Genomic DNA, 115,343 nt, shown 5'->3' with positions numbered 1-115,343 from the left:
TGATAAGACTTCACACGCTGCACGGCAGTTTTAGCCACGTGCGCAGCCGTGAGGCTATATTCAGGCGTCAGAGGAATGCTGGTGCCCAGTGTACCCAGACCGAGGATCGTCGGAATGCCTGTCACGCTCATATCTACGTGCTGCATCGCCGTACGACTGTACTCGGTGTGGCCCACGGAACACCCGCTCAGCACCAGTGCAGCAAGCACCGGGCACAGAAACAGGTTTCTCATGATGTTTTTCTTTATTCAGGCATGTCGGGAAATCCCTGGTGAAGATTTTTGACATGCAAGCAGGGTTCATCACTGAACCGTATTAACGCAACAACTCCGGATGCGCCGGTTTATTGGATTAATGTAAAAACACTATTTTTATTAAAGAATGAATTAAGCAAGATTCAAATGTCGCAAGAACGCTTTGCCGCGTATTTTGCTTTTTTATTATGCTGCCGGGATAAAGTGTATCAGCTTAATAGTGTCGTACAATTTATTAAAGCTAATGACAATCAAATGTTATGAAAAATAAGGTTATAAACGAATTTCTATTAGGAATAATCTGACTTTTCTGTTTTTAGAGTGGGTGCATCATGATTAAATTCAACTAACCAGCATTTCATGCTGACTTTAATATTTTTTTAGATGATCTAAAGTACGGTAAGAATGATGGAAGTGTAAGATAGCGTTAAGATTTTACTCTCCGAATATCGCTTTGATGAAAAATGAGTGGTTAGAAAATTTAATTGTCATCAGCTATAAAGTTTTCGATCTAGGCGTTTTATTAAACATATTCTCTTATCATATGCCGGGTTTTATTAAATCAGCATCAGGGATTATCAGATCTCAAACTATCAGAGGTTAACCTTTCTTTATTTACTATGACACTATCCATAAAGGGCGTTACTTCAGCATTAAATGCCTGTATAATGGGGCAAACTTGCTAAGTTAACCTGTTGATTTAGAAAGGATTATCACCCAATCATGACGCCTGGGAAGGCGACAAAGAGGAAGCTCAATGAGCGAAAAGTTACAGAAAGTCTTAGCGCGTGCCGGTCATGGCTCGCGTCGTGAAATCGAATCAATGATTGCGGCCGGCCGTGTCAGCGTTGACGGCAAGATCGCCACCTTAGGCGACCGCGTCGAAAGCAGCAAATCCCTGAAAATCCGTATTGATGGCCATCTGGTTTCGATTGCTGAATCAGCAACCGAAGTCTGCCGCGTGCTGGCTTACTACAAACCGGAAGGCGAACTCTGTACCCGCAGCGATCCTGAAGGCCGCCCGACGGTGTTTGACCGTCTGCCGCGTCTGCGTGGCTCACGCTGGATTGCCGTTGGCCGTCTGGATGTGAACACCTGTGGTCTGATGCTTTTCACCACCGACGGTGAACTGGCGAACCGCCTGATGCATCCGAGCCGTGAAGTGGAACGTGAATATGCGGTGCGCGTGTTTGGTCAGGTCGACGATGATAAAATTCGTCAGCTGAGCAAGGGCGTTCAGCTGGAAGATGGTCCGGCTGCGTTTAAAACCCTGAAGTTTGGCGGTGGAGAAGGCATCAACCAGTGGTACAACGTCACCCTGACCGAAGGACGTAACCGTGAAGTGCGTCGTTTGTGGGAAGCGGTCGGGGTGCAGGTGAGTCGTCTGATGCGTGTCCGCTACGGCGATATCACGTTACCAAAAGGCCTGCCACGCGGTGGCTGGACCGAACTGGATCTGCCTGCGGTGAACTATCTGCGTAACCTGGTGGAGCTGGATGATGAAACGGTCACCAAGCTGGTGGTCGAAAAAGATCGTCGTCGTACCAAGGCGAACCAGATTCGTCGTGCGGTGAAACGCCACAGTAAAGTGAGCAGCACGCCACGTGCGCCACGCCGCAATCCGGGCAGCAAACGTAACTCCGGTTAATCGTGTTGCCCGATCGCTAAAAACGCAGCCCCAGGGCTGCGTTTTCTTTTTCTGTTACCAGTCAATGCCCTGCTGAGCCTGGATACCGGCATCAAAGGCGTGCTTCACCGGCCGCATTTCTGTCACCGTATCCGCCATTTCAGTCAGGCTGCGATGACAGCCACGTCCGGTAATGATTACGCTCTGATGCGCCGGACGCTGTTGCAGGGCGGTAATCAAATCGTCCAGCGGCAGATAATCCATGCTGACCATATAGGTGATTTCGTCGAGTACCACCAAATCAAGCTGCGTATCGGCCAGCATCCGTTTTGCATGCTGCCACACGGTCAGACAGGCGGCGGTATCCGTTTCGCGGTTCTGGGTGTCCCAGGTGAAACCGGTTGCCATCACCTGAAACTCTACACCATGCTGTTCCAGCAGGTTACGCTCACCATTCGGCCAGTCACCTTTAATAAACTGAATCGCCGCCGCACGCTTGCCATGTCCGGCAGCGCGCAGGGCGGTGCCAAAAGCCGCCGTCGTTTTGCCTTTGCCATTGCCGGTGAACACCATCAGGATGCCACGCACCTCGGTGGCTGCCGCAATCCGCGCATCGACCTGCTCCTTTAGCCGCTGCTGACGCTGTTGATGACGATCGTCAGCCATTACTCTGCAGCTCCGGGTTTTCTGCCCGGCTGCGCATCAAAGCTGATACCGGTTTTGCGCCGGCTATCATCACCCATCAGATAAAGGTAGAGCGGCATCAGATCGGCAGGCGTTTTCAGCTTGTTAGCATCTTCCTGCGGGAAGGCGCTGGCGCGCATTTTGGTCCGCGTTCCGCCCGGATTAATGCAGTTCACTCGCAATGCCTGCGTTTTATACTCATCCGCCAGCACCTGCATCATCCCTTCGGTGGCAAATTTAGAGACGGCATAAGCCCCCCAGCCTGCGCGACCGGTTCGGCCAACGCTGGAGGTGGTAAACACCAGTGAACCGGCATCTGACTTTAACAGCAGCGGCAACAGCGCCTGGGTCAGGAAGAAGGTAGCGTCCAGGTTGATGTTCATGACCTGCTGCCAGATCTGAGGGTCGAGTTCCGCCAGCGGCACGATTTCACCGAGGATACCGGCATTGTGCAGCACGCCATCAAGACGAGGAAACTGCTGTGACAGCTGTTCTGCTATCTGATGACAACGTTCCGGTGTTGCTTCAGCCAGATCAAACACGACGGTATGAGCAGCACATTTATTAAGTTGATCGATTGCTTCTTTGACCTGCTGAAGCTTCTCAGGGTTACGGCCCATCAGGATCACTTCAGCGCCATAACGGGCATACGTCAGCGCCGCTTCCCGGCCAATGCCATCAGAAGCGCCAGTGACCAAGATGATACGGTGATTGAGCAGGTCGCTTTTCGGTTGATAATGCACAGCGGGGTCCTCCAGCGAAAACAGCATGATTCCGCTTTATGCCTGAATTTACGAATGGGCGCAATCGCCAGACCACCCATTCTGTGCCGGCTGCTGGCATTTCAGGCGACGGAGCAGGGTAAAACGGCTAAACTGGCGAATTGTTTTTTATTCTTTGTGACTAAGGCGACCTGATGGATTTTATTTCAACGTATGGACTGTTTTTAGCAAAAGCGGTGACGCTGGTGGTTGCCGTCGCTGCGATTGTCATGATTATCATGAATGCCGCGTTACGCAAACGGGCACAAAGTGGTCAGCTTCGTCTGACCCATCTGGGTGATGATTATCAGCAGATGAAAGAGGATTTGCAGCTGGCAAAAATGAAGCCGCAGGCGCAGAAAGTCTGGCTGAAAAATCATAAAAAAAGTGAAAAGCTGAAAGCCAAAGCGGAAAAACAGGCGGCAAAGCAGGGACAGACAAAGAGCGTTAAGCCCACGCTTTACGTACTCGATTTTAAAGGCAGCATGGATGCCGGTGAGGTGAGCTCACTACGTGAAGAGATTTCAGCTGTGCTGGCGGTGAAGCAGCCTGGCGATGAAGTGCTGCTGCGGCTTGAAAGCCCTGGCGGCGTGGTGCATGGCTATGGGCTGGCAGCGTCGCAGCTTCAGCGTCTGCGTGATGCGGATCTGCGCATCACGGCGGCTGTAGATAAAGTGGCAGCCAGCGGGGGCTACATGATGGCCTGCGTGGCCGATCGCATTGTGGCGGCACCGTTCTCGATCATTGGTTCCATCGGCGTGGTTGCGCAAATCCCTAACTTCAACCGCCTGCTGAAGCGTAACGATATTGATGTTGAGCTGCATACTGCCGGACAGTACAAGCGCACGCTGACGCTGTTTGGTGAGAATACCGAAGAGGGACGTGAAAAATTCCAGGAAGATCTCGACGAAACGCACCTGCTGTTCAAGCAGTTTGTTCACCAGATGCGCCCGACACTCGATATCGACCGGGTGGCAACTGGTGAACACTGGTATGGTCGTCAGGCGCTGGATCTCGGCCTGATTGACGAAATCGGCACCAGCGATGACCTGATTATCCGTCAGATGGATCAATTCAGCGTGCTCGGTGTGCATTACGCCCGCCGTCGTAAAATGATGGACCGTTTTACCCAGAGCGCCGGCTCGGTGGCTGAGCGGTTGCTGCTGAAACTCTGGCACCGCGGCGAAAAGCCACTGCTCTGATGCGAAACCCGGCCTGTGCCGGGTTTTTATTCCAGGTGATAGCGCGGCGACAGCTCCACAGCAAGGTATTTGAAGACGTTAAAGACCGCCGTGGTTTTCGCGGTCGGCAGTCCATCCGCATCAAGAAAGAACGGTCCGCGAAAGACCAGCACATCCGCCTGCTGACTTACCTCATCCGCCTGCATGCCCGCTAAATAATCATCATGTTCTTTAATTAGCGCATTGGCCTTTTCCAGCAACGCCTGGCGGGAAATAGCCTGAGTTGATCTCTGCATTTATTCGCTCCTTTTTGACAGCATCCAAATCCTTTCTATATTACTGGCCTGTCACATGCTGTGACAAATCGGTCTGAACGATGAAAACCTGGCGTAAGTTCGGGCTGAGTGCTAATTAAGTTGCGTAACAGATTTTATCAGGTAGAGTGTGGGCGATTCCGATTTCAGGGATTTTGCACCGGGATGTGCGAAGAGTTCAGATGGAAAAAGCACGCTTTATCATGCAGTTGCAGTAGGCCACATCATCTGATCTGAGATTGACCCCTCCGCCTTGAAATGTTAAACAGGCGCAGCAATATTGAACCCACTGGGTTTTTGGGCATCCAATCCTCTCCCGTTAAGCAGGATGTTTTCATTAGGTAAAGGTAAATATGGGTAAAGCACTCGTTATTGTTGAGTCCCCGGCAAAGGCTAAAACAATCAATAAATACCTGGGTAGTGACTACGTGGTTAAATCCAGCGTGGGTCATATCCGGGATCTGCCGACCAGTGGTTCAACCGCGAAGAAGAGTGCTGACGCTTCGACAGATAAGAAAGTCAAAGACGCTTCAACTGACAAGAAAGTCAAAAAAGTTAAAAAAGATGAGAAAGCCGCACTCGTCAGCCGCATGGGTGTAGACCCTTATCACGGCTGGGAAGCGGATTATCAGATTCTGCCCGGCAAAGAGAAAGTCGTTGCTGAACTGAAGGCGTTAGCCGCCAATGCTGACCATATCTATCTCGCAACCGACCTTGACCGCGAAGGGGAAGCCATTGCCTGGCACCTGCGGGAAGTGATCGGTGGTGATGACTCGCGCTTCAGCCGCGTGGTCTTTAACGAAATCACCAAGAATGCGATTCGTCAGGCGTTTGAAAAGCCGGGCGAACTGAATATTGACCGGGTAAATGCTCAGCAGGCGCGTCGTTTCATGGACCGCGTGGTGGGCTACATGGTCTCGCCACTGCTGTGGAAAAAAATTGCCCGTGGCCTCTCGGCCGGACGTGTGCAATCTGTTGCGGTTCGCCTGGTGGTGGAACGTGAACGTGAGATCAAAGCCTTTGTTCCCGAAGAGTACTGGGAAGTTAATGCCGCACTGACCACGCCAAAAGGCGATGAGCTGTCCATGGACGTGACGCACAAAGGTGATAAAGCCTTCCGTCCGGTCAATCGCGACGAGACCTATGCCGCGGTGGGGCTGCTGGAAAAAGCGCGCTATGAGATCGTCGACCGTGAAGATAAGCCGACCAGCAGCAAGCCGGGCGCGCCTTATATCACCTCGACACTGCAGCAGGCTGCCAGCACCCGTCTGGGCTTTGGCGTGAAGAAAACGATGATGATGGCTCAGCGCCTGTACGAAGCCGGTCACATCACCTATATGCGTACCGACTCGACCAACCTGAGTCAGGATGCGGTCGCCATGGCGCGTGGCTATATCGAAAGCAATTTCGGTAAAAAGTATCTGCCTGAAACCGCCATTACTTACGCCAGTAAAGAGAATTCCCAGGAAGCGCACGAAGCGATTCGTCCTTCCGACGTGGAAGTGGTGGCGGAAAAGCTGAAGGATATGGAAGCGGATGCGCAGAAACTCTATCAGCTGATCTGGCGTCAGTTTGTTGCATGTCAGATGACACCAGCAAAATATGATTCCAGCACCATTACAGCGGCGGCGGGTGAATTTAAACTCAAAGCAAAAGGCCGTATTCTGCGTTTTGATGGCTGGACCAAAGTCATGCCAGCGCTGCGTAAGAATGATGAAGATCTTACATTGCCTGCCGTCAGCGTGGGTGATGTTCTGGATCTGCAACAGCTTCTTCCGGGCCAGCACTTCACCAAGCCACCGGCGCGCTTCAGCGAAGCATCACTGGTGCGTGAACTTGAGAAGCGCGGCATTGGTCGTCCATCCACGTACGCAGCCATTACCTCGACCATTCAGGATCGCGGCTACGTGCGGGTAGAAAACCGCCGCTTCTATGCGGAAAAAATGGGTGAAATCGTCACCGATCGTCTGGAAGAGAACTTCCGCGAACTGATGAACTACGATTTCACCGCCCGCATGGAGAGCAATCTCGATCAGGTGGCGAATAACGAGGCGCAATGGAAAGCGGTTCTCGATCACTTCTTCGCCGACTTTACTCAGCAGCTTGAGCTGGCTGAGAAAGATCCTGAAGAGGGAGGCATGCAGCCGAACCAGATGGTGCTGACCTCGATTGAGTGTCCGACCTGTAGCCGTCAGATGGGAATCCGTACCGCCAGTACCGGCGTTTTCCTGGGCTGTTCCGGCTATGCGCTGCCGCCTAAAGAGCGATGCAAACAGACCATCAACCTGATTCCGGAAAATGAAGTCCTCAATATTCTGGAAGGCGATGATGCTGAAACCAACGCCCTGCGTGCCCGTCGTCGCTGCCAGAAGTGTGGCACCGCGATGGACAGCTACCTGATCGACAACGAACGTAAACTGCACGTCTGTGGTAATAACCCGGAGTGTGACGGTTACGAAATCGAGAAGGGCGAGTTCCGCATTAAAGGCTATGACGGTCCGGTGGTGGAGTGCGAGAAGTGTGGTTCGGAGATGCATCTGAAGATGGGACGCTTTGGTAAATACATGGCGTGTACCAACGAAGAGTGCAAAAACACCCGCAAGATTCTGCGCAGTGGTGAAGTTGCACCGCCGAAAGAAGATCCGGTTCCGCTGCCAGAGCTGGCGTGTGAGAAGTCCGATGCTTACTTCGTGTTGCGTGACGGCGCAGCGGGCGTTTTCCTCGCGGCTAACACCTTCCCGAAATCACGCGAAACGCGTGCGCCGCTGGTGGAGGAGCTTCAGCGCTTCAAAGATCGCCTGCCTGAGAAGCTGAAGTATCTGGCCGACGCGCCAGCAGCCGATCCGGAAGGCAATAAAACGCTGGTGCGCTTCAGCCGCAAAACCAAACAGCAGTATGTCTCCTCTGAAAAAGAGGGTAAGGCAACCGGCTGGTCCGCCTTCTATATAGATGGCAAGTGGCAGGAAGCGAAAAAGTAAGTCTCAGGCCAGCATTTGCTGGCCTTTTTCTTACTCTGCTTATCCGATTTATCCACTGACACTGACAACGCACCACATTCAGGCCAGCGCTCGCTGGCCTTTTTCTGAGCCTTATATCAATCCGTTCTACTCTGTCACTTAAACTGATATAGTTGTTATAGCATTTCCGACCTTTCCTGATGCATAGCATTTCTTGACCCTTGCGACTATACGTCAAGCGGGGATGCGACTCTGTAACTTACCGGGATGGAATAGATATGAAATTACAGCAGTTGCGCTATATCGTCGAAGTGGTGAACCATAATCTCAATGTCTCTTCGACAGCGGAAGGTCTCTACACCTCTCAACCCGGCATCAGCAAACAGGTGCGTATGCTGGAAGATGAGCTGGGCGTGCAAATTTTTGCCCGCAGCGGTAAACATCTCACCCAGGTGACGCCTGCAGGCGAAGAGATCATTCGTATAGCGCGTGAAGTTCTCTCCAAAGTGGATGCGATCAAATCTGTCGCCGGCGAGCACACCTGGCCGGATAAAGGCTCGCTTTATGTCGCCACCACACATACCCAGGCACGTTACGCGTTGCCAGGCGTGATCAAAGGATTCATCGAGCGCTATCCGCGCGTCTCTTTGCATATGCATCAGGGTTCACCCACCCAGATCGCCGAAGCGGTTTCCAAGGGCAATGCGGACTTTGCCATAGCCACTGAAGCGCTGCATCTCTATGATGATCTCATCATGCTGCCGTGCTACCACTGGAACCGCGCGATTGTCGTCACGGCGGATCATCCGCTGGCCGGAAAAGGGCAGGTGAGCATCGAAGAACTGGCTGAATATCCGCTGGTGACTTACACCTTTGGCTTTACCGGACGCTCAGAACTCGACACGGCCTTTAATCGGGCAGGATTAACACCCCGCATTGTCTTCACCGCGACTGATGCTGACGTCATCAAAACCTATGTCCGTTTAGGTCTGGGCGTGGGGGTTATTGCCAGTATGGCGGTTGACCCGGTGGCCGATCCTGACCTGATTCGTATTGAAGCCGCCGATATCTTTACCAACAGTACCACCAAGATTGGCTTCCGCCGCAGCACCTTCCTGCGCAGCTATATGTATGATTTTATCCAGCGTTTTGCGCCACACCTGACTCGCGACGTGGTGGATACCGCCGTGGCGCTGCGCTCAAACGAAGACATTGAGGCGATGTTTAAGGACATTAAGCTGCCATTTAAATAGCATTGATGCTCTCCACGACAACATAAGGTTGCCTGGTGCAGCCTTTTTTGTTGCCAGGCTTTAGCGCCAAATGAGAATCAAAAGTTTTTATGATTTTTTTGTAAATGAAACATTGATCACATGTTTTCCGGTTGGGCTTTCTTAAATGCGAAATACAACACACTTTTAACTATGTCACTTTGCGACTCGCCAGGATTATTCCCATACTCCAGTTAAGAGCTGATGTGTGAAGCCAGTAAACATAAGGTTCTTTAGATGGGTCTTTAGTTTTAAATGGATCTGTTTTTAAATTAACTCAAATTTATTAGCTGACTGTTTAATTAAATATTCGTTCAGGAGTTAATGATTTCTTACGTTACCGAAGCCTATTGATTAATACCGTTAATCGTTTTACTCAATAAAAATAACTGGATTTTTGGCCTTAACGCGTTTAGGATTCCTCCTAAATCTTAATCGATGTTATCAATCATTTTGTTGAGAGTGATTATCAAAAACTATGAATACACGACTGACTGTACAACCGGGTTTCCCGGCAAAAAGCACCAAGGTTGAGCGTACTGGTAACACCCGTCGCAATGCCTGGTTAACCGTATTCGCTGCCTCTGCGCTGTTCTGGGTGGTTGTAGCGTTAATGATTTGGCGTATCTGGGGCTAAAGCCATGTGGGCACATACACTCAGTCATAAACGTTCTTTGACCACGGGTCAGCACAAGCCAGTATCCTGCAAAGGAAAAGAAGCCCTTGCAAAGGACGAAAAAGTGTCTATCCCCGAGTCATGGGATTTGAGTGATAACCAGCGACTGTTTATTGAGTCGTTTCTGGAACCTAAAAACAAATAACGTTGTAAGACCATCTATTCGTCACTGCTCTTTTATAACCGGAGTTTCCGGTGGGCTTTTAAATGCCCCTTTCCACATCCTGTAAGATCAAAGGGTGTCGCCGATTGACAGGCGACCGCAAAAACTTTTACGCTCGATTCCGGCGAAGGAGTGAACCAAATGAATATTATTAAAATGTCCTGGCTTAGCGCGTATGCTTTCTCCTTTGCGTTCTGGTCTGCGGCGGTGTGGATAACGCTATAATTTGAATTAAATCACCTCTTTCTGATGCCTCGTGTTTTCACGGGGCATTTTCGTTTTCGGCGATTGTAGCAATTTGTGTTGTAATCAAAACGTTAACGAATTTGTGGTCTATCTTTAACATAAACCTTTGTCTCACTAAGGTTTAAGACCATGAACGAAAAAGGAGGAGCTATGTCGTCTACCCTACGCGAGCTGAGTCAGGAAATACTGCAGGTCGACACCAACAAATATCACATCTTCAGTCTTCCCCGTGCGGCTCAACATCTCGGCAACATCGATAGCCTGCCCAAATCTCTTAAAGTTCTGCTGGAAAACTTACTGCGCTGGCAGGATGGCGACTCTGTCACCACAGTGGACATCCAGGCGTTGGTTGACTGGCAGAAAGATGCTCACGCCGACCGTGAAATCGCCTACCGGCCAGCCCGCGTATTAATGCAGGACTTCACCGGCGTGCCGGCCGTGGTCGACCTGGCGGCCATGCGCGAAGCGGTGAATCGTCTGGGCGGCGATGTCGCCAAAGTGAATCCGCTGTCGCCTGTCGATCTGGTTATCGACCATTCGGTCACCGTGGACCATTTTGGTGATGATGACGCTTTTGAAGAGAACGTCCGGCTGGAGATGGAGCGTAACCATGAGCGTTACGTTTTCCTTCGCTGGGGTCAGAAAGCGTTTGATAAATTCCGCGTCGTACCGCCGGGAACCGGCATCTGCCATCAGGTCAACCTGGAATATCTTGGCAAGGCGATCTGGCATGAAACCCTCAATGGTGAAGAGTATGCCTGGCCCGACACGCTGGTCGGTACCGATTCACACACCACCATGATCAACGCGCTCGGCGTGCTGGGATGGGGAGTAGGGGGCATCGAAGCTGAAGCAGCCATGCTGGGTCAGCCTGTCTCCATGCTGATCCCGGATGTGGTTGGTTTTAAACTTACCGGCAAACTGCGCGCAGGCATTACCGCAACCGACCTCGTTCTGACCGTCACTCAGATGCTGCGTAAGCATGGCGTCGTCGGCAAATTCGTTGAGTTTTACGGTGACGGCCTGGCCGACCTGCCGCTGGCCGACCGCGCGACCATCGCCAACATGGCACCGGAGTATGGCGCCACCTGCGGATTCTTCCCGGTCGACGATGTCACGCTGAGCTACATGACGCTGACCGGACGTGATGCCGATCAGGTCGCCTTAGTAGAAGCCTATGCTAAAGCGCAGGGTCTGTGGCGCAATCCCGGCGATGAGCCGCGTTTCACCAGTACCCTGGCACTGGATATGAACGAGGTGGAGTCGAGCCTGGCCGGACCAAAACGTCCGCAGGACAGGGTGTCGCTGGGCGATGTGCCCGCCGCGTTTGATGCCAGCAACGAGCTGGAAGTGAATCAGGCGCAAAAACCGCACAAAAATGTTGAGTATACCGACAGCGACACTGGCCTGACTCACACACTGACCGATGGCGCGGTGGTGATCAGTGCGATTACCTCCTGTACCAACACCTCTAACCCAAGCGTACTGATGGCGGCCGGTTTACTGGCGAAGAAAGCGGTAGAGCGTGGTCTGAAACGTCAGCCGTGGGTCAAAGCCTCGCTGGCACCCGGTTCCAAAGTGGTTTCCGATTATCTGGCCGTCGCGCAGCTGACCTCGTATCTCGACGAGCTGGGCTTTAACCTGGTGGGCTATGGCTGCACCACCTGTATCGGTAACTCCGGTCCGCTGAAAGATGAGATTGAGTCTGCGATCAAAGCGGGCGATCTCACGGTCGGTGCCGTTTTATCCGGCAACCGCAACTTTGAAGGCCGTATTCATCCGCTGATTAAAACCAACTGGCTGGCTTCGCCGCCGCTGGTGGTGGCTTACGCGCTGGCGGGTAACATGAAGATCAACCTGCAGACGGAGCCGCTGGGCCACGACAGGCAGGGCCAGCCGGTCTATCTGAAAGATATCTGGCCGTCGCCGGAAGAGATAGCCACAGCCGTGCAGCAGGTCACCAGTGATATGTTCCACAAAGAGTACGCCGAAGTCTTCGATGGCACGCCAGAGTGGCAGGCGATCAGGGTCAGTGAAGCGGCAACGTACGACTGGGATGAAGGTTCGACCTACATCCGCCTGTCGCCGTTCTTTGATGATATGGAGAAAGAACCTAAGCCGGTGCAGGATATTCGCGGTGCGCGGGTGCTCGCATTACTGGGCGATTCTGTCACCACGGACCATATCTCGCCAGCGGGCAGCATTAAAGCGGAAAGTCCCGCCGGACGCTATCTGCTGTCACACGGCGTTGAGCGCAACGACTTTAACTCTTATGGGTCGCGTCGCGGTAATCATGAAGTGATGATGCGCGGCACGTTCGCCAATATTCGTATCCGCAATGAGATGGTGCCAGGCGTGGAGGGCGGCTATACCCGACACTATCCGAGTGGCGAACAGCTGGCCATCTACGATGCGGCGATGAAATATCAGGCGGAAGGCGTGCCGCTGGCGGTCATTGCAGGTAAGGAGTACGGCTCTGGCTCGAGCCGCGACTGGGCTGCTAAAGGGCCACGTCTGCAGGGGGTAAGGGTCGTCATTGCCGAATCGTTTGAGCGTATTCACCGCTCTAACCTGATTGGGATGGGCATTCTGCCTCTGGAGTTCCCGCAGGGCGTGACCCGCAAAACTCTGGGGCTGACCGGTGAAGAGCGCATTGACGTGGAAGATCTTCAGGCACTGACGCCAGGCTGCAGCGTGAAAGTCACGCTGACCCGTGCTGACGGCAGTAAAGAAGAGCTGGACACCCGTTGTCGCATCGATACCGGTAATGAGCTGACCTATTACCGCAACGACGGCATCCTGCACTACGTCATCCGCAACATGCTGGACTGACAAAAAAGCCGGGTATAACCCGGCTTTTTCATTTATGACTTCGGTAGCAGATGCCCCATCTTTTCCGCTTTCGTATCCAGATAGTGCGCATTCTTCGGATTACGTCCCACGACCAGCGGCACACGTTCAACAATGTTGATCCCGGCTTCGCTGAGGATCTCCACTTTGCGCGGATTGTTGGTCAGAAGACGCACTTCATTCACGCCCAGCAGTTTGAACATATCTGCGCACAGGGTGAAGTCGCGCTCATCGGCGGCAAAGCCAAGCTGATGATTCGCTTCTACGGTGTCATAACCTTTATCCTGTAACGCATAGGCGCGGATCTTATTCAGCAGACCAATGTTACGGCCTTCCTGACGGTGATAGAGCAGCGCGCCGCGACCTTCTTCTGCGATGGCATTGAGCGCGGCTTCCAGCTGAAAACCACAGTCGCAACGCAGGCTGAAGAGTGCATCGCCGGTCAGGCATTCGGAGTGAACGCGCGCCAGTACCGGCTCGTTGTCATTAATATCGCCAAAGACCAGTGCAACATGGTCATGTCCGGTTGCCAATTCTTCAAAACCAACCATCAGGAAATCTCCCCATGGCGTGGGCAGTTTGGCTTCTGCCACCCGTTTAAGCTGCATGTGACTCTCCAGAACCTTCAGAGGATGCACTATCATCATGATAGCGCACAGGCCAGTGTGGCCTGACAAACGTGCAATATTGTGCCACAACCCGTAAGCGGGCTGGTAATCTCTGAGACCAATTGCAGTGATAAAGCACAATTATCCAATCGGCAACGGTTATGTTATTCTTTTTTAAGCTAAAGTTATGCAAATGTTGCCATTTGACACCAGGATAAGGGAAGAGGATGTTTAAGATTTCGCGTCGTACCACCTTCGGAATGCTGCTATTGCTCATCATGCCGGTTGCCGTCTGGCTTACCGGCTGGCGCTGGCAGCCAGGTGAAAGCAATGCGCTGCTGAAAGGTCTCTTCTGGATGACGGAAACCGTCACCAATCCGTGGGGTATTGTCACCAGTGTGCTGCTGAGCGCCTGGATGCTCTGGTGCCTGCGCTTTCGCCTGAAGCCAGCCATCCTGCTGCTGCTGATCATGAACGCCACTATTCTGGCGGGACAATACACCAAATCCTTTATCAAAGAGCAGATTCAGGAGCCGCGTCCCTATGTGATCTGGCTGGAGCAGCATCACGGGCTGGATGAGAAAACGTTCTACGAGCTGAAGCGTAAACAGCGTGGTGAGATGGTGACGTCACTGATTGCCGATGAAACGCAGATTCCGGGCTGGCTGAAACGACACTGGGCGTTTGAAACCGGCTTTGCTTTTCCGTCGGGGCATACCATGTTTGCCGCCAGCTGGGCACTGCTGGCACTGGGACTGCTCTGGCCGCGTAGGCATTATAAAACTGTGGTGGTGATTTTCCTGTGGGCGACGGGCGTGATGGCGAGCCGCCTGCTGCTGGGCATGCACTGGCCACGCGATCTGGCGATGGCAACCGTGCTCTCCTGGTTGCTGGTCACCGTTGCGACCTGGCTGGCACAGCGCTTCTGCGGCCCGCTGACGCTACCGCCGGAAGAGCAAAAAGAGGTGGCACAGCGGGAGCCCTGATTGTAATTCACCCTTAAGACCCCATATTATTAGTCGGGCCTGCGCAAAAGCGACTCGCCCGATGCTGCTGGGAGCAGCATTTATGCTGGATTTTTGGCATAATTCTACCCGATAACCTCACAACAGGATGCACTGTGAAATATTTGCTGATTTTTTTAGTGGTACTGGTCATCTTTATCATTTCCGTCACCTTAGGCGCGCATAACGATCAGGTCATTACTTTTAACTATCTGCTGGCGCAGGGTGAGTTCAGCATCTCGACCTTACTGGCATCACTGTTTGGCGCAGGTTTTGTGCTTGGCTGGGTCATCTGCGGGCTGTTCTGGTTACGAACCCGTGTTTCACTGGCCAATGCCAACCGGAAAATTAAGCGTATGCAGACGCAAATTGAGCAGAGCACCGCCCTGGCGACCACGCCATCTTCTCCGGCTGGCCGGGAATAATCCTCAATGCATGAATTGCTGTTTCTGTTACTGCCGGTTGCGGCTGCCTATGGCTGGTATATGGGACGCCGCAGCGCGCATCAGGATAAGCAACAGGAAGCCAACCGGCTGTCACGTGAATATGTGGCGGGCGTCAATTTCCTGCTCTCAAATCAGCAGGACAAAGCCGTTGATCTGTTTCTCGACATGCTTAAAGAGGACAGCGGCACGGTAGAGGCACATCTGACGCTGGGTAACCTGTTCCGATCGCGCGGAGAAGTTGACCGCGCTATCCGTATCCATCAGGCATTAATGGAAAGTGCTTCCCTGAGCTACGAGCAGCGTCTGCTTGCCGTTCAGCAGCTGGGTCGCGACTATATGGCGGCGGGCTTATATGACCGCGCAGAAGATATGTTTAAGCAGCTCACCGATGAAACGGATTTTCGTATCGGCGCGCTGCAGCAATTGTTACTGATCCACCAGGCCATCAGTGACTGGCAACAGGCGATCGAGGTTGCAGAACGCCTGGTTAAGCTCGGCAAAGAGAAGCAGAAAGGCGAAATTGCTCACTTCTACTGTGAACTGGCGTTACAGGCGATGAGCAGCGACGATCTGGATCGTGCGATGAGCCTGCTGAAGAAAGGGGAGGCGGCCGACCGCAACAGCGCACGCATCTCCATTATGATGGGCCGTATTCTGATGGAAAAAGAAGACTACGCCAGAGCGGTGGGTCATCTGCAGCGCGTGCTGGATCAGGATAAAGAGCTGGTGAGTGAAACATTGGGCATGCTGGAGACCTGTTTCCAGCGTCTCAATCAGCCTGATGCCTGGGCAGACTTTCTGCAGCGCTGTGTGGAACAGAACACCGGCGCGGCAGCGGAACTTTATCTTTCAGACATCCTTGAACAGCAGCAGGGCGCTGAAGCGGCACAAAATTACATCAGTCGTCAGCTTGAGCGCCATCCGACGATGCGTGTCTTCCATCGCCTGATGGATTTAAATCTGCGTGAAGCCGAAGATGGCCGGGCCAAAGAGAGTCTGATGGTGCTGCGCGACATGGTGGGTGAACAGATTCGCACCAAGCCACGCTATCGCTGTCAGAAGTGTGGTTTTACCGCACATGCACTTTACTGGCACTGTCCATCCTGCCGGACGTGGTCTTCAGTGAAGCCCATCCGTGGTCTCGACGGCCAGTAAAGCGGCCGTTATAACTGAATTAACATCACCTCATAATAGTTACAACATACTATATAGGCAACAGTCAACAGGCTTCGGGAAAGGTGCATTTATTGCCGGGCAGAGGGGCAATGGCGATTGTGATGGCCAGACACCGCAGGTAGAATGCTTGCCGTTTGTCAATCGCGCCTGCGGGTGCTCACTGCAGAGGAAATGCCATGCCTTCACCCCACAACGTGACCGCTTCGCCGATTCTGGTAGCGCTGGATTATCATGACCTCGACAGCGCATTGCGTTTTGTCGACCAGATCGATCCCCGCAGTTGCCGCCTGAAAGTGGGCAAAGAGATGTTTACGCTGTTTGGTCCCGCGCTGGTTAACACTCTGCAGCAGCGCGGCTTTGAGCTGTTCCTCGATCTTAAATTCCATGATATTCCTAACACTACCGCGCATGCCGTGGCTGCCGCAGCGGATCTTGGCGTCTGGATGGTCAATGTGCATGCCAGCGGCGGGGCGCGGATGATGAATGCGGCGCGTGAGGCGCTGCTTCCCTTTGGTAAAGATGCGCCCCTGCTGATTGCGGTGACCGTACTGACCAGCATGGATGTCGACGATCTCAGAGAGCTGGGCATTACGCTTTCCCCTGCCGAACAGGCAGAGCGACTGGCGAAGCTGACCCAGTCGTGCGGACTGGATGGTGTGGTCTGTTCTGCACATGAAGCGGTCCGCTTCAAACAGGCGCTGGGTCAGGAGTTTGCGCTGGTCACGCCGGGGATTCGTCCGGCAGGCAGCGATGCCGGCGATCAGCGTCGTATCATGACACCGCAGCAGGCGAAGCTGGCGGGCGTAGACTATATGGTTATCGGGCGTCCGATTACGCAGTCCGCCGATCCCGCCGCCGCCCTGCAGGCGATCCTGGACAGTCTGGAGACACAATAATGGCGAATGACAATCCACTGGTTTACTCAACCGACAGCGGGCGCATCACGCAGCCTGAGCCAAAAGCGGAACGGCCAAAAGGGGATGGTGTTGTGCGGATCCAGCGTCAGACCAGCGGACGCAAGGGCAAAGGCGTCAGCCTGATCACCGGCATCGACCTGGATGATGCGGCTCTGACGCTGCTGGCAGCTGAACTGAAAAAGAAGTGTGGCTGTGGCGGTTCGGTAAAAGAGGGCGTTATTGAGATTCAGGGCGATAAACGCGATTTACTGAAAACGCTGCTGGAAGCCAAAGGGATGAAGGTCAAACTGGCGGGTGGCTGAATAAAAAATCGGGCTACCAGAGTAGCCCGATTGTCATGCAGATGCTTAGCGTAGCCGATTATTCTTTTAATAAGGTCCTTAGTGGACCTGATGACCGATAATACCACCGACAGCGGCGCCGCCGACTGTGCCGAGTGCGCTACCATTGGTCAATACTGAACCACCAATTGCGCCCGCGCCCGCGCCAATCGCGGTGTTGCGGTCACGTTTAGACCAGTTAGAACAGCCACTCAGTGCAACAGCTAACGTGGTCGCCAGTACAACGGCAGTGATTCGTTTCATTGTTGTTGTCATACACTTCTCCTTTGATGTGCTCACAGAGGCAACACTCTTAGTATAGCTCCGATATTTCCTCAGCCCGCTTGTGTCGCATCATTGCCGCATCCGTTACGGCATCGAAATGTGATCACCATGGACAAACCGTTTGTAGCGGGTGAGGCGCAATGCCGGACCCGACAGGTCCACGCATTGCCTGAGAAGATTCTAAGCATTCTGGATAAATTCCGAAGATAGAAAACTCTTAAATCACCACACATTTTTCGATTCACAGCCATTCCTTCTGCGTTTATAGCCATTTGCTCCATAACCCTTTGGCGTCTGACTCCGCAAAATTCAGGGACGATTGTCAGCAGGAGAAAAGGCATGCTGGAACACCTTAAACAACAGGTTCTGGAAGCGAATCTGGATTTACCCAAATATAACCTGGTGACCTTCACCTGGGGCAATGTCAGTGCGGTTGATCGCGAACAGGGCTTGCTGGTGATTAAACCGTCTGGCGTAAGCTATGACGTGATGAAGCGCGACGACATGGTGGTGGTCGATCTGGCGACTGGTGAGGTGGCAGAAGGGGATAAACGACCCTCATCGGACACGGCGACACACCGGGCGCTCTATCTTGCCTGGCCTGAGGTAGGCGGTATTGTCCATACTCACTCGCGGCATGCCACTATCTGGGCACAGGCCGGACGCCCCATTCCGGCCTGGGGAACCACCCACGCTGATGATTTCTATGGCGAGATCCCCTGTACTCGCGCCATGCGTAATGAAGAGATTCAGCACGACTATGAGTGGAATACCGGCCAGGTGATCATCGAGACCTTCACGCAGCGTGAATTGTCACCCTCGGCGATCCCGGCGGTACTGGTCAACTCCCATGGCCCCTTTGCCTGGGGGAAAGATGCCCACGCCGCCGTGCACAGCGCGGTTGTGCTGGAAGAGGTAGCATATATGGGTCTGTTCAGCCAGCAGCTGACCGCTAACCTCCCGCCTATCAATCAGACGCTGCTTGACCTGCACTATCTGCGAAAGCATGGCGAGAATGCCTGGTATGGCCAGAAATAACAGGCGGGACGCAATAGCGTCCCGTTTTTTTGGTCTCTTTTGAGACTGGTATGGCGATCCGCATCATAGTTAATAAAACAACCTAACAACAAAAATAAAACAGTGTTTCATTTAATCGAATCGATCACTGTTTTGATTACCTCAAGTCACTATTTTGCCTGCATCGCCTTCGGGCACCTCCAGCACCACCCTCTGGCATAGCAAAGGTGACATTTATATGCACATCAAACGGGCAATAGATAAAATTCCGGGCGGCATGATGCTCGTACCGCTGTTTATCGGCGCACTCTGCCATACGTTCTCACCAGGGGCCGGGAAATATTTCGGTTCTTTCACCAACGGTCTGATGACCGGCACCGTGCCCATCCTGGCCGTCTGGTTCTTTTGTATGGGGGCGTCGATAAAACTCAGCGCCACCGGAACGGTACTGCGTAAATCAGGCACGCTGGTGCTTACCAAAATTGCCGTGGCATGGGTGGTAGCGGCGATCGCCTCGCGGGTGATGCCGGAAAATGGCGTAGAAGTGGGGATGTTTGCCGGCTTATCGACGCTGGCGCTGGTCGCCGCGATGGATATGACCAATGGCGGTCTTTATGCCTCCATCATGCAACAGTACGGTTCGAAAGAGGAAGCGGGCGCCTTTGTATTGATGTCGCTGGAGTCCGGGCCATTGATGACCATGGTGATTCTGGGCACCGCCGGCATCGCCTCATTCGAGCCGCACGTGTTTGTCGGCGCTGTCCTGCCGTTTGTGGTCGGATTTGCATTAGGGAATCTTGATCCGGAGTTGCGCGACTTCTTCGGAAAAGCGGTACATACGCTGATTCCCTTCTTCGCTTTTGCCCTGGGTAACACCATTAACCTTGGGGTGATTGCGGAAACCGGTCTGCTGGGCATCATGCTGGGCATAGCCGTCATCATCATTACCGGCATCCCGCTTATTCTGGCCGATCGGCTGATTGGCGGGGGCGATGGCACGGCTGGCGTGGCTGCATCCAGTACGGCAGGCGCGGCGGTGGCCACACCGGTGCTGATTGCCGAAATGCTGCCGCAGTTTAAACCGGTTGCCCCGGCAGCCACGGCGCTGGTTGCCACGTCCGTGATTGTGACCTCTGTGCTGGTGCCCATCATCACCGCCATCTATTCAAAACGTCTTAAGCGTCTTCATGTTGCCGTCGGGCAGCGTGCCGCTATTAAGTAACCCGCCTAATCAATCCCCGACGCGCCAGTCGGGGATCACTCTGGATTTTGTGTTGTAAATCAATCTCTCATTTGGTCTGGCCTCACTCTGCATTACGCTGATGTGGCGTATTTAACGCATCAAAATATAAACAGAGGATGAGACAATGACAGTTATTAACCAAGCAACGTGCAGATTATTTACCGAAGTCGGCAACACCACGCAGTTAGTCGCCTATTACGAAGAAGGGCGTCGTACCATGTGGATGATGCTGCGCGCTCAGCCCCGTCCGAGCTTCAACCACGAACTGATTGAGGAGATCATGAACCTGAGCTATGCCGCTCAGCGCTCCGGTCTGCCAATCGATTTCTGGGTCACCGGCTCACTGGTGCCGCAGATGTTCAACGCCGGTGGCGATCTGCGCTTCTTCGTCGAGTGCATTCGCAACAACCGCCGTGAGGCGCTGCGGGCCTATGCCCGTGCCTGTGTGGACTGCATCCACTCAGCAGCACGCGGTTTCGACACCGGCGCGGTGACGCTGGCGATGATTGAAGGCAGTGCGCTGGGCGGTGGATTTGAAGCGGCGCTGGCGCATCACTTCATTCTGGCGCAGAACAACGCGCGGATGGGCTTCCCGGAAATTGCCTTTAACCTGTTTCCTGGCATGGGTGGCTACTCGCTGGTGGCGCGTCGTTCCGGCATGAAGCTGGCAGAAGAGTTAATCTGTGAAGGGGAGTCCCATAGCGCGGAGTGGTATGAGACGCGCGGACTGGTGGATAAAGTCTTCCAGCCTGGCGACAGCTACCGCGCCACACGCACCTTTATTGATACGTTACGGCCTAAGCTCAATGGCGTGCGGGCGATGCTGAAAGCGCGTCAGCGCGTGCTGCAACTGTCACGCGCTGAGCTGATGGATATTACTGAGGATTGGGTTGATTATGCTTTCACTATCGAACCCAAAGATATTGCTTATATGGAACGCCTGGTACAGTTACAAAACCGCCACAGCGCATCACTGCGTAAAGCGGGTTAATCTTAACCAGCGTTAAACGCGGGCAGGATGCTTAGCCAGCCAATGCCCAAATTGTTCCGCGGGCATTGGTTTTGCGTAATAGTAACCCTGACGCCCATCGACACCACTTTTGAGGACAAACTTCTCTTCATCCGGGGTCTCAATACCCTCAGCAATGACCTGCAAATCGAGCGCCTTGGCGACGGCGACGATAGCGCGCACCAGCGATTGTGAAACCGGCTGCTTGTTAATATCGCGGATAAAGCTCTGGTCGAGTTTGATGGCATTGATTGGCACGCGTGCCAGTTGAGAAAGCGAGGAGTAACCGGTGCCAAAGTCATCCAGGTGCACCTGTGCGCCCAGTTCCTGAAACTGCTTCATCAGCTTCAGCGCTTCAGTTTCATTCTCAATCAGGCAGCTTTCGGTCAGCTCTATATCGATGGGGCAGTCGGTGATATTAGCCTCGTGCAGCGCCTGTTTCAGGTCAGTGTAGATGCTCTGATCAATCAGCTGACGGGCCGAAACGTTGACGGCGACGCGCAGAAAAATGCCCTGCTCACGCCAGGCGATAATCTGCTTCAGCACGTTGAGCATGACCCAGCGTCCCAGCGGCACAATCAGCCCTGACTCTTCAGCATAGGGAATAAAGTCAGCGGGCGAGACCAGACCACGCTCTGGTGAGTTCCAGCGCACCAGTGCTTCAGCGCTGCGGACCTGGCCGTCGCTGTCGATTTTTGGCTGATAGTGCACCAGCAGATGATCCAGTTCCAGCGCCTTGCGCAGGTTAGTATCCAGCCACAGATACTCAAAGACCCGCTGGTTCATCTCTGCCGCAAACACGCAGAACTTGCCGCGCCCGTTCTCTTTGGCGTGATACATCGCGGTGTCTGCGTTGCGAATCAGGCTCTCGCGGTCGTCGCCATGCAGCGGCGCAAAAGCGATGCCAATTGAACAGCCGCTGTAAACTTCGATTAGCCCGATACGGAAAGGCTGACGCAGCCGCTCAAGAATGCGGGAAGACATCGCTTCCAGTGCAGCCTGACTGGTGTGCTCAGCCAGCACCACAAATTCGTCGCCACCCAGACGGCCCAGGGTCTGGTCTTTACCCAGACAGCTGAGGATGGCCAGTGAAACTGCCTGCAGTAACTGATCGCCGAACATATGACCGTAGGCGTCGTTCACTTTTTTAAAATTATCGAGGTCGAGATAAACCACGCCGGTCTCATCCCCCTCGGATCGCTCCAGCGCCAGGCTAATCTGTTGATGAATGGCGTTGCGATTGGGTAAACCGGTCACCGTGTCGGTGTTTGCCAGCACCCGCAGGCGTTCCTGGGCGCGTCGCTCCTCGGTGATGTCTGTGCCAGAACAGATGAGGAAAATTTCATTTTTGCCACTGCCGCTGTGAACAAACTTATTACGAAACAGAAACAGTCGCTGACCTTTTTTGGTTTTGACCCAGCGCTCAACCTCATAAGAGTTACCGTCACGGAAGAAGCCCGCAATGTTGCGTCGTGACTGTGAGGCTTCCTGTTTGGTCATAAAAAGCTGAAAGACGTTACGGCCAATAACCTCGTGCTCATTCAGGCCGGTATATTCTTCACTCAGGCGGTTAAAACGCTGAATATTGCCGCGCTGATCGAGGATTACAATCACCGAATTAGCTTCAGAAACCACCTGTTCAGCGAACGACAGCCCCAGGGTTAAATCGCGGGCAACTGCAGATGTATCGCCCCAGGCGGAGGCGGTGCCGGCCCATGAAGCCTGATTCACTTTACGTCCGACAAAATGCATCGGTACATCAATGCCCTGAAGGGTCATAGTCAGATTGATGCTTGAGGTGATGACCGGCATCGCGCGGATCATTGCGGCCTGGCCGGGGGTCAGCGGCAGGGCGATATTGGTTTGTGATGACTCATCTTCGGCAAAATGCAACGCATCGCTGTCCGCGGTCAGACGCCAATGAGGGCTGGTTGTACCAAAAAGAGTGTACAACAACGTTTGCCCGTGTTCATCGGTCATGGAAACTTCCTCCGGGAAGTGCTCTGCAGGCGTTATCTCATTATTTTAGCAACAGTATTCATCATCTGACGCCAGCACAAGATGCAAACCAAATATATTTTTCCATCCAGATAAGAATGGCACAAAAAAGCCCCGGCGGTGCGGGGCTGTAGCGTGCGGTCAGCAGGGACATTTACCCAGTTTACCCGCCTGGCTTGGGAAGCGGGCGTCCAGGCAGTAACGATGGAAATCGCGCTCATTCATCGGCGGCTGGTCGGGATGATGCAGACGCATATGCTGCAGATATTTTTGATAATCCTGGACCCCGACCATTAAGCGGAAGCACTGTTGCAGACCGCGCCAGAATCCTCGCCAGCTGAGGGCCTGCGGCATCGGCGAAGCCGTCAGGTGGCAGCGGATAATCTGCCACTCACCCTGCGGACGATGGCCCTGATGAATGGCATCAGACATGACGCACCGCCTTGTTGCGCAGTGCCACCGGCGTCTCGCTGGTGGTCGGCACTGCACTGTTCAGCGCGCGACGAATCACAAAGAACGCGGCGACCAGCATCGTGACTGCCACCAGCATAAAGAAAGCGCACAGCGCCGCATTAATCTGATTGCTGAACACGATGGTCTGCATATCCGCCACGCTTTTTGCCGGCGCAATAATCACGCCTTCATCCAGCCCTTTGCGGAACTTATTCGCCTGGGCCAGGAAACCGATGGACGGTTTTTCGTGGAAAATTTTCTGCCAGCCCGCGGTCATCGAAGTGATAAACAGCCAGACGGTGGGCAGAATAGTCACCCAGGCGTAGCGCTGCTTTTTCATTTTGAACAGCACGACGGTGCCAAGAATCAGCGCCATCGACGCCAGCATCTGGTTGCCGATACCAAACAGTGGCCATAGGGTGTTGATGCCACCCAGTGGATCGACCACGCCCTGATAGACAAAGAAGCCCCAGCCCGCGACTGCGACGCTGGTGCCCGCCATGTTACCCAGCCAGGAACGGTTGTTCGCCAGAGAAGGCACCACGGTGCCTACCAGATCCTGCACCATAAAACGGCAGGCGCGGGTACCCGCATCGACAGCGGTCAGGATAAACAGCGCTTCGAACAGAATGGCGAAGTGATACCAGAACGCCATCATCGCCCGGCTGTTAAAGATCTCGGTAATGATGTGAGCCATACCTACGGCGAAAGTGGGCGCGCCGCCTGCGCGGGAGAGAATCGAGCCTTCACCCACGTCACGGGCGATGCCGTTCAGCATTTCTGGCGTCACGACAAAGCCCCAGCCGTTGATCACCTGTGACGCGCTTTCAACGGTGGTACCAATCAGCGCAGCGGGTGAGTTCATGGCAAAGTAGACGCCCGGATCCAGCACCGAGGCACAAATCAGCGCCATGATTGCCACAAACGACTCCATCAGCATGGCGCCATAGCCAATAAAGCGGATATGACTTTCCCGCTCCACCAGTTTTGGCGTGGTGCCGCTGGAAACCAGCGCATGGAAGCCGGAGATCGCGCCGCAGGCGATGGTAATAAACAGGAAAGGGAACATCGCACCGGAGAAGACCGGACCGGTGCCGTCGATAAATTTGGTCACCGCTGGCATTTTCATCTCCGGCATCGCAAAAACGATGCCCACCGCCAGCCCGACAATCACGCCGATTTTAAGAAAGGTCGAAAGGTAGTCGCGCGGTGCCAGCAGCAGCCAGACCGGCAGCACCGAAGCAATAAAGCCGTAAATCACCAGAACCCAGGTCAGCGAGGTGCCTTTCAGGGTAAAGAAGGGGCCCCAGTAGGGATGCTGTGCCACGTCACCGCCATAAATAATCGCCGCCATCATCAGCACAAAGCCAATCAGTGACACTTCGGCAATTTTACCGGGCCGGATAAAGCGCATGTAAACGCCCATAAACAGCGCAATGGGAATAGTGGCCGCGATGGTAAACAGGCCCCACGGACTGTTCGCCAGCGCCTTCACGACAACCAGCGCCAGCGCCGACAGGATAATGATCATCACGCCCAGCGCGCCGAGCATCGTCACCACACCGGCAAAGGCCCCCAGCTCCTGCCGCGCCATCTCGCCCAGTGAGCGGCCGTCACGGCGGGTGGAGATAAACAGGATCAGGAAATCCTGTACCGCGCCCGCCAGCATCACGCCGACCAGAATCCAGATGGTGCCCGGCAGAAAGCCCATCTGCGCCGCCAGAATCGGGCCGACCAGCGGACCGGCACCGGCAATAGCCGCAAAGTGATGACCAAACAGCACCCATTTATTGGTCGGGACATAATCGAGTCCGTCGCTCAGCCGCTCGGCAGGAGTCATCCGGCGATCATCCAGTTCGAAGATATTGCGGGCGATAAACAGGCTGTAGAAGCGATACGCGATGCTGTAACAGGCGACAGCGGCTATCACCAGCCAGACTGCGTTGACGTGTTCGCCGCGGCTGAGGGCCAGCATGGCGAAAGCGCCTGCGCCGATTAACGCCACCACTAACCAGATGACACTGGTTTTGACGTTTTTCATGACTAACTCCTTGTAGGGACCGAGGGAAGACGATCGAAAACAACGAGTTAAACTTAATGTAATGGAATGTAAGTGAAAGTTAATCAGTGGAGAAGTGTGAAGCGGGGTACAAATTTAACGTTTTTGTAACGCGGACGGGGCGGGAACAGGCGGGATAACCGAAGTTATCCCGCCAGATTTATCGCTTAAACACGCCGTGTTCAGACGGCAGGACGGGCCACAACGCTGCGGGTTTCCATACGGACTTCGGCGATGGTCACATCAATTACGTCAGTTACGCGGTAAACCACTTCACCTTTAATCTGTACGCTGCCATTTTCCTGGCTGAGAACCAGCTCATCACGCACGGCGTGAATGAAGGGTGCCGGGATAAAGGCGACGGCGCCAAACTCGACCAGGCGAACGCGCATACCGCCGCGCGACACATCGATAATCTCAGCGCTGAAGCGACGGTCGGTGCCCGCAAACGGGGCCAGATAACGGGCGTAGAGCCAGTCGCCGACATCACGTTCCGCCATCCGGTTCAGGCGACGGCGTTCACTCATCGTCACCGTTACGGCATCATCCGGGCGGGCAATCTGCTCACCGCGAATAATCGCTTTCAGCAGACGATGGTTGATCATGTCGCCGAACTTACGAATCGGTGAGGTCCAGGTGGCGTACGCCTCCAGACCGAGGCCAAAGTGCGGGCCTGGCTCGGTGCTGATCTCCGCGAAGGTCTGGAAACGACGGATGCGGCTGTCGAGGAACTGGGTTGGCTGGGCATCAAGCTCACGACGCAGCACGCGGAAACCGTCCAGCGTGGTGATCGCCTGTGCATCCACGGTAATACCGTGATTGGCCAGCACGGCGGCGGCCTGCTCAGCATTGGTCGCATCGAAACCGGCATGGACGTTATAGATACCAAAGCCAAGACGGTCACGCAGCACTTTCGCCGCGCAGACGTTCGCCAGAATCATCGACTCTTCAACGATGCGGTTAGCGATACGGCGAGGTTCAGCCACGATCTCCAGCACTTCGCCTTTTTCACCCAGCAGGAAGCGGTAGTCCGGGCGATCCTTAAACACCAGCGCGTGGGTCTGACGCCATTCGCTGCGCGCCAGGCACAGACGGTGCAGTAGACGAATCTGTTCCGCAATCGCCTCACTCTCCGGCTGCCAGCTGCCGCTGTTTTCCAGCCAGTCTGAGACGTCGTCGTAGGCCAGCTTGGCTTTGGACTCAATCCAGGCCGCAAAGAACTCGACGTCATCACTTAAGGTGCCATCGGCGGCCACCGTGACGCGGCAGGCCAGCGCCGGACGGCGCACATTCGGACGCAGCGAGCAGACATCATCAGAGAGTTCGCGCGGCAGCATCGGGATGTTGAAGCCCGGCAGATAGTTGGTAAACGCGCGCTGCGCCGCCAGCTTATCAAGCTGGCTGCCTTCCGGCACGTAGGCGGTCGGATCGGCGATAGCGATAGTCAGACGCAGGGCGCCATCATCCTGCGCTTCCACATAGAGCGCATCATCCATATCCTGGGTGCTGGCACTGTCAATGGTGACGAAATCCAGCGCGGTCAGATCCTCACGCGTCAGATTTTCATCCAGCATCTCGCCAAAGCTGATGTCAGGCGCTTCACGCTCAAGGTTATGACGCGACAGCGTCACCCACCACGGCGCCAGATGGTCATCAGCTTTGACAATAAAATCGGTAAGTTCGGCATAAAAGCCGCGGTCGCCCTTCAGGGGATGGCGACGCATTTCCGCCACGGCCCAGTCACCATTTTCAAATGCATGGCTGACATCGCGCGCAGGGCGACACTGAATGGCATCTTTCAGCAGGGGATGATCCGGCACAATCGACAGGCGATCGTCTTTTTTCTGCACCCGGCCAACAAAGCGGCTCAGGAACGGTTCAATCAGGGTTTCCGGCTCAGCGCTTTCGCGATCTTTATCGCTGTGGATCACGGCGGTGATACGATCGCCATGCATGACTTTCTTCATCTGCGGTGGCGGAATGAAGTAACTTTTTTGCGCATCGACTTCCAGAAAGCCGAAGCCTTTTTCGGTGCCTTTAACGACGCCTTCAGCACGAGGCGTTTGCGAATGGAGCTTCTCTTTCAGCTGCGCGAGCAGCGGGTTATCCTGGAACATAATTTTTACGTTTCGTTGGCTGATTGCGGCTGACAGTTTTACGCGAATCGACGCCGCGCGGCAAGGCAAAAAGCCGGACGAACCGGCTTTTCAGGGAGTGACGAAGGGGCTATCAGGCGATGCGCTGATCGGCCAGTGCCTCAGAGAGTTCCAGCTTCACCGGCACCGATTTAGAGGTCGGTGTACCGCTGTCATCGCCAAAGCTGTTCAGCGGCACCAGCGGGTTGGTTTCCGGATAATAAGCCGCCAGGTTACCGCGCGGAATATTGTAGGGAACCAGTTTGAAGCCGCTAACGCGACGGGTGATGCCATCATTCCACAGCGTTTCGATATCAACATTCTGGCCTTCGGTGAAGCCCAGGTCTGCCATATCGTCCGGGTTGATGAACACCACTTCACGCTGACCAAACACGCCACGGTAACGGTCATCAAGGCCGTAAATAGTGGTGTTGTACTGGTCATGGGAACGCAGCGTCTGCAGCGTAAATGGCACGTCCTGATCCAGCGTCGGGAACAGCGAGGACGGTAGCGCCGACGCGTTGAACTCCGCTTTCTGGCTTGGCGTATTAAAGCGCAACTCTGCTGCTGCGTTGCCCAGATAGAAACCACCCGGGATATCGCATTTGGCGTTGAAGTCGGCAAAGCCCGGAATCGTCGCGGCAATGTGCTCACGGATCAGGTTGTAATCACCCGCCAGCTCGCGCCATTTCACTTTCTCTTCACCCAGCACGGCCTGGGCGATACCCGCAACAATCGAAGTTTCTGAACGCTGTGTTTCCGCCAGCGGAATACCGATACCTTCAGAGGCGTGGACCATGCTGAAAGAGTCTTCCACGGTAATGAACTGATTGCCGGTTGCCTGGGTATCGCGCTCGGTGCGACCCAGCGTTGGCAGAATCAGCCCTTCGTGACCCGGCACCAGATGGCTGCGGTTCAGTTTGGTGCTGATATGCACGGTCAGACCACAGCGTGACAGCGCCTCTTCGGTGCGCGGTGAATCGGGCGCAGCCGCAGCCAGGTTGCCACCCAGCGCGATCAGCACTTTGACTTCATCACGCAGCATCGCGTTCAGCGCTTCAACGGTGTTGTGGCCTGGGGCACGCGGTGGCTCGAAACCAAAATGATTACCCAGCGCATCCAGGAAGGCTTTGGCCGGTTTCTCATCGATACCCATGGTGCGGTTGCCCTGCACATTACTGTGACCGCGAACCGGGCAGAGGCCTGCGCCTTTTTTGCCCAGCTGGCCAAACAGCAGTTGCAGGTTGGTGATCTCGCGAACCGTATCAACCGAATGCTTATGCTGAGTGATGCCCATTGCCCAGGTACAGATCACGCGGTCAGCGCTCTGGTAGATGGCAGCCGCTTCACGGATCTGCGCCTGAGTCAGGCCAGACTGCGCCACAATCTGCATCCAGCTGGTGTTATCCACCGCGTCGAGATAGGCCTCAATGCCGTTGGTTTTGGCATTAATAAAGGTCTGATCAAAAAGGCCACTTTCACCGGCGGCCAGACGCGCACGATGGGTCTCCAGCAGGGATTTCACCATGCCGCGCACTGCCGCCATGTCACCGCCCAGGTTTGGCTGGTAATAGGAGGAGCTGATGTTGCCGGCTTTCGACGTCACCACTTCCAGCGGTTTCTGCGGATCGGCAAAACGTTCCAGACCGCGCTCGCGCAGGGTATTGAAGGTGACGATCTTCGCGCCGTGATCGGCAGCGTGACGCAGGCTGTGCAGCATACGCGGATGGTTGGTGCCAGGGTTCTGCCCGAAGACAAAAATGGCATCAGCGTGATCGAAATCATCCAGGCGAATAGTACCTTTGCCGACACCAATGCTGCGCTTCAGACCGGTGCCGCTGGCTTCGTGGCACATGTTGGAGCAGTCAGGGAAGTTGTTGGTGCCCATCAGGCGGCCAAACAGCTGATAAAGCCAGGAGGCTTCATTGCTGGCGCGACCGGATGTGTAAAGCTCCATCTGGTCCGGATGGTCCATCGCCTTGATGTGCTGCGCGATCAGTGCAAAGGCATCATCCCAGCTGATCGGCTCGTAGTGGTCGGTTTCCGCGTTGTAGCGTAGTGGATGGGTCAGACGCCCCTGATACTCCAGGAAGTAGTCACTCTGGGTATAAAGCGTTGTCACACTGTGCTTAGCGAAAAAATCGCTGTCGACCATGCGGCGTGTCGCTTCCCAGGTCACCGCTTTGGCGCCGTTTTCGCAGAAGCTGAAGGTACTTTTATTGTCATCACCCCAGGCGCAGCCCGGACAGTCAAAACCGCGTGCTTTGTTCATGCGCATCAGATTGCGCATATTTTTCAGGGCCGCTTTGCTGTCAAGAACGAAACGCGTGGTGGCTTCCAGTGAACCCCAGCCGCCCGCAGCCGCGCGGTAGGGTTTGATTTGGCGTTTAAATTTCATATTGAGTGCAGGCTTTTTATAGTAGGAATTATTGTTTGGTGTTTGTTATCAGGTTATAGCCTGATGGTGAAACAAAGTCTGCAGATATCCTCATACCTTGTCTAATTGATTGACTTAATGGTGCGATAGCTGGCGTTTATCGTGCATCGGCCAGAATTGTGATGGTGGTCAGATTTTACCCGCCTTTAACCGGCTGATAACGGGAGTTCTCCCCACAACAGGCTAATACTTGCTGTTCACTATCAGAGAGGGCGCGACTCCATGAAACAGCTGACCAGCCAGATCCATGCGTTTGGCAAAGCGTTGATGATGCCAATCTCGGTCATCGCTGCCGCGGGTATTTTCCTCGGGCTGGCGGCGGCGATGCAGAACCCGGCGGTGACCGGCGAGGCCTTTGCGCAGATGCAGGTGCCGCAGTTAATCATTGGATTTATCCGCAAGGTCGCCGGGGCGCTGTTTGCCAACCTGCCGGTCTTCTTTGCAGTGGCGAGCGCCATCGGACTGGCGAAAGCGGAAAAACCTACCGCCGCCTTTGCCGCGGTGATTGGCTATATCGTGATGAACGTGGGTATCAGCGCCACGCTGGCGGCGAAAGGGATCACCGCAGCCACTACTACACCCGCCGCGCTGCAGCAGGCGGGGATGGATCAGACCACCGCCATGATGACCTCGGCGGAGTACATCAACATGCTGGGCGTCTTCACCTACAACATGAGTGTGCTGGGCGGGGTAATTGCCGGTCTGATCACGGTGGCGCTGCACAATCGTTTCTATACCCAGCAGCTGCCAACCGCGATCAGCTTCTTTGGCGGACGGCGTTTTGTGCCGATCGTGACCGTGGTCTGTCTGCCGCTGATTGGGGTGTTGCTGGCGCTGGTCTGGCCCACCATCGGGCAGGGTATCGCCTGGATTGGCCAGATGATTGGCAAAAGCGGCCAGTATGGCGCGTTTCTGCTGGGGGCCTTTGAACGCATCCTGATCCCTACCGGCCTGCATCATATCCTCAACGAAACCGTGCGCTTCACGCCAATTGGCGGCATGGCGGTGGTCGATGGTCAGACGGTGGTCGGTGCGCTGAACATTTTCAATGCCTCGCTGACCCATCCGGGATCAATACCCGATGAGACGCTGCGCACCGCCACGCAGTTTCTGGCACAGGGCAAGATTCCGGTGATGATGTTTGGTCTGCCTGCTGCGGCGCTGGCGATCTATCACACCGCGCGGCCCGAACATAAGCAACGGGTCAAAGCGCTGGTAATGGCGGGCGCGCTGACCTCATTTACCACCGGGATTACCGAGCCGCTGGAGTTCTGTTTTATCTTTGTTTCGCCGGTGCTCTACCTGCTGCATGCTTTTCTGACCGGCCTGTCGTTTATGCTGATGTCGATGCTGCATCTGATGATCGGCAACGTGCAGGGCGGCGTTATCGACCTGGTTGTATTCGGCATGCTGGGCGGCGCGAAAACCCACTGGTGGTGGACGCTGGCGCTGGGCGTCATCTATGCGCCGATCTACTACTATGCTTTCCGGCTGGTGATTACCCGGATGCATGTCGAAACGCCGGGCCGGGAGTCAGAGGAGGAGAAACCGCAACAGGTTGCTGCGGATGAGCGGACGCAGGTGATTATCAGCGGACTGGGCGGGCCGGCCAATATCGAGGATGTCGATTGCTGCTTTACCCGTTTGCGGGTACGGGTCAAAGAGATGAATCAGGTGGTCGATCAGACGCTGATGAGCACCGGTGCTAACGGGGTTAATCGCGTCAGCGAGCATGACATTCAGGTGATCTACGGTCCTCAGGTCGAAAAGATCGCTAACGAAGTGAAAATGGCGCTAGGCGTTGCGTAGCAGCAGGCTGTTTCAGGTTTATCATCCGGTCAGACGCCCGGTTGCTCCGGGCGGTTAGCGCCTGTTGACTGGGGGAGGTTGAACACTACCGTCCCGCTTATTGTAACTAAAAAAAGCCGACCCCTAATGCACCGTCCCTTTTTGCCGATATAGCGACTAACCCTGTTTATTATCGGAATGTTGCAATGTCGTTAAAAAAATCCTCACTCATCATCTTTTCCTTCCTGCTGGCGTTGTTTCTTACCAGCGTGGCGATCAGTACCTGGCTGCTGATTCAGAGCAATCACTCCCTGAACGCGGTCAACAAAGAGATCCGCGTGGTGCTCTCGGTCATTGACCCGATCAACCACAGCCGTACGCTGCGTGTCCGCCTGATGGAGTATATGAAGGAGATTGAGGGCAGTGATGCCAGCAATCCCGCCACGCTGGACAGCGTGCGGACGGTGGCGGGTAAAGCCGATGCCGCCTTCCAGGCCTATATGAATGCGCCGCGTCTGCCGGGCGAAGAGGCGGAGGCAGATGCCTACAGCCAGGCTTATCAGGCCTATCGTCAGCAGGGGTTGCAGCCGCTGATTGAGGCAGCAGAGGCGCACGATCAGGTGCGTTTTAAAAATCAGATCCCGACCGTGGTTCGTCTGGATCGTCAGTATGAAATTATTCTGGACCGTGTTCTGGCCCAGCACGAAACCTACGCCAAAAAGCTCAACAGCGACGCACAGAGTCACTTCACTTCTGGTATTACGTTGCTGGGTCTGTTTGGCGTGCTGTTTTTCGGCATCATCATCGCCATTTACATCTTCATGAAGCGCTATGTCCTTTCGCCAATCAATGAAGCGCAGGAGCACTGCAAGCTGATTGCGGCGGGCGTGCTGGATGCCACCGTGCCGGTGAAACTGGGTTCACGCAGTGAAATTCAGATGCTGATGGGTTCGCTGGAGCAGATGCGCAGCGCGCTGACCGCCATTATTCTTCAGGTGCGTGATTCAACCCGCTCAGTTTCTACTGCCTCGCAAGAAATTGCGGCGGGCAACATCGATCTCGCCTCGCGCACTGAACAGCAGGCCGCTGCGCTGACGGAAACCGCAGCCAGCATGGAGCAGCTGGGCGCAACGGTGAAACAGAACACTGAAAACGTGTTTGAAGCCTGCCGTCTGACCAGTGAAGCGGTGAAAAACGCCGAAAGCGGCGAAAAAGTCTCGCAGGAAGTGGTGACATCGATGGCGCTGATTAACGCCAGCTCGAAGAAGATTGAAGAGATCACTACCGTTATCGACAGCATCGCTTTCCAGACTAACATTCTGGCGCTGAACGCAGCCGTCGAAGCCGCCCGTGCGGGTGAGCAGGGACGTGGTTTTGCGGTCGTCGCAGGAGAAGTGCGTAACCTGGCCCAGCGCAGCGCCACCGCAGCCAAAGAGATTGAAGGACTGATTGCAGAATCGGTCTCCATCATCCACGCCGGTTCCGATCAGGTCAGCCGGACCGGCGAGGCGATGAGTGCCATTATCTCATCGGTCAGCCGCGTGAATCTGCTGATGGAGCATATCTCTACCGCGTCTGATGAACAGAGTCGCGGCATCGGTCAGATCGAGCAGGCGGTTACCGAGATGGACAGCGTGACCCAGCAGAACTCGGCGCTGGTGCAAGAGTCTGCGGCGGCATCGGCCTCACTGGAAGAGCAGGTGCAGTACCTGACGCAGTCGGTCTCGACTTTCCGTCTGGCAAACAGCTAATCGGTTTCCCGCACGGCGTCCAGGCCGCGCGGGATCCTGAATGATGCGGTGATGCGCATCGTGAGGCAGAGAATAACGTGTTTGATTCAGCGCCTTGTGACGGTGGCAGAATGAGCGGATTATTACGGCTTTCCACTGAACACGGGGTTGTCATGCTAATCAGCACAGAAAGTGCCCGCAGCAACAGCGCCGATACCCGACTGGCCTGCACGCTGGCCGCTGCCGCAGGCGCGCTGAATACCGCCGCCTTCGAGATTGTCGGTTTCTTTTCAGCTAACATGACCGGGAATGTCTCGCTGCTGTCCGATCATCTGGCAAAAGCGAACCTGGGGCCTGGCCTGTTTTTTTTGTCGATCGTGCTGCTGTTTATTGCGGGCTCCATGTTTTCAACGTTGATAATTAATGCCGGGCACCGCAGGAATATCCGTACTATCTATGCCTTCGTTATCCTGACTGAGGGCATCGCACTGATGACGCTGGGCGTGATTGAGAATCACTTTCCGCCGAGGTCGCCCGGTGTGGTGTTGATCATGAGCCTGAGCTTTTTAATGGGGCTGCAGAATGCGGTCGTCACGCGGATCTCCAATGCCCGGGTTCGCACCACCCATATCTCCGGCACGGCGACTGATATCGGAATTGAGCTGGCGATGCTGTTTGAAGTATTGCGGCGTAAAGCCTCACCGAAAGATGCGCCGAACTTGCTGGGGCGGTTGCGGCTGCACAGTCTGACCCTGCTGTCTTTCCTTGCAGGTGGCGTGGCCGGCATCGGGCTTTACCGACTGCTCGGCTACGATTTCCTGTTGCCCATAGGGTTCGGGTTAATCTGCCTGGCGCTGAATGCCCTGGTTACTAAGCCAGTAAACCAGAGGGTTTGAAACGGTGATTTTGCTGTTATCGCTGCGGTTCAGATAACCGCCGCGCGTAGCTCTGATTTATTGGTCCCGACTGCGCCGATGATCCGTGCGGTTAAAAGATCATAGCCCGCGCAGGGTAACATTGAGCCTTATACTCTGATTGATACTGCCATTGAGACAGTCACGCGAACAGTCTTAAACCTGCTGATGGATAATTAACATCGACATTAAACAACTCATTTACCTGTGTAACCTGGAGCGGGAACGCCATTTCGGCCGGGCCGCGGAAGCCAGTTTTGTTACACAGCCAACCCTCTCCATGCGCCTGAAAAATCTCGAGCGCGAGCTGGGCCTGCCGCTGATTAACCGCAGCAATAACTTTGCCGGATTTACGCCAGAGGGCGATCGCGTGCTGGCGTGGGCGCGGGAAATTGTTTCGGTCTATCAGGGGCTGAAGCTGGAAGTGGAATCACTGAAACATGGGGTAAACGGCACACTGCGGGTTGGCGTGGTGCCGCAGTGCAGCGTGGCACTGCCGCTGCTGCTGAAAGCCGTGCAGGCGCGTTATCCCCAGCTCGATTACCGCATTGCGGTACTCAGTGCTGACCAGCTGCTGGAAGCGCTTAACAGCCACACTGTGGATGTCGGCATTGGCTTTTTTGAGATGGCGACGCTGCGGGAGCTTCATTTTCAGACCGAGATGCTGGCCGATCAGGGCGTTGAGGCCGTATTCCATCCTGATCACTTCCCGGCGCTGGTGGGAGAAACCCCGCTGACGCTCGACGAACTGGCACAACAGCCGCTCTGCCTGGCGGAGCCAACACGCTATTTCCGTCGCTATCTTGATATGGCCTTTCGCGAGGCGGCGCTGGTGCCGCGGGTTATCGTGGAGAGCGCCTCTATCATGCAGCTGATGCAGTGTGCTCAGGTCGGTCTGGGGTTGCTGGTCTCGCCGGTGGGTCATCTGCTACCCGCATCACTTCAGGGGTTACAGCAGCGCGGCATTACGCTGCCGCCGATGGCGCGCCAGGCGGCGCTGGTGATAGCCGAGCCTGGCCGTGCCACTCCGCTGGCACAGCACTTTTTCGACGAAGCGCGCGGTCAGTTGCCGTTCTAGCTCAGGCTACTGCGCCTCGCCCAGCGCGTAAAACAGGCGACTGTTCCAGTTGCCTATCGCCACGCTCTGAATCAGCGCGAACAGCGCCTCAGGTTCCCAGCCCGCCTCCATCAGCGGCTGCAGATGGGCCGCACTGAAACGCTCGGGTGAACGGGTCAGCTGCGCCGACAGCGCGACGATCTGCTGCTCTTCTCCTTTTAAATTCGTGTCATCGACACCCTCGATCAATACCTCATTCCCGGCCAGCAGCCGGAACGCCCAGCGGCTGCCGAGAATACGGGCGGCTGTCGCTTCCGCCAGGGTGTTTTCCTGTGAGAGATGCTGACGCAATTGCGCCCAGCCATACAGCGCCGATGGGTCATGGGCCAGCAACCATACCGCGTCCTGCATGCCAGGCAGAGTCTGACAACGGGTAACGGCAGCGAGCTGCTCAGCACTGGCATACCGCAGCTCCAGCGGCTTCAGCACTGGCTGCCAGCGAGCAGGCTCATCAAATCCTGTAGCCTCAGCATCGGGTGGCGCAGTACTGCCCGGCAGCCAGCGTACCGGCTGGGCCTGCAGGGCCTGTAATCCGGCGACGACGCGCGCCTGATAACTGACAAAGCCAATCAGCTGATTCAGCGTCACAATATCGGGTTCGGTCAGGCCGACCGCATCCAGGGCGGTGATGGCGCTGGCATTGATCAGTTCAGGCTGCATCGCCAGCTGGCGCGCATACTGCGTAATCTGGGTCAGGCGATTATTACTCTCTCGTGAAGAGTCAGGGCCAGGCAGCGGATTGAGGCGGGCAGAGTAGTGATTACACAACCGCTGCACACCCGCGACCTGCGCCACGGTCAGTGCGGTGCTGAGGCGGTCGTAAAGCGTTAAGGTGTGCGTCAGCGAGGTGACAACGCGATCGGGGAACAGCAGCTGTGCCAGATCGCGCGCCGCCAGCAGAGCCGGCTGATGCGTGCGCAGCAGTGACTGCACTACGGCGTCGCTGGCGTGGCATCCCAGCAAAAAACGGTCATCGATATGGGCAGCCTCTGGCACCAGCGGTGCGGCCTGTGTGGTACGTGGACTGGTCTGGCTCTCGTAAAACCAGTGGTTATGGCCCGGATAGCGGCGTTGTTCCATGATCAATCCTTTTGCAAATTCGGGTTCGGTATGCAGGCGGCAGAATCTGAAAATATGCATAAACCGAAGGGCAGGCTTATCGTCGCTGATGGCCAGTCCGGGGCAAAAGATTGATCGGTGATAATTAATAGCGTTACGGTATAACGGCAGCAAAATCAGGCGGGAAGGGCAGGATGGGCGTAAAGAGAAGGGCGAGCCAGGCTCGCCCTTGCAGAACTTATTTCAGTTCCAGTTCGTTCATTGCGGCGATGCTGAAGCCGCCATCAACGTGTACCACTTCACCGGTGATGCCGCCAGCCAGGTCAGAGCAGAGGAACGCTGCTGAGTTGCCGACATCTTCAATGGTTACGGTACGGCGAATCGGGGTAACCGCTTCGCAATGTGCCAGCATCTTACGGAAATCTTTGATGCCTGATGCAGCCAGTGTGCGGATTGGACCGGCAGAAACGGCGTTAACACGCACACCTTCCGGGCCCATGGCGTTCGCCATGTAACGCACGTTCGCTTCCAGCGACGCTTTCGCCAGACCCATTACGTTGTAGTTCGGGATCGCGCGCTCAGCACCCAGGTAAGAGAGGGTCAGCAGCGCAGAGTGTGGATTCAGCATCTCGCGACACTCTTTGGCCATCGCGACGAAGCTGTAAGCACTGATGTCATGCGCGATTTTAAAGCCTTCGCGGGTAACGGCGTTCACGTAGTCGCCAACCAGCTGCTCGCCAGGGGCGAAACCGATAGAGTGAACGAAACCGTCAAATTTCGGCCAGGTTTTTGCCAGTTCAGTGAACAGAGATTTGATGCTCTCATCTTCGGCTACGTCACATGGCAGCACGATGTCTGAACCCAAATCTTTAGCAAACTCTTCCACACGACCTTTTAACTTGTCGTTCTGGTAGGTGAAAGCCAGTTCTGCGCCCTGTTTGTGCATCGCCTGTGCAATACCGTAGGCGATGGAAAGTTTACTGGCAACGCCAGTAATCAGAATGCGCTTACCGGAAAGAAAACCCATAGCTGTAATCCTTATGGTCATTGTAGTTGGCGGCCGCATGGTTAAAAAGTAAGCGACCGACGTTAATCGACGTGCGGATTCTAGCACGTCTCTCATAAATCAGGTAAATCGGCCCGCAATTTCCGCGATATGCAGCAAAAATCAGCGCTCGCGCCGCCAGGCTTCGGCACTGAGTGCTTCGCCAAAATGGCTGCTGATCAGGCGTCGGGTCAGATCGTGCAGCGGGGAGGCGAGCACGTCAGCCGTGCCGCCGCGCTCAACTACTTCGCCCTGATGCATCACCAGCACTTTATCGCTGATGTGCTTCATCATGCCCAGATGCTGGGTGACATAAATGTAGGCGATTCCGTGTTTCTCCTGCAGCTCCAGCATCAGATTTACCAGCTGGGAGCGCATGGTCATATCCAGTGAGGCCAGCGCTTCATCGGCCACAATCACTTTGGGTTGCAGGATCAACGCGCGCGCCAGACCCAGACGCTGTTTCTGACCGGGTGCCAGCATGTGTGGGTAATATCCGGCGTGATCGCGCAGTAATCCTACCTGACGCAGGGTGGCGATAATGCGTTTCTCGCGCGCTTCTGCATCCAGTTCGGTATTAAGTCGCAGCGGAAATTCCAGAATCTGACTGATGCGCTGACGCGGATTCAGTGAGGTTGAGGGATCCTGAAAAATCATGCGGATGCGCTGACTGCGATAGCCGTAATCGCCAAAGGTCAGCGGGTGGTCGTCAATCAGAATCTCACCGTCGGTGGGGGCAATCATGCCGCTGAGCATCTTTGCCAGCGTGGACTTGCCGGAACCGTTTTCACCGATAATCGCCAGCGTCTGTTTTTCGCGCAGGGTAAAGCTGACAGACTTTACTGCCTCAACGTGCTGACGGCGGAACAGGCCGGTGCGATAGCGAAAAGTTTTGCTCAGGTTGCGCACTTCCAGCAGGGTCTCCATATTACTGGCCCTCCATATTCAGCGGGAAATGACAGGCAAAGAGATGTGTTTTACTGCCGGTGAGGCGCGGCGTTTCGACACATTTACGCTGCGCGTAAGGACAGCGAGGCCCCAGGCGGCAGCCTATCGGCAGGCTCTCCAGTGATGGGATCGCCCCTGACAGCGTATTGAGACGGCTTTTGTGCGGCAGCGCGCGGCCAAAATCGGGCATCGCCCGAATCAGCGCCTGCGTATAAGGATGATGTGGCGTGCTCATTAAATCTTCGCTCTGAGCGGTTTCCACCGTCTGACCGCAGTACATCACGTTAATACGGTCCGCCCACTGGCTCATGGTGCGCAGGTCGTGGCTGATCAGCAGAATAGTGGTGTTGTTATTCTGGTTCAGGCGGCTCAGCAGGCGGAATATCTGCGCCTGCGTTGTCGGTTCCATCGCATTGGTGGGTTCATCGGCAATCAGCAAACGCGGTTGGTTAGCCAGCGCAATGGCAATCATCACTTTCTGGCATTCGCCTTCGGTCAGCTCATAGGGGAAGCTGCGCATGATGTCTTTATGATCTTTAATGCCGACGCGATGCAGCAGTTCGATAGCGCGGGTTTTGCGCCAGAACCAGAAGCGCTTAAGCCAGGAGCCTTTATACGTCCAGCGCGGGATCACCTGCATCAGCTGACGGCCAATGCTCTCGGAGGGATCCAGACAGGATTGCGGCTCCTGAAAAATCATCGAGACGTTATGCCCGATAATGCGACGGCGCTCGCGCGGGGAGAGGCGCAGCAGGTCCACATCATCAAACACCATGCGATCGGCCGTCACACGCCAGTTATCGTTGGTCACGCCGCAGATAGCCTTGGCGACCAGACTTTTACCGGAGCCGGATTCACCGACCAGCCCCCGGACTTCACCTTCGCCCAGCGTCAGATTGACGCGATCGACCGCTTTGACCGGCCCGTCAGCGGTCATAAATTCAATGGTCAGATTACGGATATCAAGTAACGGCATTTATTCCACTCCCGCTTCGACGGCGCGACGGATGCCGTCACCGAGCAGGTTAACAATGAGTACGCTGACCATCAGCGCCACCCCGGGCAGCATCACGGTCCAGGGCGCAACGTAGATCAGCTCCAGCGAATCGCCCAGCATCGCGCCCCATTCCGGTGAAGGCAGTTGCGCGCCCAGGTCCAGAAAACCGAGTGCGGCAATATCCAGAATCGCCATCGACAGCGCGCGGGTAATTTCGGTAATCAGCAGCGGCAGAATATTGGGCAGGATGGCGTAGCGCAGGATATTACGACCTCTGGCACCGTCCAGGCGCGCGGCAACCACATACTCTTTTTCCAGCTCATCATGCACAGCACTGTAAATTTCGCGCACCAGACGTGGCATCAGCGCCAGCCAGACCGCCAGCAGCGCATGCTCAAGACGCGGCCCAAGAAACGCCACCACGATAATCGCCAGCAATAGTGACGGAAGAGAGAGCAGGGTATCCAGCACGTGGTTCATCACCGCCGAGCGAATGCCGTGCGTCATGCCCGCCAGCACGCCCAGCACCAGCGCGCCCAGCGTAGCGAACAGCGTCACCAGAATCGCGGAACCCACCGTCGGACCGGCACCGCTCAGCAGGCGACTCAGAACATCCCGCCCCAGATCGTCGGTGCCGAGGAAAAATGAGACATCGCCGTAGCGCGACCATGACGGTGGCAGCAGCTGATATCCCAGGAACTGCTGGTCAATACCATAAGGTGCCATGAAACCGCCAAACAGGCAGAGCAGCAGCAGTGCGCCAAAGCCATACAGGCCGACCATCGAAATCGGGTTGCCATAGAAATGATGCCAGCTCTGACGAAACGCGCTGGGCAGGCGTTTTTCGGCGTAGATATTATCGGAGGGCATACGTTTTCACTTTACTATCCTTAAGGCCGGGCAATATTGCTTCAGAAAAATCAGTCATTTTAGTTACTTGCCCCGTGGGTCTGCTTTATGTTGCTTTGTCATGGAAAACTCTGAACAGCTTTAATTTACAGGGTTTGTGTACGTCTTTGCGAATACGCAGAGAGAATGTACCTGTCGCTTATCGATATCAGACACCGTTAAGCGCCGCGATAAAACGAAGGTATTCCCTAACACGTCCAGCCTGCATGTCAGCCTCTCCCTTACTGGCGAAGTGGCATTTTCAACCGTAATTGCTGGAGGGTAAGCCCGTTCAACTGACTATAGGGGATTATCCGTCGAGATCCCCGTCACAGGCAAGGAAACGGCTTCAGCAATTTCGGCGCTGGGTTACAGAGAATTACAATCCGGGCCATCGGGTGTTCCATGACAGGCTGCAAAAAAGGGTGGCAAAGCCGACAGAACGTTAAGACTCACATAAATCAGCAAAACTTCCTGGATCCTATCAGCCGGTCCAGGGGCAAAGGAGAGTGAACCAAATGATTAAGAGTAACGTTATGGGAAAAAAGCTGCTCGCTCAGCTCAGTCGCGTGTCTTAAGGATACCTTGCCGTTACCGTCGCTACAGCGTGCCATGCAAACGGACAGGGATAAGCCACGCTGCGATGTTAATCGAATCCGGTCAGCCACTGTCAGAGCACTCGGGCAAGACGATTCATGTGTGAACCCTGATGACGGTAGCGATCGCCTGATGAAATAAAAAAACCGCGATTTTTAAGCGGTTTTTGATGTGAGTGACAATAAAACGGTGGGTAATATTCAAAGCGTATTTTTTATGGTTTTTATATAAACGTAATATTTTATTAACAGTATTGATAGTTTATGTTTTTATGTCGTCACCTTAAAATTATGTTTTCTTTTAAAAACTTGACCTTTGTCGTCTGGCTTATTTTTTATCGGTGCGTTTCGCTTAACGGGTTTTTATCGCCGGGTCTTTCCGGGTGCGCTTGCAAAGATCAGGGGTGCTTCTGGAATAGATATTGCAACACGACTATGACTGGTATGAAATATTTATACTGGTTGCCATCTATAAATAGAGTTATCCAGGAGGATATCATGGCCGAACATCGTGGTGGTTCAGGTAATTTTGCAGAAAGCCCTGAGAAAGCATCTGAAGCGGGTAAAAAAGGCGGGCAGCATAGCGGGGATAATTTCGCCAATGACCGTGAAAAAGCTTCAGAAGCCGGTAAGAAAGGTGGCCAGAATAGCCACAGCGGCGGACGTAAGTCTGAATAATCTGATATTCTGATCAGGCCGCAGGCCCCGGCAAACCAGTCGGGGCTTTCACGTTTAAATATTTATTAAATAACGTGGTTTTTACAATGAAAGTATCTGACCTGGATAAATCCCTGCCGAAAATATACGGTTTATTAGCGGGGATCTATGTGTTTGCCTGCGTTAACTATCCCAGTGATTATAAAATGTTTCTCCTTCGCTTGCTGGATTGTCATAACAGGGTAAACGAAGCAGGTCTGAAAAGAGAGCGTGTTAAATTAATCAGCCATTCACCGTGCGACATCATTAAAATATTGCAACCTCAGCCCGGCAGTCGTTTATGCAAAAATAACACTGTCTGGACGTTGTCATTCACTCCCTGCCAGACCTGATTCAATCTCTTAAAATAAAATACTTGGGTCATAAAGAGAATAAAGCTGACAACGGTTGATATATTTTTCCGGCGTGGCATCCGCAGCGTGAAGACCGTGGTGATCAAAGGATTCAATTTAATCAGGAAAAATGCTGTCTGGCAGCGGCAGGCTGGACGCTCACAGAAATCACAACAACATCGTGAGTCATCCCGGTCTGCTTGCGGTTATCTCATGCGTAAATTATGTTTAAGTATCAGGATTTAATGGAAATCATTGTGTTGAATAAAAACAGTGGCGGTGTTGTACCTTCAGGTATCCGTAATTCTCTTGGCCGCACGATGGCCTTTTTCCTTTTGGCAACCGTGCTTGCTGTTGTTGTGATTAACATATTTACGCTCTGGGGATCGTGGCAGCATAATCAGAATGTCCGTGAAGATGATGCCCGTAACCTCTCTGTTTCTCTCGCCAAACAGGCAGAAGATGCCTTTCTGCAGGTGGATATTACGCTGGCGGATGCCGTCAGGCTGCTCAGCCTGAACGGGCTGGATTACGCGGCCACGCCCGTCTTCGCTCGTCAGCTTAAAGAGCAGCAGGGTAAACTGCGTCAGCTTCATGGGCTGTTTATTTATGACGCACAGGGTAAATGGATTGCCACGTCGGGCAACTACGTTCCGGCAAACGGAAACAACGCCGATCGGGACTATTTTATCTGGCACCGTACCCATGAGGATACCCGCGTAAGGATTGGCCGTGTTATCCGCAGCAGATCTACAGGTGACCTTGTTATTCCGGTATCGTTGCGACTGAACGATTCAAAAGGCAACTTTGCCGGCGTCGCGCTGGCAACGGTCAAAGTAGACTATTTCCGGCAGTTCTATAGCTACTATACGCTGGGTGAGCGCGATGTTCTGGGGCTGATTCTTGCTGATACCTCTGTCCTGTATATCCGGCCCTTCCCGGATTCTGCCATCAACCGCAGCCTGTCCATGAGTCCATTATTTACAACCGTCCTGAAAACCTCTGCCAGTGGCAGCGCAACGTGGCGTTCTGCACTGGATGGGGTGGAGAGGGTGTATGGCTACGCACGCCTTGAGCAGTATCCGCTCATTGTCACGGCGGGATATGACCTTGATAAGATCCGGAGCGACTGGTTCTCCGCCAATATCATCGACGTCATACTGAACGTGGTTCTGCTTGTAATGATTTCCGGGATGGGGATGTTTGTTCTCAGACAGGTTAAAAAGAACGTCAGAAATCAGCTGGAATTAACACAGATCAGGGATGAGCTGACCACGATCAACCATACGCTGCAGTCACTGGCATTAATTGACGGGCTAACCGGACTGGCTAATCGCCGCCAGTTTGATGCGATGTTAGATCAGGTCCTGAAGCGCTCTCAAAAATCGGGTGAACCCGTGGCACTGATCATGTTTGATATCGACTTTTTCAAGCGTTACAACGATACCTACGGGCATGTCGCCGGCGATACCTGTCTGCAGCGTGTCAGCACCATTCTGAAAGAAATCACGCAGCGACAGGATGCCGTGGTTGCACGTTACGGCGGAGAAGAGTTTGCCATTATCCTGCCTTCGGGTGGAGAAAGCATGGGGAAAAAGGTGGCGGAGCGCGCAGTAAACGCAGTTATGTCTGCCGGAATACCGCACGAAACCTCCGGTATTCCCGAAGGTATTGTGACCCTTAGCGCCGGATACAATAGCCTGATTTCAAACGGCCAGCCAGATGAGGCCAAAAGACTTAAGCAACAGGCTGATAAGGCGCTCTATGAAGCAAAACACAATGGCCGCAACCGTGTCCATGGGCTGAGTTAAATGAAATTCAGGATGTGATGAGTTCATCCTGCTCTGGCCGTTTGGGAGTCTGGTGCCGCGCATGACCCGGCTGGGGTAATAAATCAATCGGCTGACCATTCCAGGGTTTTGGCGACGAAGGCGGCCTGACGCAGGTTTGTGGCAGAGGCTGACGTTGTTTCACCCTCCGTTAACGCTATCGAAAAACACTTACCCTCTGAGTCACCCTTCAGCTTTACCGATTTAACCCGCTGATTCCCTTGTTCCTGTGAAGAGATGTCGGTAAGCGCTGGCTGGTTTTGGGCACAAAAAAGCCCGCGTTACGCAGGCATGAATTGCATCAAAAAAGGAAAATCGTAGCATCAGCAAAGGCTGATTCGCACACCATACAGTGTTGCTGTGCGATTGATAGTGACAAAAGATTTAATAGCGAAGCGTAAGCACGTTATGTTGGCAGGAGCTGAAAAAGGCCCGCCCGGACCAGGTTAGCCGAATGAACCTGATTGCTTACTTGCCATCAGCCCATCGGGTAATCTGATTATCGATTTTGTCATCAAGATAATGCGTAACCCTGAATGAGCCCGCCTTGAGTAACAGGGCAATACATGCTGCAAAAACCAGTACAAGTAACACTCTGCTGAGACTCATAATCTTTTCCGTGATGAATAACCTGTGGTCTTTATACCAGAATTTGTAAAGTCTGGTCGCGATAGTCAGAATCCTGCGGTGTCCCTGGAAATACAAACAGAAAGCCGTCCCGGCCAATACGGCTCCATCATTGCACCAGACGCATAAGCCATTGAAGCTTTAAGGAATTGCCAGAAAGGCGGCAGAATGCGCTTCTTCGCGTTCCTGTGCGAGGTCAGCATCATCCATAATTTCATAGCCTCATCCAGGTTGAAAGTCATTTAAACGGCCCTAATTCATACCGGCATGTTTTGAATAACTTTCCCGCGGCGCATAAGCCCTACCGGAGGGCATACCATTCCTTGTGTTTCAGCGGATTCATTGCCGCACCAATCACGTCAGAAATCACATTCACCAGAATCACCAGCCCGCCAATCACCATCACACCGGCTGAGATCGCGGCATAATCCTGCTGACGAATCGCGTTAATCAGCCAGCGGCCCAGACCCGGCCAGTTAAAGACCATTTCGGTGATCATGGCCAGCGTCAGCATGGTGGAGAACTGCAGGCCCAGACGCGGGATGACCGGCGGCAGCGCGTTGTGCAATACGTGGCGACGGATCACCGTGAAGCGCGAAAGACCGCGTGTGGCCGCCGCTTTGACATAGTTTTTATCCATCACGTCGCTGGTGCTGTTGCGCAGCAGGCGGATCACTTCTGTCGTCGGGGCCATCGCAAGCACCAGCACCGGCAGAATAAGGTGGGACAGGGCGCTGATAATCATCTCATGCCGCCATGGCGAAGGACTCAGCCAGGCGTCAATCAGCGCAAAGCCGGAGATATTCTGCACCGGATAGAGCAGGTCATGACGTCCCGATACCGGCAGCCAGCCCAGCGTCAGCGAAAAGAACAGCGTCAGCAGTAGCGCCAGCCAGAAGATGGGCGCAGAGAAGCCGACCAGTGCCAGCGCACTGATGGTTTTATCCTGCCATTTATTGCGCATCACACCGGCGCAGATCCCCAGCGGAATACCTACCAGCAGCGCAAACAGAAACGCCAGGATACAGAGCTCCATGGTAGCCGGGAAAACCTCACGCAGCTGTAGCCCAATCTCCTGACCGTTAGTGCTGGAGACACCGAAATCAAACTGCAGCATCCCTTTGAACCAGAACCACCAGGCATCGGAAAGCGCAGCGCCTTCCAGCGGGGCGTTAGGGGTAAAGTAACTCAGGCTGAAGCTGACCAGCGACAGCAGGAACAGGGTAATGAGCAGCAGCAGCAGGCGGCGCAAAATATAGATAATCACTTACTTACCCTCATCAGCTTCACGATAAACCCCGGCAAACGAGGCGTTGCCAAACGGACTCAGTACCAGCCCTTTGATGTCATGACGAAATGCCTGCAGTCGCAGAGAGGAGGCCAGCGGTAACACCGGTAACTCCTGTGCCAGAATCTGCTGCGCTTTGTCATAACTGTCGATGCGGCCAGAGAGTTGTTGTGATAGCAGAGCATTCTGCAGCGTTTCGTCAAAGGCCGGAGAGCACCAGTGCGCGTAATTGGTCTGCGAGCGAATCGCCGCACAGCTGAGCAGCGGGCGGAAGAAGCTGTCCGGATCGTTACTGTCGGTGGCCCAGCCTGACAACGTCAGATCATGGTTCATCGCCATCAGCTGCGCCTCCTGAAAACGGCCCTCGACCGGCACAATGGTCAGCCGGACACCAACCTGCGCCAGATCCGCCTGTAACAGTTCGGCGGTTTTCAGTGGGCTGGGATTCCACGACTGCGAGGCGGCAGGCACAACCAGCCGCAGATGCAGATCGCTGATGCCGAGTGCGGCAAGCGCGGCGCGTGACTTCTCAGGATCGTAGCCGGTAATGCGCGCATCATTGTCATAAGCCCAGGACGCGCGCGGTAATATCGAAGCGGCCGTTTCGGCAGTGCCGTAGTAGATCGACTCCATCAACCGCTCATTGTTGATGGCCAGCGCCAGGGCATGCCGGACTTCAGGCCGGTCGAGTGGAGGCTTACGGGTATTAAAAGCCAGATAAGCAATGTTCATACCGGGACGCAGCGTCATCCGCAGGCGCGGGTCATCACGCAGTATGCTGAGCTGGCTTGCCGCGGGGTAGGCCAGTACGTCGCATTCACCGGTCAATAGTTTGGAAAGGCGACCGGTTCCGCCGGAACCAAGATCGATCACCGCCTGTTGCAGACGCGGCACCCCACGCCAGTAGTGTGGATTGCGCGCCAGACGGATGTACTGACCGGTGCGATATTCGCTGAGCTGATAAGGACCGGTGCCCACCGGCTGACGATCCATCTCTTCCTGACGGCCCTGAGCGGTGAGCTGGTCGGCATACTCTTTCGACAGTACCGGCGCATAGTGGGTCGCCATATGCCACAGGAACGAGGCATCCGGGCTGTTCAGCCTGAACTCAACCGTCCTGTTGTCGATCTTCTTCACGCTCTGGACGGAATCGGAAAATTGCAGACTATCAAAGTAGGGGAAGTTACCGCCGTTGACGTTATGCCAGGGATGATGACGGTCAAACATCCTTGCGAAGCTGAATACCACATCGTCGGCGTTTAGTGCACGGGTAGGGCGAAACTGGTTAGTCTGCTGGAACTGGACGCCGCTGCGCAGATGAAAGCGATACGTCGCGCCGTTATCGCGTACTTCCCAGCTCGACGCCAGATCGGGCTTGAGACGATAGGTATAGGGATCGACATCCAGCAAGCGGTCATACAACTGTGCCGCCAGCGTATCGACAGTCAGCCCGCTGCTGGCCATCTGCGGATTAAACGTGTTCAGCGTGCCGCTGACGCAATAGACAAAGCCGGTCTGGCGGATATCACCCGCAGGCGCTGACCACGCAGGCGAACTCAACGCGCTGAGACTGAGCAACAGCGAACATAGTAGTTTTGACATAGAACTCAACGATTTTGAGGCATTAACCAGAGTGTATCGCAAAGCAGGCATAGTCCCAAAACCTGCAACCACTGCCAGCCTGATTTTCGTCATCGCAACTTAAAATGAGCGCACAAATGATGTGGTGATGAGAAAAGTTCTCAATAACTGCTTTACAGATGATAATAAGAATGATTATTATTCGCCTGCACTTCGACGGTGGCTCTGCCGAAGAAGAGCACGACATTGCTCACATTGCTTCCAGTATTGTTGCCCGCCTTAATGGCGGGCTTTTTTTTGGCTTTTGCAGTTGAACGGTCAGGTCTGAAGGGCAGGATCGCCTTTGAGTGAGCAGCTGAATTCATTGCGATTTTGCGTGGAATGCACGTCTCTGGAAAAGAGAGTAAAAGACGGTGCTATCTGTAAAGCCTCGCAATAACGTGCGGGAGACCTGCATAAAACCGGACTTAACTATTACAGAAACGCAGTTACTATATTCACAACTTCAGCTCACCCAACTCCTGACAATGAATAAATTCCAGAAAAACGCTCAGGTTTTCCATTATGCATCCTTTCGTTATCTCTTTTTAGGACGTCTGTTCACCGTACTGGGCAATGGAATCGCACCCATTGCGCTGGCTTTTGCGGTACTCGATATAGGGGGATCTGCCTCTGATTTAGGCGTAGTGGTTGCATCCCGTTCCCTGTTCAACGTGCTGTTTCTGCTGGTGGGGGGGGTCGTTGCTGACCGCTATTCACGCAGTCGGGTGTTAGTTGTATCGGCGCTGGTTGCCGCTGTTTCTCAGGCTATCGTTGCGTGGTCTGTGCTTGATGGTTCAGCCACGGTACTGAGCCTCACCTTGCTGGGTGCTCTGAATGGCGCGGCAGCGGGGATTGCTTTGCCTGCTTCGTCTGCGTTGGTTCCGCAGGTCGTGCCTGCAAAGCACCTGCGTCAGGCTAATGCATTAATTCAGCTCGGTGTTTATGGTGGCACCGTGATGGGGGCGTCGATGGGAGGCGTGATCACCAGCGCTATCGGGCCGGGCTGGGGACTGGCGATTGATGCGCTGGGCTTTGCGGCTTCCGCGCCGCTTTATTTTCTTATGCGCGTCAACCCGAATAATGCCGGGACGACGCAAGGCAATATCCTGAGCGATATCAAAGAAGGCTGGGTAGAGTTTGCCGGGCGAAGCTGGATTTGGTCGATAGTCCTTCAGTTCGCCATTATCAACGTCGCGTTCAATGGGATTGTGGAGGTCTATGGCCCGATGATTGCCGACGCCTCTTTCGGGCGGGCGCAGTGGGGAATTATTGTGGCTGCACATAGCGTGGGTTTAATTGCGGGTTCATTTCTGGCTATGAAATGGCATCCTCGTCGCGATCTCTTGATTGGCGCGATGCTGGCGGGTCTATGCGCACTCCCAATATTTATGCTGAGCCAGAATATGCCAGCAGCAGGGCTGATTGTGGGTTTCTTAATTGCTGGCGTTTCATTAGGCCTATTCGGCGTAACCTGGGCGCATTCATTACAGACTCACATTCCGGCGGATAAACTGGCACGCGTGTACGCTTACGATGCGATGGGCTCTTTTATTGCCATTCCCTTTGGACAACTGGTTGCGGGGCCGCTGGCGGCACAATATGGCATAGAGCGTGTCTTACTGATGTCAGCACTGGCGATTGTCATTGTTACCGCTGCCGTCGGATGGGTTCCCGCCCTCAGGCAACCTGAACGAATGGGAACTAAGCCGTACAACACGTGATAGCAATTTTATTCATGACAAAGCAGCAGGGAATCAGCTTTTCATTTCTCTGGAAGGTAAGAAACCTTGCCAACAATCGCCTGCCTCGTTGAGATAATTCTTCATGAGGCAGGGTGAGCATTCATCGGCGGGGGCGAATCAAATTTCCGCTTTTATATCGTGCTTTTTCATCATCGCGCGCAGCTGATGGTAAGTAACGCCTAATAATCCGGCGGCGCGGCGCTGGTTGTAACGAGCCTGGTGCAGGCTGGCATCGACCAGCTCCCGCTCCTGCTGGTTCTGCCATTGACGCAGATCCAGCGGCAGGGCAGGCAGGCCGCTGCTCTCTGTCTCCTGACTGGAGCGCGGGAGCACAACCGGTTCAGAGCGTGAAGCGAACGGATTAATAATGACATTATCCAGCGGCAGCTCGCTGCTGTTGTGACGATAGACGGAGCGCTCAACCACGTTTTTTAGCTCGCGAACATTGCCGGGCCAGTGATAATCAAGCAGGGCTTGCTGCGCTTTAGCGGTAAAGCCGGGAAACAGCAACAGGCCAAGCTCGCGGCACATCTGAATCGCAAAATGCTCGGCCATCACCAGAATATCACTGCGGCGTTCGCGCAGTGGCGGCAACTGCACCACATCAAAGGCAAGACGATCCAGCAAATCGGCGCGGAATTTGCCTGCCGCTGCCAGGGCGGGCAAATCTTCGTTGGTGGCGCAGACCAGCCGTACGTTAACCTGCAGGGCATGATTGCCGCCCACGCGCTCGAGCTGCCCGTACTCAATTACCCTGAGCAGTTTTTCCTGCACCAGCATCGGTGCGGTTGCCAGCTCATCCAGAAACAGCGTACCGCCGTCAGCACGCTCAAAACGTCCCAGATGGCGCTTCTGTGCGCCGGTAAAGGCGCCGGCTTCATGACCAAACAGCTCAGAGTCGAGCAGATTTTCATTCAGCGCGGCGCAGTTCAGCGAAATAAACGGTCCCTGCCAGCGGTCAGAGAGATAGTGTAGCCGGCTCGCGATCAGCTCTTTACCCGTGCCGCGTTCGCCAATCACCATCACCGGTTTCTCAAGGGGAGCCAGTTTTGAAACCTGCTCCAGTACCTCCAGAAAATTATTAGACTCACCCAGCAGATTATCATTCGTGCCTGTCATGATGAATTTCGCTACCCCTTAATCATTTTGACTATCTTAAAACATGACGAAAAGCCTGTAAAATTTAAAATGTGATTTAAATCAAAAAGATATAAAGTTGGCACGCATATTGTATTAATCAGGCAGGACATCACGTTTTAAAACATTAAAAAGAGGAACATCATCATGGGTATTTTTTCTCGTTTCGCTGACATCGTAAATGCCAACATTAATTCCCTGCTGGAGCGCGCAGAAGATCCACAAAAACTGGTCCGCCTGATGATTCAGGAAATGGAAGACACCTTAGTTGAAGTACGCTCTACCTCCGCGCGGTCGCTGGCTGAAAAGAAACAGCTGTCACGCCGTATTGAACAGGCCGAGCTGCAGCAGGCTGACTGGCAGGAAAAAGCGGAGCTGGCGCTGCGCAAAGACAAAGATGATCTGGCCCGTTCGGCGCTGATTGAAAAACAGAAACTCACCGACCTGATCGCCTCCCTGAAACAGGAAGTGGGCCAGGTTGAAGAGACGCTGGAACGCATGAAAGGCGAAATCAGCGAGCTGGAGAAAAAACTGACCGAAACACGTGCCCGTCAGCAGGCGTTAACCCTGCGTCATCAGGCGGCTTCTTCATCACGCGATGTGCGTCGTCAGCTCGACAGCGGCAAAATCGACGAAGCGATGGCCCGGTTTGAATCTTTTGAACGTCGCATTGACCATATGGAAGCGGAAGCTGAAAGCCACGGTTTTGGTAAACCGAAAACCCTGGACCAGCAGTTTACTGACCTGAAAGCGGATGATGAAATCAGCCAGCAGCTTAATGCGCTGAAAGCCAAAATGAACCGCAGTGAGTAATCATCGACGTTGCGATAAGTGATTAAGGAGAGTCAATGAGCGCACTTTTTCTCGCCATACCGCTAACGATCTTCGTGCTGTTTGTTGCACCGATCTGGTTATGGCTGCATTACAGCAACAAACGCAACGGCGGTTCGGAACTGTCGCAAAGCGAAATCCAGCGGCTGCAGCGCGTCACGCAGGATGCGCAGCGGATGCGTGAACGTATTGATGCGCTGGAAGCGATTCTGGACGCTGAGCATCCCAACTGGAGGCAGCCATGATGAAAGGTCGTAAGTTATGGCGCAAGCCTGATGAAGGCAAGCTGATGGGCGTCTGCGCGGGTCTGGCGGAGTATCTCGACATCCCGGTTCGCCTGCTGCGGGTTATTGTGGTGTTATCGCTGTTCTTTGGACTGTTTGTCTTTACGGTGATCGCCTATTTCGTGCTGGGTTTTGTGCTGGATGAGAAGCCTGCCAACGCCAGTGACGGCGAACGCCAGCCAACCGCCAGCGAGTTGCTGGATCAGCTGGAGAGCACCCTGCAACGGGATGAGTGCAACGTGCGCGACCTGGAGCGCTATGTTACGTCTGAAACCTTCAGCGTGCGCAGCCGCTTCCGCCAGATTTAATTCTGCTATTGCCGGGCCTGTTTCAGGCCCGAACGCTGGCTCAATGGAGGTTTAATGTCTTTTTCGCGATCCACTGCTTTTCGTCACCGCGCGGCACCTGCATTGAAGTCGGCGGCTAAATTCATCATTATCAATGCTGTTACCTACGGTCCCGCTGGTGTCACTGGCTGGGCGGTGAAATCGGTAGCGCGACGCCCGTTACGTCTGTTGCTGGCTGTGGCACTGGAGCCACTCCTGAAACGCGTAATGAACCGGGTGGCTTCGCGCTTCATCAGGGAGAACGATGAAAAGACTGCAAACTGAATTAGTGGCGTTGATGAACCGTGGCGTCGATCGTCACCTGCGGCTGGCGGTAACCGGCTTAAGCCGCAGCGGTAAAACCGCCTTTATAACCTCACTGGTTAATCAGCTTTTAACGGTTCACAGCGGCGCACGTTTGCCGCTGTTTTCCGTTGTGCGGGATGAACGCCTGTTGGGGGTAAAACGGGTGCCACAGCGTGACATGGGCACGGCGCGTTTTACCTACGACGAAGGCCTGGCTCAGCTCTACAGCACGCCGCCTGCCTGGCCCACGCCAACCCGCGGCGTCAGCGAAATGCGTCTGGCGCTGCGCTACCGGCCCAATGATTCCCTGTTGCGCCACCTGAAAGAGACGTCGACGCTCTATCTTGAGATTGTCGACTATCCTGGCGAATGGCTGCTTGATCTGCCGATGCTGGCGCAGGACTACCTCGCCTGGTCCCGACAGATGAACGGTCTGCTGCAGGGCGATCGCGCTGAGTGGGCTAAGCCGTGGCGCGCACTCTGCGAAAAACTCGACCCGCTTGCCCCCGCCGATGAAACCCAGCTGGCGGAAATTGCTGCCGCCTGGACCGACTACCTGCATCGCTGTAAAACGGAAGGCTTACACTTTATTCAGCCCGGCCGCTTCGTGCTGCCCGGTGATATGGCAGGCGCGCCCGCACTGCAGTTCTTCCCCTGGCCGACGTCTGATGAGGCGCAACTGACTAAGCTGGCGCAGGCGGACAAGGGCAGTAACTTCAGCATGCTGCAGCAGCGTTTTAACTACTATTGCCAGCATGTGGTGAAAGGCTTCTATAAGAATCACTTCCTGCGGTTTGATCGCCAGATTGTGCTGGTTGACTGCCTGCAGCCGCTGAATAGCGGTCCCCAGGCGTTTAACGATATGCGGCTGGCACTTACGCAACTGATGCAGAGTTTTCATTACGGTCAGCGCACTCTGTTCCGCAGGCTGTTCTCACCGGTGATCGACAAATTACTGTTTGCCGCTACCAAGGCGGACCACATTACCAGCGATCAGCATGGCAACATGGTCTCCCTGCTGCAGCAACTGGTGCAGGATGCCTGGCAAAACGCGGCGTTTGAAGGCATCAGTATGGACTGCATCGGGCTGGCGTCGGTGCAGGCGACGCAGAGCGGGCTGGTCGATCACCGTGGCGAGAAAATCCCGGCCCTGCGCGGTCATCGTCTGATCGATGGCGAGCCGCTCACCGTCTATCCCGGCGAAGTGCCGCCGCGCCTGCCCGGTAATGCCTTCTGGCAGCAGCAGGGCTTTCAGTTTGAACAGTTCCGGCCGCAGCCGCTCGACGTTGATCGTCCGCTGCCGCATATCCGCATGGATGCCGCGCTGGAATTTTTATTGGGAGATAAATTGCGATGAGCGATCCGCTGAAGCCGCGTATCGATTTTGCCCGTCCGCTGGATGAGAGCAACACGACGCCGCTGCGCCCGGCGCAGACCTTTGAAGCAGAAGCGCAGGCTGCATTTCTGGCGGTGCAGGATGAGGATGCCGCCGTCGAAGAGGAGGGCGCAGGTGAACGGGCGGTGGAAGCCGCGCTGAAGCCAAAGCGCAGTCTGTGGCGCAAAATGGTGACGGCAGGCGCGCTGCTGTTTGGCGTCAGCGTGATTGCACAGGGTGTACAGTGGACGCACGATGCCTGGCTGGCCCGCGACTGGTTTTCGCTGGGCAGCGGCGTGGCAGGTGGCCTGATTGTACTGGCGGGTGTGGGCGCGCTGACCACCGAGTGGCGTCGACTCTATCAGTTGCGTCAGCGCGCGGAAGAGCGGGATGTGGGCCGCGAGCTGCTGCACAGTCATGGCATCGGCAAAGGCCGCGCATTCTGCGAAAAGCTGGCGCAGCAGGCGGAGCTGGATCAGGCGCATCCGGCCCTGCAGCGCTGGCATGCCTCGCTGCATGAAACCCACAATGATAGTGAAACCGTTCGCTTATATGCCCAACTGGTGCAGCCAGTGCTGGATCGCCAGGCGCGACGCGAGATCAGCCGTCATGCAGCGGAAGCCACACTGATGATTGCGGTCAGCCCGCTGGCGCTGGTGGATATGGCGTTTATCGCCTGGCGTAATCTGCGGCTGGTCAACCGTATCGCGGCAATCTATGGCATTGAGCTGGGCTACTTCAGCCGTATCCGGCTATTCCGTCTGGTGCTGCTTAATATGGCCTTTGCCGGCGCGTCTGAACTGGTGCGGGAAGTGGGTATGGACTGGATGTCGCAGGATATCGCCGCCCGGCTTTCCACGCGGGCCGCGCAGGGTATTGGAGCAGGTTTATTAACCGCCAGACTGGGTATCAAAGCGATGGAGCTTTGCCGTCCGTTGCCCTGGCTGGAGCAGGATAAGCCGAGGCTCGGCGACTTTCGTCGTGAACTGCTGGGGCAGATGAAAGAGGCGCTGCAGAAGGGTGGCAATAAGTCCGCCTGACGCTCTTATGACAAACTAAAGGCGGCCAGGCCGCCTTTATTGATTAGTCTGGCTGGCGCAGGACCTGCCTTGAATCGATAGTCAGGCATTTACCCGGACACGCCGCTTCATCGGTGATCACCGGATTCGCTGGCAGCGTAAAGGCCATTCCGTTTTTCCCCCAGATAAAATGTGCCATTCCGGCGAATATCCATGACATGCTCAGCCCAAGCCCACCGAAATCATCATATTTTCGTAACGTCGCAACCTTCGGCAAATACTCGCCGGTCAGGCGATAATAGAGTGCGCCATTGAAATCTTTCGGAACCTGCTGAATGATCGCCTGATCGAGCAGGGCAAACTCTTTGCGAGCCGGAACTGAGTAACCGTTGATCAGATGGCTTATCGTCAGCGAGCCAGCCACTATCACCAGCAGCGCATAGAATGGCTTTTTCCATTTTAACTTTTTGCTGATTTCAAACAGGCCGAGAATAAATGCGCTGGTGGTTATCAGCGCACCGGCAATCAATGTCCGGTAAGCGGCCATGCTTTCACTGACTATCAGATTAGGCAGTGCGGCAATCAGCAGTAAGACAAAAATCAGATAAAATTTATCGTTGCCCGAGGCTTTAATTTTCTTCAGGCCAAAACCAATAATGATCGAAGAGATGATCACCGATACCGTTTTTGCGCCAAGGTCAAAATTGCAGATCACGTTCTTCAGGTATTCGGTAAAAAACCATTTCAGTTTAACCAGGATGTCGTAGCTGAATGCTGAGCGTGGCAGCGTATGACCATAAAGCTGGACGGGCAGCACCTTCGAGGCGATTAGCGCTGCAAACATGCCTGCGCCCAGCACCATCAGTGAGATGAGCGCCTGTTTCTTATCAATTTTCCGCGCGGAAAAGCAGAGGTGCAGCGCAGCATAGAAGTTAAAGCTCATCGCAGCCGGTTGATAAAGACAGAATGCGATGGTCAGCAGGCAGAATGCTGACAGGCGGGCTGGGATGCCCGGTTTAATCGACAAACGGTAGCTGGCACCCGCCAGTAAAATCGCAGCGATATAGGGGAAACAGGATGCCCATGCAACGTAAACCTGAAATGAAGGGAGCAGACAAAGCAATAATGCAAAGGTAATTCGCTGAGCCTGATTCTCCAGCAGCCCCTCTTTCTGACACAGGGTATAGATGTAATAACCGGTTAAAATGAGCAGAACAATCGCGACTGAACGCAGCAGTGCCAGCTTTTCTACGCTCTCCACCAGAAATGAGGTGCTGTACTGAATGATCCCATACATTGGCCTGCCGGATAACGTGTCCCAGTTTAAAATACTCAGCCTGTCAAAGTTAGCCCAGTAGAGATTCGTCCAGTCATCGGTATAGGCGTACTGGGTTAAATAAGCAGGGCTGTAAGCAATCAGAAAAACTACCGCAATAAGTAAAAAAACCTTACGACGTGTCAGTCCGGTATCAGTGGCGAACATCATTCATCCTTTTTTAATCTGGCCATCTTCTCTGCGTCTCAACGGGCAGTTTAATCCGTCTTCTGAGGCGGGTTTAGTCTGGTCGTCGCGGATTTTCGCAAAATATAGCGAGGCCGGTTTTTGGTTTCTATATAGATGCGGCCAATATATTCACCCAACACGCCAATGCCAATAAGCTGCACCCCACCGAGAAACAGCACCGAAACCAGAACAGAGGGGTAACCCGGCACCGGATTACCAAACAGCAGTTTATCCACGATCATCCAGAGTCCATACAGGAAGGCCAGCGAGGCCACCAGAAAGCCCAGATATGACCAGATGCGTAGCGGAACGGTAGAGAATGAGGTCAGTCCCTCCAGCGCAAGATTCCATAGCTTCCAGCCGCCGAATTTACTGCGGCCTGCGATCCGCTCAGTGCGCACATATTCCACGATGTCCGTCTGTCCGCCGACCCAGCTCAGAATGCCCTTCATAAAGAGATTCTTCTCGGGCAGCAGCTTAATGTTCTCAACCACTTCACGCGACATCAGCCGGAAATCACCGACGTTCTCCTCTATCTGCGGATCGCTGATGCTGTTGTGCAGTTTATAAAACCAGTGCGCTGTTTTACGTTTGAGGTGGCCATCGGCACGCCTGTCAATCCGCCTAGCTAACACGACATCAGCGCCTGCCTGCCATTTACGGATCATGTCGGGAATAATCGTGATCGGATCCTGCAAATCCACATCGATCGGGATCACGGCATCGCCGGTGGCGGCTTCCAGGCCGGCAAACAGCGCCGGTTCCTTGCCGAAATTACGAATAAACGACAGACTGCGCACCAGCGGATCGCGCTGGCTTAGCTGGGATATCAGTTTATAGGTTGCGTCTGTGCTGCCATCATCGATAAAAACAATCTCAACCTGCCACTCTGCCAGCGCTTCATATTTTCTGACCGCATCATAAAAAAGAGGGATAACCTCCTCTTCATTAAATACCGGCACCACCAAAGAGATTTTCATTATTCTCCCTTGAAGACGATAAAGCGGGAAAAAAGAAAGCCACACACCAGGCTGATAGCTGATGAGATCACAAGGGTAATAATCGGATAGAGGCCTAATCGATCGGCCAGATAACCCACGCTGAATGCCATCGCACCCATAAAAACGACGTAAAGAATATAACGCCACGCGGTCGCCTGCTGTTTAAAGGTCCAGCGCGCATTCACAAAGAAAGAGAAGGTGACGGCCATGCAAAATGCAATCAGGTTAGCGGTCGACTGCATGAGACCCAGGCTCAGGGCGATGAAAAAGGTCACCCAGTGAATCAGGGTATTAACCATACCCACAGTCAGATATTTTGCGAAGAAAGTCAGTATTTTATAATCAATTCAAATCAGTTGTGAAAAATATACCCTGGTTAGCCCGCAATCAACAGTCCGCTGCTGACAAAGACTGACATTCAACCGGCAATGACAGTCGACAGCAGGTCCGTACAAAAGTCCACCATATGCGCGGTAACTGTCAACATTTCCTGACAGATACCTTTCTGCAGGTGCGCCACATAGCGTATTATTGTTTTATCTGAACCTGATTAAGGCGAACGCAATGCGTCTGGAAGTGTTCTGTCAGGACCGTATCGGTCTGACGCGTGAACTGCTTGACCTGCTGGTGGCACGCAACATTGATTTACGCGGTATCGAAATTACGGCGCTGGGCCGCATCTACCTGAACTTTTCTGCACTGGAATTTGACGCCTTCAGTAATCTGATGGCGGAAATCCGCCGTACACCCGGCGTAACAGATGTGCGCACGGTGACGTACATGCCCTCTGAACGGGAGCATCGCGCGCTGAGTGCGCTGCTGGTGGCGATGCCGGATCCGGTTTTCTCCATTGACCTGAAAAGCAAGGTTGAGCTGGCCAATCCGGCCGCTCAGAACCTGTTTAATCTCGATGAAGAGAAGATGCGCAACTTTAGCGCCGGTCATCTGATTAATGGCTTTAATTTCCAGCGCTGGCTTGAGAGCGATCGGGTTGAGGCGCAGGCCCAGCATGTCGTTATTGAGGGGCGTGATTTTCTGATGGAAGCGCGTCCTATCTATCTGCCGGGTGAAGAGGGCCAGAGTGACAGGCCGGTTGGGGCGATGGTAATGCTGAAGTCGACAGCCCGCATGGGCCGCCAGTTGCAGAATCTGGTGGTCACCGACGAATCGGAGTTTGACCATATCATTGCCGTCACGCCGAAGATGCGTCAGGTCGTCGATCAGGCGCGCAAACTGGCAATGCTCGATGCGCCGCTGCTGATTGTTGGCGACACCGGCACCGGGAAAGATATGCTGGCACGTGCCTGCCATTTGCGCAGTGCCCGTGGGAAAAATCCTTTCCTGGCGCTGAACTGTGCCTCTTTGCCCGACGACGTGGCGGAAAGCGAGCTGTTTGGACATGCTGCCGGCGCTTATCCGAATGCGCTGGAAGGCAAGAAAGGCTTTTTCGAGCAGGCCAATGGCGGATCGGTTCTGCTGGATGAGATTGGCGAGATGTCGCCAAGAATGCAGACCAAGCTGCTGCGTTTTCTGAATGACGGTACTTTCCGTCGCGTCGGTGAAGAGCATGAAGTGCATGTCAATGTGCGCGTGATCTGCGCCACGCAGAAGAACCTGATTGAACTGGTGCAGCGCGGGGAGTTCCGCGAGGATCTCTTCTACCGTCTCAATGTGCTGACGCTGCAACTGCCACCGTTGCGCGACCGTCCACAGGACATTCTGCCGCTGACCGAGATGTTTGTGGCCCGCTTTGCGGATGAGCAGGGGATGGCGCGTCCGCGTCTCTCGCCACAGCTCAACGCGTTTCTGACCCGCTATGCCTGGCCTGGCAACGTGCGTCAGTTGAAAAACGCGTTGTACAGGGCGTTAACTCAGCTGGAAGGATACGAACTGCGTCCGCAGGATATCGTGTTGCCTGAACAGGCGCTGGATGTGTCACTCGGCGATGAAGCCCTGGAAGGCACACTGGATCAGATCACCAGCCGTTTCGAACGCTCGATTCTGACGCGGCTCTATCTCTCTTATCCCAGCACCCGAAAGCTGGCAAAACGGCTGGGGGTGTCGCACACCGCGATTGCCAATAAGCTGCGGGAATATGGTCTGGGGCAGAAGCGCAACGAAAGCGAATAAGCGGCAAACAAAAGGTGAAAGCGGATAACCGGGTTATCCGCTTTTTTTATTACTTCAGCGCGGCCAGTGCAGCGTCATAGTCAGGCTCAGTGGTGATTTCATCCACCAGCTGGCTGTAGATCACTTTATCGTTCTCATCCAGCACGATCACCGCACGAGCAGTCAGACCTTCCAGCGCACCATCGGCAATTTCCACGCCATAATCATATTTAAACTCTGAGCCGCGCAGCGTCGACAGGGTGACTACGTTGCTCAGGTTTTCTGCGCCACAGAAACGTGACTGGGCAAACGGCAAATCCGCAGAAATACACAGCACCACCGTATTATTCAGTTCGCTCGCGGCCTGATTGAATTTGCGCACTGATGAAGCACAGACGCCGGTATCAACACTCGGGAAAATGTTCAGAATTTTGCGTTTTCCTGCATACTCAGAGAGCGCAACGTTGACCAGGTTTTTAGCGACCAGCGTGAAAGCTTTGGCTTTATCGCCAGCCTGAGGAAACTGACCAGCAACCGGTACGGCGTTACCCTGAAAATGAACAGTCTGAGACATAGTGATTCCTTTTGATGAGAAAAAATATCCAATACAAAACGGCTAAAGATAGCCGTTGTTTATGACATAAATGTTAAGGGTTTACGAGTTCAATTGTTGAATTTAACGTGGCGGTCTGCCACTGCATCACACACTGTGGAGTGGAAATGAGAACGGTAAAAAGTTATCCCGAAGCCTGGCCATTGCATACGCCGTTTGTCATTGCCCGTGGAACGCGAACCGAAGTCAAAGTGGTGGTAGTTGAAATTGAGGAAGACGGCGTCAAAGGCGTCGGAGAAGCGACGCCTTATGCGCGCTACGGTGAAAGCGAAGCCTCGGTGCTGGCGCAAATCGCCACGCTGCTGCCCGCGCTGCAACAGGGCATGACGCGCGAAGCGCTGCAACAGGCGCTGCCTGCTGGTGCTGCACGCAACGCGATTGACAGCGCCCTGTGGGATTTAGCCGTACATCAGCAGCAGAGCAGCCTCTGGCAGCTTAGCGGCGTTAGCGCGCCTGAGGATGTGGTCACCGCACAGACCGTCAGTATCGATACTCCGGAGGCGATGGCCAGCAGCGCACTGGCGCTGTGGCAGCATGGTGCAACGCTGCTGAAGGTTAAGCTGGACAATAATTTCATCACCGAACGGCTGATGGCGATCCGCGCCGCCGTGCCGGACGCGACGCTGATTGTAGATGCGAATGAGTCATGGCACGCCGAAGGCCTGGCGGCACGCTGTCAGCTGCTGGCCGATATCAATGTGGCGATGCTCGAGCAGCCTCTGCCCGCGGATGAGGATGCGGCACTGGAGAACTTTATCCATCCGTTACCGATCTGCGCGGATGAGAGCTGTCATACCCGCGAAAGCCTGGTGGCACTACGAGGCCGCTATGAGATGGTCAACATTAAGCTGGATAAAACGGGCGGGCTGACCGAGGCGCTGGCGCTGGCCGATACGGCTCAGCAGCAGGGTTTTACGGTGATGCTGGGCTGCATGCTTTGTACCTCGCGGGCGATACGCGCTGCGCTGCCGCTGGTGCCGCAGACCCGCTTCGCCGATCTCGACGGGCCAACCTGGCTGGCGGTCGATGCAGAACCGGCGATCAACGTGCGCAACGGTCAGCTGATTATTGCTGCCAGCGCAGCAGGTTGACCATCATCTCAAGGTAAGTCTCTGTGGCTTCATCCACGGAAATCACCGGCATTTCAGCGGTGACGCAGGGCAGACTGAGATCGTGACACCAGCTGCCGAATGAGCCTGGCGTGTCATAGCCGACGCTGCTGACGCGGGGAAGGCCGGTGTGGCTGGCCAGCCAGCCGCCAATCTCCACCTGATGCGGATCGTCAATGCAGCCCAGCGGTTCATGCCATGAGACGATCCAGCGCGGCTTAAGCTGATGAATCAGGGCACAGAGCGCCTGGGTTTCCGGTTCAGAGCCCGGATGCGTGCCGGTTGAGAGCGCCACATCACGCGCATCGGCCGCGCTGTTCCAGCGATACACCGTCTCGCCTGACTGCCAGTTTGCTGCCGGGAAGTTACGGTTGAGATCGACGCCATTTGCGTTAGCGCGCAGTCCAAGCTGACAGCCATCCGGATTCACCGCTAATACCACATGGTGCCGACGCATGCCGTCGGGCAGCGTGCGTAATGCGGCGGAGAGCGTCGCGATGGCCGCATTCTCATCACCATGGGTGCCGGCCAGGATCAGACCGCTGTCGGGATCGCCGAGCGGAGCCGGAAACCACAGCAGCGGTGCGCCCAGCACAGAGCTGCCATACTGCTGATAGGGAACGTCAAGTTTGCCCCGCAGGGGTCGCGGATGGAGTGGTGACATACTCATTTCCTCAAAGGGTTTTACTCAAAGTAGCGGAAAAGCCGTGCGCGGAAAATAGCTATTTATCTGTCAGCCATTTGCGCTAAAGTGCCCTGCACAAGCTGTATCAGCAACAGACTGATGCAGCACTTCTTTGGGGTAAAGGAGTGATGATGGTTAAGACCTTTCGTATGACGCTGGCAGCAATCAGTCTGAGCAGTGTTATCACACCCGCTATCGCGGCGAATCCACCCGCTGGCGCACAGCTGGCTGAACAGCAGCAGATCGTTCGCCACATTAAAGATGAACCCGCTTCACTTGATCCGCTTAAAGCAGTCGGACTGCCGGAAATTCAGGTGATTCGCGATCTGTTTGAAGGCCTGACCAATCAGGATGCACAGGGCAAGATTGTGCCGGGCGTGGCACAGAGCTGGAGCAGTAACGACAATAAAACCTGGGTCTTCACCCTGCGCAATAACGCGCGCTGGTCAAACGGCGCTCCGGTGACTGCGCAGGATTTTGTCTACAGCTGGCAGCGCCTGGTCGATCCAAAAAACAGTTCACCCTTTGCCTGGTTCGCGGGCTTAAGCGGCATTGAAAATGCGGCAGCGATTACCAAAGGCGAAATGACGCCCGATAAGCTGGGTGTGATCGCTCAGGGTAAAACGCAGCTGAAAGTGACGCTGGATCGTCCGGTGCCGTGGTTCCCGGCGCTGGTGGCTAACGTGGCGCTCTTCCCGGTTCCTCAGAAGACGATTGCGCAGGAGGGCGACAGCTGGACGTCACCCGGCAAACTGGTGGGCAACGGGGCCTATCAGCTCAGCGAGCGGGTGGTAAATGAAAAAATCGTCCTGATCCGTAATCCGGACTACTGGGATGATGCACATTCGGTGCTGACAAAAGTGACCTTTGTCCCGATCAATGAAGAGTCGAGCGCCACCAAGCGCTATCGCGCGAATGATGTCGATATCACCGAATCCTTCCCTAAGAATATGTATGCGATGCTGAAAAAAACGTTGTCGGGAGAGGTCTACACACCTGACCAGTTAGGTACCTATTATTATGCCTTTAATACGCAGAAGGGACCGACTGCCGATGTGCGGGTTCGTAAAGCGCTGTCATGGTCTATTGACCGTAAAGTCATTACTGAAAAAGTGCTGGGCACCGGTGAGAAGCCGGCGTGGCACTTTACGCCAGATGTGACAGCAGGCTTTAAGCCCTTGCCCACTTTCATGCAGCAGCACGATCAGAACACCCTGAACGCGCAGGCGAAAGCACTTCTGACATCAGCCGGATATGGTCCTGGCAAGCCTTTGAAACTCAAGTTGCTCTATAACACCTCTGAAAGCCATCAGAAGATTGCGATTGCCGTAGCCTCAATGTGGAAAAAGAACCTCGGGGTGGATGTCACGCTGGAGAATCAGGAGTGGAAAACCTATATCGACAGCCGTAATAGCGGGAACTTTGATGTGATCCGTGCTTCGTGGGTGGGTGACTACAATGAGCCCTCTACCTTCCTGAATCTGCTGACCTCAGGCAACAGCAGCAATATTTCGCGTTTCAGCAACGCGGATTATGATGCGGTCATCGCCAAAGCCAGCAAAGAGACCAATGACCAGGCGCGCAACAGCGACTACAACCGGGCGGAGCAGATCCTGGCTGAACAGACACCCATTGCCCCGATCTATCAGTACACCAATGGCCGCCTCATTAAACCCTGGGTCAAAGGCTATCCCATCACAAATCCTGAAGACGTCGCCTACAGCCGTGAACTCTGGATTGAAAAGCACTAAGCCTGTCATGGCCGGTTTTCCGGCCATCGGCTGACATCTTTCTACACAGCCCGGAGATTGCAACTCAACACCGTCACGCTAGACTGTATCGTATTGATTTTAGTAGAGAGGGGACGGTGTGGACGTTATTGAAGGAAAAGCATTACAGGTTTCAGATGCCATCATTTCCTGCCAGCTGGATGGCAAGGGTGGGATGATTCCGATTGCTGAAGATGAAGTCATCCAGTGTGAGCAGCCCTGCTGGCTGCATCTCAACTATACCCATCGCAAGAGCGCCGAATGGCTGCAGTCAACGCCACAAATCCCCGATACGGTGCGTGACGCCTTAGCAGGCGACAGCATGCGTCCTCGCGTCAGCCGACTGGGCGACGGGTTTATGATCGTACTGCGCAGCGTCAACCACAATAGCGATGCACGTCGCGACCAGCTGGTGGTCATGCGGGTCTTTATCAACGATAAGCTCATCGTCTCGACCCGGCGGCGCAAAGTCTCTGCCGTCGATGAAGTGCTCACCGATTTGCAAAACGGCAATGGCCCGATTGACTGCGGCAGCTGGCTGGTGGATGTCTGTGATGCGCTGACCGATCACACCAGCGAATTTATCGAAGAGTTACATGACAAAATCATTGAGCTGGAAGATGCGCTGCTTGATCAGCGGATGCCCGCACGCGGCGAGCTGGGCCTGCTGCGCAAGCAACTGATTGTGATGCGACGTTATATGGCACCTCAGCGCGATGTCTATGCCAGGCTGGCCAGTGAAAAACTGGCCTGGATGGATGATAGCGAACGCCGCCGGATGCAGGAAATTGCTGACCGTCTGGGACGCGGGCTGGACGATCTGGATGCAGGCGTGGCGCGCACCGCGATTCTGGCTGATGAGGTCGCCTCTGCGATGGCGGAATCGATGAACCGCCGCACCTATACCATGTCACTGATGGCGATGATCTTTCTGCCCGCCACGTTCCTGACCGGCCTGTTTGGCGTCAACCTGGGCGGCATTCCGGGCGGTGAATGGAAATATGGGTTTTCAATCTTCTGTCTGCTGCTGGTGGCGCTGGCAGTAGGGGTCGCGGGCTATCTGCGTAAACGGCGCTGGCTCTGATGCGCCAAAGGGAATGCGGCAATTACGATATGTGGGCTGAAAATCCCGTTAAGCGAGCAAAAGCTGATCGACATCAAGAACCCGTTGTCGCTGCTGACGCAAACTCTCTCCCGCAGGTGAATGCAACGTCAAGCGATGGGCGTTGCGCTCCATATTGTCTTACTTCCATATTTAGAATTATTGCATAGCACATTTAATTCGAAACATGCCGGCCAGTGTGCCGGCTTTTTTTTGTCTGCCTGGCTGTAACGCCGTTCCTTATCTAAGCTTAAACTCCATTCGTAAGAAAAGGAGTACGGCATGAGCGCGATTCTTAACAGCGAGCCGATCCCCACGGATCCAATCCCGATTCCTGAACCCATTCCCCAGCCGCAACCGCAGCCTGATCCACCAACCGATCCGGAATTTCCGCCGATAATGGATCCACCGCCCCATCGAAACATATAAAAAAAGGGCGTGCTGCCTGCAGCACGCCCTTAAACTTTCCCGCACTTATTTAATCTGTAGTACATCCAGACGCGCGCTGATATCGGGTACATCGTCTTCATCGACCCGCCAGCCCACAGGCTGAGCTGGCAGCGTTTCCCGGTCAAAGGCGAGATCGCCGCCATCAACGACGGCATCGCCATGTTTGATGCCTTTAAAATCGAACAGATTGATATCTGCCAGGTGCGACGGCACCACGTTTTGCATCGCGCTGAACATGGTTTCGATACGGCCAGGATAGCGCTTATCCCAGTCACGCAGCATATCGGCTACCACCTGACGCTGCAGGTTCGGCTGAGAACCGCAAAGGTTGCACGGAATAATCGGGAACTGACGTGCTTCGGAGAAACGAATGATATCTTTCTCACGGCAGTAGGCCAGTGGACGGATCACAATCTGCTTGCCATCGTCGCTCATCAGTTTTGGCGGCATGCCTTTCAGTTTTCCACCGTAGAACATGTTCAGGAACAGCGTCTGCAGGATGTCATCGCGATGGTGGCCCAGCGCAATTTTTGTGCAACCTAGTTCTGTCGCGACACGATAGAGAATGCCACGGCGCAGGCGCGAGCAGAGTGAACAGGTCGTTTTGCCTTCCGGAACCTTATCTTTGACGATAGAATAGGTATCTTCTTCGACAATCCGGTACTCAACACCCTGCGACTCAAGATATTGCGGCAGGATATGCTCAGGGAAGCCCGGCTGTTTCTGGTCAAGGTTGACGGCAATCAGGCTGAAGTTTACCGGTGCGCTTTTTTGCAGGCTGCGCAAAATTTCCAGCATGGTGTAGCTGTCTTTTCCGCCCGACAGGCAGACCATGATGCGGTCGCCTTCTTCAATCATATTAAAATCTGCAATGGCTTCGCCGACATTACGACGCAAACGCTTTTGCAGTTTATTCAGGTTGTACTGTTCTTTCTTGTCAACCGTTTGATTATCTTGCATTTTTACCTATCTCAAAAACCAGAAAGCGTAGCTAAAGGGCGTATTGATGCGCGCGCCCAGCCGGTCACTTCACTGTGATGTCACGAATATGCAGCGTATGGTACGGATTGTTGCCGCGAATGCCAGTACTGGAGTGAAGTAATCAGCGGATAATCGCCGTCAGAGTCACAGGCCGCTTTCCCGTCAGGGCGATGATTGCCGGAATGCGGTACTGCGAAAGAGCGCAAGCTAAGAGGGCGGGTGTTGCTTCGTCGTGAGCAAACCGGCGGGCTGAGACGACTCGAAAAGGTTTCAGCTGCGCGATGTCAGCTGACGGGCACATCTTTCCACTGACAATCAATTTCATCACTGTGCGTTGAACAGGACGGCGGTGATGACGGGTAAGCATCAGTCCGCGCATGCTCTCTTTTTACTGCACAACCTGCGGTCATAAAAATGACAGAGATAATTAAGAAAATTTTCATCAGTACTACCGGATTAATAAAAACCACAGCATGCGCTGCTTTAACTCAATCAGGCCTAAATGCATTCCGGGTTGTATCGTTCTGATTTGATGCACATCAAAGGAAATGTTTTCATTAAATTCGCAGTAAGTCGGATATTAATCGCTGCTTTCATTTTTCAGGTGATAATCTTAAAAACAGGCTTTGTTGAATGTGCGTTGACCCGTCGGGTTTATAATAATAAATTCAGACGCACTGACGTGTTGTGTATCTCATTAAAAACGATAGTTTTATAATTCATGTGGCGCGCAATAAAAAATGACTTTCCAGTAAAATCAGGGATGTTCATGACATCCGATAAGCAGACTGCGTAAGCGCGGGCGTTTACATTTATGCTTATATGCATTTACACAGAGTCTCTTACATTGACCTTTCGGTTCGCACCTTTCGTCAATAAAGACTGCCTGTGAAGCCGTTTAATGTCGGGCTATCAATGTGAAAAAAATGAATCAATATTTGATGTCAATGAGCCATCCCGATAAAAATCGCAAAATAAAAAAGTACGGCATAAGATTTATTATGACGCTGATACTTTTTTTACTTTGCTATGTTGCGGTTATGTATTGCGGCGTTCTGCTGCTGGTCAACCGGCATGGTTTACTCCATTTTTTGCTGCACTAAATTCAGCCGCAGGCCTGAAAAATCCAGCGATAAGCATGATGTAAAAAATGCCTGAGTACTTCCAGAATATCTTCCGCACCTTCTCCAGCAAGACATTGTCCGGTCTCCAGCGCATTATTAACCGAGTTCCGATGATCCAGGATCATCATGATTGTCACAGCACCCGCGCCCGCAATCAGCGTAAAAATCAGCACCATTAATGAAGGCTGGTAATTTTTTCGCGCGGCAGCAGGCAGGGTATCTTGAGAATGGTCAGAGTTTTGGCGCATTGGTCCCCGGGAAAAATTATTACATGGATAAACAATAACGGATTATGCCATTAATTACCGGCTCGCTCTATGTCTCAGGTCAGGCTGTGGCTTCTTTGGTTTGCGGGCAGAGGGATTCGGATGGGGGAGGGCAGAAGGCGCTGGCTGCTACTAATCGCCTTCTGCGATGTCCGGATGCCTGCAGGAAGATATCTGGTCTGAGGCCTATTTCCGGCGGGATTACATCATTTCCAGCGACTGAACACCCTTGATCTCCATAACCTTGTCATAAAGGTGCGCATCATTTGATTTGCGTGAAAGCGTCACCTGAACACTCAGTTCGCACAGACCGCTCTCTTCATCACGATTAATGACCGTCACATTGCCGTAGCGAATGCCTTCGCGCTGCATCACCAGCAGCACCAGCGGCACGCTTTTAGGCTTAAGGAAAACCAGCAGCGTATGGTGTTTGCCGATTAAAACATGGCTCAGACGGCGGAACACCTCCAGCACCACCAGCGCCAGCACCGTGCCATAAATGCCGATCTCATACATGCCGCTGCCGATTACCAGACCAATCGCCGCCGTAACCCATAATCCCGCAGCGGTGGTTAAGCCTTTCACCACCTGCTTCTGAATCATGATAGTGCCCGCGCCAAGAAAGCCCATGCCGCTAACCACCTGAGCGGCAATACGGCTGGGATCAAGGGCCACATGGTCGCTGCTGAGCATGTCGGCGAAGCCATATTTCGACACCAGCATGAACATGGCACTGCCGATTCCGACCAGAATATGAGTACGCAATCCCGCTTCTTTAGCCCGCATCTGCCGCTCCAGACCAATCAGGCCGCCGAGAATGCCGGCAAGGGCGATGCGAATTAACATATCCATTAACATGGCTTTACTCCGAAATAAAAGGGGCCGCAAAAGGGTGACAGTTCAGCGATAGCAGGTAAACAAGATAATTCTGCTTGCAAATGACGCCGGAGAATTTTGTAAAAAGCTGTTTCACCTCTCGACCCCTTGTGCCGCCTGACATATGCTGAGCCAGCCTATTACACCCATTCCCGGAGTCCGACTGATGAAAGCAGCCACCTTTTTGCTGGCCGGTGCCGCGCTATTACTCTCTGCCTGCAGCAGCAACAGTGATGATAACGAGCCACCACAACAAGCCACCGCCGCCCATATCCAGCCACGGGTGGTGATGTCTTCCCTGGCAGAAAGCACCTGTTCGAATGCGGGTGGAACGCTGGCCTTCTCGCATCAGCTGGATGGATCGCGTGTGGGAATGTGTCAGTTAGTGAATGGCCGTCGCTGTGATGAGCAGGCGTTAATTGGCGGAAATTGCGCGCGCTGATGAACAGGCCGGATTGCTCCGGCCCGCATAGCTATACAGAGAATAATCAGGCAGAGAGTCGGTTCGGACACTCCTCACCACGGTCGAGCTGGCTGAGATTACTCAGCGTCGTTTCAGAAATGGCGGTCAGCGCTTCGGCGGTTAAAAACGCCTGATGGCCGGTGAACAACACGTTATGGCACGCCGACAGACGGCGGAATACATCGTCCTGAATCACATCATTCGACTTATCTTCAAAGAACAGGTCGCGTTCATTCTCGTAAACATCCATGCCGAGCGCGCCGATCTTCTGCTGTTTCAGCGCGTCAATCGCCGCCTGTGAATCAATCAGACCACCGCGACTGGTGTTGATAATCATCACGCCATCGCGCATCTGTTTAAACGCGTCAGCGTTAAGCAGATGATGATTCTCTGGCGTCAGCGGGCAGTGCAGCGTAATGACGTGGGATTCAGCAAACAGCGTTTTCAGATCGACATACTCCGCGCCCAGCTCCAGTGCCTGCTCGCTGGGGTAAGGGTCAAATGCCAGCAGCCGCATACCAAATCCTTTCAGAATGCGCATCGTCGCAATCCCGATTTTACCGGTGCCGATAACGCCCGCAGTTTTGTTGTGCATGTTAAAACCGGTCAGGCCATCGAGCGAAAAGTTTGCATCACGGGTACGCTGATATGCACGATGAATACGGCGGTTCAGGGTCATCATCAGGCCGATCGCGTGTTCAGCCACCGCTTCCGGTGAGTAGGCCGGAACCCGGACGACTTCCAGACCCAGCTCTTTCGCGGCAGCCAGATCGACATTATTGAAACCGGCACAGCGCAGCGCGATGTATTTCACACCCAGCCCAGCCAGCTCTTCCAGCACCGGGCGACTCCCGTCATCGTTTACGAAGATGCAGACGGCATCGCAACCCACAGCAGTTTTGGCCGTGCTTTCAGAGAGTAAAAAGTCAAAAAACACCAGTTCAAAACCGAACTGCTGATTAACCTGCTCAAGGTATTTCTGATCGTAATGTTTGGTGCTGTAAACCGCGATCTTCATCGTTATGCTCCTGCAGAGTGATAAACCAAGGATAACGTTTTCTGACTGACTTTGCTGAAACAGCTGATTTGCGCCTGGTGCAGGCCTTCACCTCTGGCAGATTACATGCCATCATTCCTGTCAGGATACTGTAAGGAAAAGGATTATGGCTTTTATGCCACGGATTTTCCGGCGACGGCTGGCGGCTATTCTGGCGCTGATTCTGCTGCTGCTGGGCCTGATGTTGACTGTGACGCAATGGCTGCCACGGCTGGCCGGCATCTGGCTGCCTGACGGGACGCGCATTGCGCTGTCAGGCGCGCCGCGCTGGCGGAACGGTGGACTGTGGTTGCCTCAGATTCGTTATCTCGCCGGTGATTGCTCGCTGGCCACCATAACGGCGGTGTCACTGGGCTGGCATCAGTCGCGCTGGAAACTCAATGCGGAAGCGCTGACGCTGGATAGTGACTGCCTGCAAAAACTACCGGCCAGTAACAGTACGGTTGCGCCTAAAACGCTGGCCGAATGGCAGGCAATGCTGCCTGGCGCCGACGTTCATCTGGGCAAACTGATTGTCGCGCCCTGGCAGACCTATGCGGGCGCGCTGGATCTCACGCTGGAAAAAGATCGCCAGCAACTCAATTACCACGGCGATAATCTGCAGCTGGCGGCCACGCTGACCGGTCAGCAGCTCGCTATCCGTGACCTGACGCTCACCCATCCTGCACTGCCTGAACCCGTCACGCTGAGTGGTCATCTGACGTTACCCACTTTTGCTACAGATCTGCCGGTAAACGGTGAGGTGGCCGGGCAGCTGGCGCTGGACGCGCTGCCACATCCGCTGCAGCTGACGCTCAACTGGCAGCAGCAGCAGGGCGAGCTGCGGGTAGCAATGGCGGAAGAGAGCAGGCCGCTTCTCCGGTTACCGTGGCAGATCAGCCGCGAGCAGATTCGGATTGAAAAGGGCGAATACTTCTGGCCACTGGTGGACCAGCCCTTGTCTGGGTTTGTTAACCTGACGCTGGATAACTGGCAGTCGGGCCTTGAAGGCAGCCAGATTACGGGTCGTGTTAACCTGCTGACGCAGGGACGCGGCGGCAAGGGCAACGTGGTGCTGGGCGTCGGTCCCGGTAACCTTAGCCTGACCAACAGCAACCTGCCGTTTCAGCTGACCGGTGAAAGCAAACTGGCCGATCTGCAACTTTACGGCTCGATTCCGGGTGTGCTTAGTGGTTCGCTGCTCGATCCTCAACTGGTGCTGCAACCTAAATCGCTGCTGCGTCTGCGTGGCCGGCTGCTGTCAACGCTGGAAGTGGATGAGGCGCGCTGGCCGCTGGCGGGTGTGCGTCTCTCCTCACAGGGCATAGATGGTCGCCTGCAGGCGATTCTCAACGCACACGATGCCAGTTTTGGCCGCTTCCGGCTGCATCTCGATGGCCGCGCCACAGATTTCTGGCCCGATAAGGGTGAATGGAACTGGCGCTACTGGGGCGGAGGCGAAATGCTGCCGCTGCAGGCTCGCTGGGATGTTAAAGGAACCGGCGGCTGGCATGACACACTGATCCAGCTTGATACTCTGTCTGCCGGCTTTAATCAGCTGGCCTACGGCAGCGTCAACATAGCAAAACCGCGTCTGACGCTGACTGAGCCGGTAAACTGGCAGCGTGATGCGGCACATCCTTCTTTTAATGGTCATTTCAGACTGCAGGCGGGACCGACCCGCTTCACTTATGGCGGCCGTCTGGCTGACTCAGTGCTCGACTTTGAAGCTAAAGGCCGGGATCCCGGCTATTTCCTCTGGCGGGGCGAGTTAAAAGCGGGCAAGGTTGGCCCGCTGCGGGTGAATGGTCGCTGGGATGGCGAACGATTACGCGGCCAGGCCTGGTGGCCAGCTCAGTCGCTGACGGTATTTCAGCCGCTGATCAGCCCCGACATGAAAATGCAGATTCAGGGCGGCAGTCTGCAGGCACAGGTCGCTTTTTCCGCCGCCAGCGATCAGGGCTTCCAGGCCGGGGGCCACTGGACGGTTAAACAGGGCAGCGTCTGGACGCCGGACAGCCAGGTAAACGGTATCGACTTCTCGCTGCCGTTCAGATTCCACGAGCAGCAGTGGCAGTTTGGTCAGCATGGCCCGGTTTCACTGCGCATTGCCGAGGTGAAGAACCAGTTTGCGATGCAAAATATTCGTGCCGACCTGCAGGGGAACTGGCCATGGTCTGAAAAGGCGCCGCTGACGCTGCAGGATGTCAGCCTGGATCTGCTGGGCGGACAAATCACGCTGCCCTCCCTGCGCATGCCGCAGCATGAACCCGCCCGGGTGTCGCTGCGTCAAATCAGCCTCAGCGAGCTGGTGACGGCACTGAAGCCGAAACAGTTCGCCATGTCGGGCAAGGTTAACGGCGAGCTGCCGCTGTGGCTCAATAATCCGCGCTGGCTGGTGGAGAAGGGATGGATTGCCAACAGCGGCCCGCTGACCTTCCGGCTGGATAAAGATATGGCGGATGCCATTACCCGCAACAACGTAGCGACCGGCGCGGCGCTGGACTGGTTACGCTATATGGAGGTCTCCCGCAGCTGGGCCACGATCAATCTGGATAACCTCGGCGACCTTACTATGGAAGCACAGGTGCAGGGCGTCAGCCAGTTCAGTAACCGTCGGCAGACGGTCAATCTTAACTATCATCATCAGGAAAACCTGTTTCAGCTCTGGCGCAGCCTGCGCTTCGGCGATAATTTGCAATCCTGGTTAGAGCAACATGCGACTTTGCCATCGAACAAGGACAATTCACCATGAGCCTGAGGCCATTACTGGTTCTGGCAGCCGGACTGCTGAGCATCGGCTGTGTGCCGCGCATCGAAGTCACGGCACCCAAAGATCCCATCACCATTAATATGAACGTAAGAATCGAGCATGAGATTCACATCAAAGTCGACAAGGATGTGGAAGCGTTACTGAAAAACCAGAGCGGTCTGTTCTGAGGAGAGCAACGATGAAACGCATAAGTGCGGCGCTGTTACTTGCCCTGGCGATGGCGCAGCCTGCCTGGGCACTGACGCTCGATGAAGCGCGGCAAGCGGGTCTGGCAGGTGAAACGCTCTCAGGCTATCTGGCGGCACGGTCACAGGACAGTGAAACGCTGGCGCTGGTGCAGCGGATTAATGCCGGACGTAAGCAGGAGTATCAGCGGCTGGCAGAGCAGAATAATCTCTCCACGGCTGATATCGCCAGTATTGCCGGACAGAAGCTGGTGAGCCGAGCGGCCGTGGGGGAATATGTGCGCGGCATTAACGGTCAGTGGCTGAGAAAGGAAGCAGGCAGCGGCCAGTGACAGGCGAAAAAAAACCGGGCGCATGGCCCGGTTTTCAGCGTCATCCTGAGATGACTGAGATTTATGCGGTCACGATCTGCTTAATTGTGTCTTTTGCTTCAGCGGTCGCTTTGCTGGCCACTTCCGGACCGTACGCGATGCCTTCAGCAAACACGAACTCAACGTCAGTGATGCCGATGAAGCCCAGGAACAGCTTAACGTAAGGGGTCAGCAGGTCAGTTGGGGTATCTTTGTGAATACCGCCACGGCTGGAGATCACCACAGCCTTTTTGCCTTTAACCAGACCTTCCGGGCCTGCTTCGGTGTAGCGGAACGTCACGCCAGCACGGGCAATCAGGTCGAAGTAGTTTTTCAGCTGGGTTGGAATGTTGAAGTTGTACATTGGCGCGGCAATCACCACTTCATCATGAGCCTGCAGTTCTGCAATCAGTTCATCGGACAGATCCAGTGCTTCCTGCTGACGGGGTGACAGCGGCGTTTCGGATGGGCGCATTGCACCCACTAACTCACCATCCAGAACCGGAATCGGGTTAGCGGCCAGATCACGTACAGTGACGTCTTTACCCTGTGCCTTTGCCTGTTCGATGTAGAAGTCAGCGAGCTGGCTTGACTGTGAGTAGCCTGCAAGGATGCTTGATTTCAGAACTAAAACTTTGCTCATGGTGGTTTCCTGTCTGTTACGCGGAAGACTTTCCGCTCAATGGTTTACACTCTACGGTTATCGATGGCGCGGTGAAAGCGCAATATTTCGAGACCCATGTTCGAATTTATTGAATAAGCGTAACCGGGGCGAGCCGCCGGAACGGTTCAGAATGTGCTATGATGCGCACAATTATATTTATTGAATCAGCTGGTTATCCCGGCTTGCAGGGCGCTGCTTCAGGCAGCGACACCGTCTGAGTAAGGTTGTCACTATTATGTCATCTCCCGATACTTCCCCACTGGCAGCGCTCTGGCCACGGCTCGACGGTGTCATGCTGCGCGATCGCCAGCGTCTGCAGCGCCGCTTGCAGGGTGCCAGAAAAGCTAAAAATCCCGAGGCACAGCAGGGCATTGCCCGCGAGCTGGAGCAGGAATTTATTGCTGCTGAACAGCGCGTGGCCCAGCGCCGCGCGGCAACGCCAGCCATAACATTCCCGGACAATCTGCCGGTCAGTCAGAAGCAGCAGGATATTGCGGCGGCGATTCGCGACAATCAGGTGGTGATTGTTGCGGGTGAAACCGGTTCAGGTAAAACCACGCAGCTGCCGAAAATCTGTCTGGCGCTGGGACGCGGTATCACCGGGTTAATTGGTCATACGCAGCCGCGTCGTCTGGCTGCGCGCACTGTGGCGAATCGCATTGCTGATGAGCTCAGTACCTCACTGGGCGGCTGTGTCGGCTATAAGGTGCGGTTTAACGACCAGGTCAGCGACCTGACGCAGATTAAACTGATGACCGACGGTATCCTGCTGGCGGAGATCCAGCAGGATCGCCTGCTGATGCAATATGACACCATCATCATTGATGAGGCGCACGAGCGCAGCCTGAATATCGATTTCCTGCTCGGTTATCTGCGTGAGCTGCTGCCGCGCCGCCCCGATCTGAAAGTGATTATTACCTCGGCGACCATCGATCCGCAGCGCTTCTCGCGGCACTTCAACAACGCGCCGGTGATTGAAGTTTCCGGCCGGACTTACCCGGTCGAAGTGCGCTACCGGCCGGTGGTTGAAGAAGCGGATGATGGCGATCGCGATCAGCTGCAGGCGATATTTGATGCGGTGGATGAGCTGGGACGCGAGAGTCGCGGCGATATTCTGATTTTCATGAGCGGTGAGCGCGAAATCCGCGACACCGCCGATGCGCTGAATAAACGCGACCTGCCGCACACCGAAGTGCTGCCGCTCTATGCGCGACTGTCGAACGCCGAACAGAACCGGGTATTTCAGTCGCACAGTGGCCGTCGCATCGTGCTGGCGACCAACGTGGCGGAAACTTCACTGACGGTGCCTGGGATCAAATATGTTATCGATCCCGGTACGGCACGTATCAGTCGCTACAGCTTCCGCACCAAGGTGCAGCGCCTGCCGATTGAGCCGATATCGCAGGCCTCCGCCAACCAGCGAAAAGGGCGTTGCGGCCGTGTTTCAGACGGTATCTGTATTCGTCTCTACTCGGAAGATGACTTCCTGAGCCGTCCGGCCTTTACCGATCCGGAAATCCTGCGTACCAACCTGGCATCGGTGATCCTGCAGATGACCTCGCTGGGACTCGGCGATATCGCTGCTTTCCCGTTTGTGGAAGCGCCCGATAAGCGCAACATTCAGGATGGCGTCCGCCTGCTGGAAGAGCTGGGTGCGCTGACCCTGAATGAGGAGAGCGGACACTACAAACTCACCGGCTCCGGTCGTCAGCTGGCACAGTTGCCGGTCGATCCGCGTCTGGCACGAATGGTGCTGGAAGCGCAGAAATTTGGCTGCGTGCGTGAAGTGATGATCATCACCGCCGGTCTGTCGATTCAGGACCCGCGCGAGCGCCCGGCAGAGAAAAAGCAGGCGTCCGATGAGAAGCACCGGCGCTTTGCCGACAAAGACTCCGACTTCCTCGCCTATGTGAACCTCTGGAACTACCTGGCGGAGCAGCAGAAAGCCCTGTCGGGCAACCTTTTCCGCCGCCAGTGCAAAAGCGACTTCCTGAACTATCTGCGCGTACGGGAATGGCAGGATATTTATACCCAGCTGCGGCAGGTGGTGCGAGAACTGGGCATTCCGGTTAACAGCGAACCGGCTGAGCTGCAGCCCGTTCACTGCGCGCTGCTTAGCGGTCTGCTGTCGCACATCGGCCAGAAGGACACCGACAAGCAGGAGTACACCGGCGCACGCAATACCCGCTTCTCGATTTTCCCGGGTTCCGGGCTGTTTAAGAAGCCGCCGAAATGGGCCATGGTGGCAGAACTGGTTGAAACCAGCCGCCTTTGGGGCCGCACGGCGGGGCGGATTGAGCCGGAGTGGATTGAGCCGCTGGCGCAGCACCTGATCAAGCGCAGCTACAGTGAACCGCACTGGGAGAAATCGCAGGGCGCGGTAATGGCTGCCGAGAAGGTTACGCTCTATGGCCTGCCGATTGTGGCCGCCCGCAAGGTAAACTATGGCAGCATTGATCCTACTCTGAGCCGTGAGCTGTTTATCCGTCACGCGCTGGTGGAGGGCGACTGGCAGACGCGTCACGCCTTCTTCCGTGCTAACCAGAAGCTGCGCAGTGAAGTCGAAGATCTGGAACACAAATCCCGCCGTCGCGATATTCTGGTGGATGACGAAACGCTGTTTGCTTTTTATGACCAGCGCATTGGCAAAGAGGTGGTCTCAGCGAAGCATTTCGACAGCTGGTGGAAAAAGGCCAGCCGTGAAAATGCGGAGCTGCTGAACTTCGACAAACAAATGCTGATCAAAGAGGGCGCGGATAAGGTCAGCCAGCTTGATTACCCTAACTTCTGGCATCAGGGCAACCTTAAACTGAAGCTGAGTTACCAGTTTGAGCCGGGTGCCGATGCGGATGGCGTGACGGTACATATTCCGCTGCCGCTGCTGAATCAGATTGAAGATAGCGGTTTTGAATGGCAGATCCCCGGGGTACGCCGTGAGCTGATCATCGCGCTGATTAAGTCACTGCCCAAGCCGCTGCGCCGCAACCTGGTGCCGGCACCCAACTATGCCGAGGCGTTCCTGGGACGCGTCAACGCAATGGAGATGCCGCTTCCCGATGCGCTGTCCCGTGAGTTTCGCCGCATGGCCGGCGTCACGCTGGAGCGGGAAAACTGGCAGTGGGAACAGGTGCCCGATCATCTGAAAATGACCTTCCGGGTGGTGGATGAGCACAACCGTAAACTGCTGGAAGGTAAAGATCTCAGCGCGCTCAAGGCACAGCTGAAAGGCAAGGTGCAGGAGACGCTGTCAAAAGTGGCAGATGACGGGCTGGAGCAGAGCGGTCTGCATATCTGGAGCTTTGGTGAACTGCCGCGCAGCTACGAACAGAAGCGCGGTAGCTATCAGGTCAAAGCCTGGCCTGCGCTGGTCGATGAGAAAGAGAGCGTCGCCATTCGCCTGTTTGACAGCGAGCAGGAGCAGCAGAAAATGATGTGGCGCGGTCAGCGTCGTCTGCTGCTCCTGAATGTGCCGTCACCGGTTAAATATCTGCACGAGAAGTTGCCGAACAAAGCCAAGCTCGGACTTTACTTCAACCCTTATGGCAAAGTGCTGGAGCTGATTGATGACTGCATCGCCTGTGGCATCGACAAACTGATGGGTGAAGCGGGCGGTCCGGCCTGGGATCAGACCTCGTTTGAGCAGTTGCGTGACAAAGTTCGCGGCGAACTCAATGAGACCGTCGTGACCATTGCGAAGCAGGTTGAGCAGATCCTGACGGCCGTCTTCAACATCAATAAGCGTCTCAAAGGCCGGGTCGATATGACGATGGCGTTGGCGTTGTCCGACATCAAGGCGCAATTAAGTGGTCTGGTTTATCGCGGCTTTGTCACCGGCAACGGCTGGCAGCGACTGGCGGATACGCTGCGTTACCTGCATGGCATTGAGCGGCGGCTGGAAAAACTGCCTGCCGATCCTCACAGCGATCGCGCGCGCATGTTAAAAGTGCAGGCAGTGGAACAGGCGTATCAGGCGTGGCGCAACAAATTGCCGCCGCAGCGTCAGGATGATGAAGAGGTGAAGAACATTCGCTGGATGATTGAGGAGCTGCGTATCAGCTACTTTGCTCAGCAACTGGGTACGCCGTATCCCATCTCAGAGAAGCGAATTCTGCAGACAATGGAGCAGATAGCAGGGTAAAAGCCAGGATGCGCGCCGTAACAGGCGCGCATCCTATGAAGGGTAAGAAAGATTACTGCGCGAGAGATTCCAGCTTATCTTTAAATGAGGTGACCGAAATCGCGCGGTTATCAGCCAGATAGCGATCTTTGGCTGCCGGCGCAGAGCTTTGTACCGCGATTAACTGCCAGCCTTTATCACTTTTGAGCAGCAGCGGTGAACCACTGTCACCCGGCAGGGTATCACACTGATGCGACAGCACGGCGCGCTGCGCCCAGCCGGTAATCAGGCAATCACTGTGAGAGTAGAGCGTATCCAGATGATCGGCCGGATAGCCTGCCTGCGTCACTTTGCGTCCGGTCAGCTTCAGTGCCGCAGTAAGATCGCTGCGTGAGCCATCGAACAATGGAATCGGCGTAATCGCGGAGGGCGGATTGCGTAAAATTACGATGCCATAATCATAGGGCGCAGCACTGCTCGGCACGATCCAGCCTTCACCATCCGCTTTTAATTTTGATGCCAGCGAGGGTTCAACCCGCGCATCAATATCATGAAGTTCGTAGCGCCAGCCTTTATCACTGGCCATAAATCGCAGCGCAACCGGCTTATCGAAATTACCCGGCGGGGAGAGCAGACAGTGTCCGGCCGTCAGCGCCAGATGCGGAGAGATGAGCGTGGCAGTACAGAGGTTGCCGCTTTCGGTTTCCAGCTGACCAATGGCATCCCAGGGGGCAGCGGTAATATCGGTGATTGCCTGGCGATGATCCTTGCCGAAGAACAGCATCTTAATTTCAGCAGGAGTGGGCGAGTCATCGTCATCATCGGCGTGAACCGTGGTGGCAAAGCTGAAGAGTCCAACCATTAACAGGGTAGCCAGGCGCATAGAAATCTCAATGGCGAGAAAAATTAACGTTATTGTTATTACGTAAGTACGGTAACTATAGTCGGTGAGCGTTGAAAAAGGGAGTTTTATTGGTTAATCAGTACGCTACAGCGGCTAAATAAAAAAACTGGCTGCAACAATGCCACACAGGATCATAACAAGCAGAATAATTTCGAAGCGATAGCGACGCACTATTTCATCCACTCTCGTCATTTCATCCACTCCAGTAAAGAAACACCCGGCAGAACCGGGTGTTTTTAATTATCAACTCGTGGCCGTGCGCTGAAGGCGACCTTAGTTTTTAGCTGCTGGTTTCACAACTTTTTTGTGGTGAACTTTTTTAGCGGCCTGCGCTTTCTGAGCAGGTTTTACCACTTTTTTGTGATGAACTTTCTTAGCAGCCTGGGCTTTCTGAGCCGCTGGCTGAGTTACTTTTTTGTGGTGAACTTTTTTAGCAGCCTGGGCTTTCTGAGCGGCTGGTTTAGTTGCTTTTTTGTGGTGAACTTTTTTAGCGGCCTGCGCTTTCTGTGCAGCAGGTTTTACCGCTTTCTTGTGGTGCACTTTTTTAGCAGCCTGCGCTTTCTGCGCGGCATCTTTTTTCACTGCTTTTTTGTGGTGTTTCTTAGCAGCCTGGGCTTTCTGAGCTGCTTTATGGTGTTTCTTGTGCGCAGTTTTGTGAACGGTTTTAGCCGGTGCTGCAGCGGTAGTAGTAGTTGTTGCGGCTGGCGCAGCAGCTGGAGCAGCTGTGGTGTCAGCAGCGAAAGCAACAGAAGACATACCCATAGCAGCGGCGACAACCAGTGCAAATAATTTTTTCATTGCAAATCCCTCGGAGACTATTTTTTCATGTGTAGCCCACTGCGGGGCCGGTGAAGAGACTATAGGGAAATCAATGAACGGTGTCCGTGGGTGTTTGGTATCGGCGTGTAACCGATTGTACAAAGGCGGGAAAGGGCGGTCAGCAGACCGCCCGGAAGCTTAGCTATTCAGGTAGCGTTGTTCAAGATGCTGGCGGAGGAAAGCCGGATTCAGGGCTTCGCCGGTGGCATTGATCAGCAGCTGGTCAGTGGAGAAACGGCTGCCGTGCTGCCAGATGTTCTGTTGCAGCCAGTCAAATACCGGCTGCAGTTCACCGTGCTGAATCAGCTCGCTGAGCTGAGGAATGGCGTTCTGTACCGACCGGAACAGCTGTGCGGCATACATCGCGCCAAGCGTATAGGTCGGGAAGTAACCAAATGCACCGTCGGTCCAGTGGATATCCTGCATACAGCCATCGCGGTAGTTACCGCGGGTATCCAGCCCCAGCGACTGCATCATCTTCTCATCCCATAACGCCGGGATGTCCTCAACCTCAATCTCGCCTTCAATCAGCGCCTGCTCAATTTCATAGCGCAGAATGACATGCGCCGGGTAGCTCAGCTCATCGGCGTCAACCCGGATCAGGCCTGGTTTCACCTGCTGAGTCAGGCGCACGAAATTATCCGCCTGCAGGGCGGGCTGATCGCCAAAGGTCGCGATCACCTGCGGCAGAATGCGCTGCAGGAATTCGCGGCTGCGACCCAGTTGCATCTCCATAAACAGGCTTTGTGATTCATGAATAGCCGTGGAGCGCGCCAGCGCCACCGGCTGACCGCGCCACTGCTGCGGCAGATTCTGCTCATAGCGGGCATGACCGGTTTCGTGAATCACGCCCATCATGGCGCTGAGAAACTCATTCTCGTTGTAACGGGTGGTGATGCGTACATCTTCCGGGACGCCGCCACAGAAGGGATGCGCACTGATGTCGAGGCGGCCATGGTTAAAGTCGAAACCCAGCGTCTCCATAATGCTCAGACCGAGCTGACGCTGCGCTGGAACGGCGAACGGCCCCTGCGGCGTGATAAATGGCTGCTGTGCCTGTTTTTCCACAACCTGCTGCAGCAAAGCGGGCAGCCAGGTTTTCAGCTCGCCAAAGGTTTCATCCAGTCGGGCGCGTGTCATACCCGGCTCATAGAGATCCAGCAGCGCATCGTAACGCGAACAGCCACTGGCGTCAGCGCGACGCTGTGCCTCTTCGCGGCTCAGCCGTACGACTTCTTTGAGGTTGGCGGCAAAGCCCTGCCAGTCGTTAGCGGGACGCTGAGTGCGCCACGCATGTTCACATACTGAACCGGCGATCGATTTGGCTTCCACAAAATCATCAGGAAGCAGGGTGGCCTGCTGATAGGCGCGCTGCATCTCGTTGAGATTGGCCCGCTCGACATCGTTCAGGGACTGCTGCTCAGCAGCCTTTAGCCACTCACCGACCTGCGGGGCGGTCAGGATCTGGTGCTGCAACACGCTCATTTCGGCCAGTGCTTCACCACGCGCCTGACTACCGCCTGGCGGCATGGTGGTTTGCATGTCACAGCCAGCGATAGCCGTGACGTGACTGAAACGGGAAAGGCGCTGGAAGGTTTTGGTCAGTTGTTGATACGCTGAGGTCACGTAAGACTCCTTGTGGATTTTAACGCAGCGGAATTTCCCGCAAGGTTAGATCAACCGGCCAGCAAAAGCGAATGCTGGCACCGCCCAGCGGGCTGGACTCAATGGTTACGTTGCCGCTCAGCGCCTGGGCAATGGAGTGAACAATGGCCAGGCCCAGTCCGCAGCCGCCTGTGGCGCGATCGCGGCTGGGATCAAGCCGGACAAAGGGTTCGAAAACCCGTTCACGTTCGTCGGGCGGAATGCCCGGACCGTCATCTTCCACCTGCAGACACCCGACCGGACCGTCGAACCATAAACTGACGCGCAGCCGCTGCTGCGCATAGCGCAGCGCGTTGTTCACCAGGTTATCCAGCACCCGCTCCATGAGTCGGGTGTCAGAAACACCGATGTTTTCACGCTGCGGCAGGTCAAGGTCAAGTCGTATGTCCGGATTAATGGTGCGGAAATCGTCCAGCCGCTCACTCAGCCAGCTGGCCAGATCCAGCGATTTCAGATTCAGATCGACGCGCGGCCGATCAAGACGTGCATAGGTCAGCAGCTCCTCAATCAGGCTTTCAAGCTGGCCGATGTCGCGGTTCAGCGCCACCCGTTCACCATCCGTCAGGTTATCGCTCATCTCCAGCCGGTAGCGCAGGCGCACCAGTGGCGTTCGCAGCTCATGGGCAATACCGTCAATCAGCTGCTTCTTACTGGCGACCAGCGTGTTGATGTTCTCGGCCATCTGATTAAAGGCGATGCCCAGCCGGAACAGGCTGGAGGTGCTGTCGAAATGGGTGCGCACATCCAGCTCGCCCCGGCCAAAGCGCTGTGCCGCTTTTTCCAGGCGCTGCATCTCCTGCCAGTGCGGACGCAGCCAGATAAATACCGGCAGCGCCAGCGACATGCCAATAAACACCAGCAGAGCAATATCCAGCAGTCGCATCTGGTGCAGATAAAAGAGATAGGGAATCGGCCCCACCGATAAGACATAGTGGCTGCGCGGAATATGCTGCAGAAAGGTGTATTGATCGTCGAGCGCGACAATCTCTCCGGCGTGCAACCGGCGCATATTGCTTTCATCAAGCTGATATTTGCTCATCGGCTCAATGTGCAGGTCAAACGACAGGCCGAGATCGAGACTCTTGATGGTTTTGTTCCAGTCACGCGGCGGGATCTCACGCAGTTCGCTGCGGATCAGGTAGAGCGAGCTGGCCATAAGGTCATTCATTGACTGCCGGCCCGCGCGCTCAGCGGTGAACTTATAGACCAGACCCACCAGCAGCGCCATGACCAGAAAGCAGACAAACAGCAGCAGATAGAACTGAATAAAGAGCTTTCTCATAATTCGCGGGTATCCCAGGCCTGGGGGGCGAACAGATAGCCTTTATTGCGGATGGTTTTAATGCGGAACGGCTCGGTAGCGCTGTCGTGGAGCTTTTTACGCAGGCGGGAGATGGCCACGTCGATGCTGCGGTCCAGGCCGTCATAACTGACGCCGCGCAATGTTTTCAGCAGTGCATCCCGGTTAAGCGTCTGACCCGCATGGCTGGCGAGAACCCACAGCAGATCGAAATCCGCAGTGGAGAGGGCGATCTGCTCGTCAAACAGCGTCACCTGACGGTTCAGGGCATCAATGGTCAGCGAGCCAAAACGCAGCATACGATTCGTGGCAGGCGCAGCAGGCGCATCTTCCGGCTGCCCATGCTGGGACTGGCGCAGATGCAGGCGCAGGCGGGCCAGCAGCACAGCGGGTGGTGTGGTTTTCAGGATGTAATCCTGCGCACCCATCTCCAGAGCCAGAATATGGTTCATGTCGCTGTCCAGTGAGGTAAGCAACACGATCGGTCCCTGCCAGTTGGCCCGCAGGTCGCGACAGATGGTCATGCCATCTTTGCCCGGCAACATGATATCCAGCATCACCAGGTCGGGTTGCTGTTCGGCAATAACCGCTTCAGCACGGTCGCCACGTGTCTCAACAATGACTTCAATATCGTGACGGCCAAGATAGGCCGCAATCAGTGAACCCACTTCGGGTTCATCTTCTACATAAACAATTTTGTTCATAGTTCACAGGGCAGAGTCAGGGATGGATGAAAGCATATCTTTTCCTGGTCCTGAGCTCTACGCTATCGCACGAAATATCCAGGGCTTGCTGGTATATATCCGGCAAAATGTGCAATCATTAGCGCGGCCTTTTTGCGCCAGGTTTGGGATATTGATGATTACCATGAGGAGCGTTAGTGTGTCTGATAAAGAGCTGGCATCAGCCATATACCCCGACCGCATCTGCTTCAATTACAGTGACTTTCTTTCCGCTTCCTGCAAAAAGCGCTGGAGCTTCGTCGATGCTATTTATGGTGTGATGCCGATATTTGGCATGGTGACACGTAAATCGGCAAACCGTTTACAGGGCAGTGACGACCCGTTAAAAGAATTAGCATTACAAATCATTTCTACTCAGGTCAGCGACGAAATTAACATCGCGCGCCTGATTACTCTCGCAGAACAGCAGCAGATTAGTCGCTTTGATATCCAGCTCCCTTATCCACTTTCGGCGGAGCAGCTGGACGCCATCCACTACGAATATGCGAAGCCGCTGAATCTCACACAGCAGGATGACCTGCTGTGCGTATCCATTCCAGTGCAGTCACACTGAAAACCCTTTCGGGCAGGCTTTACGTCGTCAGCTCCCATACGGCGGGCAATGTCGCGGCAATCAGCAGTCCCATCGCAATCCGCTCCAGCGAGGTCAGCGCAATATCGGCGCGGCCGCCGCGTCGTGCAAACAGGAACAGCAGCAGGCCTGGCGTGTAGAGCACCACTGACATCATCAGGTGCATGGGTCCTGAGGCGTACAACAGCCAGATGCCATACACGCTGGCACCCACACCGATCGCCATCGCCAGCGGCTTATGCTGTCCGTGCACCACTTTGATCAGATATAACCCCACCAGCAGATAGGGTACCAGAATCATCTCCGAGGCGATGGTCAGCAGGTTGTTGTAGTCAGCACCGGTCAGGGCAATCAGGATCAGGCAGAGCTGAATACTGCCGTTGGTCAGCCACAGCGAGGCGGCTGGCGCGTTATGGCGGTTCTGCCGGGCGATACTGCGGGGAAAGGCGCCCTGTTGCGCGGCAATCAGCGGCACTTCCGCGGCCATAATCGTCCAGCTCAGATAGGCCCCGCACACGGAGACAATCAGACCCACCGCAATCACCGCATCGCCCCAGTTACCCATCAGTCGGGTCATTAATCCGGCCATTGAAGGATTACGCATCTCAGCCAGTTCAGCACGCGGCACCACGCCCAGCGACAGCAGCGTGACCAGCAGATAGACCAGCAGCGCAGCCAGCACGGCAAATAAGGTTGCACGGCCCACATCCTTTTTCTGGCGAGCACGGGCAGAGACGACCACCGCACCTTCGACCCCGATAAAGACCCATAGGGTGATCAGCATGGTCTGCTTAACCTGCTCCCAGAGCGGTTTTCCCAGCGTGACGCCGGAAAAATCGAAGCGGAAACGATCATAGTTGAACGCCATCACCGCCAGTACAATAAACAGCAGCAGCGGCACCAGTTTGCCCAGCGTCGCCATCAGATTGATGCTGGCCGCGGTCTGCACGCCGCGCAGCACCAGCCAGTGAACCAGCCACAGCAGCACAGATGCACCCAGCATCGCCTGCCAGGTGTTGCCATCACCAAAGATAATCCGGTCAGGCGTATCGGTGAAGAAGCTCAGGGCAGAGAAGACAATCACCAGATAGGAGACGTTGGCGATCACCGCGCATAGCCAGTAGCCCCAGGCGGAACAGAACCCCATCAGTTCGCCGAACCCGGCGCGGGCGTAGGTAAAGATGCCGCCGTCCAGCTCGGGCTTGAGGCGGGTCAGCAGTAGCATCGCCAGCGACAGAAAGATAATGCCGACACCGGTAATCAGCCACCCCAGCAACAGCGCCGCCGGGCCAGCCACTGCGGCCATGTTTTGCGGCAGACTGAACACGCCTGCACCCAGCATTGAGCTGAGCACCAGCGCCGTCAGCGCACCGAGACCTAATTTTTTCTCCAAAACAACCTTCCCGCTAGCATATATGGCTGGGTAAACCGGATTTCATCACTGAGTTATCGCAGCGCAGCGGCAAAATACAGAGACAATATCCGGTAAAACAGGCGGAGGATTTTACGGAGAGTGGCAGGGGATGGCAATGCGTGACTATGCAAAACAGCGCAGTAATTATGCAAACAGCAGGGCGGCGGGTACCGCCCTGAAGGGACTACTTAAACAGGTCAGCCGTAACGGTCAGGTTACCGCCACTCTGGTTCTGCCACTGGCGGGTGACATGGTAGAACTTCGCACCTTTATCGGCTGCACGCTTCGCCACTTCTTCTGAAATCTCAGTGGGTGTACCGAAGTGTCCGGTGAAGGTAACGGTATCGAACGGCTGCATCTGCGCGGCAGTGATTGCGTTCACTTCCTGCACGGATTTACCGTTTGGCAGATTCACCGTATAGCGCTTACCGGTTGAGCTTTGGGTTTCGAAGAAACGGCCCACTTTATTGCTTGGTGTTTCAGACGAGGCTACGCCTGGAATCTCAACGTTAGCGGCTGCAGCACCACCGGTTGCCAGCGCGGCTTTACCTGCTTCTGAATCGGCAGGAATCGCATTCGGTGTCTGTACTTTGCGTTCTTTAGCATCCGCTTTATAGACATAGGCGGTGACATACTGATTGCCGCCACTGTTGGCATCGATCTGGCGAACGATAAAGAAGGAGGCCGCGCCTTTCTGCTTAGCCGCTTTTGAAATCGCGTCGTTCACATCTGGCTGGCTGGCAAAGAAGCCGCTGACCGAAACGGTATCGAACGGTTCAAGCTTATACGCTTCTGCTTTAGGCAGTTCGTTGACGCCGTTGAAACGACGATAAGTCGTGGACTGCGTGGCTGCCGGTGCATCGGCTTTATAGAGGTCAGCCGTGACGCGCCAGTTACCGCTGTTGCCGTTGCTGTCGTTGATCGCCTGGATGTAATAAGAGGCAGCGCCCATCTGATCTGCACGCTTAGAGACCGCATCGGCTGCGTCGCCAATTGCGTTGAAACGGCCGGTGATATTAATACGTTCGAATGGCTTCAGCGCGGCCGCTTTTTCTGGCGTTAACTCCTGCGCAGCGAATGCATTGGCTGCCAGCAGAGACAACAGAGTGGACGCCAGAATAGTGTTCTTCAGCTTCATAAAAATAATCCTTCGCCTTACGCAAAAATGAGTACGAAAACGTGCTGGACTCTTGATGTATAACAGATTAGCCGCTGATTATTGCATGTTATAAACAGACTGTCGCAGCGATTTTTTGTGTCAGATCGCGTTATTCAACCATGATTTTTTCATTTGTTTGTCATCAAACGCCGTTATGGCGTGTTTTCGCACGGGTTACCACTAAAAACGGTAACTGTTAGCGCTTAAACAGTTAATGCATTGTTAAATAAAGGTTTTTATTGATGATTAATTCGGCCGGGCACAGTTTTTACTGGCAGATTATCTGCCTGCAGGACTGTTTCGCAGTGGGATAACGCAGCTTATTTAGCAGAAGCCTGAATAATCATGTGAATGTCACTACCCAGCGTAACCGCTCTGGATCGCTCGTCACATTTTCAGTAGGTTATAAACACTTTGAAATACATGCATTCCGACTATAAGTAGCTGAAACGCTGTTTCAGCTACGCTGTCGTCGTGCAGATTCGGGCCATCATCCTTAACCGATGAAAGGAAACACTATGTTAATTGGAATCCCCAAGGAAAGGTTGCCAAACGAGTCGCGCGTGGCTGCCACGCCAAAGACCGTGGAACAACTCATTAAGCTGGGTTTCAGCGTCACCCTTGAGCATGACGCCGGTCAGCGCGCCAGCTTTGATGATGAAAGCTACAGAGCAGCAGGCGCCACACTCAGCAGTCAGGAACAGGTCTGGCAGTCCGATATCGTTCTGAAGGTGAATGCACCGGATGAGGATGAGATTGCGCTCACCCGTGCCGGCAGCACGCTGGTCAGCTTTATCTGGCCTGCACAGAATCCCGATCTGCTTTCAAAGCTGGCTGCGCGTCAGGTCACGGTTATGGCGATGGACTCAGTGCCGCGTATTTCGCGTGCGCAGTCGCTGGATGCCCTGAGCTCCATGGCGAACATTGCCGGTTATCGCGCTATCGTCGAAGCCGCCCATGAATTTGGTCGTTTCTTTACCGGTCAGATTACTGCAGCCGGTAAAGTGCCACCGGCCAAAGTCATGGTGATTGGGGCCGGAGTGGCGGGACTGGCCGCGATTGGTGCAGCGGGCAGCCTGGGCGCGATTGTCCGGGCCTTTGATACCCGCCCTGAAGTTAAAGAGCAGGTGCAGAGTATGGGCGCCGAATTCCTTGAACTCGATTTCGAAGAGGAAGCGGGCAATGGCGATGGTTACGCCAAAGTCATGTCCGAGGCCTTTATCAAGGCAGAGATGGCGCTGTTTGCCAGTCAGGCCAGAGAAGTCGACATCATTGTCACCACGGCGCTGATCCCAGGTAAACCGGCACCGAAACTGATCACCGAAGAGATGATCGCCAGCATGAAGCCTGGCAGCGTAATTGTTGATCTGGCGGCGCAGACCGGTGGCAACTGTGCGCTGACCGTCGCCGATCAGGTGACCGTGACGCCTAACGGTGTGAAAATCATCGGTTACACCGATCTGCCCAGCCGTCTCGCGACACAATCTTCCCAGCTTTACGGCACCAACCTGGTCAATCTGCTCAAGCTGCTGTGCAAAGAGAAAAATGGCGAAATCCATGTCGATTTCGACGATATGGTGGTGCGGGGCGTGACTGTCGTGCGCGAGGGCGAGGTCACCTGGCCGGCACCGCCGATTCAGGTCTCTGCTGCGCCACAGGCTAAACCGGCAGCTCAGAAACCCGCAGAGAAGGCTGAAGCAAAGCCGGTGTCTCCGTGGCGCAACACCCTGCTGATCGCACTGGCTATCGTTCTGTTTGGCTGCCTGGCCAACGTAGCGCCAGCTGAGTTCCTCTCACACTTTACCGTGTTCGCGCTCTCCTGCGTGGTGGGTTACTACGTGGTCTGGAACGTCAGTCATGCGCTGCATACGCCGCTGATGTCCGTCACCAACGCCATCTCCGGCATTATCGTCATCGGTGCGGTACTGCAGATGGGCCACGGTGGCTGGGTCACCTTTATCTCCTTTATTGCCGTGCTGATTGCCAGCATCAATATCTTTGGTGGCTTTACCGTCACCCAGCGCATGCTGAAAATGTTTCGTAAGGGGTAACACATGTCTGGCGGATTAGTCACTGCAGCCTATATTGTGGCTGCAATTCTGTTCATCTGTAGCCTTGCGGGTCTCTCACGTCACGAGACCTCAAAGCGCGGGAATATTTTTGGTATCAGCGGCATGGCAATTGCGCTGGTTGCCACCATCTTTGGCCCGGACAGCGGAAACGTCGTCTGGATCCTGCTGGCGATGGTCATTGGCGGCGCTATCGGGATTCGTCTGGCGAAGAAAGTCGAAATGACAGAAATGCCGGAACTGGTCGCGATTCTGCACAGCTTTGTCGGTCTGGCCGCCGTGCTGGTGGGTATTAACAGCTACATCGACCACGCGCCTGGCCTGCCAGCTGTGATGGAGAATATCCATCTGAGCGAAGTGTTTATCGGTATCTTCATCGGTGCTGTCACCTTCACCGGCTCGCTGGTAGCGTTTGGCAAGCTGTGCGGCAAAATCTCTTCAAAACCGCTGGCGTTACCCCATCGTCATAAGCTGAATCTGCTGGCGCTGGTCGTTTCGTTCCTGCTGTTGCTGTGGTTTGTTAACACCAGCAGCACGGGTGCTCAGGTGTTTGCACTGCTCCTGATGATGGTGATTGCGCTGGCGTTTGGCTGGCATCTGGTTGCCTCTATTGGCGGCGCGGATATGCCTGTTGTGGTCTCGATGCTGAACTCCTATTCAGGCTGGGCTGCGGCCGCAGCGGGTTTCATGCTGAGCAACGATCTGCTGATTGTAACCGGTGCGCTGGTGGGTTCGTCGGGTGCAATTCTCTCCTACATCATGTGCAAAGCGATGAACCGTTCGTTCATCAGCGTGATTGCGGGCGGGTTTGGCACGGAAGTCAGCAGCGGCGATGAAAGTCAGGAAGCGGGCGAGCATTGTGAGATCACAGCTGAAGAAACTGCAGAGATGCTCAAGGCATCCAGCTCGGTGATTATCACCCCAGGCTACGGTATGGCAGTGGCGCAGGCGCAGTATCCGGTCGCGGAAATGACTGCCCGACTGCGTGCGCTTGGCATCAACGTGCGCTTCGGCATTCATCCGGTGGCAGGGCGCTTACCAGGTCACATGAACGTGCTGCTGGCCGAGGCCAAAGTGCCTTACGACGTGGTGCTGGAGATGGACGAAATCAACGATGACTTCAGCGACACCGACACGGTGCTGGTCATTGGTGCCAACGATACGGTTAACCCGGCAGCGCAGGATGATCCCCGCAGTCCGATTGCCGGCATGCCGGTGCTGGAAGTGTGGAAAGCGCACAACGTGGTGGTGTTTAAACGCTCAATGAATACCGGCTATGCCGGGGTGCAGAACCCGCTGTTCTTCAAAGAGAATAGTCAGATGCTGTTTGGCGATGCCAAAGCCAGCGTAGAAGCCATTCTTAAAGCGCTGTAATAAAAAAGGGCGGCTAATCAGCCGCCCTTTTTCTGTCAGAGGATAATCAATCCTCCTCATCCTCTTCATCATCCAGGTCAATCGGCGATTTGAAATCGTCAGGCTTAAGCGCCAGGAGATCGCAGCGCAGATGATCAATCACTTGTTCCGCCGTATTACCCAGGAACGCTGCCGACAGGCCGGTGCGTCCTATGGTACCTAATACCACTACACCAGCACCGAGATGCGCCGCCAGATCCGGGATGACTTCTTCCGGCAGGCCTTTAGCCACATGGGTGAACTCTTCACCAATCGAGAACTTCTGCCGCAGCGCTTTCATCGCCACCAGATGCTGACCACGAATCGCATCGTTATAGACGCTGGGATCAAAGTCCGGCAGCTCGATAGCGATGTTGATAGGGGTAATCGGGTAAGCACCGACCAGGTGAACTTCGGTCTGATTCACTTTTTCTGCCAGTTTGACCGTTTCACGAATCAGCTTCTGATTCAGGCCATCATGATGTGGCTCTTCACTGGCAAGATTGACCGCGACAATGGCTTTACCGCCTTCCGGCCACGGCTGATCTTTGACCATCCAGACCGGGCACGGGCATTTACGCAGCAGGTGCCAGTCGGTCGGCGTGAAGATGACCGATTCAAGCCGGTCATGCTGATGGGCCATCTTCAGCACCAGATCGTGCTGATGGGCAAGCACTTCCTGGATGATGGCCTCAAAAGGACGGTTGTGCCAGGTCACTTTGATGTCAATTTCGACACCGGCATCCAGATAAGCGCGGGCCTGCTCACGGATCCACTCAGTGCGCTGGCTGATGACGCCCTGGCGCATTGACGCGCGCTCATCTGGCGAAAGCAGGGTGGTCATCTCATATGAGAAATCATAGATAGGCAGGAAAGCTTTAATCCTTCCGCCAATGCGTTGATTCAGATAGACCGCACGTCGCAGCGCGGGCTGATCGTCTTGCTGGGCATCAATGGCGACCAGAATATTTTGGTACTGGGACATGAGGCGTTCTCCTTAAACCAGAGCGACTGGAATAAAGATAGCCTATGTTGCACAGCGGAAGAAGGGAAAAAGTTACTGCCGGATCAACAAAATAAGATTTATTGATCCGGCTGCGGATCAGGCGGCCTGATGGCTCTGACCGGCTAACTCTTCCAGCAGGGCGTGGTTTTCAATAGTGATGTATTTGCCTTTCACCGCCAGCATGCCGGACTTCTGGAAACGACCCAGCAGGCGGCTGATCGTTTCAACCGTCAGGCCCAGGTAATTACCAATGTCACCACGCGTCATGGTGAGGCGGAATTCACGCTGTGAAAAACCGCGCTGGCCGAAACGACGGGACAGGTTCCAGATAAACGCCGCCAGGCGCTCTTCAGCATTTTTCTTCGACAGCAGCAGGATCATATCCTGATCGCCTTTGATTTCACCGCTCATCAGACGCATCATCTGCTGACGCAGGGCAGGCATTTTTCCTGACAGGTCATCCAGGGTTTCAAACGGAATTTCACAGACCATTGCCGTTTCCAGCGCCTGCGCAAAGCTGGGATGGCTGGAACCCATGATGGCATCAAAGCCGACTAAATCGCCCGCCAGATGAAAACCGGTGATTTGCTCATCACCCTGTTCGGTAATAGTGTAACTTTTGATCGTGCCGGAACGAATCGCATACAGGGATTTCAGTTCGTCGCCTGCTTTAAAAAGGGTTTGCCCTTTCTGGATCGGTTTTTTACGCTCAATGATATTGTCGAGCTGATCCAGCTCATGTTCATTTAACGTGAAGGGGATGCAGAGCTGACTGATGCTGCAATCCTGGCAGTGAATGGCACAACCGCCCGACTGAATACGACGAATGCTGCGTTTTTCAGGGATCATAATGGTTTGCTCGACGATTATTGACTGGGGTCAATTTTAACATTTTTTGTGCTGAAGGGAACTCATCCGAGCAGTTTTACACCCACAAACATTATGGATGAAGCACACATCGACAAACGCTGATGTGACGGGCTTCTCAGAATGCCGCTATCGTTGACTGTCACGAAAAGTTTCCGCTTTTGTGATCTGTCACCCCTATTTTCATCGGCGGCAACATGGGTTAACGCGGGGTAGTCCGGTGATTACAGCTTTTGCTACGCTAACTGTTCAGGCCTGTTTTACCGGCTCCATCAATTTTAATCAGGTGTGAGAAAACCATGAACCTTGATGATAACGATCTCTTTCGGGATGCCATGGGCGATGTCACGCCGTTAAAAGACACCACCACAACCTTATGGCTTAAGTCGCCCTCGACAAAAGCACCACGCAAACCGCCAGGAGAGACAGAGCAGGAGAATTTCCTGACACGGGGTTATCTGGAGATTGTCCCGCTTAACACACCGCTGGAGTATAAAGCCGACGGCATACAGCAGGGTATTCTGGATAAACTGCGTCGGGGTGAGTACAAACTGGATGCCAGTCTCAACCTGTTGCGGCAACCGGTGGAGACCTGCCGTCAGGCCCTGTTCAGCTTCATGATGCAGGCACAAAAGCAGGACTTACGAAATCTGCTCATTATTCATGGTAAGGGCCGTGATGATGAATCCCATGCCAATATTGTGCGCAGCTATCTGGCGCGTTGGTTACAGCAGTTTGATGACGTACAGACCTTTTGCGTGGCCCAGACCCGCCATGGCGGAGCCGGGGCGCTCTATGTGGGATTGCGGAAAAGCGATAAGGCACGCCTTGAGAACCGCGAGCGGCATGCCAAACGCAGCCGCTAGCTGTGAAACTTGCGGATGGTGGACATTAACACCTCGGCACTCAGGCTCAACTCTGCGCCAGTCCGGGTAATGATGCCCACCGGCTCGCCTGGCCCGGAGGAGTTAATCGGCAGCGCACAGACCGCGTTATGGCTAAGATCCTCTTTAATCGCGCCAGACGGCACGAACCAGATGTAGTCGTAGCGGAGTGCCAGCTGACGCGCCAGTGAAGTCGACGACGTTTCAATGCAGTGGGGTGGCAACGTACAGCCTTGTTCATCCAGCATCTGCTGCGCAATCCGGCGCGGTGCGGTGCCCTCGGGGGAAATCACCACCGGCCACTGCATCGCCCGCGACAGCGTGACATTGTCACTTAAAAGCGGGTGTTCAGGTCTTACTACCAGCTTCAATGACTCCAGAAACAGCAGTTCATAGGTCAGCCCGGTCATCATGTCGCTGTCCGCCATCCGGCCAATGCCGATGTCGAACTCGCCGCCGCGTAATCCCGCCAGTAACACATTGTTATGCAGCGTCGCCACCTGAATGGTGGTGTTAGGCTGCAGCTGATGAAAACGATCAAGGATACGGGGCAGCATACCCATTGCGGCGGTGGTTAATGCACCCAGCCGGATAATCACCGGCGCGTCACCCGGCTGCTCATTAAAGCTCTGCCCGGCATGGTTCAGTGCGTCAAGCACCCGCACAGCATGGGTCAGAAACTGTTCTCCCATCGTGGTGAGCTGAGCGCCCAGGCGGCCACGCTCAAACAGTCGCACCCCCGTCAGCTCTTCCAGCTCATTCAGGGTTTTGGACAGGGCAGGCTGACTCAGGCTTAGCGTCTCTGCCGCACGGCCCAGTGTGCCTTGCTGCGCGACCGCAACAAAGGTATGTAGATGGCGCAAGCGAATGCGCTGATTGAAAAGGATATTTTTTTCCATACCCTAAACTTAATGAGAATGACCGCCTTCAGGCAACTGTTAAAAATGAATTCTGTTAACTTTGCTGCAAATTTATTTTAACAAACAGGGCAGAATGGCAACCTTATCCGTTAACTCTCTGATTAAAAAGCGCTCGTCTCAGTTTATTACTCACTCAGTGGTTCCTGAGAGTACGCGATATCAAGAGCTTAACGGCCTAAAGTTGAATAATTCTCACTATCATATAAAAATCTGACCGCTTAAGGTTAACGATGGGCTATCATAAGCGCCGTTTTTTTTACTTAATCTGATGCCAGATTGCGCTATTGCCAGGGAGTGTCCATTGACCAGCATCGGGGCGGTAGATGTCCGCCAGCTTATCAACCAGCAGAGCCTGAGCCACTGGCAAAAACGGCTCATTGCGCTCTGTTTTATTGTGGTGGCACTCGATGGCATGGACATTGCGATCATGGGATTTATTGCGCCAACGCTTAAAGCTGCATGGGGCGTAACCAATCACCAGCTCGGGGTCGTCATCAGCGCAGCATTAATCGGGCTGGCGCTGGGTGCCATGGTGGCGGGGCCGCTGGCTGACCGCTATGGCCGTCGCATGATGATCATCCTCAGCGTTTTCTTTTTTGGTCTCTGGACACTGGCAACAGCGCTGTCTCAGAACATCGAACAGATGATGCTGTTCCGCTTTCTGACCGGTCTGGGACTCGGTGCGGCGATGCCCAACGTCGGTACGCTGGTGGCAGAATATGCGCCTGAGCGGAGACGGGCTTTCATTATCACGGTCGTGTTCTGTGGCTTTACCTTTGGCGCCGCCAGCGGCGGATTTGCCGCGTCCTGGCTGTTACCACGCTATAACTGGCACTCGGTGTTGCTGCTGGGCGGCATTCTGCCGCTGATGGTGTTGCCCTTTTTGATCCGTGGCCTGCCGGAGTCAGTGCGGTTTCTTATCAGTCGTGGCGCACCCGCCGCCCACATTCACGCTATCCTCGAACGGATAATGCCGGGCAAAACCGCGCCCGATTGTGCATTTCACGCGCCTGAAGCGACATTACCCGCAGGCGGCGCGATTAGCACGGTGCTGTCGCGCCGTTATCTGTTTGGCAGCACAATGCTGTGGGGCGGCTATTTCATGGGACTGTTCATGGTCTACCTGATTGGCAGCTGGCTGCCATCTCTGGTGAATACCCTGGGCATGTCAGTTACCGAAGCGGCGATTATTACTGCCATGTATCAGGCAGGCGGAACGCTGGGCTCACTCTTTGCGGGCTGGATGATGGATCGCTTCAACGCCAACCTGGCGCTGGCCGCGATCTACGGCTGTGGCGGACTGTTTATTGTGGCACTTGGCTTTTCGCCCGCCGAAGTAGGCATGATGAGCGCGATCGCCTTTTGCAGCGGCTTCTGTTTTAACGGTGCCAATACCGGCATGAATGCCTTATCTGCCAGCTACTATCCTACTCACGCACGCGCTACGGGCTCCAGCTGGATGCATGGCGTGGGTCGCATCGGCGCAATTCTGAGCGCCTTTGTGGGTGCAGAGATGATGTCACTTGGCTGGTCTTTCAGCGTTATTTTTCTGCTGCTGGCGATACCGGCTGTGATCACCACCCTGATGCTGCTGTTAAAAAACCGCTATGGCTTTAAGCCGATCACAGATTCGTGATTTTTTCCACCGAGGCCAGCGCGTTGCATTACATTAGCAGCAACGCTCATGGTGTCAGGTTGATAAGATGGACAAGTTTCTCAGTGCGGATCTCATCCGCACCCGTTTCTCTCAGGCGATGTCAGCGATGTATCAGCAGGAGGTGCCGCAATATGGCACGCTGATGCAGCTGGTCGCCACCGTCAACGAGCGCACGCTGGAAGCCGATATCGCGCTCAAAGATCGTCTCACCGCCGCGGATGAAATTGGCCGGCTCAGCCTTGAACGTCACGGCGCAATCCGCGTTGGCACGGCAGACGAATTAGCTACGCTGCGGCAGCTGTTTGCGGTGATGGGGATGTCCCCGGTAGGCTATTACGATCTCTCTCAGGCGGGTGTGCCGGTGCACTCCACGGCGTTCCGGCCAGTCACCGATGCGGCGCTTCGGCGCAATCCTTTCCGGGTCTTTACCTCGCTGTTACGTCCTGAACTGATTGACGATCCCGCGCTGCGCGAAAAGGCGGCAGAGATCCTGGCCGCACGCGACATTTTCACTTCCCGTTGTCGGGCGCTGCTGCAGTTACATGAGCAGCAGGGCGGATTAACTGACGCTCAGGCTACCGAATTTGTGACCGAAGCACTGGAAACCTTCCGCTGGCACGCCCACAGCAGCGTGGACAGTCAGACCTATCAGGCGCTGAACCAGCAGCATCGCTTGATCGCAGATGTCGTCTGCTTTCCCGGCTGCCACATCAACCATCTCACCCCGCGTACGCTCGATATCGACCGCGTCCAGCAACTGATGCCGTCGCGCGGCATCGATCCGAAAACGCTGATCGAGGGGCCGCCGCGTCGTCAGGTGCCGATTCTGCTGCGCCAGACCAGTTTCAAAGCGCTGGAGGAGCCGATCATCTTTAAGGACGGGCATCAGGGCACCCACACAGCGCGCTTCGGTGAAATTGAGCAGCGCGGCGCGGCGCTGACGCCCGCAGGGCGTGCGCTCTATGATCGACTGCTCAGCGAGGCGGGCAGCGGTCAGGACAATCAGCAGCATCAGCAGCATCTGGCGGCCATTTTCCGTGACTTCCCCGACGACGAGACCACACTACGCCAGCAGGGGCTGGCCTGGTTCCACTATCGCCTGAGTGAAAAGGGCGTCGCGACACCGCCGGATAAGGGTGAAGCGCTGGAGGATCTGATCAGGCAGGGGCGTGTGCTGGCAGACCCGATCGTCTATGAGGATTTTCTGCCCGTCAGCGCGGCAGGGATTTTTCAGTCCAACCTCGGCGATCGGGCGCAGGTCCGTTCGGCGGGACAGGCGAGCCGGCAGGCGTTTGAAGCTGCGCTGGGCTCTGCGGTACTGGATGAGATGGCATTGTACGAAGAGCGCCAGCAGCGCTCGCTGGCACAGTGCGGAATACAGACGTCCTGATGTTTTCGCCGGGCAACGCCTCTGTTGCCCGCACCACCTTCACTAAGCTGGTTTTTTAAAGTCCTGGTCCTGACGCGGAGCATAAGGGGGAACAGGCTGATCTTACTGAAGAAAAATTACGCTTTATCGGTCAGCGCAGGTTTTGCAGCGTGAGTATCTTAATCAGTTAGCGAGCTGACTGCTTAGCTGTGAAAAAACGGCGCAGAATCAAACCCGGACACCGCTTACAGGCGGAGTGGCACGGTATTCATCCTGAGCAAAAAGATAAACAATACTTAACCCTGGCTGAGACTGGTGCTCTGAACCTGTTGACGAGCATGTTCATGCCCATCTCTGACGCTTCGGCATATTCTGCAAATCCCCTCCGTACCTGGACAATGGTGGCGGGCCTGCAAATAATGGAGGAACGTCTGAACAGGGAAACAGGAATGAAAAACGAAACAGGTCTGAGGATCATGACGGCCGAGGGGGAGTTGTGTGGATGCATGGACGATGACCTTTTCGTATTCAAAGGCATACCTTATGCGGCGGCTCCGGTTGGCGCACTGCGCTGGCGTCCGCCACAGCCGATCACGCCCTGGCAGCAGATGCGCGATGCCACCGCATTTGGGGCTGCCGGCTGGCAAAATCGCACATATTGTCAGGCGGTGGGCGGTGGCGATCCCGGTGAGTTTAGTGAAGATTGCCTCTACCTGAATGTCTGGACGCCCGATGTTGCGCCGACAAAGCCGCTGCCCGTAATGGTGTGGCTGCACGGTGGAGGCTTCACCATCGGTGCTGGCGGGCTGGCTCCGTACAACGGCAAGCCGCTGGCTTCACGTGGTGCGGTGGTGGTCACGCTGAACTACCGTCTGGGTCACCTCGGTTTCTTCTCCCATCCTGCGCTGGATGCAGAATACCCTGCCGCGGGTACGGTAAACAATTTTGGCCTGCTCGATCAGATTGCCGCACTGCAGTGGGTGCAGCGCAACATTCCAGCCTTTGGCGGCGACCGCCGTAATGTGACACTTTTCGGTGAATCCTCTGGCGCGCGCAGCGTGCTCTCGCTTTGCTGTTCGCCGCTGGCAGAAGGGCTGTTCCACAAAGGGATCGTGCAAAGTGCCTATAGCCTGCCGGATACGCCGCTGAAAAAAGCGCGTCAGCAGGGCGTGGCAGTGGCGCGCCATTTCGGCCTGCCGCCCGATGCCAGCGCGGATGACCTGCGCGCACTGCCCGCCGATGCCTTCTGGCCGCTGGAGGGGCAACTGGCGATCCCGCCGGTGCCAATTGCCGGTGATGCCGTTCTGCCCGAGCCAATGCTGAAAACCTTCATGGCTGGCAAACAGCACCGTCTGCCGCTGATGGCGGGCAGTAACAGTGATGAAGCCAGCGTGCTGGAATATTTTGGCGTGGATGCCACCGCGGTATTGCTTCAGCTGCGCGATAAAAACCGGCTCACCTATCGGACGCTGAAATGGATGTATGACATCCATGACGATCAGTTGCTGGGACGTGCCGTGGCGCGTGATATGGCCTTCAGCCTGGTGCCGTGGCTGGTGATGCGGGCGCAGCACAGTGCCGGTATGCCGGGCTGGCGCTACTGGTTCGATTATGTTTCTGAGCACGCTCGTGACCTTTATCCTCATGGCACCTGGCACGGCAATGAAGTGCCTTATGTCCTGAACACACTGAGTCAGATGCCGGATCCCAATGAAGCGCGGCCATTCAGTGAAGCCGATCGCGCTTTTGCGGCGCGTGTCAGCGAATACTGGTTTACTTTCGCCCGTGACGCCACGGAGTATAAGCATCAGCTTGATGGCGAGGTTGTCTGGCCAGCCTGGCATCCCGGCAATGACGTGACAATGTCACTTGGCAATGAGCGTAATAACGGACTGGTTCTGAAACGAAACTTTATGCGCGCCCGCATGCGGCTTTTCAGGCTGTTGATGACGCGTATGGTCCGGCTATAGGTCGGAGGTGATAGTTAATCTGCTAACCATTAAACTGCGTGAATGGATTTTTTCTGCTTTTTAAAGTCTAATATATTGAAACTAAGGAATTTTCTCTAAATTCATGCCTGAAGACGCTGTAAAATATCAGGTAACAAAACAGTTACATTTTCACTATCTCATGCCGATAAATCTCCTATGCCCGACGCTTGCGGGTCAACGTGTATAGGATTTTGGTATGGGAATGCTCAAAAATTTTACCATTCGCGCAGTGATGCTCACAATTCTGGGGCTGTTCTGTTTACTGTGGAGCGGCGTCGGGCTGTACAGCATCCACTCGCTTGGTGCGCTCAGCGAAGGCAATGACGTTGACCGTCATCTGGTTGAGCAAATGACGGTGCTGAGCAAAGGCAACGATCAATATTTTCGCGTCATCACGCGCCTGTCCCGCGTGATGGAAAGTAAAGCCGCTGGTAAAACGCTGACCGATGAGGCCTATGCACCTGTGCAGCAGGCGCTGGATAGCATGACTCAGCAACTGGCGCGCTTTAAACAGCTGGCTCCCGGTCCGATGAATCCGGACGTCGTCGATGGCGTCATTCAGAGCTGGCAAAAGCTGCTGGATGAGGGCGTGACGCCACAACTGCAACTGGCCCGTCAGGCCTCAACGGACGCATATCGCCAGCAGGCGAACAATGTCACCCCGCCGCTCAGTCGTGCCTTTGGCATCAGCGCAGAGAAGTTTAACCAGGGCGCAGCCGAAAAGCTGGACAAAACCCGGGTTGAAGTCGACCACCTCACCGCGATGACCAAGACGATTATTACTATCACGGTGATTATTGGCCTGCTTATTCTGCTGTTTACCGACCGCTATCTGGTGGCGATGCTGGTCCGTCCGCTGGAAAGTATTCGTACCCACTTTGCAGTGATCGCGACAGGCGATCTCAGCCAGCCAGTAGCCGATTTTGGTCGCAACTGTGTCGGTAAACTGGTGCCGCTGCTGAGCGCCATGCAGGATAGCCTGCGTGAAGCGGTCAGCGCCATTCGCAGCGGGACCGAGAATATCTCGCGCGGTGCTGCTGAGATTTCTGCCGGTAACAATGACCTCTCTTCACGTACCGAAGAGCAGGCCGCTGCGCTGGAACAGACGGCGGCCAGCATGGAGCAGTTGACGGCCACGGTGAAATTCAACGCCGATAACGCCCGCCAGGCCAGCCTGCTGGCAGAAACTGCCACCACCACAGCACAACGTGGCGGTCAGCTGGTGAGTGAAGTGGTCAGCACCATGGAGGGCATCTCTGGCAGTTCGAAGAAGATTGCTGAAATTACCAACGTGATTAACGGCATCGCCTTCCAGACCAATATCCTGGCGCTGAACGCTGCGGTCGAAGCGGCACGTGCCGGCGAACAGGGTCGTGGTTTTGCGGTCGTGGCATCTGAAGTACGTAATCTGGCACAGCGCAGCGCCAACGCCGCCAAAGAGATCGCGACACTGATTGAAGACTCGGTGCAGCGTGTAGGAAAAGGCGCGGAGCTGGTCAGCACGACGGGCGGCACCATGAACAATATTCTGAAGTCAGTGCAGGATGTGGACGCGATTATGAAACAGATCGCTTCTGCGTCGGAAGAGCAGAGCAAGGGTATTTCTCAGGTGGGCACCGCAGTTACCGAGATGGACAGCGTCACGCAGCAGAACGCCTCTCTGGTAGAAGAGGTCTCCGCCGCCGCGAGTGCGCTGGCGCTGCAGACTGAAGCGCTGCAGGCCTCTGTGTCGAAGTTCCGCCTTTCCAGTAACCGTCCGGCTTCACCTGCCGTCAGCAATACACCGGCAGCGCCAAAAGCTCCTGTGCTGAATGCGCCTCAGGCGAAACCTGCTGATAATGGCGACTGGGTGACGTTCTGATCCCTGCAGAGCCACGCCACCAGCTCCGCGAGGAACGGTGGCGCATCCTGCGCGGGCCGCTGCAGTAAACTGTAAACGGCTCCGGTTTTAACCTCGCCAGCGAACGGCTTAATCAGCCTGCCGCTGGCGATATCACTCTCCACCAGGTTGCTGTCGGCAATCGCCACGCCATACCCCTGAATCGCTGCACTGATCGCTAAATCCATCGTGGCAAAATGCTGGTTTCGCTTCATGCTGAGCATTACCTGCTGCGCCTGTAACCAGCACTGCCAGTCACGCGTGTCTGACGTGGGATGCAAAAAGGTCATTGCGGACAGCGCCGCCGTCGTCTCCGGGCAGGGCTGACCAGCTGCCATCACCGGCGTCAGCGACTCGCTGAACAGGCAGATCCCGTCAGGATGCGGCTTGCCATAGACAATCGCCGCGTCAAAATTTTCAAGCTGCGCCGCATGATCCAGGGTGGTCGTCAGGGCCACATGCAGTTCAGGGCGGTGAAGCTCCAGCGCCATCAGCCGCGGCACCAGCCAGCGCATGGCACAGGTCGGCGCTTTCAGGCGAAGGCTGACCTGACTGCGACGGACCTTTTCGCTGGCCTGAACCATCAGCTCAAAGCCCTGGCTGAGTTCAGGCAGCAGCGCGGCACCCTGCGGGGTCAGCCGCAGCCCGCGCGCATGGCGGTCAAACAGCATCACGCCCAGCCACTGCTCCAGGGTAGCAATCTTACGACTGACAGCACCCTGCGTCAGGCAGAGCTCGCGGGCAGCATGGGTCAGATTAAGGTGACGGGCCGTCACCAGAAAGGCGTGAATGGCGTTGAGTGGCAGCGATGAGCGTGACACGGTGGACCTCAGCTATGCAATTTTGTCATGGCTATTATGACGACATTTCGCTTGCCGACTCAAGTTGCAGCCCGTTGAATAACGATGTATTGCATCTGACCAGTTATGCACCTGATGGAGAACATATGTCCCTGAAAACGCCAGTCGCTGTTCACTCAAAATTGCCGGACGTCGGCACCACTATCTTTAGCGTCATCGGCCAGCTTTCGGCACAGCATCAGGCGATTAACCTGTCGCAGGGCGCGCCCAGTTTCCCCTGTGATCCGGCGCTGGTCGATTCCGTCAGTCGTGCGATGCAGGAGGGGCATAATCAGTATGCTGCCATGATGGGACTGCCCGCCTTACGCGAGGCGCTCGCCAGCAAAGTGCAGACGCTTTATGGACAGACATATGATGCCGCGAGTGAAGTGTTAATCACCGGCAGCGCCAGCCAGGGAATCTATATGGCGATTACCGCGCTGGTTCATCAGGGCGATGAGGTAATCTTCTTTGAACCAGCGTTTGACAGTTATGCGCCGGTGGTGCGGTTACAGGGCGGTACGCCGATAGGCCTGAAGCTGCAGGTGCCGTCGTTTGCTATCGACTGGGATCAGCTGCGGGCGGCGATCACGCCGCGCACCCGGATGATCATTATTAATACGCCGCACAACCCCAGCGCGCAGGTACTGACCCGCGACGATCTCAACCAGTTGGCAGCGTTGATCCGCAACACCGACATCGTGGTGCTCTCCGATGAGGTTTATGAACATATTCTGTTTGATGGTCGCCCGCACTGCGGCATGGCGACGCACCCGGAGCTGGCCGCACGCAGCGTCATCGTCTCCTCATTTGGTAAAACCTTCCACGTCACCGGCTGGCGGGTAGGCTACTGTCTGGCACCGGCGGAGCTGATGACCGAGCTGGTGAAAGTGCATCAGTTTATGATGTACGCCGCCGACACGCCGATGCAGGTGGGATTCGCACACTATCTGCAGACGCCGCAGAACTACCTGTCACTTAACGCTTTCTATCAGCAGAAGCGCGATCGGCTAATCGACCTGATGCAGAACTCGCCGTTCCGGCTGCTGCCGAGCGCCGGTTCGTTCTTTATGCTCGCCAGCTATGGACATTTCAGTGACGAACCGGACAGTGAGATGGTAAAACGTCTTATCGTCGATCACGGTGTGGCAACCATACCGCTGTCGGCGTTTTATATGGATGGCACAGACAACAAACTGATTCGTCTCTCTTTTGCGAAAGACGAGGCGACACTAGAGGCTGGCGCGGCTGCGCTTTGTGCTTTTTCTCACTGAATCACGCGAGCGTGATTCAGTACGGGGAACAGGTAACCAGGACTTTTCGGGGTAAATAGATAATGAAAAAACTGAACGGGCTTTTTCTCGCTCTGGGCATGATGACAACGGTACAGGCACTGGCTCAGGATTTACGTTACGGCGTGGAGTCACAATATCCGCCGTTTGAAAGCCGCAACGCAAAAGGTGAGCTGGAAGGCTTTGATATTGAGCTGGGCAATGCCATCTGTAAGGCAGGCAACTTCAGCTGCCACTGGGTTGAGAGCAGCTTTGATGCGCTGATCCCGGCACTGCAGGCGAAAAAGTTCGACGCCATTAACTCGGCGATGAATATCACCGAAGCGCGCGCCAAAAGCATCGCGTTTACGCAGCCGATCTACCGTATTCCAACCATGTTAGTGGCGAAAAAGGGTGAAAATCTGGCACCGACCGCCGAAGGTCTGAAGGGCAAAAACATCGGTGTGTTGCAGGGATCGATTCAGGAAACCTATGCGAAGAAGCACTGGGAGACCCAGGGCGTGACGGTGACGTCGTATCAGGATCAGAACCAGGTTTATAACGACATGGTCGCGGGCCGCCTTGATGGCACACTGGTGATGTCCGCTGCCGGTCAGTCGGGCTTCCTCGATAAGCCGCAGGGCAAAGGATTTGGTTTTGTGGGCAAGCCCGTCGAAGATGATGCGATTCTGGGTTCAGGCATCGGCTACGGCCTGCGTAAAGATGACGCGCCGCTGAAGCAGTCACTGGACGCGGCAATCGCCAAAGTGCAGGGCGATGGCACCCTCAAAAAGCTGGCTGAAAAATACTTCCCGGGTATTGATGTCAGCGCGAAGCCATAACAGCAATCGGGCGCGTTCTGCGCCCGATTTCTCTGCTTAACCCGCAGCCAGATAACAGAGCTTTTCTGCCACCTGATAGGACTTCACAAACGATGAGACTGGCAGAAACTCGAAGCGTGAATGGAAGTTATGCGCGCCGGTAAAGAAGTTCGGCGTCAGCAGGCCTTTGGCTGACAGCGCGGCACCGTCCGTGCCACCCCGCATCGGAATCACTTTCGGCTCAATCTCCAGCGCGGCAAAGGCGCTGAAGATCAGATCTATTGCCCGGCGATCCTCACCCAGTGCATTGCTGATATTGCTGTAGATATCGCTGATCGTGATGCTCACTTCGCCTGTGGGATAGCGCGCCGCCAGTTCCTCTGCCGCCTGCTGCAACTGCTGCTTACGCGCCGCGAAGCTGGCCAGATCAAAATCACGAATAGAGGCCTTTAGCGTCGCCTTGCTGGCGTTGGCCTGAATCTCATTGAACCAGATATAGCCTTCACGACCTTCTGTGTGCTCCGGTGTCTGCTGACGATCAAACAGGCTGATGTAGTCATGGGCCATCAGCAGCGGATTGACCAGCACGCCTTTGCCCGACATCGGATGTGCCGGAACGCCGGTAAACACAATCTCAGCCGCGGCTCCATTAAAGTTCTCGTAAACCACTTCGCCCAGTTCGCAGCAGTCGATGGTCCAGGCAAAATCGACATTAAACCGCGTGTCCAGATCCAGCGCTTTCGCCCCGCGCAGGCCAATCTCTTCGTCTGGTACAAACGCCACCACGATATCGCCATGATCGCCTTTGAGGTTTGCCATCAGCGTCATCACCACGGTGACCGCCGCTTTATTGTCTGCGCCCAGCACGCTGGTGCCGTCGCTGAAGATCACCTGCTGGCCGACGTAGGGCGCGATCTCCGGATGCTCATCGCGGCGCAGCCAGATATCCTGCTCTGTATTCAGACAGAGATCGTCACCCTGCCAGGTGAGGATCTGCGGGTGGATATCGGGCGACAAGCCCACGTCAACGGTATCAATGTGCGTGATAAACCCGATGCGCGGAGCGTCTGGACGGTTGCCCCGTTTCACCGCCGTCACCGTAGCATGGTCATCAATCACCACCTCGTCCAGCCCCAGCGCCCGCAGCTCGTCCGCCAGCAGTTCCGCCATGGCGTGCTGGCTCGGCGTACTCGGCAGAGTCGTGGATTTGGCATCGCTCTGACTGCTGACGGCGAGGTAACGAAAAAAACGTTCGGTGAGTTGCGACTCAAGTTTGTCTGTCATCACTATTCCTTATTAGTCAGCCATGGGCGGGGTTCGCTATGGTGCCGAATCGTGCTATCAATGAAGCATCTGAATGATTCATTTAGATATTGTGATCACCAGAAGTCAATACAAAGCGAGGATGATAATGAAAATCAAGATAGCCACCTTAGCGCTTGTTACTGCTGGGATAGCGCTGGCTGGCAGCGTTAACGCCAAAACGCTGGTCTACTGTTCTGAGGGATCGCCAGAAAATTTTAACCCTCAGCTCTATACCTCGGGAACCAGTGTCGACGCCAGTGCCGTACCGGTGTTTAACCGGCTGGTGGACTTCACGCCCGGCACCACCGATCTGGTGCCCAGCCTGGCAGAACGCTGGGAGATCAGCCCGGATGGCACCGTCTACACCTTCCATCTGCGCAAAAACGTGAAGTTCCAGAGCAACAAACAGTTCAGACCCAGCCGCGACTTCAATGCCGATGATGTGATCTTCTCGTTTATGCGCCAGATGGACCCCAAAAATCCCTACCATAATGTCTCTGGCGGCACCTATTCCAACTTTGAAAGCCTCGAGCTTTCCACGCTAATCAAAAGCATCGATCGGGTGGATGACCATACCGTGCGCTTTACGCTCGCCCATCCGGAAGCGCCGTTCCTTGCCGACCTCGCCTGGTATTTCGCCTCGATTCACTCGGCTGAATACGCAGACGCCATGCTGAAAGCGGGGACGCCGGAGAAGGTCGATATGAACCCGATTGGCACCGGCCCGTTTGAGCTGGTGCAGTACCAGAAAGATTCCCGCATCCTCTACAAGGCCTTCCCGGACTACTGGCAGGGCAAGGCGAAGCTGGATCGTCTGGTGTTCAGCATTACGCCGGATGCTTCCGTGCGTTACGCCAAGCTGGAGAAGAACGAGTGTCAGGTGATGCCATTCCCGAACCCCGCCGATCTCGACAAGATGCGCGCCAACCCGGATATCACCCTGGAACAGAAGGCGGGCCTGAACACCGGCTTCCTGGCGTTTAACACCACGAAAGCGCCAACCGACAACGTCAAAGTGCGACAGGCGCTGGCGATGGCGATCAACAAACCGGCAATCATCGAGGCGATATTTAAAGGTACCGGCACGGTCGCGAAAAATATCCTGCCGCCGGGCGTCTGGAGTGCGGACAAAGATCTGAAAGATTACGACTACGACCCGGAGCAGGCCAAAGCGCTGCTGCAGCAGGCAGGCGTCAAACCGGGCACCGAAATTGCGCTCTGGGCGATGCCGGTCCAGCGGCCTTACAATCCGAATGCACGACGCATGGCGGAGATGATTCAGTCGGACTGGGCCAAAGTCGGCATCAAAGCCAGTATCGTCAGCTATGAGTGGGGCGAATACCTGAAACGTGTGCGCAGCGGCGAGCATCAGGCGGCGCTGATGGGCTGGACCACCGCGACCGGCGATCCTGACAACTTTTTTGGCCCGCTTTACAGCTGCACCTCTGCGCAGGGCGGTTCTAACTCATCAAAATGGTGCTATCAGCCGTTTGAGAAGTTAATTACCGAAGCCCGCGCCGAGCCGGATCAGGGCAAACGTACCGCGCTCTATCTGCAGGCGCAGCAGATGATGCATGACCAGATGCCTGCGGTGATGATTGCGCACTCCACCATCTTCGAGCCGGTGCGCAAATCGGTCAGCGGTTATCAGGTCGATCCGTTCGGCAAGCACATCTTCTATCAGGTTGATATTAAGCAGTAATACCTTCCTGCACAGGCCCATACGTATTGGGCCTGTGCAGTTTACCCAAAATCCGGTAACCCTTATCCCATCCTCACCTGCTGATCCATCTCCGTCAGCCGCTGCTGCAAAAACGCCAGAAACAACGTCAGTGCTGCGTTGCGCTGACGACCCGACACCGTCTGAAGCTGCAACGTCCGCTGACTCAGTTGATCTACCCCCAGCGATCGCAACACCAGATTCTGGGACTCGCGCTCAAACAAAAGAGTAAATGCGCTGCAGATGGTCACCGCCTGTGGCGTATGCAGCAAAAAGTGATAGAGCGTGGCGAAATAGTCGCAGGTCAATACCGGTTCAACCACGCAGTCATTCATCTCACAGGAGAGATCAAACAGCTGCCGCACGGTCGTGTGATGGCCCGGCAGCGCCAGCGGCCAGCGATGCAAATCGCCCAGCGTCACCTCGCGTGACGCCAGCGGATGTGACTGATGCATCGCCAGTAACACCGGGGCAGGCCACGAGCCGAGCACCTCAACGCTGCGCTCAGGCTGCAGACTGAACTGCAGCGCCACATCGCATTCGCCCGCCCTGACGCATGCCGCCACGCCCTGCGAATGCGTCACGTTAATCGCAAACAGTGCGCCGGGATTCGCCAGTCGAAACGCCGCCAGCAGGCCAGGCAGCAGACTGAACGCCATGCCATCCGTGCAGGCGATACGGATCAGGCTGCGGCGTACCGCTTTCAGGCCCTTAATCTCCGCCAGCGCATATTCCATATCAAGCTGACTTTTACGCACGTGATGCGCAAAAATTTCTCCCGCCTCATTCAGCACCATGCCGCGTGCATGCCGTTCAAACAGCGGCACACCAACCTGCGCTTCCAGCCGCTGAATCTGACGGCTGATCGCCGACACCGCCACAAACAGTTTCTCACTGGCGGCACTCAGCGAACCGCTCTCAACGACCGCCAGGAAATAACGGATTTCGCTGCTTAACATGGTCACTCCAACAAAACGCATCATAAAAGGGCAGCTATGCGTTGCTTTAAAAGCAAAGGCCACTCGATAAATTGATAATTGTGGCAAAGGGAGAAGTTTGTCAAAGATAAAGCACGATAAAAATAACAGACAGGGCAAACATGACAGAGCAACAGGCAGTTGACCAGGCGATGCACTATTTCGATAGCGGTGAGTTTCAGCAACTGCTGGCACGGCGCGTCGCCTGTGTGACCGAAAGCCAGCACGCCAGCAGACGCACAGAGCTGGACCACTATCTGCAGCAGGAAATTGGTCCGCAGCTGGCGGCGATGGGATTCACGCTACACCCGTTTGACAATCCGCAGCCCGGCAGCCCGCCGTTTCTGATCGCCACCCGTATCGAAGATCCGTCAAAACCCACGCTGCTCTGCTATGGCCACGGCGATGTAGTGTTTGGTGACGATGAAAACTGGCGCGAAGGATTATCGCCGTGGCAACTCACAGCCGAAGGCGATCGCCTGTATGGACGAGGCAGCGCGGATAACAAAGGCCAGCACTGCGTGAATCTCGCGGCGCTGGAGCAGGTTTGGCAGGCACGCGGCGGCGTGCTGGGCTTCAACTGCAAAATCCTGTTCGAAATGGGCGAAGAGATCAGCTCGCCAGGGCTGGCTGAGATCTGCCAGCAACAGCAGGCGCTGTTAAAGGCCGAACTTTTTATCGCCTCGGATGGCCCACGCCTTAATGCGCTGCGGCCAACACTGTTTCTGGGTTCACGTGGTGCGGCGAACTTTCGTCTGACTATTCAGGCGCGTGACAACGCCTACCACTCCGGTAACTGGGGCGGACTGCTGAGCAACCCTGGTACTCAACTGGCCAGTGCGATCGCCTGCCTGGTGAATGCGCAGGGCGTATTACAGGTTGCCGCGCTGAAACCGGACTCCCTGACCGACGCCGTGCGCGTCATCCTCAGTGATATTGATGTGGGCGGCATGCCAGGCGACCCGGCGCTGGCGGAAGGCTGGGGCGAGCCTGGCCTGACGCCTGCCGAACGCCTTTACGGCTGGAACACCCTGGAGGTGCTGGCCTTTGAAACCGGTAATCCGGCACGACCCATGAACGCCATTCCGGGCAGCGCTACGGCGGTATGTCAGCTGCGTTTTGTGGTCGGCACCGACTGGGAAAATCTGGTGGAGCATGTCGAACGTCACCTGCATCAGCACGGCTTCGATAACGTCAGCGTGGAGTTTCTGCGCGGCTCACCGGCGACGCGGCTTGATCCGCAGGATCCGCTGGTGGACTGGGCGCTGGATACGCTGGCCCGCAGCAGCGGCAAAAAACCGGCGCTGCTGCCTAATCTCGGCGGTTCACTGCCCAATGAGGTCTTCGCCGATATCCTGGGCCTGCCGACGCTATGGGTGCCACATTCTTATCCCGCCTGCGGCCAGCATGGCGTTAACGAACATATGCTCACCTCGATTGCACGCGAAGGCCTGGCGATTATGACCCGGCTGTTCTGGCAACTGGGCGAAGAGGGCGAACAGCTGATGACGCGCCACCATCAGTGGCGGAGAGGTGAACAATGAGCAGCATCGCGCAAAGTGCCCCGCAGGTAAAACCGAGCCTGCATAAAACGCTGTTCGCCACCTGCATCGGTAACGCGCTGGAGTGGTTCGACATCGCTGTTTATGGCTTTTTCGCCAGCTACATCGCCCACGTTTTCTTTCCGGTCAGCGATCCGTCGGTGTCACTGCTGCTGACCTTTGGCAGCTTCGGTATCTCTTTTCTGATCCGTCCGCTGGGAGCCATCGTTCTGGGCAACTATGCCGACCGGCATGGCCGCAAAAAGGCGCTGCTGCTGTCGATTAATCTGATGATGCTGGGCGGGGCGATCATTACGTTTATGCCGGGTTACGCCACTATCGGTCTGGCTGCGCCGCTGCTGATTATTCTGGCGCGGCTGATACAGGGCTTTTCTGCCGGCGGTGAGTTTGGCAGTTCGACCGCCTTTCTGGTGGAGCATTTTCCCGAGCGCAAAGCGTTCATCGCCAGCTGGCAGTTCGCCACCCAGGGTGCCAGTACGCTGATGGCATCGGCTTTCGGACTGGGGCTGACACAGTGGCTGAGCGAAAGTGAGATTCAGGCGTGGGGCTGGCGCATCCCGTTTGCTTTCGGCTTGCTGATTGGGCCGCTGGGGATCTACATCCGCCGTCATGTGCAGGAACCCGCCAGCTTTGCCTCGCAGGAAAAGGAAGCCGCACCGCTGAAAACCCTGTTCGGGCGGCAGAAAGCGCTGATCACGCTGGCGATTGGCGTGATGGTAATTTCGACCGCGGTCAACTACATGCTCAACTACATCCCGACCTACGCCACTAAAACGCTGCACCTGCCGGGATCGGTCGCCTTCACCGCTACGCTGATAGCGGGGATCATCCTGACGGTGGTGACGCCCATCATGGGATTGTGGGCGGAGCGGATTGGGCGGTTGCCGCTGATGTGGGGATCGCTGCTGTTGCTGGTGGTCACTATCTATCCCGCGTTTAAATGGATGGTCGATCACACCACGCCCACCACGCTGATCCTGCTGGTGGCCTGGATGGCGCTGCTGAAGTCGATCTACTTCTCGACGGTGCCGTCGGTAATGGCGGATCTCTTCCCGGCGACTACCCGTGCCAGCGGGATGGCGATCAGTTACAACGTGGCCGTAACAGTATTCGGCGGGTTTGCCCCGCTGATTTGCAGCATGCTGATTGCCGCCACCGGCAGCAGTCTGGCACCAGGCTACTACCTGATGGCAGGGGCAGTGCTGAGCGGTATCGCGCTGCTGCGTTGCAGTAAGCGGGTGGCATAGCAAATCAGGCCCGTTGATTGGCCTTTTCAGGCAGCTGGCATAGTCACATCAGGCTCTGGCAGCAATAAAAAAGCTCAAAGTGCAGGGAACGGGGTCAGAGAAGGAAAGCGTCCCGCGTCAGGGACGACGCGGGACGAGCATGCCATGGATGGCGGATTTTGCGACTTTCCGATCTGACCCTGTTTCCTGCGCAGGCGCGATCTCAACCGCGAAACGAACCAGCCTGCGTTATCAATCTCAACGGGCCGTTAAACCGACCTGCTTTTAACTGAACTGCAGATAGGCAACATGGGTCTGCAGATACTCCTCCAGACCATGTTTTCCATCGGCTCCGCCGACACCCGACTTACGCCATCCGGCGTGAAAGCCCTGCATCGCTTCAAAGTTCTCACGGTTCACATAGGTCTCGCCAAACTTCAGCTTGCGCAGCGCGATCATCGTGGTATTGAGATTCCGGGTATAAATTGAGGAAGTCAGTCCATACTCGCAATCGTTAGCCAGCGCAATCGCCTCATCCAGCGTTTTGAAGGTCATCACCGGCAGCACCGGGCCAAAAATCTCCTCCTGCATAATCGCCATCTCCTGACGCACATCGGTCAGCAGCGTAGGCTGGAAGAAGAAGCCTCTCTCTCCGGTGCGCCTGCCGCCCAGAACGACTTTTGCACCTGCGGCAACGGCATCGGCCACTTTCTGCTCGACCCGATCCCGGGCGGCGGCATTAATCAGCGGTCCCATGTCGATATCACTGCGTTCGGCGGGATCGCCAAACGTCACCTGCTGAAACGCGGTAGTCAGTGCGCTGATAAACCGATCATAAATGCCTTCCTGCACATAGACGCGCTCCACGCAGTTACAAACCTGGCCGCTGTTGATCACGCGTGAGCTGATAATGGATCGCACCGCCAGATCGAGGTCGGCATCCTCCATCACGATGGCGGGCGCTTTGCCGCCCAGTTCCAGCGACACTTTGGTCACATTTTTAGCCGCGGCTTCCATGGTGGCGATACCTGCGCCGACGCTGCCCGTCAGACTCACCAGCCCGACCTTTGGATTGGCCGCCAGTTCCTGTCCCACTTCCGGTCCCAGACCATAGACAATGTTAATGACGCCAGCTGGCAGACCCAGCGTCTGGATAATCCCGGCAAACAGTGCGGCATTGTTTGGCGTCAGCTCGCTGGGTTTAATCACAATCGTGTTGCCGGTGATCAGGGCAGGCGCCGCTTTGCGGGCGATCAGGAAAAAGGGAAAGTTCCACGGTAAAATCCCGGTGGTGACGCCAATCGCTTTTTTAAACAGGAAGATGTTTTCGTTGGGCCGGTCGCTGTTGATGATCTCGCCTTCATAACGCCGTGCCCACTCCGCCATGTAATCGAGGTAGTCGGCGGTGAACAGCACTTCGGTCTTCGCCAGGCCCTGGGTTTTTCCGCCTTCCGCCACGATGGTCGCCGTCAGTTCAGGCTCGCGGTCGCGGATGGCGCTGGCGATTTTGTGCAGCCAGACGCCGCGTTCAACCGCAGGCAACGCTTCCCACGCCGGCTGAGCGGCTTCGGCGGCATTGATCGCAAGGCTGGCATCCTGACGGCTGCCCTGTGGAATGCGTGACAGCAACGCTTCAGTGGCCGGATTGATGACTTCAATCCACTGGTCACCCTGATGGGCGACAAACTCGCCATTAATGTAATGTTGATGATGTGTTGTCATTCGCTTGGCTCTCCGCTATCGATACGTTGCAATAATGTGATAGCAGGGTGAAACAGATCCCTAAGCGTGACCTTTAGCTTATTGCCAGCTTGCGCGTCCGGCTGGCAGCCAATCACAGATATCGGTGAGTTCTGCGGCAAAAACGTCAATCTGTTGTAGATTTAAAGGAGTGAAATCGTGAAAAAGGGGTTAAATAATGGCAAGCGGATGGGCAGGAGACGGCGCAGTACAGGAACAGATTGATAGCACCGTTAACGACGGGATTGAGCGGGTCAGACAATCGCTCGGGCAGGGCGAAAGCGCCACCGAATGTGAACTCTGCGGCGAACCGATTCCTGAAGCGCGCCGTCAGGCACTCAAAGGGGTGCATTACTGCGTGGCGTGTCAGGAAAAAATCGATAAACAGCAGCAGACCAGCAGCTTATATAACCGTCGTGGCAGTAAAGACAGTCAGCTGCGCTAACGGTCATGAGCCTGGCATCGCCAGGCCGCTGCTAATAAACCACGCCAGAAAGCCCACGCCCGCCACGATGATGGCGATCGGAAACAGAATTCCAATTCTCATATTCAACCTGCTGCAAACAGCGATTTCAGGGAGCGCGATCTTATCATGAGATCTGGAGGACTGCGCGGTGGGTTTTCAGCAGGGTGAAAAGCTGGAACTGGGTTGCCTCGTTCTCCTCACGCAGCACCTCGCCTTTTTTATAAATAATATGGTGCACATGGCCGAGCTGACGCCACACCACAATCGCCGAGGCGATCAGGGCGCAATGTTGCTCCGCCTGCACACACTCAATGGTGGCATAGTGTGTTTCATCCAGACCATTCACAAACACCTTTATCGCATCTGCAGGTAGTATCGCCCGGAGATCATCCAGCATCACCCGGCTCACTGACTGCGAAAGAAACAGTGTTAACCACTTCGTTGTCATTCCAATCCCTGTTCCCATCAATTTGCCCCAGTTTATACGACCTTGTCTGCGGTAAAGAAGGCTTCTTTGCCCTTTTGCCACCATACCAGTTTAAATGGCAGTCAGTTTAAAAGTGTGCTGCGCCACACAGCAAAACGATAAAAAAGTCAGAATAATAAGATACTTACCTTATTCATTGTCCGGTTATCTGACAACTGTGAAATTGTGATCCTTAACGTTAATAACGGGTAAATATTGCCACTCCGCTGCGGCTTCCGGCATTTATCCAAAGGCTGAGGAATTCCTGCAAAACGTAGACTGCCTGCTGAACGGAAGCTGACAGGTTTCCGACAGGCCTCAACCTAACCGGGGAATAACAATGAACAGCGCCATTATTGCAGGTATCTTCTGGCATTTTGTCGGTGCTGCCAGCGCCGCATGTTTTTACGCGCCTTTTAAACAGGTGAAAAGATGGTCATGGGAAACCATGTGGTCAATTGGCGGCCTGATGTCGTGGCTTATCCTGCCGTGGGCGGTCAGTGCCATTTTATTGCCAGACTTCAGGGCCTATTACAGCAGTTTTACACTGTCGCAGCTGACGCCGGTTTTTCTCTTTGGCGCGATGTGGGGCATAGGCAATATTAACTACGGCCTGACCATGCGTTACCTTGGCATGTCGATGGGGATCGGTATCGCGATTGGCATTACCCTGGTGGTTGGCACGCTGATGACGCCACTCTTGCAGGGCCGTTTTAGCGAACTGTTTGCTTCGGCAGGGGGCCGGTTAACCCTGCTGGGCGTGCTGGTAGCGCTGATTGGCGTTGGGATAGTGACGCGTGCCGGGCTATTGAAGGAGCGGGCGCTGGGGATAAACGCCGAAGAGTTTAACCTCAGAAAAGGACTGCTGCTGGCGGTGATGTGCGGAATTTTCTCAGCGGGTATGTCCTTTGCGATGGATGCGGCGAAACCGATGCATCAGGCCGCCGCTAATCTGGGCATCGATCCGCTCTATGTGGCTTTACCCAGCTACGTCATCATCATGGGCGGCGGGGCACTGGTGAATCTGGCCTTCTGTTTCTGGCGGCTGGCCACCCGGCCTGAGCTGTCGGTACGTAAAGACTTCTCTGTCGGAAAGTCGCTGCTGATTGCCAATACCGCTTTTGCGGTGCTCGGCGGCACCATGTGGTATCTGCAATTCTTCTTTTACGCCTGGGGACATGCCCGCATCCCGGCGCAGTATGACTATGTCAGCTGGATGCTGCACATGAGCCTTTACGTCCTGTGTGGTGGGCTGGTAGGCCTGCTGATGAAAGAGTGGAAGTCAGCAGGGCGTCGCCCGGTAAGCGTGTTATCGATCGGCTGTGTAGTGATCATCATTGCCGCTAACATCGTCGGGCTGGGTATGGCGGCCTGAATGCGAATACAAAGACAGTGTCTTTATAAAGAAGGCCCTTAGAGTTAGCAGAATGGCGGTCAGATCGTGCCCGCTCAGGGAACACGGTCAGATCGGAAAGACGCAAAAGCCGCCATCCATGGCCTGCTCGGCCCGCGACGTCCTGTCGCGGGACGCTTTCCTCTTCTGGCCGTGTTCCCTGCGCTTTTTAGCATAATCATTGCTGCTAATAATTCATTGGGGGAATTTCAGTGCGCTAAATTGCTTGCCGGAAGGGTGTTGAATGGGCCTCCAACACAGGCCCTTTTTAGTCAGACTCGGTACTTTTCGAAACCTGCCGTGGCGCAATAAATCGCTGACGCCAGGCGCTGGGCGTTAAACCGGTATCACGGGTGAAGACCACCGAGAAATAGTTACTGTCATCAAAGCCACAGCGGGCGGCGACCTCACTAATCAGGCAATCCTGGGTGCGCAGCAGATATTTTGCCTGGCAGAGCTGCAGCTGGCGCAGGTAATGACCAATGGTCATCCCGGTCTGCTGACGAAAAAGCTGCCGCAGCGCCCGCTCGCTGAGCTGATTCTGCTGACAAAACGCCGCCAGATCGAAGGGGCGGGCAAGGGCACCCTGTAAGGCTGACATCAGCAGATCGAGCTGTTCACCCTCCGGCAATGCCCATGGACGATCGGCGGCGTAGCCATGGCGGCGCAGAATCAATGCCAGCTGTAAAAACAGCGCCTCAGAGAGCTGTACTGACAGCGGATCGCTTTTGCGGCTTTCACGCTCCAGCTGGCTGATAACGCCACGGGCCAGGGACATGCCGCGCGTAGTCAGACGCCAGCAGCCGGGCGTGTCCGGTCCCTGTTGAGGCAGCAGCTGATTCCAGTCAAGGCCAAGGCCAAAGCGGTCACGGCAGTAGAGGATATTATCCAGCACCAGATTGTTGACGCTATCGTAGCTATGGCAGTCACTGTCGCGGATATAAAAAACATCGCCGCAGGTTATCAGCCAGGGACGATCGTTGAGGACATGCAGGCCGTTACCGCGCCAGACAATCACGATTTCACTGAACTCGTGTTGATGGGGCGGAAAGGAGGGTTGGGGCATCCTTTCGGCAACCGCCACCGGTAAACTGGTAGCGGGAAAATAGTCATCCCGACTGAGTATCAATGCCATACGTTGCTCCTTTACAACATCTGCTGG

100 protein-coding genes (2 of these 100 running past the window's edge) are annotated in these 115,343 nt (G+C 55.1%); 52 read left to right on the top strand and 48 right to left on the bottom strand.

The genetic code is table 11. The annotated features are described in order from the left end of the window. Window positions 1-233, bottom strand: partial view of a hypothetical protein gene (locus IBT54_RS06425; protein WP_033783249.1) — the 5' portion only. 415 nt of this gene lie to the left of the window's left edge; only the first 233 of its 648 coding nucleotides appear in the window; it begins with the start codon at window positions 231-233; its stop codon lies beyond the left edge, outside the window. A gap of 778 nt (window positions 234-1,011) precedes the next feature. On the opposite strand from IBT54_RS06425, the gene rluB reads away from it, so the two are divergent. Continuing rightward, on the top strand, window positions 1,012-1,902 hold the full coding sequence (gene rluB, locus IBT54_RS06420) for a 23S rRNA pseudouridine(2605) synthase RluB (RefSeq protein ID WP_013358018.1): 891 nt from the start codon (window positions 1,012-1,014) through the stop codon (window positions 1,900-1,902). 54 nt (window positions 1,903-1,956) lie between these two features. On the opposite strand, the gene cobO is transcribed toward rluB, so the two are convergent. Next, window positions 1,957-2,547 (bottom strand): cob(I)yrinic acid a,c-diamide adenosyltransferase, encoded by a 591-nt coding sequence (cobO, locus tag IBT54_RS06415; protein WP_033783248.1) that lies wholly within the window; start codon window positions 2,545-2,547, stop codon window positions 1,957-1,959. Further along, window positions 2,547-3,308 carry a YciK family oxidoreductase gene (locus IBT54_RS06410; protein WP_201251843.1) on the bottom strand — a complete coding sequence of 254 codons (762 nt, stop codon included), beginning with the start codon at window positions 3,306-3,308 and terminating at the stop codon, window positions 2,547-2,549. Before IBT54_RS06410 ends, cobO begins: the two co-directional genes overlap by 1 nt. 173 nt (window positions 3,309-3,481) lie before the next feature. Here IBT54_RS06410 and sohB point away from each other — a divergent pair, with 173 nt between their 5' ends. Then, on the top strand, window positions 3,482-4,528 hold the full coding sequence (sohB, locus tag IBT54_RS06405; protein ID WP_201251842.1) for a protease SohB: 1,047 nt from the start codon (window positions 3,482-3,484) through the stop codon (window positions 4,526-4,528). Between the two features lie 26 nt (window positions 4,529-4,554). Here sohB and IBT54_RS06400 read toward each other — a convergent pair whose 3' ends face one another. Then, window positions 4,555-4,803, bottom strand: a complete 249-nt coding sequence (locus IBT54_RS06400; RefSeq protein WP_013358014.1) for a YciN family protein — start codon at window positions 4,801-4,803, stop codon at window positions 4,555-4,557. 371 nt (window positions 4,804-5,174) lie between these two features. On the opposite strand from IBT54_RS06400, the gene topA reads away from it, so the two are divergent. From topA to acnA, 4 genes are all read left to right on the top strand, one after another. Then, window positions 5,175-7,799, top strand: coding sequence for a type I DNA topoisomerase (gene topA / locus IBT54_RS06395; RefSeq protein WP_201251841.1), 2,625 nt, complete (start codon window positions 5,175-5,177; stop codon window positions 7,797-7,799). Window positions 7,800-8,056: 257 nt separating this feature from the next. Beyond that, complete coding sequence (gene cysB, locus IBT54_RS06390; protein WP_013358012.1) at window positions 8,057-9,031, top strand: HTH-type transcriptional regulator CysB; 975 nt, start codon at window positions 8,057-8,059, stop codon at window positions 9,029-9,031. Window positions 9,032-9,527: 496 nt separating this feature from the next. Continuing rightward, complete coding sequence (locus tag IBT54_RS06385; RefSeq protein WP_003853864.1) at window positions 9,528-9,686, top strand: YmiA family putative membrane protein; 159 nt, start codon at window positions 9,528-9,530, stop codon at window positions 9,684-9,686. Between the two features lie 598 nt (window positions 9,687-10,284). Then, complete coding sequence (gene acnA / locus IBT54_RS06380; RefSeq protein ID WP_201251840.1) at window positions 10,285-12,966, top strand: aconitate hydratase AcnA; 2,682 nt, start codon at window positions 10,285-10,287, stop codon at window positions 12,964-12,966. A 32-nt stretch (window positions 12,967-12,998) separates the two neighbouring features. Here the strand turns inward: acnA and ribA are convergent, their stop codons facing one another. Then, window positions 12,999-13,592 (bottom strand): GTP cyclohydrolase II, encoded by a 594-nt coding sequence (gene ribA / locus IBT54_RS06375; RefSeq protein WP_010244482.1) that lies wholly within the window; start codon window positions 13,590-13,592, stop codon window positions 12,999-13,001. Window positions 13,593-13,819: 227 nt separating this feature from the next. Here ribA and pgpB point away from each other — a divergent pair, with 227 nt between their 5' ends. From pgpB to yciH, 5 genes are all read left to right on the top strand, one after another. Then, entirely contained in the window at window positions 13,820-14,578 is a 759-nt protein-coding gene (gene pgpB / locus IBT54_RS06370) for a phosphatidylglycerophosphatase B (RefSeq protein WP_013358010.1), read from the top strand. Window positions 14,579-14,712: 134 nt separating this feature from the next. Then, window positions 14,713-15,021, top strand: coding sequence for a LapA family protein (locus tag IBT54_RS06365; protein WP_013358009.1), 309 nt, complete (start codon window positions 14,713-14,715; stop codon window positions 15,019-15,021). 6 nt (window positions 15,022-15,027) lie between these two features. Beyond that, on the top strand, window positions 15,028-16,197 hold the full coding sequence (gene lapB, locus IBT54_RS06360; RefSeq protein ID WP_201251839.1) for a lipopolysaccharide assembly protein LapB: 1,170 nt from the start codon (window positions 15,028-15,030) through the stop codon (window positions 16,195-16,197). A gap of 197 nt (window positions 16,198-16,394) precedes the next feature. Next, window positions 16,395-17,114, top strand: a complete 720-nt coding sequence (gene pyrF / locus IBT54_RS06355; RefSeq protein WP_201251838.1) for an orotidine-5'-phosphate decarboxylase — start codon at window positions 16,395-16,397, stop codon at window positions 17,112-17,114. After that, window positions 17,114-17,437 carry a stress response translation initiation inhibitor YciH gene (yciH, locus tag IBT54_RS06350; RefSeq protein ID WP_201251837.1) on the top strand — a complete coding sequence of 108 codons (324 nt, stop codon included), beginning with the start codon at window positions 17,114-17,116 and terminating at the stop codon, window positions 17,435-17,437. The genes pyrF and yciH overlap by 1 nt, the downstream gene beginning before the upstream one ends. A 78-nt stretch (window positions 17,438-17,515) precedes the next feature. Here the strand turns inward: yciH and osmB are convergent, their stop codons facing one another. Continuing rightward, complete coding sequence (osmB, locus tag IBT54_RS06345) at window positions 17,516-17,731, bottom strand: osmotically-inducible lipoprotein OsmB (RefSeq protein WP_003853848.1); 216 nt, start codon at window positions 17,729-17,731, stop codon at window positions 17,516-17,518. Between the two features lie 348 nt (window positions 17,732-18,079). On the opposite strand from osmB, the gene araD reads away from it, so the two are divergent. The 3 genes from araD (at window position 18,080) to IBT54_RS06330 (ending at window position 20,991) form a co-directional block, all read left to right on the top strand. After that, the gene (gene araD / locus IBT54_RS06340; RefSeq protein WP_033783235.1) at window positions 18,080-18,778 is read left to right on the top strand and encodes an L-ribulose-5-phosphate 4-epimerase; all 699 of its coding nucleotides are present in this window, start codon (window positions 18,080-18,082) and stop codon (window positions 18,776-18,778) included. Window positions 18,779-18,995: 217 nt separating this feature from the next. Further along, window positions 18,996-19,979, top strand: a complete 984-nt coding sequence (gene kdgT / locus IBT54_RS06335; protein ID WP_013358004.1) for a 2-keto-3-deoxygluconate transporter — start codon at window positions 18,996-18,998, stop codon at window positions 19,977-19,979. Window positions 19,980-20,124: 145 nt separating this feature from the next. After that, entirely contained in the window at window positions 20,125-20,991 is an 867-nt protein-coding gene (locus tag IBT54_RS06330) for a crotonase/enoyl-CoA hydratase family protein (protein ID WP_003853843.1), read from the top strand. A 12-nt stretch (window positions 20,992-21,003) separates the two neighbouring features. Here the strand turns inward: IBT54_RS06330 and pdeR are convergent, their stop codons facing one another. The 5 genes from pdeR to IBT54_RS06305 all read right to left on the bottom strand — a co-directional run bounded on the left by pdeR (window position 21,004) and on the right by IBT54_RS06305 (window position 30,052). Then, window positions 21,004-22,989, bottom strand: coding sequence for a cyclic di-GMP phosphodiesterase (gene pdeR / locus IBT54_RS06325; protein WP_013358003.1), 1,986 nt, complete (start codon window positions 22,987-22,989; stop codon window positions 21,004-21,006). A gap of 159 nt (window positions 22,990-23,148) precedes the next feature. After that, window positions 23,149-23,439 (bottom strand): YbdD/YjiX family protein, encoded by a 291-nt coding sequence (locus IBT54_RS06320; protein WP_013358002.1) that lies wholly within the window; start codon window positions 23,437-23,439, stop codon window positions 23,149-23,151. Further along, complete coding sequence (locus IBT54_RS06315; RefSeq protein WP_201251836.1) at window positions 23,432-25,501, bottom strand: carbon starvation CstA family protein; 2,070 nt, start codon at window positions 25,499-25,501, stop codon at window positions 23,432-23,434. Before IBT54_RS06315 ends, IBT54_RS06320 begins: the two co-directional genes overlap by 8 nt. 200 nt (window positions 25,502-25,701) lie before the next feature. Next, a complete protein-coding gene (locus IBT54_RS06310) occupies window positions 25,702-27,636 on the bottom strand; it encodes an exoribonuclease II (RefSeq protein WP_201251835.1) in 1,935 nt (644 codons plus the stop codon). A 112-nt stretch (window positions 27,637-27,748) separates the two neighbouring features. Continuing rightward, window positions 27,749-30,052, bottom strand: a complete 2,304-nt coding sequence (locus tag IBT54_RS06305; RefSeq protein WP_201251834.1) for an FdhF/YdeP family oxidoreductase — start codon at window positions 30,050-30,052, stop codon at window positions 27,749-27,751. 261 nt (window positions 30,053-30,313) lie between these two features. Between IBT54_RS06305 and IBT54_RS06300 the strand changes: the two genes are divergently transcribed. The 4 genes from IBT54_RS06300 (at window position 30,314) to IBT54_RS06285 (ending at window position 35,601) form a co-directional block, all read left to right on the top strand. Next, window positions 30,314-31,900, top strand: a complete 1,587-nt coding sequence (locus tag IBT54_RS06300; protein ID WP_201251833.1) for a PTS transporter subunit EIIC — start codon at window positions 30,314-30,316, stop codon at window positions 31,898-31,900. Window positions 31,901-32,085: 185 nt separating this feature from the next. Beyond that, window positions 32,086-33,630, top strand: coding sequence for a methyl-accepting chemotaxis protein (locus IBT54_RS06295; protein ID WP_201251832.1), 1,545 nt, complete (start codon window positions 32,086-32,088; stop codon window positions 33,628-33,630). 152 nt (window positions 33,631-33,782) lie between these two features. After that, the gene (locus IBT54_RS06290; RefSeq protein WP_201251831.1) at window positions 33,783-34,505 is read left to right on the top strand and encodes a YoaK family protein; all 723 of its coding nucleotides are present in this window, start codon (window positions 33,783-33,785) and stop codon (window positions 34,503-34,505) included. 199 nt (window positions 34,506-34,704) lie between these two features. After that, window positions 34,705-35,601, top strand: a complete 897-nt coding sequence (locus IBT54_RS06285; RefSeq protein ID WP_033783225.1) for a LysR family transcriptional regulator — start codon at window positions 34,705-34,707, stop codon at window positions 35,599-35,601. 6 nt (window positions 35,602-35,607) lie between these two features. On the opposite strand, the gene IBT54_RS06280 is transcribed toward IBT54_RS06285, so the two are convergent. From IBT54_RS06280 to sapC, 5 genes are all read right to left on the bottom strand, one after another. Next, window positions 35,608-36,720 (bottom strand): oxidoreductase, encoded by a 1,113-nt coding sequence (locus IBT54_RS06280; RefSeq protein WP_095707133.1) that lies wholly within the window; start codon window positions 36,718-36,720, stop codon window positions 35,608-35,610. A 217-nt stretch (window positions 36,721-36,937) separates the two neighbouring features. Continuing rightward, on the bottom strand, window positions 36,938-37,726 hold the full coding sequence (fabI, locus tag IBT54_RS06275) for an enoyl-ACP reductase FabI (protein ID WP_010244547.1): 789 nt from the start codon (window positions 37,724-37,726) through the stop codon (window positions 36,938-36,940). Between the two features lie 141 nt (window positions 37,727-37,867). Then, window positions 37,868-38,671, bottom strand: coding sequence for a putrescine export ABC transporter ATP-binding protein SapF (gene sapF, locus IBT54_RS06270; protein WP_147789174.1), 804 nt, complete (start codon window positions 38,669-38,671; stop codon window positions 37,868-37,870). A gap of 1 nt (window position 38,672) precedes the next feature. After that, window positions 38,673-39,668, bottom strand: coding sequence for a putrescine export ABC transporter ATP-binding protein SapD (gene sapD / locus IBT54_RS06265; protein ID WP_201251830.1), 996 nt, complete (start codon window positions 39,666-39,668; stop codon window positions 38,673-38,675). Next, on the bottom strand, window positions 39,669-40,559 hold the full coding sequence (gene sapC / locus IBT54_RS06260) for a putrescine export ABC transporter permease SapC (protein ID WP_013357991.1): 891 nt from the start codon (window positions 40,557-40,559) through the stop codon (window positions 39,669-39,671). It abuts the gene before it with no gap. A 1,112-nt stretch (window positions 40,560-41,671) separates the two neighbouring features. On the opposite strand from sapC, the gene IBT54_RS06255 reads away from it, so the two are divergent. Beyond that, complete coding sequence (locus IBT54_RS06255) at window positions 41,672-41,851, top strand: general stress protein (protein WP_041456876.1); 180 nt, start codon at window positions 41,672-41,674, stop codon at window positions 41,849-41,851. Window positions 41,852-42,467: 616 nt separating this feature from the next. Continuing rightward, window positions 42,468-44,033, top strand: coding sequence for a diguanylate cyclase domain-containing protein (locus IBT54_RS06250; RefSeq protein WP_370585064.1), 1,566 nt, complete (start codon window positions 42,468-42,470; stop codon window positions 44,031-44,033). Between the two features lie 692 nt (window positions 44,034-44,725). On the opposite strand, the gene IBT54_RS06245 is transcribed toward IBT54_RS06250, so the two are convergent. The 3 genes from IBT54_RS06245 to sapA form a co-directional block, all read right to left on the bottom strand. Continuing rightward, a complete protein-coding gene (locus IBT54_RS06245; RefSeq protein WP_201251828.1) occupies window positions 44,726-44,896 on the bottom strand; it encodes a hypothetical protein in 171 nt (56 codons plus the stop codon). An 83-nt stretch (window positions 44,897-44,979) separates the two neighbouring features. Next, window positions 44,980-45,945: a putrescine export ABC transporter permease SapB gene (sapB, locus tag IBT54_RS06240; RefSeq protein ID WP_095707136.1), complete on the bottom strand. Its 966-nt coding sequence runs from the start codon at window positions 45,943-45,945 to the stop codon at window positions 44,980-44,982. After that, window positions 45,946-47,568 carry an ABC transporter substrate-binding protein SapA gene (sapA, locus tag IBT54_RS06235; RefSeq protein ID WP_201251827.1) on the bottom strand — a complete coding sequence of 541 codons (1,623 nt, stop codon included), beginning with the start codon at window positions 47,566-47,568 and terminating at the stop codon, window positions 45,946-45,948. It abuts the gene before it with no gap. Between the two features lie 170 nt (window positions 47,569-47,738). On the opposite strand from sapA, the gene IBT54_RS25350 reads away from it, so the two are divergent. Next, on the top strand, window positions 47,739-47,861 hold the full coding sequence (locus IBT54_RS25350) for a hypothetical protein (protein ID WP_255540608.1): 123 nt from the start codon (window positions 47,739-47,741) through the stop codon (window positions 47,859-47,861). 159 nt (window positions 47,862-48,020) lie between these two features. After that, entirely contained in the window at window positions 48,021-49,310 is a 1,290-nt protein-coding gene (locus tag IBT54_RS06230) for an MFS transporter (RefSeq protein WP_201251946.1), read from the top strand. A gap of 138 nt (window positions 49,311-49,448) precedes the next feature. Here IBT54_RS06230 and pspF read toward each other — a convergent pair whose 3' ends face one another. Then, on the bottom strand, window positions 49,449-50,450 hold the full coding sequence (gene pspF, locus IBT54_RS06225; protein ID WP_195858049.1) for a phage shock protein operon transcriptional activator: 1,002 nt from the start codon (window positions 50,448-50,450) through the stop codon (window positions 49,449-49,451). 165 nt (window positions 50,451-50,615) lie between these two features. Here pspF and pspA point away from each other — a divergent pair, with 165 nt between their 5' ends. Genes pspA through IBT54_RS06195 form a run of 6 tightly spaced genes read left to right on the top strand, consistent with a single transcriptional unit; the run spans window position 50,616 to window position 54,630 of the window. Continuing rightward, the gene (pspA, locus tag IBT54_RS06220; RefSeq protein WP_013357983.1) at window positions 50,616-51,281 is read left to right on the top strand and encodes a phage shock protein PspA; all 666 of its coding nucleotides are present in this window, start codon (window positions 50,616-50,618) and stop codon (window positions 51,279-51,281) included. A 35-nt stretch (window positions 51,282-51,316) separates the two neighbouring features. Further along, the gene (gene pspB, locus IBT54_RS06215) at window positions 51,317-51,544 is read left to right on the top strand and encodes an envelope stress response membrane protein PspB (protein ID WP_013357982.1); all 228 of its coding nucleotides are present in this window, start codon (window positions 51,317-51,319) and stop codon (window positions 51,542-51,544) included. Next, window positions 51,541-51,891: an envelope stress response membrane protein PspC gene (pspC, locus tag IBT54_RS06210; protein WP_201251826.1), complete on the top strand. Its 351-nt coding sequence runs from the start codon at window positions 51,541-51,543 to the stop codon at window positions 51,889-51,891. Before pspB ends, pspC begins: the two co-directional genes overlap by 4 nt. Window positions 51,892-51,945: 54 nt before the next feature. Continuing rightward, window positions 51,946-52,194 (top strand): phage shock protein PspD, encoded by a 249-nt coding sequence (gene pspD / locus IBT54_RS06205; RefSeq protein ID WP_003853796.1) that lies wholly within the window; start codon window positions 51,946-51,948, stop codon window positions 52,192-52,194. After that, a complete protein-coding gene (locus IBT54_RS06200) occupies window positions 52,175-53,572 on the top strand; it encodes a YcjX family protein (RefSeq protein WP_201251825.1) in 1,398 nt (465 codons plus the stop codon). Before pspD ends, IBT54_RS06200 begins: the two co-directional genes overlap by 20 nt. After that, window positions 53,569-54,630 carry a YcjF family protein gene (locus tag IBT54_RS06195; protein ID WP_201251824.1) on the top strand — a complete coding sequence of 354 codons (1,062 nt, stop codon included), beginning with the start codon at window positions 53,569-53,571 and terminating at the stop codon, window positions 54,628-54,630. Before IBT54_RS06200 ends, IBT54_RS06195 begins: the two co-directional genes overlap by 4 nt. 43 nt (window positions 54,631-54,673) lie before the next feature. Here IBT54_RS06195 and IBT54_RS06190 read toward each other — a convergent pair whose 3' ends face one another. The 3 genes from IBT54_RS06190 to IBT54_RS06180 are packed head-to-tail and all read right to left on the bottom strand — an operon-like array spanning window position 54,674 to window position 57,449. Then, window positions 54,674-56,095, bottom strand: a complete 1,422-nt coding sequence (locus IBT54_RS06190; RefSeq protein ID WP_236263030.1) for a hypothetical protein — start codon at window positions 56,093-56,095, stop codon at window positions 54,674-54,676. A 47-nt stretch (window positions 56,096-56,142) separates the two neighbouring features. Further along, window positions 56,143-57,093 carry a glycosyltransferase family 2 protein gene (locus tag IBT54_RS06185; RefSeq protein ID WP_201251823.1) on the bottom strand — a complete coding sequence of 317 codons (951 nt, stop codon included), beginning with the start codon at window positions 57,091-57,093 and terminating at the stop codon, window positions 56,143-56,145. Next, window positions 57,093-57,449, bottom strand: coding sequence for a GtrA family protein (locus IBT54_RS06180; protein ID WP_033783203.1), 357 nt, complete (start codon window positions 57,447-57,449; stop codon window positions 57,093-57,095). The genes IBT54_RS06185 and IBT54_RS06180 overlap by 1 nt, the downstream gene beginning before the upstream one ends. Before the next feature lie 229 nt (window positions 57,450-57,678). Between IBT54_RS06180 and tyrR the strand changes: the two genes are divergently transcribed. Beyond that, a complete protein-coding gene (gene tyrR, locus IBT54_RS06175; RefSeq protein ID WP_013357975.1) occupies window positions 57,679-59,244 on the top strand; it encodes a transcriptional regulator TyrR in 1,566 nt (521 codons plus the stop codon). 49 nt (window positions 59,245-59,293) lie between these two features. Here tyrR and tpx read toward each other — a convergent pair whose 3' ends face one another. Continuing rightward, window positions 59,294-59,797 (bottom strand): thiol peroxidase, encoded by a 504-nt coding sequence (tpx, locus tag IBT54_RS06170; protein WP_013357974.1) that lies wholly within the window; start codon window positions 59,795-59,797, stop codon window positions 59,294-59,296. 146 nt (window positions 59,798-59,943) lie between these two features. Between tpx and ycjG the strand changes: the two genes are divergently transcribed. Next, window positions 59,944-60,927, top strand: a complete 984-nt coding sequence (ycjG, locus tag IBT54_RS06165; protein ID WP_201251822.1) for an L-Ala-D/L-Glu epimerase — start codon at window positions 59,944-59,946, stop codon at window positions 60,925-60,927. On the opposite strand, the gene mpaA is transcribed toward ycjG, so the two are convergent. Beyond that, the gene (gene mpaA / locus IBT54_RS06160) at window positions 60,902-61,609 is read right to left on the bottom strand and encodes a murein tripeptide amidase MpaA (RefSeq protein WP_201251821.1); all 708 of its coding nucleotides are present in this window, start codon (window positions 61,607-61,609) and stop codon (window positions 60,902-60,904) included. The two genes, ycjG and mpaA, sit on opposite strands and share 26 nt — an antisense overlap. 152 nt (window positions 61,610-61,761) lie before the next feature. Here mpaA and IBT54_RS06155 point away from each other — a divergent pair, with 152 nt between their 5' ends. Next, a complete protein-coding gene (locus IBT54_RS06155; protein WP_095707144.1) occupies window positions 61,762-63,381 on the top strand; it encodes an ABC transporter substrate-binding protein in 1,620 nt (539 codons plus the stop codon). Between the two features lie 118 nt (window positions 63,382-63,499). Further along, window positions 63,500-64,483 carry a zinc transporter ZntB gene (zntB, locus tag IBT54_RS06150; RefSeq protein WP_013357970.1) on the top strand — a complete coding sequence of 328 codons (984 nt, stop codon included), beginning with the start codon at window positions 63,500-63,502 and terminating at the stop codon, window positions 64,481-64,483. Window positions 64,484-64,975: 492 nt separating this feature from the next. Here the strand turns inward: zntB and ttcA are convergent, their stop codons facing one another. The 3 genes from ttcA to IBT54_RS06135 all read right to left on the bottom strand — a co-directional run bounded on the left by ttcA (window position 64,976) and on the right by IBT54_RS06135 (window position 68,180). Then, window positions 64,976-65,911 (bottom strand): tRNA 2-thiocytidine(32) synthetase TtcA, encoded by a 936-nt coding sequence (gene ttcA / locus IBT54_RS06145; protein WP_033783198.1) that lies wholly within the window; start codon window positions 65,909-65,911, stop codon window positions 64,976-64,978. A gap of 1,126 nt (window positions 65,912-67,037) precedes the next feature. Further along, window positions 67,038-67,304, bottom strand: coding sequence for a hypothetical protein (locus IBT54_RS06140; protein WP_201251820.1), 267 nt, complete (start codon window positions 67,302-67,304; stop codon window positions 67,038-67,040). A gap of 219 nt (window positions 67,305-67,523) precedes the next feature. Next, a complete protein-coding gene (locus tag IBT54_RS06135; RefSeq protein WP_013357964.1) occupies window positions 67,524-68,180 on the bottom strand; it encodes an MgtC/SapB family protein in 657 nt (218 codons plus the stop codon). 184 nt (window positions 68,181-68,364) lie between these two features. Here IBT54_RS06135 and IBT54_RS06130 point away from each other — a divergent pair, with 184 nt between their 5' ends. Next, a complete protein-coding gene (locus IBT54_RS06130; protein ID WP_003853763.1) occupies window positions 68,365-68,640 on the top strand; it encodes a DUF333 domain-containing protein in 276 nt (91 codons plus the stop codon). A gap of 46 nt (window positions 68,641-68,686) precedes the next feature. Here IBT54_RS06130 and IBT54_RS06125 read toward each other — a convergent pair whose 3' ends face one another. After that, the gene (locus IBT54_RS06125) at window positions 68,687-69,679 is read right to left on the bottom strand and encodes a 2-hydroxyacid dehydrogenase (protein WP_147789181.1); all 993 of its coding nucleotides are present in this window, start codon (window positions 69,677-69,679) and stop codon (window positions 68,687-68,689) included. Between the two features lie 145 nt (window positions 69,680-69,824). Between IBT54_RS06125 and IBT54_RS06120 the strand changes: the two genes are divergently transcribed. From IBT54_RS06120 to IBT54_RS06110, 3 genes are read left to right on the top strand one after another with little or no spacing between them, the layout of a single operon-like run. Then, window positions 69,825-72,452, top strand: a complete 2,628-nt coding sequence (locus IBT54_RS06120) for a YdbH family protein (protein WP_304622270.1) — start codon at window positions 69,825-69,827, stop codon at window positions 72,450-72,452. After that, window positions 72,449-72,637: a YnbE family lipoprotein gene (locus IBT54_RS06115; protein WP_013357961.1), complete on the top strand. Its 189-nt coding sequence runs from the start codon at window positions 72,449-72,451 to the stop codon at window positions 72,635-72,637. The genes IBT54_RS06120 and IBT54_RS06115 overlap by 4 nt, the downstream gene beginning before the upstream one ends. An 11-nt stretch (window positions 72,638-72,648) precedes the next feature. Continuing rightward, a complete protein-coding gene (locus IBT54_RS06110) occupies window positions 72,649-72,987 on the top strand; it encodes a YdbL family protein (protein ID WP_201251819.1) in 339 nt (112 codons plus the stop codon). 61 nt (window positions 72,988-73,048) lie between these two features. Here IBT54_RS06110 and IBT54_RS06105 read toward each other — a convergent pair whose 3' ends face one another. Continuing rightward, window positions 73,049-73,648 (bottom strand): FMN-dependent NADH-azoreductase, encoded by a 600-nt coding sequence (locus tag IBT54_RS06105; RefSeq protein WP_013357959.1) that lies wholly within the window; start codon window positions 73,646-73,648, stop codon window positions 73,049-73,051. A gap of 256 nt (window positions 73,649-73,904) precedes the next feature. On the opposite strand from IBT54_RS06105, the gene hrpA reads away from it, so the two are divergent. Beyond that, the gene (gene hrpA / locus IBT54_RS06100) at window positions 73,905-77,807 is read left to right on the top strand and encodes an ATP-dependent RNA helicase HrpA (protein WP_201251818.1); all 3,903 of its coding nucleotides are present in this window, start codon (window positions 73,905-73,907) and stop codon (window positions 77,805-77,807) included. Between the two features lie 52 nt (window positions 77,808-77,859). Here hrpA and IBT54_RS06095 read toward each other — a convergent pair whose 3' ends face one another. The 5 genes from IBT54_RS06095 to rstA form a co-directional block, all read right to left on the bottom strand. Beyond that, window positions 77,860-78,669, bottom strand: a complete 810-nt coding sequence (locus tag IBT54_RS06095) for a serine protease (RefSeq protein ID WP_008925243.1) — start codon at window positions 78,667-78,669, stop codon at window positions 77,860-77,862. A 294-nt stretch (window positions 78,670-78,963) separates the two neighbouring features. Further along, complete coding sequence (asr, locus tag IBT54_RS06090) at window positions 78,964-79,488, bottom strand: acid resistance repetitive basic protein Asr (RefSeq protein WP_013357956.1); 525 nt, start codon at window positions 79,486-79,488, stop codon at window positions 78,964-78,966. 159 nt (window positions 79,489-79,647) lie between these two features. Next, the gene (locus tag IBT54_RS06085) at window positions 79,648-81,135 is read right to left on the bottom strand and encodes a carboxypeptidase M32 (RefSeq protein ID WP_201251817.1); all 1,488 of its coding nucleotides are present in this window, start codon (window positions 81,133-81,135) and stop codon (window positions 79,648-79,650) included. A 19-nt stretch (window positions 81,136-81,154) separates the two neighbouring features. Next, entirely contained in the window at window positions 81,155-82,456 is a 1,302-nt protein-coding gene (gene rstB, locus IBT54_RS06080) for a two-component system sensor histidine kinase RstB (protein ID WP_201251816.1), read from the bottom strand. Continuing rightward, window positions 82,453-83,178, bottom strand: coding sequence for a two-component system response regulator RstA (rstA, locus tag IBT54_RS06075; protein ID WP_201251815.1), 726 nt, complete (start codon window positions 83,176-83,178; stop codon window positions 82,453-82,455). Before rstA ends, rstB begins: the two co-directional genes overlap by 4 nt. Window positions 83,179-83,356: 178 nt before the next feature. Between rstA and IBT54_RS06070 the strand changes: the two genes are divergently transcribed. After that, entirely contained in the window at window positions 83,357-83,770 is a 414-nt protein-coding gene (locus IBT54_RS06070) for a hypothetical protein (RefSeq protein ID WP_033783187.1), read from the top strand. A gap of 19 nt (window positions 83,771-83,789) precedes the next feature. On the opposite strand, the gene IBT54_RS06065 is transcribed toward IBT54_RS06070, so the two are convergent. Together IBT54_RS06065 and ydgH are read right to left on the bottom strand one after the other, a co-directional pair. Then, window positions 83,790-85,181 carry a basic amino acid/polyamine antiporter gene (locus tag IBT54_RS06065; RefSeq protein ID WP_201251814.1) on the bottom strand — a complete coding sequence of 464 codons (1,392 nt, stop codon included), beginning with the start codon at window positions 85,179-85,181 and terminating at the stop codon, window positions 83,790-83,792. A 205-nt stretch (window positions 85,182-85,386) separates the two neighbouring features. After that, window positions 85,387-86,340 carry a DUF1471 family protein YdgH gene (gene ydgH, locus IBT54_RS06060; protein ID WP_095707151.1) on the bottom strand — a complete coding sequence of 318 codons (954 nt, stop codon included), beginning with the start codon at window positions 86,338-86,340 and terminating at the stop codon, window positions 85,387-85,389. Window positions 86,341-86,879: 539 nt separating this feature from the next. On the opposite strand from ydgH, the gene pntA reads away from it, so the two are divergent. Both pntA and pntB read left to right on the top strand, forming a co-directional pair. After that, window positions 86,880-88,412 carry a Re/Si-specific NAD(P)(+) transhydrogenase subunit alpha gene (pntA, locus tag IBT54_RS06055; protein ID WP_201251813.1) on the top strand — a complete coding sequence of 511 codons (1,533 nt, stop codon included), beginning with the start codon at window positions 86,880-86,882 and terminating at the stop codon, window positions 88,410-88,412. A gap of 3 nt (window positions 88,413-88,415) precedes the next feature. Further along, the gene (gene pntB, locus IBT54_RS06050; protein ID WP_201251812.1) at window positions 88,416-89,804 is read left to right on the top strand and encodes a Re/Si-specific NAD(P)(+) transhydrogenase subunit beta; all 1,389 of its coding nucleotides are present in this window, start codon (window positions 88,416-88,418) and stop codon (window positions 89,802-89,804) included. A 46-nt stretch (window positions 89,805-89,850) separates the two neighbouring features. Here pntB and uspE read toward each other — a convergent pair whose 3' ends face one another. Together uspE and IBT54_RS06040 are read right to left on the bottom strand one after the other, a co-directional pair. Next, complete coding sequence (gene uspE, locus IBT54_RS06045) at window positions 89,851-90,807, bottom strand: universal stress protein UspE (RefSeq protein WP_201251811.1); 957 nt, start codon at window positions 90,805-90,807, stop codon at window positions 89,851-89,853. 117 nt (window positions 90,808-90,924) lie between these two features. Next, window positions 90,925-91,677, bottom strand: coding sequence for an FNR family transcription factor (locus IBT54_RS06040; RefSeq protein ID WP_010244686.1), 753 nt, complete (start codon window positions 91,675-91,677; stop codon window positions 90,925-90,927). 317 nt (window positions 91,678-91,994) lie between these two features. Between IBT54_RS06040 and smrA the strand changes: the two genes are divergently transcribed. Beyond that, a complete protein-coding gene (smrA, locus tag IBT54_RS06035) occupies window positions 91,995-92,561 on the top strand; it encodes a DNA endonuclease SmrA (RefSeq protein ID WP_013357945.1) in 567 nt (188 codons plus the stop codon). Here the strand turns inward: smrA and IBT54_RS06030 are convergent. Then, window positions 92,558-93,478 (bottom strand): LysR substrate-binding domain-containing protein, encoded by a 921-nt coding sequence (locus tag IBT54_RS06030; protein ID WP_003853723.1) that lies wholly within the window; start codon window positions 93,476-93,478, stop codon window positions 92,558-92,560. The genes smrA and IBT54_RS06030 overlap by 4 nt on opposite strands. 322 nt (window positions 93,479-93,800) lie before the next feature. Between IBT54_RS06030 and IBT54_RS06025 the strand changes: the two genes are divergently transcribed. The 4 genes from IBT54_RS06025 (at window position 93,801) to IBT54_RS06010 (ending at window position 100,377) form a co-directional block, all read left to right on the top strand. Further along, window positions 93,801-95,135, top strand: a complete 1,335-nt coding sequence (locus IBT54_RS06025) for an aromatic acid/H+ symport family MFS transporter (RefSeq protein WP_201251810.1) — start codon at window positions 93,801-93,803, stop codon at window positions 95,133-95,135. A gap of 67 nt (window positions 95,136-95,202) precedes the next feature. Continuing rightward, complete coding sequence (locus IBT54_RS06020) at window positions 95,203-96,546, top strand: VOC family protein (protein WP_033783174.1); 1,344 nt, start codon at window positions 95,203-95,205, stop codon at window positions 96,544-96,546. 428 nt (window positions 96,547-96,974) lie between these two features. Next, complete coding sequence (locus IBT54_RS06015) at window positions 96,975-98,495, top strand: carboxylesterase/lipase family protein (RefSeq protein ID WP_195858060.1); 1,521 nt, start codon at window positions 96,975-96,977, stop codon at window positions 98,493-98,495. A gap of 217 nt (window positions 98,496-98,712) precedes the next feature. Beyond that, entirely contained in the window at window positions 98,713-100,377 is a 1,665-nt protein-coding gene (locus IBT54_RS06010; protein ID WP_201251809.1) for a methyl-accepting chemotaxis protein, read from the top strand. On the opposite strand, the gene IBT54_RS06005 is transcribed toward IBT54_RS06010, so the two are convergent. Beyond that, window positions 100,335-101,216 carry a LysR family transcriptional regulator gene (locus IBT54_RS06005; protein ID WP_033783169.1) on the bottom strand — a complete coding sequence of 294 codons (882 nt, stop codon included), beginning with the start codon at window positions 101,214-101,216 and terminating at the stop codon, window positions 100,335-100,337. The genes IBT54_RS06010 and IBT54_RS06005 overlap by 43 nt on opposite strands. A 125-nt stretch (window positions 101,217-101,341) precedes the next feature. Between IBT54_RS06005 and IBT54_RS06000 the strand changes: the two genes are divergently transcribed. Both IBT54_RS06000 and IBT54_RS05995 read left to right on the top strand, forming a co-directional pair. Beyond that, window positions 101,342-102,508 carry a methionine aminotransferase gene (locus IBT54_RS06000; protein ID WP_201251808.1) on the top strand — a complete coding sequence of 389 codons (1,167 nt, stop codon included), beginning with the start codon at window positions 101,342-101,344 and terminating at the stop codon, window positions 102,506-102,508. Window positions 102,509-102,570: 62 nt separating this feature from the next. After that, complete coding sequence (locus IBT54_RS05995; RefSeq protein WP_201251807.1) at window positions 102,571-103,347, top strand: transporter substrate-binding domain-containing protein; 777 nt, start codon at window positions 102,571-102,573, stop codon at window positions 103,345-103,347. A gap of 36 nt (window positions 103,348-103,383) precedes the next feature. Here the strand turns inward: IBT54_RS05995 and pepT are convergent, their stop codons facing one another. Beyond that, the gene (gene pepT / locus IBT54_RS05990; RefSeq protein WP_147789195.1) at window positions 103,384-104,610 is read right to left on the bottom strand and encodes a peptidase T; all 1,227 of its coding nucleotides are present in this window, start codon (window positions 104,608-104,610) and stop codon (window positions 103,384-103,386) included. A 127-nt stretch (window positions 104,611-104,737) separates the two neighbouring features. Between pepT and IBT54_RS05985 the strand changes: the two genes are divergently transcribed. Further along, window positions 104,738-106,333 carry an ABC transporter substrate-binding protein gene (locus IBT54_RS05985; RefSeq protein ID WP_013357935.1) on the top strand — a complete coding sequence of 532 codons (1,596 nt, stop codon included), beginning with the start codon at window positions 104,738-104,740 and terminating at the stop codon, window positions 106,331-106,333. 62 nt (window positions 106,334-106,395) lie between these two features. On the opposite strand, the gene IBT54_RS05980 is transcribed toward IBT54_RS05985, so the two are convergent. Next, a complete protein-coding gene (locus IBT54_RS05980; protein ID WP_201251806.1) occupies window positions 106,396-107,310 on the bottom strand; it encodes a LysR family transcriptional regulator in 915 nt (304 codons plus the stop codon). Between the two features lie 140 nt (window positions 107,311-107,450). Here IBT54_RS05980 and IBT54_RS05975 point away from each other — a divergent pair, with 140 nt between their 5' ends. Further along, the gene (locus IBT54_RS05975) at window positions 107,451-108,872 is read left to right on the top strand and encodes a M20 family metallopeptidase (RefSeq protein ID WP_201251805.1); all 1,422 of its coding nucleotides are present in this window, start codon (window positions 107,451-107,453) and stop codon (window positions 108,870-108,872) included. Then, window positions 108,869-110,137: an MFS transporter gene (locus IBT54_RS05970; protein WP_201251804.1), complete on the top strand. Its 1,269-nt coding sequence runs from the start codon at window positions 108,869-108,871 to the stop codon at window positions 110,135-110,137. Before IBT54_RS05975 ends, IBT54_RS05970 begins: the two co-directional genes overlap by 4 nt. Before the next feature lie 264 nt (window positions 110,138-110,401). Here IBT54_RS05970 and aldA read toward each other — a convergent pair whose 3' ends face one another. After that, window positions 110,402-111,838 carry an aldehyde dehydrogenase gene (gene aldA / locus IBT54_RS05965; protein ID WP_201251803.1) on the bottom strand — a complete coding sequence of 479 codons (1,437 nt, stop codon included), beginning with the start codon at window positions 111,836-111,838 and terminating at the stop codon, window positions 110,402-110,404. A 196-nt stretch (window positions 111,839-112,034) separates the two neighbouring features. Between aldA and IBT54_RS05960 the strand changes: the two genes are divergently transcribed. Beyond that, on the top strand, window positions 112,035-112,301 hold the full coding sequence (locus IBT54_RS05960; RefSeq protein ID WP_013357929.1) for a DksA/TraR family C4-type zinc finger protein: 267 nt from the start codon (window positions 112,035-112,037) through the stop codon (window positions 112,299-112,301). Between the two features lie 3 nt (window positions 112,302-112,304). On the opposite strand, the gene IBT54_RS05955 is transcribed toward IBT54_RS05960, so the two are convergent. Continuing rightward, a complete protein-coding gene (locus IBT54_RS05955) occupies window positions 112,305-112,403 on the bottom strand; it encodes a YoaK family small membrane protein (RefSeq protein ID WP_146210980.1) in 99 nt (32 codons plus the stop codon). 43 nt (window positions 112,404-112,446) lie between these two features. Beyond that, window positions 112,447-112,770, bottom strand: a complete 324-nt coding sequence (locus IBT54_RS05950) for a hypothetical protein (RefSeq protein ID WP_013357928.1) — start codon at window positions 112,768-112,770, stop codon at window positions 112,447-112,449. Between the two features lie 358 nt (window positions 112,771-113,128). Between IBT54_RS05950 and rhaT the strand changes: the two genes are divergently transcribed. After that, complete coding sequence (gene rhaT / locus IBT54_RS05945) at window positions 113,129-114,163, top strand: L-rhamnose/proton symporter RhaT (protein ID WP_201251802.1); 1,035 nt, start codon at window positions 113,129-113,131, stop codon at window positions 114,161-114,163. Window positions 114,164-114,449: 286 nt separating this feature from the next. Here the strand turns inward: rhaT and rhaR are convergent, their stop codons facing one another. Together rhaR and rhaS are read right to left on the bottom strand one after the other, a co-directional pair. Further along, window positions 114,450-115,316: an HTH-type transcriptional activator RhaR gene (gene rhaR, locus IBT54_RS05940; RefSeq protein WP_095707164.1), complete on the bottom strand. Its 867-nt coding sequence runs from the start codon at window positions 115,314-115,316 to the stop codon at window positions 114,450-114,452. A gap of 11 nt (window positions 115,317-115,327) precedes the next feature. Further along, a protein-coding gene (rhaS, locus tag IBT54_RS05935) for an HTH-type transcriptional activator RhaS (protein WP_033783160.1) crosses the window boundary here: on the bottom strand, window positions 115,328-115,343 show its final stretch. 806 nt of this gene lie beyond the right edge of the window; only the last 16 of its 822 coding nucleotides appear in the window; its start codon lies off the right edge, out of view — the gene reads right to left on this strand; it ends in the stop codon at window positions 115,328-115,330.

The sequence above is a fragment of the Pantoea sp. S62 genome, from assembly GCF_016658625.1.
GTDB lineage: Bacteria > Pseudomonadota > Gammaproteobacteria > Enterobacterales > Enterobacteriaceae > Pantoea > Pantoea vagans.
Note: the sequence above shows the minus strand (reverse complement) of the source record. Positions and strands in the feature narration are given on the sequence as shown.

Bases quoted from the DNA above. Each gene is read 5' to 3' on its own strand.
- IBT54_RS06020 (WP_033783174.1), top strand. From the start codon at position 95,203: ATGGACAAGTTTCTCAGTGCGGATCTCATCCGCACCCGTTTCTCTCAG.
- tpx (WP_013357974.1), bottom strand. From the start codon at position 59,797: ATGTCTCAGACTGTTCATTTTCAGGGTAACGCCGTACCGGTTGCTGGT.
- pntA (WP_201251813.1), top strand. From the start codon at position 86,880: ATGTTAATTGGAATCCCCAAGGAAAGGTTGCCAAACGAGTCGCGCGTG.
- rhaT (WP_201251802.1), top strand. From the start codon at position 113,129: ATGAACAGCGCCATTATTGCAGGTATCTTCTGGCATTTTGTCGGTGCT.
- topA (WP_201251841.1), top strand. From the start codon at position 5,175: ATGGGTAAAGCACTCGTTATTGTTGAGTCCCCGGCAAAGGCTAAAACA.
- IBT54_RS06320 (WP_013358002.1), bottom strand. From the start codon at position 23,439: ATGTCTGATGCCATTCATCAGGGCCATCGTCCGCAGGGTGAGTGGCAG.
- cobO (WP_033783248.1), bottom strand. From the start codon at position 2,547: ATGGCTGACGATCGTCATCAACAGCGTCAGCAGCGGCTAAAGGAGCAG.
- ycjG (WP_201251822.1), top strand. From the start codon at position 59,944: ATGAGAACGGTAAAAAGTTATCCCGAAGCCTGGCCATTGCATACGCCG.
- IBT54_RS06310 (WP_201251835.1), bottom strand. From the start codon at position 27,636: ATGTTCCAGGATAACCCGCTGCTCGCGCAGCTGAAAGAGAAGCTCCAT.
- IBT54_RS05985 (WP_013357935.1), top strand. From the start codon at position 104,738: ATGAAAATCAAGATAGCCACCTTAGCGCTTGTTACTGCTGGGATAGCG.
- IBT54_RS05960 (WP_013357929.1), top strand. From the start codon at position 112,035: ATGGCAAGCGGATGGGCAGGAGACGGCGCAGTACAGGAACAGATTGAT.
- pspA (WP_013357983.1), top strand. From the start codon at position 50,616: ATGGGTATTTTTTCTCGTTTCGCTGACATCGTAAATGCCAACATTAAT.
- pspD (WP_003853796.1), top strand. From the start codon at position 51,946: ATGTCTTTTTCGCGATCCACTGCTTTTCGTCACCGCGCGGCACCTGCA.
- pgpB (WP_013358010.1), top strand. From the start codon at position 13,820: ATGTTTAAGATTTCGCGTCGTACCACCTTCGGAATGCTGCTATTGCTC.
- ribA (WP_010244482.1), bottom strand. From the start codon at position 13,592: ATGCAGCTTAAACGGGTGGCAGAAGCCAAACTGCCCACGCCATGGGGA.
- IBT54_RS06250 (WP_370585064.1), top strand. From the start codon at position 42,468: ATGGAAATCATTGTGTTGAATAAAAACAGTGGCGGTGTTGTACCTTCA.
- IBT54_RS06135 (WP_013357964.1), bottom strand. From the start codon at position 68,180: ATGTTAATGGATATGTTAATTCGCATCGCCCTTGCCGGCATTCTCGGC.
- IBT54_RS05980 (WP_201251806.1), bottom strand. From the start codon at position 107,310: ATGTTAAGCAGCGAAATCCGTTATTTCCTGGCGGTCGTTGAGAGCGGT.
- IBT54_RS05995 (WP_201251807.1), top strand. From the start codon at position 102,571: ATGAAAAAACTGAACGGGCTTTTTCTCGCTCTGGGCATGATGACAACG.
- IBT54_RS06255 (WP_041456876.1), top strand. From the start codon at position 41,672: ATGGCCGAACATCGTGGTGGTTCAGGTAATTTTGCAGAAAGCCCTGAG.
- rstB (WP_201251816.1), bottom strand. From the start codon at position 82,456: ATGAGAAAGCTCTTTATTCAGTTCTATCTGCTGCTGTTTGTCTGCTTT.
- IBT54_RS06130 (WP_003853763.1), top strand. From the start codon at position 68,365: ATGAAAGCAGCCACCTTTTTGCTGGCCGGTGCCGCGCTATTACTCTCT.
- hrpA (WP_201251818.1), top strand. From the start codon at position 73,905: ATGTCATCTCCCGATACTTCCCCACTGGCAGCGCTCTGGCCACGGCTC.
- IBT54_RS06330 (WP_003853843.1), top strand. From the start codon at position 20,125: ATGACAGTTATTAACCAAGCAACGTGCAGATTATTTACCGAAGTCGGC.
- sapA (WP_201251827.1), bottom strand. From the start codon at position 47,568: ATGTCAAAACTACTATGTTCGCTGTTGCTCAGTCTCAGCGCGTTGAGT.
- IBT54_RS06400 (WP_013358014.1), bottom strand. From the start codon at position 4,803: ATGCAGAGATCAACTCAGGCTATTTCCCGCCAGGCGTTGCTGGAAAAG.
- IBT54_RS06115 (WP_013357961.1), top strand. From the start codon at position 72,449: ATGAGCCTGAGGCCATTACTGGTTCTGGCAGCCGGACTGCTGAGCATC.
- IBT54_RS05975 (WP_201251805.1), top strand. From the start codon at position 107,451: ATGACAGAGCAACAGGCAGTTGACCAGGCGATGCACTATTTCGATAGC.
- IBT54_RS05950 (WP_013357928.1), bottom strand. From the start codon at position 112,770: ATGACAACGAAGTGGTTAACACTGTTTCTTTCGCAGTCAGTGAGCCGG.
- IBT54_RS06155 (WP_095707144.1), top strand. From the start codon at position 61,762: ATGGTTAAGACCTTTCGTATGACGCTGGCAGCAATCAGTCTGAGCAGT.
- fabI (WP_010244547.1), bottom strand. From the start codon at position 37,726: ATGGGTTTTCTTTCCGGTAAGCGCATTCTGATTACTGGCGTTGCCAGT.
- IBT54_RS06120 (WP_304622270.1), top strand. From the start codon at position 69,825: ATGGCTTTTATGCCACGGATTTTCCGGCGACGGCTGGCGGCTATTCTG.
- IBT54_RS06010 (WP_201251809.1), top strand. From the start codon at position 98,713: ATGGGAATGCTCAAAAATTTTACCATTCGCGCAGTGATGCTCACAATT.
- asr (WP_013357956.1), bottom strand. From the start codon at position 79,488: ATGAAAAAATTATTTGCACTGGTTGTCGCCGCTGCTATGGGTATGTCT.
- uspE (WP_201251811.1), bottom strand. From the start codon at position 90,807: ATGTCCCAGTACCAAAATATTCTGGTCGCCATTGATGCCCAGCAAGAC.
- smrA (WP_013357945.1), top strand. From the start codon at position 91,995: ATGAACCTTGATGATAACGATCTCTTTCGGGATGCCATGGGCGATGTC.
- IBT54_RS06295 (WP_201251832.1), top strand. From the start codon at position 32,086: ATGTCGTTAAAAAAATCCTCACTCATCATCTTTTCCTTCCTGCTGGCG.
- sapC (WP_013357991.1), bottom strand. From the start codon at position 40,559: ATGCCCTCCGATAATATCTACGCCGAAAAACGCCTGCCCAGCGCGTTT.
- IBT54_RS06185 (WP_201251823.1), bottom strand. From the start codon at position 57,093: ATGAAAATCTCTTTGGTGGTGCCGGTATTTAATGAAGAGGAGGTTATC.
- sapF (WP_147789174.1), bottom strand. From the start codon at position 38,671: ATGGAGACCCTGCTGGAAGTGCGCAACCTGAGCAAAACTTTTCGCTAT.
- IBT54_RS06125 (WP_147789181.1), bottom strand. From the start codon at position 69,679: ATGAAGATCGCGGTTTACAGCACCAAACATTACGATCAGAAATACCTT.
- IBT54_RS06200 (WP_201251825.1), top strand. From the start codon at position 52,175: ATGAAAAGACTGCAAACTGAATTAGTGGCGTTGATGAACCGTGGCGTC.
- IBT54_RS06280 (WP_095707133.1), bottom strand. From the start codon at position 36,720: ATGGAACAACGCCGCTATCCGGGCCATAACCACTGGTTTTACGAGAGC.
- ttcA (WP_033783198.1), bottom strand. From the start codon at position 65,911: ATGCAAGATAATCAAACGGTTGACAAGAAAGAACAGTACAACCTGAAT.
- IBT54_RS05970 (WP_201251804.1), top strand. From the start codon at position 108,869: ATGAGCAGCATCGCGCAAAGTGCCCCGCAGGTAAAACCGAGCCTGCAT.
- pepT (WP_147789195.1), bottom strand. From the start codon at position 104,610: ATGACAGACAAACTTGAGTCGCAACTCACCGAACGTTTTTTTCGTTAC.
- pspF (WP_195858049.1), bottom strand. From the start codon at position 50,450: ATGACAGGCACGAATGATAATCTGCTGGGTGAGTCTAATAATTTTCTG.
- IBT54_RS06190 (WP_236263030.1), bottom strand. From the start codon at position 56,095: ATGATGTTCGCCACTGATACCGGACTGACACGTCGTAAGGTTTTTTTA.
- rhaR (WP_095707164.1), bottom strand. From the start codon at position 115,316: ATGGCATTGATACTCAGTCGGGATGACTATTTTCCCGCTACCAGTTTA.
- IBT54_RS06105 (WP_013357959.1), bottom strand. From the start codon at position 73,648: ATGAGCAAAGTTTTAGTTCTGAAATCAAGCATCCTTGCAGGCTACTCA.
- pspC (WP_201251826.1), top strand. From the start codon at position 51,541: ATGATGAAAGGTCGTAAGTTATGGCGCAAGCCTGATGAAGGCAAGCTG.
- IBT54_RS06095 (WP_008925243.1), bottom strand. From the start codon at position 78,669: ATGCGCCTGGCTACCCTGTTAATGGTTGGACTCTTCAGCTTTGCCACC.
- pdeR (WP_013358003.1), bottom strand. From the start codon at position 22,989: ATGACCGATGAACACGGGCAAACGTTGTTGTACACTCTTTTTGGTACA.
- cysB (WP_013358012.1), top strand. From the start codon at position 8,057: ATGAAATTACAGCAGTTGCGCTATATCGTCGAAGTGGTGAACCATAAT.
- acnA (WP_201251840.1), top strand. From the start codon at position 10,285: ATGTCGTCTACCCTACGCGAGCTGAGTCAGGAAATACTGCAGGTCGAC.
- IBT54_RS06030 (WP_003853723.1), bottom strand. From the start codon at position 93,478: ATGGAAAAAAATATCCTTTTCAATCAGCGCATTCGCTTGCGCCATCTA.
- IBT54_RS06015 (WP_195858060.1), top strand. From the start codon at position 96,975: ATGAAAAACGAAACAGGTCTGAGGATCATGACGGCCGAGGGGGAGTTG.
- lapB (WP_201251839.1), top strand. From the start codon at position 15,028: ATGCATGAATTGCTGTTTCTGTTACTGCCGGTTGCGGCTGCCTATGGC.
- IBT54_RS06245 (WP_201251828.1), bottom strand. From the start codon at position 44,896: ATGAAATTATGGATGATGCTGACCTCGCACAGGAACGCGAAGAAGCGC.
- tyrR (WP_013357975.1), top strand. From the start codon at position 57,679: ATGCGTCTGGAAGTGTTCTGTCAGGACCGTATCGGTCTGACGCGTGAA.
- pspB (WP_013357982.1), top strand. From the start codon at position 51,317: ATGAGCGCACTTTTTCTCGCCATACCGCTAACGATCTTCGTGCTGTTT.
- sohB (WP_201251842.1), top strand. From the start codon at position 3,482: ATGGATTTTATTTCAACGTATGGACTGTTTTTAGCAAAAGCGGTGACG.
- IBT54_RS06290 (WP_201251831.1), top strand. From the start codon at position 33,783: ATGCTAATCAGCACAGAAAGTGCCCGCAGCAACAGCGCCGATACCCGA.
- rluB (WP_013358018.1), top strand. From the start codon at position 1,012: ATGAGCGAAAAGTTACAGAAAGTCTTAGCGCGTGCCGGTCATGGCTCG.
- kdgT (WP_013358004.1), top strand. From the start codon at position 18,996: ATGCACATCAAACGGGCAATAGATAAAATTCCGGGCGGCATGATGCTC.
- IBT54_RS06110 (WP_201251819.1), top strand. From the start codon at position 72,649: ATGAAACGCATAAGTGCGGCGCTGTTACTTGCCCTGGCGATGGCGCAG.
- IBT54_RS06040 (WP_010244686.1), bottom strand. From the start codon at position 91,677: ATGATCCCTGAAAAACGCAGCATTCGTCGTATTCAGTCGGGCGGTTGT.
- IBT54_RS06000 (WP_201251808.1), top strand. From the start codon at position 101,342: ATGTCCCTGAAAACGCCAGTCGCTGTTCACTCAAAATTGCCGGACGTC.
- yciH (WP_201251837.1), top strand. From the start codon at position 17,114: ATGGCGAATGACAATCCACTGGTTTACTCAACCGACAGCGGGCGCATC.
- pyrF (WP_201251838.1), top strand. From the start codon at position 16,395: ATGCCTTCACCCCACAACGTGACCGCTTCGCCGATTCTGGTAGCGCTG.
- sapD (WP_201251830.1), bottom strand. From the start codon at position 39,668: ATGCCGTTACTTGATATCCGTAATCTGACCATTGAATTTATGACCGCT.
- IBT54_RS05955 (WP_146210980.1), bottom strand. From the start codon at position 112,403: ATGAGAATTGGAATTCTGTTTCCGATCGCCATCATCGTGGCGGGCGTG.
- IBT54_RS25350 (WP_255540608.1), top strand. From the start codon at position 47,739: ATGATTATTATTCGCCTGCACTTCGACGGTGGCTCTGCCGAAGAAGAG.
- IBT54_RS06140 (WP_201251820.1), bottom strand. From the start codon at position 67,304: ATGCGCCAAAACTCTGACCATTCTCAAGATACCCTGCCTGCTGCCGCG.
- pntB (WP_201251812.1), top strand. From the start codon at position 88,416: ATGTCTGGCGGATTAGTCACTGCAGCCTATATTGTGGCTGCAATTCTG.
- osmB (WP_003853848.1), bottom strand. From the start codon at position 17,731: ATGACAACAACAATGAAACGAATCACTGCCGTTGTACTGGCGACCACG.
- ydgH (WP_095707151.1), bottom strand. From the start codon at position 86,340: ATGAAGCTGAAGAACACTATTCTGGCGTCCACTCTGTTGTCTCTGCTG.
- aldA (WP_201251803.1), bottom strand. From the start codon at position 111,838: ATGACAACACATCATCAACATTACATTAATGGCGAGTTTGTCGCCCAT.
- IBT54_RS06195 (WP_201251824.1), top strand. From the start codon at position 53,569: ATGAGCGATCCGCTGAAGCCGCGTATCGATTTTGCCCGTCCGCTGGAT.
- rstA (WP_201251815.1), bottom strand. From the start codon at position 83,178: ATGAACAAAATTGTTTATGTAGAAGATGAACCCGAAGTGGGTTCACTG.
- IBT54_RS06305 (WP_201251834.1), bottom strand. From the start codon at position 30,052: ATGAAATTTAAACGCCAAATCAAACCCTACCGCGCGGCTGCGGGCGGC.
- IBT54_RS06385 (WP_003853864.1), top strand. From the start codon at position 9,528: ATGAATACACGACTGACTGTACAACCGGGTTTCCCGGCAAAAAGCACC.
- mpaA (WP_201251821.1), bottom strand. From the start codon at position 61,609: ATGTCACCACTCCATCCGCGACCCCTGCGGGGCAAACTTGACGTTCCC.
- IBT54_RS06300 (WP_201251833.1), top strand. From the start codon at position 30,314: ATGAAACAGCTGACCAGCCAGATCCATGCGTTTGGCAAAGCGTTGATG.
- araD (WP_033783235.1), top strand. From the start codon at position 18,080: ATGCTGGAACACCTTAAACAACAGGTTCTGGAAGCGAATCTGGATTTA.
- IBT54_RS06315 (WP_201251836.1), bottom strand. From the start codon at position 25,501: ATGAAAAACGTCAAAACCAGTGTCATCTGGTTAGTGGTGGCGTTAATC.